At 55.3% G+C, this 112,985-nt stretch carries 109 protein-coding genes and 3 pseudogenes (2 of these 112 only partly in view); 50 read left to right on the plus strand and 62 right to left on the minus strand.

What is annotated here, in order from left to right; genetic code table 11:
• Positions 1-258, minus strand: partial view of a class A beta-lactamase gene (gene bla, locus ACR3EJ_RS09185; RefSeq protein WP_170541350.1) — the beginning only. 624 nt of this gene lie to the left of the window's left edge; 258 of the gene's 882 nt are visible here — the first part of the coding sequence; the start codon lies at positions 256-258; its stop codon lies off the left edge, out of view.
• Positions 259-486: 228 nt separating this feature from the next.
• Here bla and groES point away from each other — a divergent pair, with 228 nt between their 5' ends.
• The 5 genes from groES (at position 487) to ACR3EJ_RS09210 (ending at position 5,420) form a co-directional block, all read left to right on the plus strand.
• On the plus strand, positions 487-774 hold the full coding sequence (groES, locus tag ACR3EJ_RS09190) for a co-chaperone GroES (protein ID WP_010441779.1): 288 nt from the start codon (positions 487-489) through the stop codon (positions 772-774).
• Between the two features lie 55 nt (positions 775-829).
• Complete coding sequence (groL, locus tag ACR3EJ_RS09195) at positions 830-2,473, plus strand: chaperonin GroEL (protein ID WP_170541347.1); 1,644 nt, start codon at positions 830-832, stop codon at positions 2,471-2,473.
• Between the two features lie 144 nt (positions 2,474-2,617).
• On the plus strand, positions 2,618-3,460 hold the full coding sequence (locus ACR3EJ_RS09200) for a DMT family transporter (protein ID WP_170541344.1): 843 nt from the start codon (positions 2,618-2,620) through the stop codon (positions 3,458-3,460).
• 38 nt (positions 3,461-3,498) lie between these two features.
• Positions 3,499-4,272 carry an alpha/beta fold hydrolase gene (locus ACR3EJ_RS09205; protein WP_170541689.1) on the plus strand — a complete coding sequence of 258 codons (774 nt, stop codon included), beginning with the start codon at positions 3,499-3,501 and terminating at the stop codon, positions 4,270-4,272.
• Positions 4,269-5,420 carry an alpha-D-ribose 1-methylphosphonate 5-triphosphate diphosphatase gene (locus ACR3EJ_RS09210; protein WP_170541341.1) on the plus strand — a complete coding sequence of 384 codons (1,152 nt, stop codon included), beginning with the start codon at positions 4,269-4,271 and terminating at the stop codon, positions 5,418-5,420. Before ACR3EJ_RS09205 ends, ACR3EJ_RS09210 begins: the two co-directional genes overlap by 4 nt.
• Positions 5,421-5,482: 62 nt before the next feature.
• Here ACR3EJ_RS09210 and ACR3EJ_RS09215 read toward each other — a convergent pair whose 3' ends face one another.
• The 4 genes from ACR3EJ_RS09215 to ACR3EJ_RS09230 form a co-directional block, all read right to left on the minus strand.
• Positions 5,483-6,550, minus strand: coding sequence for a 5-(carboxyamino)imidazole ribonucleotide synthase (locus tag ACR3EJ_RS09215; protein ID WP_170541338.1), 1,068 nt, complete (start codon positions 6,548-6,550; stop codon positions 5,483-5,485).
• A 2-nt stretch (positions 6,551-6,552) separates the two neighbouring features.
• On the minus strand, positions 6,553-7,308 hold the full coding sequence (locus tag ACR3EJ_RS09220) for an NAD(P)-binding domain-containing protein (protein WP_170541335.1): 756 nt from the start codon (positions 7,306-7,308) through the stop codon (positions 6,553-6,555).
• A complete protein-coding gene (gene purE, locus ACR3EJ_RS09225) occupies positions 7,305-7,790 on the minus strand; it encodes a 5-(carboxyamino)imidazole ribonucleotide mutase (RefSeq protein WP_170541332.1) in 486 nt (161 codons plus the stop codon). Before purE ends, ACR3EJ_RS09220 begins: the two co-directional genes overlap by 4 nt.
• Positions 7,791-7,867: 77 nt before the next feature.
• Positions 7,868-8,092: a YdcH family protein gene (locus tag ACR3EJ_RS09230; protein WP_010441787.1), complete on the minus strand. Its 225-nt coding sequence runs from the start codon at positions 8,090-8,092 to the stop codon at positions 7,868-7,870.
• A gap of 164 nt (positions 8,093-8,256) precedes the next feature.
• On the opposite strand from ACR3EJ_RS09230, the gene ACR3EJ_RS09235 reads away from it, so the two are divergent.
• The 3 genes from ACR3EJ_RS09235 to ACR3EJ_RS09245 all read left to right on the plus strand — a co-directional run bounded on the left by ACR3EJ_RS09235 (position 8,257) and on the right by ACR3EJ_RS09245 (position 9,874).
• Positions 8,257-8,670, plus strand: a complete 414-nt coding sequence (locus tag ACR3EJ_RS09235; protein ID WP_170541329.1) for an Hsp20 family protein — start codon at positions 8,257-8,259, stop codon at positions 8,668-8,670.
• Between the two features lie 5 nt (positions 8,671-8,675).
• Entirely contained in the window at positions 8,676-8,900 is a 225-nt protein-coding gene (locus ACR3EJ_RS09240; protein WP_010441789.1) for a DUF1150 family protein, read from the plus strand.
• An 86-nt stretch (positions 8,901-8,986) separates the two neighbouring features.
• Complete coding sequence (locus tag ACR3EJ_RS09245) at positions 8,987-9,874, plus strand: PhzF family phenazine biosynthesis protein (RefSeq protein WP_170541326.1); 888 nt, start codon at positions 8,987-8,989, stop codon at positions 9,872-9,874.
• 20 nt (positions 9,875-9,894) lie between these two features.
• Here the strand turns inward: ACR3EJ_RS09245 and ACR3EJ_RS09250 are convergent, their stop codons facing one another.
• The 5 genes from ACR3EJ_RS09250 to trxB all read right to left on the minus strand — a co-directional run bounded on the left by ACR3EJ_RS09250 (position 9,895) and on the right by trxB (position 15,938).
• Positions 9,895-10,737 carry a hypothetical protein gene (locus ACR3EJ_RS09250; protein ID WP_170541323.1) on the minus strand — a complete coding sequence of 281 codons (843 nt, stop codon included), beginning with the start codon at positions 10,735-10,737 and terminating at the stop codon, positions 9,895-9,897.
• A gap of 131 nt (positions 10,738-10,868) precedes the next feature.
• On the minus strand, positions 10,869-12,587 hold the full coding sequence (locus ACR3EJ_RS09255; protein WP_170541320.1) for a bifunctional sulfate adenylyltransferase/adenylylsulfate kinase: 1,719 nt from the start codon (positions 12,585-12,587) through the stop codon (positions 10,869-10,871).
• A gap of 200 nt (positions 12,588-12,787) precedes the next feature.
• Complete coding sequence (locus ACR3EJ_RS09260) at positions 12,788-14,443, minus strand: adenylate/guanylate cyclase domain-containing protein (protein WP_480422920.1); 1,656 nt, start codon at positions 14,441-14,443, stop codon at positions 12,788-12,790.
• A gap of 93 nt (positions 14,444-14,536) precedes the next feature.
• The gene (locus ACR3EJ_RS09265; protein ID WP_170541314.1) at positions 14,537-14,995 is read right to left on the minus strand and encodes an RES family NAD+ phosphorylase; all 459 of its coding nucleotides are present in this window, start codon (positions 14,993-14,995) and stop codon (positions 14,537-14,539) included.
• A 1-nt stretch (position 14,996) separates the two neighbouring features.
• Complete coding sequence (gene trxB, locus ACR3EJ_RS09270) at positions 14,997-15,938, minus strand: thioredoxin-disulfide reductase (protein WP_170472933.1); 942 nt, start codon at positions 15,936-15,938, stop codon at positions 14,997-14,999.
• 227 nt (positions 15,939-16,165) lie between these two features.
• Between trxB and ACR3EJ_RS09275 the strand changes: the two genes are divergently transcribed.
• Complete coding sequence (locus tag ACR3EJ_RS09275; RefSeq protein WP_010441796.1) at positions 16,166-16,666, plus strand: Lrp/AsnC family transcriptional regulator; 501 nt, start codon at positions 16,166-16,168, stop codon at positions 16,664-16,666.
• A gap of 119 nt (positions 16,667-16,785) precedes the next feature.
• Here ACR3EJ_RS09275 and ACR3EJ_RS09280 read toward each other — a convergent pair whose 3' ends face one another.
• From ACR3EJ_RS09280 to lgt, 4 genes are all read right to left on the minus strand, one after another.
• Positions 16,786-17,568 (minus strand): Hint domain-containing protein, encoded by a 783-nt coding sequence (locus tag ACR3EJ_RS09280; protein ID WP_170541310.1) that lies wholly within the window; start codon positions 17,566-17,568, stop codon positions 16,786-16,788.
• Positions 17,569-18,293: 725 nt separating this feature from the next.
• Positions 18,294-19,052: a peptidoglycan editing factor PgeF gene (gene pgeF / locus ACR3EJ_RS09285; protein WP_170541307.1), complete on the minus strand. Its 759-nt coding sequence runs from the start codon at positions 19,050-19,052 to the stop codon at positions 18,294-18,296.
• Complete coding sequence (locus tag ACR3EJ_RS09290) at positions 19,049-20,116, minus strand: SAM-dependent methyltransferase (protein ID WP_170541304.1); 1,068 nt, start codon at positions 20,114-20,116, stop codon at positions 19,049-19,051. The genes pgeF and ACR3EJ_RS09290 overlap by 4 nt, the downstream gene beginning before the upstream one ends.
• Complete coding sequence (gene lgt / locus ACR3EJ_RS09295) at positions 20,113-21,000, minus strand: prolipoprotein diacylglyceryl transferase (protein ID WP_170541301.1); 888 nt, start codon at positions 20,998-21,000, stop codon at positions 20,113-20,115. Before lgt ends, ACR3EJ_RS09290 begins: the two co-directional genes overlap by 4 nt.
• Positions 21,001-21,097: 97 nt before the next feature.
• On the opposite strand from lgt, the gene ACR3EJ_RS09300 reads away from it, so the two are divergent.
• The 5 genes from ACR3EJ_RS09300 to ACR3EJ_RS09320 all read left to right on the plus strand — a co-directional run bounded on the left by ACR3EJ_RS09300 (position 21,098) and on the right by ACR3EJ_RS09320 (position 24,291).
• On the plus strand, positions 21,098-21,346 hold the full coding sequence (locus ACR3EJ_RS09300; protein WP_010441801.1) for an accessory factor UbiK family protein: 249 nt from the start codon (positions 21,098-21,100) through the stop codon (positions 21,344-21,346).
• A 314-nt stretch (positions 21,347-21,660) separates the two neighbouring features.
• A complete protein-coding gene (locus tag ACR3EJ_RS09305; protein WP_170541298.1) occupies positions 21,661-22,161 on the plus strand; it encodes a YbjN domain-containing protein in 501 nt (166 codons plus the stop codon).
• Positions 22,162-22,194: 33 nt separating this feature from the next.
• Positions 22,195-23,010, plus strand: coding sequence for a pyrroline-5-carboxylate reductase (proC, locus tag ACR3EJ_RS09310; protein ID WP_170541295.1), 816 nt, complete (start codon positions 22,195-22,197; stop codon positions 23,008-23,010).
• Entirely contained in the window at positions 23,003-23,341 is a 339-nt protein-coding gene (locus tag ACR3EJ_RS09315) for a tRNA-binding protein (RefSeq protein WP_170472910.1), read from the plus strand. Before proC ends, ACR3EJ_RS09315 begins: the two co-directional genes overlap by 8 nt.
• Positions 23,341-24,291 (plus strand): 2-hydroxyacid dehydrogenase, encoded by a 951-nt coding sequence (locus tag ACR3EJ_RS09320; RefSeq protein ID WP_170541292.1) that lies wholly within the window; start codon positions 23,341-23,343, stop codon positions 24,289-24,291. Before ACR3EJ_RS09315 ends, ACR3EJ_RS09320 begins: the two co-directional genes overlap by 1 nt.
• On the opposite strand, the gene ACR3EJ_RS09325 is transcribed toward ACR3EJ_RS09320, so the two are convergent.
• Positions 24,288-24,866, minus strand: coding sequence for a thymidine kinase (locus ACR3EJ_RS09325; protein WP_170541289.1), 579 nt, complete (start codon positions 24,864-24,866; stop codon positions 24,288-24,290). The two genes, ACR3EJ_RS09320 and ACR3EJ_RS09325, sit on opposite strands and share 4 nt — an antisense overlap.
• Before the next feature lie 358 nt (positions 24,867-25,224).
• On the opposite strand from ACR3EJ_RS09325, the gene ACR3EJ_RS09330 reads away from it, so the two are divergent.
• Entirely contained in the window at positions 25,225-25,686 is a 462-nt protein-coding gene (locus tag ACR3EJ_RS09330) for a hypothetical protein (RefSeq protein WP_170472887.1), read from the plus strand.
• 104 nt (positions 25,687-25,790) lie between these two features.
• On the opposite strand, the gene ACR3EJ_RS09335 is transcribed toward ACR3EJ_RS09330, so the two are convergent.
• Both ACR3EJ_RS09335 and ACR3EJ_RS09340 read right to left on the minus strand, forming a co-directional pair.
• Entirely contained in the window at positions 25,791-26,477 is a 687-nt protein-coding gene (locus tag ACR3EJ_RS09335) for a hypothetical protein (RefSeq protein WP_170541286.1), read from the minus strand.
• A 187-nt stretch (positions 26,478-26,664) separates the two neighbouring features.
• Positions 26,665-27,789 (minus strand): beta-ketoacyl-ACP synthase III, encoded by a 1,125-nt coding sequence (locus ACR3EJ_RS09340; protein ID WP_170541283.1) that lies wholly within the window; start codon positions 27,787-27,789, stop codon positions 26,665-26,667.
• A 154-nt stretch (positions 27,790-27,943) separates the two neighbouring features.
• Here ACR3EJ_RS09340 and ACR3EJ_RS09345 point away from each other — a divergent pair, with 154 nt between their 5' ends.
• The 3 genes from ACR3EJ_RS09345 to ACR3EJ_RS09355 are packed head-to-tail and all read left to right on the plus strand — an operon-like array spanning position 27,944 to position 32,497.
• The gene (locus tag ACR3EJ_RS09345; protein ID WP_170541280.1) at positions 27,944-28,411 is read left to right on the plus strand and encodes a MarR family winged helix-turn-helix transcriptional regulator; all 468 of its coding nucleotides are present in this window, start codon (positions 27,944-27,946) and stop codon (positions 28,409-28,411) included.
• The gene (locus tag ACR3EJ_RS09350) at positions 28,408-29,445 is read left to right on the plus strand and encodes an efflux RND transporter periplasmic adaptor subunit (RefSeq protein ID WP_170541277.1); all 1,038 of its coding nucleotides are present in this window, start codon (positions 28,408-28,410) and stop codon (positions 29,443-29,445) included. Before ACR3EJ_RS09345 ends, ACR3EJ_RS09350 begins: the two co-directional genes overlap by 4 nt.
• Before the next feature lie 10 nt (positions 29,446-29,455).
• On the plus strand, positions 29,456-32,497 hold the full coding sequence (locus tag ACR3EJ_RS09355) for an efflux RND transporter permease subunit (protein WP_170541274.1): 3,042 nt from the start codon (positions 29,456-29,458) through the stop codon (positions 32,495-32,497).
• A 20-nt stretch (positions 32,498-32,517) separates the two neighbouring features.
• Here the strand turns inward: ACR3EJ_RS09355 and ACR3EJ_RS09360 are convergent, their stop codons facing one another.
• Entirely contained in the window at positions 32,518-32,928 is a 411-nt protein-coding gene (locus tag ACR3EJ_RS09360; RefSeq protein ID WP_170541271.1) for a VOC family protein, read from the minus strand.
• 109 nt (positions 32,929-33,037) lie between these two features.
• A complete protein-coding gene (gene carB / locus ACR3EJ_RS09365; protein WP_170541268.1) occupies positions 33,038-36,382 on the minus strand; it encodes a carbamoyl-phosphate synthase large subunit in 3,345 nt (1,114 codons plus the stop codon).
• Between the two features lie 177 nt (positions 36,383-36,559).
• Between carB and ACR3EJ_RS09370 the strand changes: the two genes are divergently transcribed.
• The 4 genes from ACR3EJ_RS09370 (at position 36,560) to aspS (ending at position 40,812) form a co-directional block, all read left to right on the plus strand.
• Positions 36,560-37,687, plus strand: coding sequence for an aminodeoxychorismate synthase component I (locus ACR3EJ_RS09370; protein WP_170541265.1), 1,128 nt, complete (start codon positions 36,560-36,562; stop codon positions 37,685-37,687).
• Positions 37,642-38,289 carry an aminotransferase class IV family protein gene (locus ACR3EJ_RS09375; protein ID WP_170541262.1) on the plus strand — a complete coding sequence of 216 codons (648 nt, stop codon included), beginning with the start codon at positions 37,642-37,644 and terminating at the stop codon, positions 38,287-38,289. Before ACR3EJ_RS09370 ends, ACR3EJ_RS09375 begins: the two co-directional genes overlap by 46 nt.
• Positions 38,286-38,957, plus strand: coding sequence for a type II CAAX endopeptidase family protein (locus ACR3EJ_RS09380; RefSeq protein ID WP_170541259.1), 672 nt, complete (start codon positions 38,286-38,288; stop codon positions 38,955-38,957). The genes ACR3EJ_RS09375 and ACR3EJ_RS09380 overlap by 4 nt, the downstream gene beginning before the upstream one ends.
• Positions 38,958-39,036: 79 nt before the next feature.
• Entirely contained in the window at positions 39,037-40,812 is a 1,776-nt protein-coding gene (gene aspS / locus ACR3EJ_RS09385; RefSeq protein WP_170541256.1) for an aspartate--tRNA ligase, read from the plus strand.
• A gap of 232 nt (positions 40,813-41,044) precedes the next feature.
• Here the strand turns inward: aspS and ACR3EJ_RS09390 are convergent, their stop codons facing one another.
• Complete coding sequence (locus ACR3EJ_RS09390) at positions 41,045-41,761, minus strand: response regulator (RefSeq protein WP_170541252.1); 717 nt, start codon at positions 41,759-41,761, stop codon at positions 41,045-41,047.
• Between the two features lie 135 nt (positions 41,762-41,896).
• Between ACR3EJ_RS09390 and mce the strand changes: the two genes are divergently transcribed.
• Together mce and ACR3EJ_RS09400 are read left to right on the plus strand one after the other, a co-directional pair.
• Positions 41,897-42,301: a methylmalonyl-CoA epimerase gene (mce, locus tag ACR3EJ_RS09395; RefSeq protein WP_010441821.1), complete on the plus strand. Its 405-nt coding sequence runs from the start codon at positions 41,897-41,899 to the stop codon at positions 42,299-42,301.
• A 5-nt stretch (positions 42,302-42,306) separates the two neighbouring features.
• Positions 42,307-42,582, plus strand: a complete 276-nt coding sequence (locus ACR3EJ_RS09400) for a DUF1467 family protein (protein WP_170472854.1) — start codon at positions 42,307-42,309, stop codon at positions 42,580-42,582.
• A gap of 1 nt (position 42,583) precedes the next feature.
• Here the strand turns inward: ACR3EJ_RS09400 and ACR3EJ_RS09405 are convergent, their stop codons facing one another.
• From ACR3EJ_RS09405 to ACR3EJ_RS09415, 3 genes are all read right to left on the minus strand, one after another.
• On the minus strand, positions 42,584-43,282 hold the full coding sequence (locus tag ACR3EJ_RS09405) for an EI24 domain-containing protein (RefSeq protein WP_170541249.1): 699 nt from the start codon (positions 43,280-43,282) through the stop codon (positions 42,584-42,586).
• A complete protein-coding gene (locus ACR3EJ_RS09410; protein WP_170541246.1) occupies positions 43,279-43,857 on the minus strand; it encodes a nitroreductase family protein in 579 nt (192 codons plus the stop codon). Before ACR3EJ_RS09410 ends, ACR3EJ_RS09405 begins: the two co-directional genes overlap by 4 nt.
• A 137-nt stretch (positions 43,858-43,994) precedes the next feature.
• Positions 43,995-44,243, minus strand: coding sequence for a hypothetical protein (locus ACR3EJ_RS09415; protein WP_170541244.1), 249 nt, complete (start codon positions 44,241-44,243; stop codon positions 43,995-43,997).
• Positions 44,244-44,363: 120 nt separating this feature from the next.
• Here ACR3EJ_RS09415 and ACR3EJ_RS09420 point away from each other — a divergent pair, with 120 nt between their 5' ends.
• The 5 genes from ACR3EJ_RS09420 (at position 44,364) to ACR3EJ_RS09440 (ending at position 46,293) form a co-directional block, all read left to right on the plus strand.
• Positions 44,364-45,065: a M48 family metallopeptidase gene (locus ACR3EJ_RS09420; RefSeq protein WP_170541241.1), complete on the plus strand. Its 702-nt coding sequence runs from the start codon at positions 44,364-44,366 to the stop codon at positions 45,063-45,065.
• Entirely contained in the window at positions 45,065-45,433 is a 369-nt protein-coding gene (locus tag ACR3EJ_RS09425; protein WP_170541238.1) for a YigZ family protein, read from the plus strand. Before ACR3EJ_RS09420 ends, ACR3EJ_RS09425 begins: the two co-directional genes overlap by 1 nt.
• A 67-nt stretch (positions 45,434-45,500) precedes the next feature.
• The gene (locus ACR3EJ_RS09430; protein WP_170472838.1) at positions 45,501-45,752 is read left to right on the plus strand and encodes a DUF6455 family protein; all 252 of its coding nucleotides are present in this window, start codon (positions 45,501-45,503) and stop codon (positions 45,750-45,752) included.
• A 15-nt stretch (positions 45,753-45,767) separates the two neighbouring features.
• A complete protein-coding gene (locus tag ACR3EJ_RS09435; protein WP_480422921.1) occupies positions 45,768-46,031 on the plus strand; it encodes a DUF6455 family protein in 264 nt (87 codons plus the stop codon).
• Positions 46,024-46,293, plus strand: a complete 270-nt coding sequence (locus tag ACR3EJ_RS09440) for a DUF6455 family protein (protein ID WP_010441830.1) — start codon at positions 46,024-46,026, stop codon at positions 46,291-46,293. The genes ACR3EJ_RS09435 and ACR3EJ_RS09440 overlap by 8 nt, the downstream gene beginning before the upstream one ends.
• 3 nt (positions 46,294-46,296) lie before the next feature.
• Here ACR3EJ_RS09440 and ACR3EJ_RS09445 read toward each other — a convergent pair whose 3' ends face one another.
• Positions 46,297-46,539, minus strand: coding sequence for a CDGSH iron-sulfur domain-containing protein (locus tag ACR3EJ_RS09445; RefSeq protein ID WP_170541235.1), 243 nt, complete (start codon positions 46,537-46,539; stop codon positions 46,297-46,299).
• 215 nt (positions 46,540-46,754) lie between these two features.
• Between ACR3EJ_RS09445 and ACR3EJ_RS09450 the strand changes: the two genes are divergently transcribed.
• Positions 46,755-46,943, plus strand: a complete 189-nt coding sequence (locus ACR3EJ_RS09450) for a hypothetical protein (protein WP_010441832.1) — start codon at positions 46,755-46,757, stop codon at positions 46,941-46,943.
• Positions 46,944-47,077: 134 nt separating this feature from the next.
• Positions 47,078-47,434 (plus strand): diacylglycerol kinase, encoded by a 357-nt coding sequence (locus ACR3EJ_RS09455; protein WP_170541232.1) that lies wholly within the window; start codon positions 47,078-47,080, stop codon positions 47,432-47,434.
• A gap of 12 nt (positions 47,435-47,446) precedes the next feature.
• Here the strand turns inward: ACR3EJ_RS09455 and rimO are convergent, their stop codons facing one another.
• Positions 47,447-48,844, minus strand: coding sequence for a 30S ribosomal protein S12 methylthiotransferase RimO (rimO, locus tag ACR3EJ_RS09460; protein ID WP_170541229.1), 1,398 nt, complete (start codon positions 48,842-48,844; stop codon positions 47,447-47,449).
• Positions 48,845-48,937: 93 nt separating this feature from the next.
• Between rimO and ACR3EJ_RS09465 the strand changes: the two genes are divergently transcribed.
• A complete protein-coding gene (locus ACR3EJ_RS09465) occupies positions 48,938-50,869 on the plus strand; it encodes an AsmA family protein (protein WP_170541226.1) in 1,932 nt (643 codons plus the stop codon).
• A gap of 45 nt (positions 50,870-50,914) precedes the next feature.
• Here ACR3EJ_RS09465 and ACR3EJ_RS09470 read toward each other — a convergent pair whose 3' ends face one another.
• The 4 genes from ACR3EJ_RS09470 to ACR3EJ_RS09485 are packed head-to-tail and all read right to left on the minus strand — an operon-like array spanning position 50,915 to position 55,489.
• The gene (locus ACR3EJ_RS09470; protein ID WP_170541223.1) at positions 50,915-52,411 is read right to left on the minus strand and encodes a phosphomannomutase/phosphoglucomutase; all 1,497 of its coding nucleotides are present in this window, start codon (positions 52,409-52,411) and stop codon (positions 50,915-50,917) included.
• 15 nt (positions 52,412-52,426) lie between these two features.
• The gene (gene kdsA / locus ACR3EJ_RS09475) at positions 52,427-53,260 is read right to left on the minus strand and encodes a 3-deoxy-8-phosphooctulonate synthase (RefSeq protein ID WP_170541220.1); all 834 of its coding nucleotides are present in this window, start codon (positions 53,258-53,260) and stop codon (positions 52,427-52,429) included.
• Positions 53,261-53,265: 5 nt separating this feature from the next.
• Entirely contained in the window at positions 53,266-54,852 is a 1,587-nt protein-coding gene (locus ACR3EJ_RS09480; protein WP_170472815.1) for a KpsE/RkpR family capsule polysaccharide export protein, read from the minus strand.
• On the minus strand, positions 54,830-55,489 hold the full coding sequence (locus ACR3EJ_RS09485; RefSeq protein ID WP_010441839.1) for an ABC transporter ATP-binding protein: 660 nt from the start codon (positions 55,487-55,489) through the stop codon (positions 54,830-54,832). Before ACR3EJ_RS09485 ends, ACR3EJ_RS09480 begins: the two co-directional genes overlap by 23 nt.
• Positions 55,490-55,698: 209 nt before the next feature.
• On the opposite strand from ACR3EJ_RS09485, the gene ACR3EJ_RS09490 reads away from it, so the two are divergent.
• Together ACR3EJ_RS09490 and ACR3EJ_RS09495 are read left to right on the plus strand one after the other, a co-directional pair.
• Positions 55,699-56,286: a uracil-DNA glycosylase family protein gene (locus ACR3EJ_RS09490; protein ID WP_170541217.1), complete on the plus strand. Its 588-nt coding sequence runs from the start codon at positions 55,699-55,701 to the stop codon at positions 56,284-56,286.
• Positions 56,279-57,067, plus strand: a complete 789-nt coding sequence (locus ACR3EJ_RS09495; RefSeq protein ID WP_170541212.1) for an SseB family protein — start codon at positions 56,279-56,281, stop codon at positions 57,065-57,067. Before ACR3EJ_RS09490 ends, ACR3EJ_RS09495 begins: the two co-directional genes overlap by 8 nt.
• Before the next feature lie 9 nt (positions 57,068-57,076).
• On the opposite strand, the gene yghU is transcribed toward ACR3EJ_RS09495, so the two are convergent.
• A complete protein-coding gene (yghU, locus tag ACR3EJ_RS09500) occupies positions 57,077-57,952 on the minus strand; it encodes a glutathione-dependent disulfide-bond oxidoreductase (RefSeq protein ID WP_170541209.1) in 876 nt (291 codons plus the stop codon).
• A gap of 243 nt (positions 57,953-58,195) precedes the next feature.
• Here yghU and ACR3EJ_RS09505 point away from each other — a divergent pair, with 243 nt between their 5' ends.
• Positions 58,196-58,714 (plus strand): YHS domain-containing (seleno)protein, encoded by a 519-nt coding sequence (locus ACR3EJ_RS09505; protein ID WP_170541206.1) that lies wholly within the window; start codon positions 58,196-58,198, stop codon positions 58,712-58,714.
• A gap of 60 nt (positions 58,715-58,774) precedes the next feature.
• On the opposite strand, the gene ACR3EJ_RS09510 is transcribed toward ACR3EJ_RS09505, so the two are convergent.
• Both ACR3EJ_RS09510 and metF read right to left on the minus strand, forming a co-directional pair.
• The gene (locus tag ACR3EJ_RS09510; protein ID WP_170541687.1) at positions 58,775-59,437 is read right to left on the minus strand and encodes a J domain-containing protein; all 663 of its coding nucleotides are present in this window, start codon (positions 59,435-59,437) and stop codon (positions 58,775-58,777) included.
• A gap of 203 nt (positions 59,438-59,640) precedes the next feature.
• Positions 59,641-60,507 carry a methylenetetrahydrofolate reductase [NAD(P)H] gene (metF, locus tag ACR3EJ_RS09515; RefSeq protein WP_170541204.1) on the minus strand — a complete coding sequence of 289 codons (867 nt, stop codon included), beginning with the start codon at positions 60,505-60,507 and terminating at the stop codon, positions 59,641-59,643.
• A 94-nt stretch (positions 60,508-60,601) separates the two neighbouring features.
• On the opposite strand from metF, the gene ACR3EJ_RS09520 reads away from it, so the two are divergent.
• Complete coding sequence (locus ACR3EJ_RS09520; protein WP_170541201.1) at positions 60,602-61,507, plus strand: LysR family transcriptional regulator; 906 nt, start codon at positions 60,602-60,604, stop codon at positions 61,505-61,507.
• A gap of 95 nt (positions 61,508-61,602) precedes the next feature.
• Positions 61,603-62,388 (plus strand): inositol monophosphatase family protein, encoded by a 786-nt coding sequence (locus ACR3EJ_RS09525; RefSeq protein ID WP_170541198.1) that lies wholly within the window; start codon positions 61,603-61,605, stop codon positions 62,386-62,388.
• A gap of 56 nt (positions 62,389-62,444) precedes the next feature.
• On the opposite strand, the gene bhcD is transcribed toward ACR3EJ_RS09525, so the two are convergent.
• The 4 genes from bhcD to bhcA form a co-directional block, all read right to left on the minus strand.
• Positions 62,445-63,410 carry an iminosuccinate reductase BhcD gene (gene bhcD / locus ACR3EJ_RS09530; protein ID WP_170541195.1) on the minus strand — a complete coding sequence of 322 codons (966 nt, stop codon included), beginning with the start codon at positions 63,408-63,410 and terminating at the stop codon, positions 62,445-62,447.
• Between the two features lie 75 nt (positions 63,411-63,485).
• A complete protein-coding gene (gene bhcC, locus ACR3EJ_RS09535; RefSeq protein ID WP_170541192.1) occupies positions 63,486-64,649 on the minus strand; it encodes a 3-hydroxy-D-aspartate aldolase BhcC in 1,164 nt (387 codons plus the stop codon).
• A gap of 11 nt (positions 64,650-64,660) precedes the next feature.
• Positions 64,661-65,632 (minus strand): beta-hydroxyaspartate dehydratase BhcB, encoded by a 972-nt coding sequence (bhcB, locus tag ACR3EJ_RS09540; RefSeq protein WP_170541189.1) that lies wholly within the window; start codon positions 65,630-65,632, stop codon positions 64,661-64,663.
• An 11-nt stretch (positions 65,633-65,643) separates the two neighbouring features.
• Positions 65,644-66,834 (minus strand): L-aspartate--glyoxylate aminotransferase BhcA, encoded by a 1,191-nt coding sequence (gene bhcA / locus ACR3EJ_RS09545; RefSeq protein WP_170541186.1) that lies wholly within the window; start codon positions 66,832-66,834, stop codon positions 65,644-65,646.
• Positions 66,835-67,037: 203 nt separating this feature from the next.
• On the opposite strand from bhcA, the gene ACR3EJ_RS09550 reads away from it, so the two are divergent.
• Positions 67,038-67,859, plus strand: coding sequence for an IclR family transcriptional regulator (locus ACR3EJ_RS09550; RefSeq protein WP_170541183.1), 822 nt, complete (start codon positions 67,038-67,040; stop codon positions 67,857-67,859).
• A 7-nt stretch (positions 67,860-67,866) separates the two neighbouring features.
• Here the strand turns inward: ACR3EJ_RS09550 and ACR3EJ_RS09555 are convergent, their stop codons facing one another.
• Complete coding sequence (locus ACR3EJ_RS09555) at positions 67,867-68,610, minus strand: rhomboid family intramembrane serine protease (protein WP_010441853.1); 744 nt, start codon at positions 68,608-68,610, stop codon at positions 67,867-67,869.
• Between the two features lie 42 nt (positions 68,611-68,652).
• Positions 68,653-72,051, minus strand: coding sequence for a bifunctional proline dehydrogenase/L-glutamate gamma-semialdehyde dehydrogenase PutA (gene putA / locus ACR3EJ_RS09560; RefSeq protein ID WP_170541182.1), 3,399 nt, complete (start codon positions 72,049-72,051; stop codon positions 68,653-68,655).
• Positions 72,052-72,154: 103 nt separating this feature from the next.
• Here putA and ACR3EJ_RS09565 point away from each other — a divergent pair, with 103 nt between their 5' ends.
• Together ACR3EJ_RS09565 and ACR3EJ_RS09570 are read left to right on the plus strand one after the other, a co-directional pair.
• Positions 72,155-72,640, plus strand: coding sequence for an Lrp/AsnC ligand binding domain-containing protein (locus tag ACR3EJ_RS09565; RefSeq protein ID WP_170541179.1), 486 nt, complete (start codon positions 72,155-72,157; stop codon positions 72,638-72,640).
• Positions 72,641-72,671: 31 nt separating this feature from the next.
• Complete coding sequence (locus ACR3EJ_RS09570) at positions 72,672-73,229, plus strand: tetratricopeptide repeat protein (RefSeq protein ID WP_170541176.1); 558 nt, start codon at positions 72,672-72,674, stop codon at positions 73,227-73,229.
• 60 nt (positions 73,230-73,289) lie between these two features.
• On the opposite strand, the gene ACR3EJ_RS09575 is transcribed toward ACR3EJ_RS09570, so the two are convergent.
• On the minus strand, positions 73,290-75,179 hold the full coding sequence (locus tag ACR3EJ_RS09575) for a PhoX family protein (RefSeq protein WP_170541174.1): 1,890 nt from the start codon (positions 75,177-75,179) through the stop codon (positions 73,290-73,292).
• 170 nt (positions 75,180-75,349) lie between these two features.
• Positions 75,350-76,993, minus strand: coding sequence for a hypothetical protein (locus ACR3EJ_RS09580; protein WP_170541171.1), 1,644 nt, complete (start codon positions 76,991-76,993; stop codon positions 75,350-75,352).
• Between the two features lie 251 nt (positions 76,994-77,244).
• On the opposite strand from ACR3EJ_RS09580, the gene ACR3EJ_RS09585 reads away from it, so the two are divergent.
• The 6 genes from ACR3EJ_RS09585 (at position 77,245) to ACR3EJ_RS09610 (ending at position 85,660) form a co-directional block, all read left to right on the plus strand.
• Positions 77,245-78,126 (plus strand): LysR family transcriptional regulator, encoded by an 882-nt coding sequence (locus ACR3EJ_RS09585; RefSeq protein WP_010441859.1) that lies wholly within the window; start codon positions 77,245-77,247, stop codon positions 78,124-78,126.
• A gap of 87 nt (positions 78,127-78,213) precedes the next feature.
• Positions 78,214-79,029, plus strand: coding sequence for a putative hydro-lyase (locus tag ACR3EJ_RS09590; RefSeq protein WP_170541168.1), 816 nt, complete (start codon positions 78,214-78,216; stop codon positions 79,027-79,029).
• 20 nt (positions 79,030-79,049) lie between these two features.
• Positions 79,050-80,087, plus strand: a complete 1,038-nt coding sequence (locus tag ACR3EJ_RS09595) for a TRAP transporter substrate-binding protein (protein WP_170703365.1) — start codon at positions 79,050-79,052, stop codon at positions 80,085-80,087.
• A 64-nt stretch (positions 80,088-80,151) separates the two neighbouring features.
• Complete coding sequence (locus ACR3EJ_RS09600) at positions 80,152-80,715, plus strand: TRAP transporter small permease subunit (protein ID WP_480422922.1); 564 nt, start codon at positions 80,152-80,154, stop codon at positions 80,713-80,715.
• A gap of 4 nt (positions 80,716-80,719) precedes the next feature.
• Positions 80,720-82,003, plus strand: a complete 1,284-nt coding sequence (locus ACR3EJ_RS09605) for a TRAP transporter large permease (RefSeq protein WP_170541162.1) — start codon at positions 80,720-80,722, stop codon at positions 82,001-82,003.
• 72 nt (positions 82,004-82,075) lie between these two features.
• The gene (locus ACR3EJ_RS09610) at positions 82,076-85,660 is read left to right on the plus strand and encodes a hydantoinase B/oxoprolinase family protein (RefSeq protein WP_170541159.1); all 3,585 of its coding nucleotides are present in this window, start codon (positions 82,076-82,078) and stop codon (positions 85,658-85,660) included.
• A gap of 372 nt (positions 85,661-86,032) precedes the next feature.
• Here the strand turns inward: ACR3EJ_RS09610 and ACR3EJ_RS09615 are convergent, their stop codons facing one another.
• From ACR3EJ_RS09615 to ACR3EJ_RS09625, 3 genes are all read right to left on the minus strand, one after another.
• On the minus strand, positions 86,033-86,314 hold the full coding sequence (locus tag ACR3EJ_RS09615) for an HAD family hydrolase (protein WP_170541156.1): 282 nt from the start codon (positions 86,312-86,314) through the stop codon (positions 86,033-86,035).
• Positions 86,247-86,717 (minus strand): adenylate/guanylate cyclase domain-containing protein, encoded by a 471-nt coding sequence (locus tag ACR3EJ_RS09620; protein WP_480423333.1) that lies wholly within the window; start codon positions 86,715-86,717, stop codon positions 86,247-86,249. The genes ACR3EJ_RS09615 and ACR3EJ_RS09620 overlap by 68 nt, the downstream gene beginning before the upstream one ends.
• Before the next feature lie 158 nt (positions 86,718-86,875).
• The gene (locus ACR3EJ_RS09625; RefSeq protein WP_170541150.1) at positions 86,876-87,238 is read right to left on the minus strand and encodes a hypothetical protein; all 363 of its coding nucleotides are present in this window, start codon (positions 87,236-87,238) and stop codon (positions 86,876-86,878) included.
• Positions 87,239-87,493: 255 nt separating this feature from the next.
• Here ACR3EJ_RS09625 and ACR3EJ_RS09630 point away from each other — a divergent pair, with 255 nt between their 5' ends.
• Positions 87,494-89,203, plus strand: a complete 1,710-nt coding sequence (locus ACR3EJ_RS09630) for an adenylate/guanylate cyclase domain-containing protein (protein WP_170541147.1) — start codon at positions 87,494-87,496, stop codon at positions 89,201-89,203.
• Positions 89,204-89,301: 98 nt separating this feature from the next.
• On the opposite strand, the pseudogene ACR3EJ_RS09635 reads toward ACR3EJ_RS09630, so the two are convergent.
• Positions 89,302-89,918, minus strand: a pseudogene (locus ACR3EJ_RS09635) (IS6 family transposase).
• A 343-nt stretch (positions 89,919-90,261) separates the two neighbouring features.
• Between ACR3EJ_RS09635 and ACR3EJ_RS09640 the strand changes: the two are divergent.
• Complete coding sequence (locus ACR3EJ_RS09640; protein WP_170541144.1) at positions 90,262-93,351, plus strand: hypothetical protein; 3,090 nt, start codon at positions 90,262-90,264, stop codon at positions 93,349-93,351.
• A gap of 360 nt (positions 93,352-93,711) precedes the next feature.
• On the opposite strand, the pseudogene ACR3EJ_RS09645 reads toward ACR3EJ_RS09640, so the two are convergent.
• From ACR3EJ_RS09645 to ACR3EJ_RS09720, 16 genes and pseudogenes are all read right to left on the minus strand, one after another.
• A pseudogene (locus tag ACR3EJ_RS09645) lies at positions 93,712-93,849 on the minus strand (transposase); the annotation flags it as partial.
• 80 nt (positions 93,850-93,929) lie between these two features.
• On the minus strand, positions 93,930-94,610 hold the full coding sequence (locus ACR3EJ_RS09650; RefSeq protein ID WP_170541141.1) for a WbqC family protein: 681 nt from the start codon (positions 94,608-94,610) through the stop codon (positions 93,930-93,932).
• Positions 94,607-95,605, minus strand: a complete 999-nt coding sequence (locus ACR3EJ_RS09655) for a sulfotransferase (protein WP_170541138.1) — start codon at positions 95,603-95,605, stop codon at positions 94,607-94,609. Before ACR3EJ_RS09655 ends, ACR3EJ_RS09650 begins: the two co-directional genes overlap by 4 nt.
• The gene (locus tag ACR3EJ_RS09660) at positions 95,602-96,609 is read right to left on the minus strand and encodes a sulfotransferase (protein ID WP_170541135.1); all 1,008 of its coding nucleotides are present in this window, start codon (positions 96,607-96,609) and stop codon (positions 95,602-95,604) included. The genes ACR3EJ_RS09655 and ACR3EJ_RS09660 overlap by 4 nt, the downstream gene beginning before the upstream one ends.
• Positions 96,610-96,623: 14 nt before the next feature.
• On the minus strand, positions 96,624-97,601 hold the full coding sequence (locus ACR3EJ_RS09665; protein ID WP_170541132.1) for a hypothetical protein: 978 nt from the start codon (positions 97,599-97,601) through the stop codon (positions 96,624-96,626).
• A 6-nt stretch (positions 97,602-97,607) separates the two neighbouring features.
• Positions 97,608-98,288, minus strand: coding sequence for an acylneuraminate cytidylyltransferase family protein (locus ACR3EJ_RS09670; RefSeq protein WP_170541129.1), 681 nt, complete (start codon positions 98,286-98,288; stop codon positions 97,608-97,610).
• Positions 98,289-98,291: 3 nt separating this feature from the next.
• Positions 98,292-99,356, minus strand: coding sequence for an N-acetylneuraminate synthase family protein (locus tag ACR3EJ_RS09675; protein WP_170541127.1), 1,065 nt, complete (start codon positions 99,354-99,356; stop codon positions 98,292-98,294).
• 2 nt (positions 99,357-99,358) lie between these two features.
• On the minus strand, positions 99,359-100,576 hold the full coding sequence (locus ACR3EJ_RS09680; protein ID WP_170541124.1) for an aminotransferase class I/II-fold pyridoxal phosphate-dependent enzyme: 1,218 nt from the start codon (positions 100,574-100,576) through the stop codon (positions 99,359-99,361).
• 5 nt (positions 100,577-100,581) lie between these two features.
• Positions 100,582-101,634, minus strand: coding sequence for a UDP-N-acetylglucosamine 4,6-dehydratase (inverting) (gene pseB, locus ACR3EJ_RS09685; protein WP_170541121.1), 1,053 nt, complete (start codon positions 101,632-101,634; stop codon positions 100,582-100,584).
• 17 nt (positions 101,635-101,651) lie between these two features.
• Positions 101,652-103,244 (minus strand): hypothetical protein, encoded by a 1,593-nt coding sequence (locus ACR3EJ_RS09690; RefSeq protein WP_170541117.1) that lies wholly within the window; start codon positions 103,242-103,244, stop codon positions 101,652-101,654.
• Positions 103,245-103,442: 198 nt separating this feature from the next.
• Positions 103,443-104,510: a pseudaminic acid synthase gene (gene pseI / locus ACR3EJ_RS09695; RefSeq protein ID WP_170541114.1), complete on the minus strand. Its 1,068-nt coding sequence runs from the start codon at positions 104,508-104,510 to the stop codon at positions 103,443-103,445.
• Between the two features lie 547 nt (positions 104,511-105,057).
• Positions 105,058-105,180 (minus strand): annotated as a pseudogene (locus tag ACR3EJ_RS09700) (IS5/IS1182 family transposase); the annotation flags it as partial.
• Positions 105,181-105,286: 106 nt separating this feature from the next.
• Positions 105,287-106,108, minus strand: coding sequence for an SIR2 family protein (locus tag ACR3EJ_RS09705; RefSeq protein WP_170541111.1), 822 nt, complete (start codon positions 106,106-106,108; stop codon positions 105,287-105,289).
• Positions 106,105-106,989, minus strand: a complete 885-nt coding sequence (locus tag ACR3EJ_RS09710; protein ID WP_170541108.1) for a protein-ADP-ribose hydrolase — start codon at positions 106,987-106,989, stop codon at positions 106,105-106,107. The genes ACR3EJ_RS09705 and ACR3EJ_RS09710 overlap by 4 nt, the downstream gene beginning before the upstream one ends.
• An 83-nt stretch (positions 106,990-107,072) precedes the next feature.
• Entirely contained in the window at positions 107,073-107,921 is an 849-nt protein-coding gene (locus ACR3EJ_RS09715) for a nuclear transport factor 2 family protein (RefSeq protein WP_170541105.1), read from the minus strand.
• Between the two features lie 46 nt (positions 107,922-107,967).
• Entirely contained in the window at positions 107,968-108,252 is a 285-nt protein-coding gene (locus ACR3EJ_RS09720) for a DUF2218 domain-containing protein (protein WP_170541103.1), read from the minus strand.
• Between the two features lie 120 nt (positions 108,253-108,372).
• Between ACR3EJ_RS09720 and ACR3EJ_RS09725 the strand changes: the two genes are divergently transcribed.
• Positions 108,373-109,260: a LysR family transcriptional regulator gene (locus ACR3EJ_RS09725; RefSeq protein WP_170541100.1), complete on the plus strand. Its 888-nt coding sequence runs from the start codon at positions 108,373-108,375 to the stop codon at positions 109,258-109,260.
• A gap of 380 nt (positions 109,261-109,640) precedes the next feature.
• Here the strand turns inward: ACR3EJ_RS09725 and ACR3EJ_RS09730 are convergent, their stop codons facing one another.
• Positions 109,641-111,230 carry a tetratricopeptide repeat protein gene (locus ACR3EJ_RS09730; RefSeq protein ID WP_170541097.1) on the minus strand — a complete coding sequence of 530 codons (1,590 nt, stop codon included), beginning with the start codon at positions 111,228-111,230 and terminating at the stop codon, positions 109,641-109,643.
• Positions 111,231-111,347: 117 nt separating this feature from the next.
• Here ACR3EJ_RS09730 and ACR3EJ_RS09735 point away from each other — a divergent pair, with 117 nt between their 5' ends.
• The gene (locus ACR3EJ_RS09735) at positions 111,348-111,728 is read left to right on the plus strand and encodes a hypothetical protein (RefSeq protein WP_170541094.1); all 381 of its coding nucleotides are present in this window, start codon (positions 111,348-111,350) and stop codon (positions 111,726-111,728) included.
• A 419-nt stretch (positions 111,729-112,147) separates the two neighbouring features.
• Here ACR3EJ_RS09735 and ACR3EJ_RS09740 read toward each other — a convergent pair whose 3' ends face one another.
• A protein-coding gene (locus ACR3EJ_RS09740; RefSeq protein WP_170541091.1) for a Mur ligase family protein crosses the window boundary here: on the minus strand, positions 112,148-112,985 show its end. Its footprint extends 899 nt past the window's final position; only the last 838 of its 1,737 coding nucleotides appear in the window; its start codon lies beyond the right edge, outside the window; the stop codon is at positions 112,148-112,150.

The raw sequence follows: 112,985 nt of genomic DNA on the forward strand, positions 1-112,985 counted from the left end.
AGAATCCACACCTGCCAAAATCGCGCCGCACAAGAGTGGCTTGAATGTACTGGACATCGGGAACAGCTCATCGGCCCGATGCGAGACTTCCCAAGCAGCGTCAGTTTCATATAGAAGGACGCCAATTCGCGCGTCCAAGCGGTGCTCCCATAATCGGGTGTTTTGGATAAGGGTTTGGGCCTGCGCCGTAGCGGCGAAACAGATGATCAGAGCAAGTGGAAGCACATTCGCGGCGGCAAGGAACTGGCATCTAGGCATCAAAGTTTCCGCCTCAATCAAGGGTGCGACCAGATTAGTCTGCCGGGGTTTTGAGTAAACCAATTACTCTGGATTCTTTAAGCTGCAAAAAATATTCATGCAGCTTGTTGACTCACTTTCGGTTACTCCCTAGCTATGCGTCGTTATCACTCATGAGACCCGAGTGCTAACGCCCCGCCAGTCGGCGAGGGGAGGATAAACAAACTTTGAGCCCAAGGAGCTGCAAAGATGGCATTGAAACCGCTTCACGACCGTGTGCTGGTTCGTCGCGTAGAAAGCGAAGAGAAAACCGCTGGTGGTCTGATTATTCCCGATAGCGCAAAAGAAAAGCCCAGCGAAGGCGAAGTCGTCGCAACCGGCGAAGGCGCGCGCAAGGACAGCGGCGAACTGATCGCGATGGCTGTAAAAGCTGGTGACAAGATCCTGTTCGGCAAATGGTCGGGCACCGAGGTTCAGGTCAACGGCGAAGAGCTGCTGATGATGAAAGAAAGCGACATCATGGGGATCATCGAGTAAGCCCAAGCGCTTTCTCTGATCTTCATCTCAATACATTTTCTCAAGGAGAGACAACATGTCTGCAAAGGACGTCAAATTTGACACCGATGCCCGTAACCGCATGCTGGCCGGTGTGAATGTTCTGGCCGATGCTGTTAAAGTGACCCTGGGCCCCAAAGGCCGCAACGTGGTTCTGGACAAATCCTTTGGCGCACCGCGCATCACCAAAGACGGTGTTTCGGTTGCCAAGGAAATCGAACTGGAAGACAAGTTCGAAAACATGGGCGCGCAGATGGTGAAAGAAGTCGCCAGCCGCACCAATGACGAAGCCGGCGACGGCACCACCACTGCAACCGTTCTGGCGCAGGCAATCGTTCGCGAAGGTCTGAAGCAGGTTGCTGCTGGCCTGAACCCGATGGACCTGAAGCGCGGCATCGACCTGGCAACTGCCAAAGTTGTTGAAGGCATCAAAGACGCTTCGCGTGAAGTTAAAGACAGCGCTGAAGTTGCTCAGGTTGGCACCATCTCGGCCAACGGCGAAGCCGAGATTGGCCAGCAGATCGCAGACGCGATGCAGAAGGTTGGCAACGAAGGCGTTATCACCGTCGAGGAAAACAAAGGTCTGGAAACCGAGACCGATGTTGTCGAAGGTATGCAGTTCGACCGTGGCTACCTGTCGCCTTACTTCGTCACCAACGCAGACAAGATGATCGCAGAACTCGACGACTGCATGATCCTGCTGCACGAAAAGAAACTGTCCTCGCTGCAGCCGATGGTTCCGCTGCTCGAGCAGGTGATCCAGTCGCAGAAGCCTCTGCTGATCATCGCAGAAGACGTTGAAGGCGAAGCGCTGGCAACTCTCGTTGTCAACAAACTGCGCGGCGGCCTGAAAATTGCTGCTGTCAAAGCACCGGGCTTCGGCGATCGCCGCAAAGCCATGCTGCAGGACATCGCGATCCTGACCGGCGGTCAGGTCATCAGCGAAGATCTGGGCATGAAGCTCGAGTCCGTCACCATGGACATGCTGGGCACCGCCAAGAAAATCGAAATCACCAAAGACGAGACCACCATCGTCGACGGTGCTGGCGAGAAAGCCGAGATCGAAGCGCGTGTTGCTCAGATCCGCACTCAGATCGAAGAAACCTCGTCGGATTACGACCGTGAGAAGCTGCAAGAGCGCGTTGCCAAACTGGCAGGCGGTGTTGCCGTTATCCGCGTCGGCGGCATGACCGAAGTTGAAGTGAAAGAGCGTAAGGACCGTGTGGACGATGCTCTGAACGCAACACGCGCTGCCGTTCAGGAAGGCGTCGTTGTCGGCGGTGGTGTTGCTCTGGTTCAGGCTGGTAAAGCACTGGAAACTCTGGAAGGCGCAAACGCTGACCAGAACGCAGGCATCAACATCGTGCGCAAGGCTATTGAATCGCCGCTGCGTCAGATCGCCGAGAACGCAGGTGTCGACGGTGCGGTTGTTGCAGGCAAGGTTCGTGAATCTTCCGATGCAGCATTCGGCTTCAACGCTCAGACCGAAGAATATGGCGACATGTTCTCGTTCGGCGTCATCGACCCGGCTAAAGTTGTCCGTACCGCTCTGGAAGATGCGGCATCGGTTGCAGGCCTGCTGGTCACCACCGAAGCAATGGTTGCCGACAAGCCCGCCAAAGAAGGCGCCGCACCTGCCGGCGGCATGCCCGACATGGGCGGCATGGGCGGCATGATGTAAGCTGCTCAAGCCATAGCGCTTATCGACGGGGTCGCCTTTGGGCGGCCCCGTTTTAGTTTGCGCTGGTAAACACGGCGAGCCGCGTGCTGTGTTCGCGCAGAAAAGTGAGTGTGCAAACAGCGTTGAAACCTCTATGCCGTTGATATGCGCCTGTTTATTTTGACCTCACTGACCATGTGCGCCTTCGCGGCAAACTCGATCCTCAATCGGCTCGCGATTGATAGCGGTGCTAGTGATCCGGCGGGATTTGCGGTCTTTCGAGTATTGTCTGGTGCTTTGGTTTTGGCTGCACTGGTGGTTATGCGAGGCAGCACAATCCCAGTGTTTAGCCGCCGGCGCATAGCTGGGGCAGGGTCGCTATTACTCTACATGATCGGATTCTCCGTCGCCTATCTGACGCTCGATGCAGGGCTTGGCGCGTTGATCCTATTTGGAGTGGTGCAGATCACGATGTTCGCCATCGGGGCTTTGACTGGCTCGGTACCCATGATGCGGCAGCTACTCGGTGCCGGGGTTGCGCTGGGCGGTCTGGTATTTGTCCTTTGGCCTGCCGGGCCGGTGCAGGTCGATCCGTTGGGTGCGAGTATGATGACGGCTGCCGGGATTGGATGGGCTATCTATTCCATCTCTGGGCGATCAGAACCAGACGCGTTGTCGGGAACTGCTGCAAACTTCATTGTGGCTTTGCCATTTACGGCACTCGCCTTGTTCCTAATGGGCAGTGACTGGCATATGACGACGCTGGGCTATGTATTGGCGGCGTTATCCGGAGGCGTCACGTCCGGTCTGGGCTATGCACTGTGGTATCGCGTTGTGCCGCAGCTTTCGCCTGCTGTCGCCGCGATCGTACAACTCAGCGTTCCGGTCATCGCCATTGCCGCCGGTATCATTCTGCTATCAGAGGTTGCGAACCTACGGCTGTTGCTAGGAGCAAGTTTTGTGCTGGGCGGAATTGCGCTGGCAGTGACGCGGCGGCGCGGCGACTAGGGGTTTTCTCAACTTTGGTTAAGTCTTATTTGGCGGGTATGAAGTTTGTAGCAGCGATCTTTCTTACTATTGCTCCCGTGGCGGTACAGGCGAAATGCGTCGTGCTGCTCCACGGGCTTGCGCGTACCGAGGCTTCGTTTACCGTCATGGAGCAGCTTTTCCATGCCCATGACTATACGGTAATCAGGCCGGGTTACCCATCGACAGATTTGCCGATACCTGAGCTCGCCAACCAGACATTGCCCGATGCTTTAGAGGCCTGTGGTGACGACACGGTGAACGTCGTGGCCCATTCGATGGGAGGCATTCTGTTACGGTATTGGTTGCAGGATAATGAACCCGAGAAACTTGGGCGCGTCGTTATGCTTGGCCCCCCGAACCAAGGCAGCCAACTGGTAGATGAGCTTGGCGCTTGGGAGGTGTTCGGTTTTCTGAATGGACCCGCCGGTCTGGCATTGGGAACAGGCCCCGAGGGCATTCCGCGCCGCTTGCCGCCTGTCGACTTCGATCTGGGGGTGATTGCGGGAGAGAATTCTCTAAATCCGCTTTTTTCGTCCCTTATTGACGGGCCCGATGACGGCAAGGTCTCAATTGAGACAACAAAAGTTGAGGGTATGTCAGATCATATTGTCCTGCCGGTTACCCATACGTTCATGATGAATAACCCACGCGTCATGGCGCAGACACTGCATTTCATCGAATTCGGACAGTTTGATCCCCAGATCACTTGGCTTGATGGGGTGATGGATATAATCGATCAGATCTGTCTGGGCGAAGACTGCTCGGAACCCGAATCGGAGCGCACTCAATGAGCTCATTGGAACTGACAATGACCGGCGCAGATGTTCTGCTGCCGGAGGATGGGCTTACGAGCGGTGAATTATCCATCGCAGACGGTCTTGTACAGTCGGGCAGGGCAGGGAGGCAGATTGATTTGTCGGGCTATTTTGTTCTGCCCGGGATCATAGATCTGCATGGCGACGGGTTCGAACGCCATATCGCACCGCGTCGTGGCGCGATGAAGCAGATGGCAGAGGGCATTTTATCGGTTGAGGCGGAATTGGCGGCAAACGGAATTACGACCGCTGTTCTGGCGCAGTTTCACAGCTGGGAAGGTGGCGTGCGCGGACCCGAATTTGCCGGGCAAGTCTTCGAGGCCATATCGGCGGTCGGTGATGATGTGGCGACAGATCTGATCCCACAGCTACGCTTTGAAACCCATATGCTGGACGAATATGAGGTGCTGCCAGAGCGCATTGAAAGCTGGCAGGTCCCCTACGTGGTCCTAAACGATCATCTGCCTCATGATCGGTTGGCGGAAGGGCGCAAACCACCGCGTCTGACGGGGCAGGCGTTGAAGGCGGGGCGTAATCCGGAAACCCATTTTGACATGCTGCTATCAATGCACGCACGCAGTACCGAGGTGCCAGCTGCATTGGATGGGCTTTGCGCTAAACTCACAGAACGAGGCATACGACTGGGCAGCCATGATGACTCCACTTCTCAGGATCGTACGGTCTGGCGCGATCGCGGTGTCATGATCTCGGAATTCCCCGAAACGCTTGAAGCCGCCGAAGCCGCCAGAGCGGGTGGTGATCACATCATCCTCGGTTCGCCAAACGTCGTTCGTGGCGGTTCGCATAAGGGAAATGCCAGTGCTTTGGACCTGATCGCAATGGGTCTGTGTGATGCGCTGGCATCGGATTACCACTACCCCAGCCCACGTCGTGCTGCGTTGATGCTGGTAAAATCCGGTTTGCTGGATCTCACAAATGCTTGGGCTTTGGTTTCTTCGGGTCCCGCGGAAGTTCTGGGCCTCAAGGATCGTGGAGCACTGCAACCCGGAAAACGCGCTGATCTTGTAATATTGGACGCAACTACCCAACGTGTTGCGGCCACTTTGTCAGGTGGGCGCGTCAGCTACATGTCCGGTGATATCGCTAGGCGGTTTCTAAGCTGATCCCAGCTTCATCTGGCCCAAAGTATCCCCGCCAGAGGCATCGCGCGTCAGCGCGATTACTTCTAACGCACGATACGATTGAAATGCCCCATCTTGCGGCCCACCTTGACCTCGGTCTTACCGTAGAGATGCAGCGCGATATCCCGCTCACGCGCAAGCTCGGGCACGCGGTCCATGTCGTGACCAATTAAGTTCTCCATCACAACGTCCGAGTGCCTTTGCCCGTCGCCCAATGGCCAACCTGTCACTGCTCGAATATGCTGCTCGAACTGATCTACGGCACAACCATTCTGCGTCCAATGACCCGAGTTGTGAACCCGAGGCGCGATTTCGTTCACGACTAAGCCTTCAGGCGTCACGAACAGTTCAACTCCCATCACGCCAACATAATCCAGCGCGTTCAGGATATTGGCCGCGAGTAATACAGCGTCTGTTCGTTGCGCCGGAGACAGGCGTGCTGGGATTGTGGTCGTATGCAGGATGCCATCACGATGCACGTTCTCGCCGGGATCGAAACAGGCGACCTGACCGTCGAGGCCACGCGCTGCGATAACCGACACTTCATGGCTGAATTCCACGAATCCTTCCAGAATGGACGGCGCACCTGCCATATCACCCAAAGCTGCCTCGGCGTCGTCGGGCGCACGCAAGCGGGCTTGCCCTTTGCCGTCATATCCAAAGCGGCGGGTTTTCAGGATCGCAGGGGTGCCGATTTCATCAATTGCAGCCTGCAGACTGTTCAGATCGGTGATGTCTGCAAAGGGCGCAGTTTTAAGGCCCAGACCTTGCAGAAAGGTCTTCTCGGTCAGCCGGTCCTGACTGACCCGTAACGCCTCACGGCCGGGGCGGATTGGGCGATGTGCTTCAAGCAGATCCAGCGCCTGAGTGGGGATGTTTTCGAATTCATAGGTGATGACGTCTACCGATTCCGCAAAGACCTTGAGAGCGTTCTCATCATCATACGCAGCGGTTGTGACACGATCCGCCACCTGTCCGGCGGGCGGGTTCGTACCTGGTTCAAAGATATGAGCCTTGAACCCCAGTCGTGCTGCGGCGACCGACAGCATACGGCCCAGCTGGCCACCGCCCAGTATTCCGATCGTCGCACCGGTCGGGAGCATATCTGCCATCGTTACGTCTCCAATCGTTTGCCAATCGCTGTAAGAGCGCTGCGCAAAGCATCATGCGCGCCCTCGGACTGCAAGGTATCTGTCATCTGAAGGCTTAGCGTGCCTTCGGTCGCAAGTGCGTCGCGCTCTGTAGCCAATTGACCCGCTTGCCCTTTCTGCGTGGCTTCAAGGAAGCCTGACATCAGTTGAGTGGTGTAGAACTCGGCACCATGTTCGTCGCCGGTTTGCTCGGCCAGCCAGCCTGCACCGGTTGCCATCAGATCCAGAAGGCCTGGCACCATGGCGCAGATTGCGAAATGGGCGTTCAATGCCGTTTCGTCAGCGACTTTTACCACGGGGTTTTCTGGCTCAAACAACTCGACCAACAAGCGATCATTGCCGTAGGCGGCGAGTGGGCATCCTCCGGTCTGCAAGAACCCTAGCGGGATGGTCTGCACGAAATCTGATGCTGGCGCGCATAATGTGGCAAGCTGGGTCTGAGGCACCGCAGCCATCACAGATACGATCTGCTGATCAGAGCGAAAGGTCAGCGGGCTCAGAACATCTTCTGCAATATGTGGGCGCAGGCAGAGGAAGACGATGTCTGAGCCATCAAGTACCTCCTGCGGAGTTCCGACTCCGACTCCAACCTCTGCCTTCAAGAGTTCGGAAACCTGCACGTTGCGCTCGGTGACGCAAATTTCATGACCTTTTGAAGCCATTAATCGTGCAATCGGCGCTGCGATGTGGCCGGTGCCGATGATGCCGATGCGGCTCATCCCTGCGGTTCCTCGGGAATCGAGGCCGAGAGCGCCTCGCGCCAGGCATCCAGTCGCTCTGCCAATGCTGCATCCTGCAACGCCAGAATGCCAGCGGCCATCAGCCCTGCATTGGCCCCGCCAGCCGATCCAATTGCCATGGTCGCAACTGGAAAGCCTTTGGGCATCTGCACGATGGAATAAAGCGAATCCACACCCGACAATGCGCGGGTCTGCACTGGCACGCCGATCACCGGAACGCGAGTTTTTGACGCCATCATGCCGGGCAAATGTGCTGCGCCGCCTGCACCTGCGATAATCACGTTTAAGCCGCGCGAAACAGCGGATTTGCCATAGTCCCAAAGACGGTCTGGCGTGCGATGAGCTGAGACGATGCGTGCCTCATATGCGATGCCCAATTCATCCAGTATGTCGGCGGCCTCTTTCATCGTGGGCCAGTCCGACTGGCTGCCCATGATGATCCCTACTTTCACATCGCTCATAGCTACTGTGCCCCTGCCTTCGGAAAGAGCGCGCACTATAGCCAAATCCACTTATGTGGCAATGCGGTACGCGCGTTTCAGGCGATGATATCGGGGGTCAATCGGTCTTCGATCAGACGAATAATGTCTTTCAGGCGCAGTTTCTGCTTTTTCAGTCGTTTGATCGTCAGCTGGTCCGAGGTTCCCTTGGCCTGCAGAGCTTCAATTGCCTCGTCCAGATCGCGGTGCTGGCGGCGAAAAACCTCCAACTCAACACGCAGGACTTCATCGGTTTTCATCGAAAGATCGGTGGGCGCATTCATTGGCGACTCAGTAGCTCATGTGGTGCTTTACGCACAAGATAGTGTGTCAGGCTTTATCCGGCCAGACCTTGTGGACATCCCTGTATCTTCCCATATTCTATTATACGCGGTTGCCAGAACGGGGCCGCACAAAACGTCGCTTTGACAAAGAAGGACGAAAATACGTGTCGAAACTTACCTTAGGCTCATACCCGCATCTTTTGGGGTTCGAGCAGTTGGAACGCCTTCTGGAACGGTCTGCAAAGGCTGGCAACGAAGGGTACCCGCCCTATAACATCGAGCAGACTTCGGATTTTTCCTATCGCATCACACTGGCCGTGGCTGGTTTCGCGGAAGAGGACTTGTCGATCACGATCGAGGATCGCCAACTGGTGATCCGGGGCCGTCAACGCGACGACAGTGAAGGGCGCATTTTCCTGCACCGCGGCATCGCGGCCCGTCAATTCCAGCGCATGTTTGTGCTGGCGGATGGTGTCGAGGTGGGCGAGGCGATCATGGAAAACGGTCTGCTGCATGTGGATCTGACCCGCGCCATGCCAGAAACCGTGGTTCAGACAATCAACATCAAGAAGGGGTAAGAGCAATGAATACACCGATTGAGATAAATACCGAAGGCAACCGGATCGTTTATGTGAAGGCGGTCGATGTGGCCGATTTGCCGCGCGACGTGCGCGAGCAGGCAGGCGACTTGGATCAGCTTTATGCGGTTCACGATTCCGATGGCCAGCAACTGGCTTTGGTGGCCGACCGCAAACTGGCCTTTGTGCTTGCACGGGAGCATGATCTTTCGCCCGTGGCCGTTCACTGAACCGGCTCCGCACTCTGCTGAAATGACGTGACATTTGCCTCGACTGCGGTGATCTTGCCGCAGTCGGCAAAGCAGGAGTGTGCATCATGAGCTGGTATGATTTTGACTGGGTGGACGCATTCAGTGATCGGGCCTTTGGCGGTAACGGCTGCGCAGTCGTGCATGGCGGGGCCGGCCTGACGGATGAGGTTTGCATGTCTTACGTGCGCGAAACCTCATTGGTTGAATGCACCTTCACAGGGCCATCAGATGTTGCCGACATCCGAGTCCGATATTTTCTTGCCAGCCGGGAAATCCCGTTTGCTGGGCATCCGACAATCGCAACCGTTGCGGCAATGCGTTCGCGTGACCTGTTCGAAGGCGATGCGCTGACGCTGGAAACCGGGGCAGGGATCGTATCGATCGATCTTAATGGCGATGAAATTGAGATGACGCAGGTCGCTCCGAAATTTGGTGATCAGGTGCCAGCCGAGTTGGTTGCTGCTGCTATCGGGTTGCCTGAGGCTGCAATTATCTCTCCACCTCAATTCGTTTCGACCGGGCTGCCGTTCTGCATCACGGTTTTGCGCGATCACGCAGCGCTGCGTGCGGCTAAGCTTGACGTGGACTCGCTTGGAAGAATTGCTGTAAGGGCTGGATTCTCGGGGTCCGACATGGCCGAGCCGTTTCTGGTCACGCTCGATGGAGCAACGTCGGAAGGCGATACATTTTCGCGCCTTTTGATGGCGCCGCCAAGCCCTCCCGAAGACCCGTTTACGGGCTCGGCGACCGGGGCGATGGCGGCCTATCTGTGGAAATATGATTTGATGAAGAAGGACTGTTTTATCGCTGAGCAGGGGCACGATATGGGGCGGCCCGGCCAGGCGCGCGTTACGAAGGTTGGGCCCTCCCAAGCCATGACTGGAATCAAAGTTGCCGGGCGCGGCCATGTGCTGATGCGTGGGCAGGTAGACCTGCCTGACGGGGTGTCATAGCGCATTGGGTCTGTCGCAGCTTACTGCTTCATCCAATCTGCCAGAATGACTGGTCGCGAAGCCGGATCAATCGAATGCCGTTCGCAGATCCTTTCCAGATATGACCCTCTCTGCGGCAGGCCTGCATTTTGACTTGCGAGCCATTTCTTTTGATGGCCGTAGATATGAACTGAATAGGTCCGCTCACCCTCGAACTCTGTCAGCGCGATGTTCGGTGCGTGCAGTTTCCAAAGCTCTTGCCGTTCAAGTGGATAAAACGCATCTGGCGGTTTTGCTTGGCGATCCTCACCCGTCTTGTTCATGAAATGAGTCAGCGCCTTGGGGCCGGAACATCCCCAGGGCAGCGCCTCGATCCCCCATGTTTCTCCGCGCATGGAACGATCGCTGTTCTTTCGGTGCAAGCGTGGTCCACGCCATGGTTGGGTTGGGTTTTCGGCCGCCACAAATTCCAACATCTGCGTCAGTGCCTGTGACTCACTCGGCAGCCGGAGAACCCCGTTGGGAAGTGATCCAGAGGAAGTGGAGCCAAAGACATAAGGGCCTTCGAACTCAAATGGCCTGACGCAGTACGCGTCCAGATCGACCCAGATAGAACTGGTTTTCCGCATCAGATGCAGCCGAAAGATGTCTGAGAAAACTGCGATCCGATGTCGGTAGTTATTCTCAAGATCGAACGGAGCAGGCCAGAGTATGTCATATGCAGGACGAATTACGGCACCGTCTGGTACACCATCGATCTGTTCGGCGGTGTAAAGAACGAATTCGTGACCGTTATCGAGGTAGGATTGGATGCAAAGCGCCTCGATCCAGGATAAATTCGAACCGTACCAGAAGCCGGCAATAGTTGGCAGAGGCTGCGCCATTCAGTGACCACACCCAATCATTCGATTGCTCAATCTATATTCGGTTTTCACCAGATCCGGCAACGTGGGGTGTTTCAGAGGAAGGTGGCAGCCTCCGAATGACGGAGGCTGCCGTTACTTTTACGAGGTGCTCAACCGGCAGCGATCAATCCCATGCTTTCCAGTTTCAGCAGAACCTGATGGGCGCAGTTGTCGACTTCGACATTCTCGGTTTCGACGCTTAGCTCGGGATTTTCGGGCACATCGTAAGGATCAGAAATCCCTGTGAATTCCTTGATTTTACCCTCACGCGCGAGCTTATAAAGGCCTTTACGATCGCGGCGCTCGCATTCCTCAATACTGGTGGCCACATGCACTTCGCAGAACGCACCGAATTGTTCGATCTCGTCGCGCACGGCGCGCCGGGTGGTGGCATAGGGTGCAATCGGCGCACAGATCGCGATACCGCCGTTTTTGGTGATCTCACTGGCCACATAGCCGATGCGGCGGATGTTCAGGTCGCGGTGGTCTTTTGAGAAGCCCAGCTCAGAGGACAGGTTCTTTCGCACGATATCCCCGTCAAGCAGGGTGACAGGACGGTCCCCGGTCTCCATCAGTTTGACCATCAAAGCGTTGGCAATTGTGGATTTGCCTGAGCCCGAGAAGCCCGTGAAGAACACTGTGAAACCCTGTTGAGATCGCGGCGGGAAACGATTGCGCAATTCTTGTACAACCTCGGGGAACGAAAACCATTCCGGAATCTCAAGCCCTTCGCGTAAACGGCGGCGCAGTTCCGTGCCCGAGATGTTCAGGATCGTGACGTTGTTCTTGTCCAGAATCTCGTCATTCGGCTCGTATTGGGCGCGTTCCTGCACGTAAACCATGTGTTTGAAGTCGACCATCTCGACGCCGATCTCGTCCTGATATTTTCGGAACAGGTCCTGCGCGTCGTAGGGGCCATAGAAATCTTCACCAGCCGAGTTTTTGCCCGGACCGGCGTGGTCACGACCAACGATGAAATGGGTGCAACCGTGGTTTGCGCGGATCAACCCGTGCCAGACTGCCTCACGCGGGCCAGCCATGCGCATCGCAAGGTTCAGTAGCGACATCGAGGTGGTTGAGGCTGGATATTTGTCCAGCACGGCTTCGTAGCAACGCACGCGGGTGAAATGATCCACGTCGCCCGGTTTGGTCATGCCAACCACGGGATGGATCAGCAAGTTGGCCTGTGCCTCTTTTGCGGCGCGGAACGTCAATTCCTGATGCGCGCGATGCAAGGGGTTGCGGGTCTGGAATGCTACGATCCGGCGCCAGCCCACTTTGCGGAAATAGGCGCGCAGCTCGTTCGGCGTGTCGCGGCGGGCTTTGAAATCATAATGCACGGGCTGCTGAATGCCAGTGACCGGGCCGCCCAGATAAACTTTGCCCGCTACATTATGCAGGTAATTCACAGCCGGATGCGCATCGTCATCGGCACCAAAGACCTTTTCCGCCTCACGCGTCTTGTCTGGTGTCCAGCGGTCGGTCACGGTCATGGTGCCGAGGATCACGCCTTCCTGATCGCGCAGGGCAATATCCTGGCCCAGCTCGATCGCGGCGGCAAAATCGTCATCCACATCCAAGGTGATCGGCATAGGCCACAGTGTCCCGTCGGCGAGGCGCATGTTTTCGACCACGTTGTCGTAATCGGCTTCGCTCAGGAAACCTTTGAGCGGGTTGAACCCGCCATTCATAAGCAGTTCCAAGTCGCAGATTTGACGGGGGCTTAAGTCCCAGCTGGTTAGGTCGGCTGCTTCGACCTTCAGTTTTTGTGCGGATTCGTAAGAAACGTATAATTCAGGGATCGGGGCCAGATTGCTTAACATCGTCATAGAAAATCTCTTATCGCAGTGTTGTTTGCTGTTGTTTCAGAAGTGCTGGTGAGGCATTTGCCCCGACCTCGGTGCGATGTCCATAGACCGGTAGAAACAAAGGAGGATATGCGCGGTTTTTTCCCGAAATGGAACGGTTTTCTGTTTTTTGTTTCAGGCTATTGAAAAAATCCCGCTGCTCAACGACATTAGGCGCATTCTCAGGCAATCTGTTCCAGGGGCGTGGTTTGCGATTCAAGGTCGGGTGCGTGTCTGACGGGCAGGGCGGGGACAGGTTCAGAGACACCCCGTAGGCTGAATTCGCGCAGATCGCGCGGATCACATTGCAACCCCGCCGCGTCCAGAACCTTGTCCGATACAAGAAGTTCGACCCCCAGCGCTTTGGTTTCGGCCTCTAGTCGGCTGGCAACATTTACCGCGTCTCCTATGATGGTGCGCGGCGCGTGTTTCGCGGCACCAATTTCGCCCAATACAAGGTCACCAAGATGCAGGCCCATGCCAATACGTACGGGCTGGCTGCCTTCTGCTTCAAGCTGTTGATTGAAACGCTCCAATGCCCGCCCGATCCCAGCCGCCGCCCTTAGACCGGCACTTGCTGAACTTGCGGCATTGGCTGTTTCGAACATCGCCAACAGACCATCGCCCATATATTTATCAACCACTCCGCCCTGCGCGGTGATCGCGGGAACGATTGCGTCGAAGAAACGATTCAACAGAAACACGATGTCATACGGCAATTGCCCAGTCGTGCGGGCGGTGAATCCGCGCATGTCCAGAAACAAAACTGCCAGTTGCCGCTCTTGCCCCTGACTGGCATGCGCACGATCGCGCGCACCGTCCGGGCGAAAAACGCGAAACACGGTGAGCGGGTCGGTCGGCCGCATCTGACAGGCAAGGCGGGTACCTTTGGGCGCGCTGACGGCTTTCAGACTGCGGGCTTCGACTTCGGTAGGCGGGTGCAGCTGATCGGCGCCTTCTTCAACCACAACACGACAGGTCGTGCAGCGCCCCTTGCCACCGCATAGCGCAGTATGGGGAATGCCGTTTGCGCGCGACATCTCCAAAAGGGTCATGCCTTTTTCTGAAACGACTTCGGGACCGTTGATATAGCGTACCCTCACCGAATGCCGCCGCCGCCAAAGCTTGCGCCCGAGATAGACCATTCCGGTCAGCGCCAGCGCGGCCCAGAATACCCACTGCGCATAATCTTTGACTGCAAACAGGGCCTGAAACTCGTCTTGCGAGGGCCAGTTATAGTGTTCGATATACTGTTCTCGCAGATCGGGGTCAGCAAAATCGGCCCAGATACGCCGCCCCTCGGTAAGAAGACCGGCGAAGGCAAAGCCCGGTACAAAGACGGCGATGCCGATCAGATATGGAACCAGCGCGCGCCACCATGTGGTCAGCCGCAGCCACATATGCAGCCCGATACACCCATGAATCCACACCAGCAGCAGCAATAGGCTTTGGAACCAGATCGCGGTGCTGGGCCACATCAGGATGATGATGTACCCCATTTCATCATTCACCCCGAAAATCTCATGCGCATAGCGGGTCTGGACCAGATGAGAGACTAGCTGCAGCGGGATCAACAGGCCAAGAATAACCTGAAGCGCGACGCTGAAAGGCATCCTGAGCGTACGGCGCTGCGCAAGCGAGACCAGCGCGAGACCCATGTGCATCAGCAATGCGCCATATATCACGATGCTGCCGATCTCATGGCGGTTGACAGCTTTGCGCCCGTCCTGCATTCCATGCAGCAGATCGGTGTGAAACAGACCCAAGCCGATATTGATGAAGTGAAAGAACGCAAAGACAAACAGCACGAGGCCGCTTGCGATCCTGAGCCGGCTCATCCATCCGCCGCGCCAAAGTGCGTTATCCAAAAGCTTACCTGTTCGTCGCGTTGTTTGAATCGATCCTGATACGGCGGTGTGCGCCGGTCAAGGTTACCTTTCGGGAAGCCAATCGTTAGGCGTGCTAGCCGGCTGTATCAAATTGACCCCAGTACTGAACAACACGAGATGGCTAAGTTCGGGCCGCGAACGCGAACTGTACAACAGCCCGTCCGCGCTAACTGCGCGTGCTTCATCCGAAAATCGCCAAGTTGGGGAAGGGGTGCCGTTGTCCCGCAGGTCTTGCCAGACAATCGAGACATCGGCGTGCCCCCGCAAGTCCATCAAATGCGCTGCGGAAACCTGAAACTGTTGAATTACACGCGGCGGATCGCATGGCGAGACATAGCGCCGTATGGCGATCCCAGCTCCTTCTGCGCTTAGTGAAGCATACAGGGCGAATTGGCCGGAATGATGAAACCGGCCTTCGGGTGCGCGGGCAGGTGCCAATGGGATGCCCAATTGGCTGCGGAACAGAATTCTCCAGACCGGGCCGGAGAACTCTGTGATCATTCTAGTCGTTCTCCGCCAGGAACCGCTCGGCGTCCAGCGCAGCCATGCAACCCATGCCAGCGCTCGTTACAGCCTGACGATACACATGATCGGTCAAGTCCCCGGCTGCGAAGACGCCCGGAACCGAGGTCTCGGTCGTGCCCGGTTTGGTAATGACGTAGCCCCCCATGTGGGTTTCCAAGGTGTCTTTAACCAGTTCATTCGCCGGGGCGTGACCGATAGCGACAAACACGCCTTTGCACGGGATTTCGGTGATCTCTCCGGTTTTGACGTTCTTGACTTTGACGCCTTCGACGCCCAGCGGAGCATCGGTGCCAACGACCTCGTCCAATTCATGGAACCACAGCGGCTCGATCTTTTCGTTCTTGAGCAGCCGGTCCTGCAGAATCTTCTCGGCGCGCAGCTCATCGCGGCGGTGGATCAGAGTGACCTTGCTGGCAAAGTTGGTCAGGAACAGCGCCTCTTCCACTGCGGTGTTCCCGCCCCCGATAACCACAATTTCCTGCCCACGATAAAAGAACCCGTCACAGGTGGCACAGGCCGAAACACCAAAGCCTTTGAATTTTTCCTCGGATGGCAGGCCGAGCCATTTGGCCCGCGCGCCAGTGGCCAGGATTACCGCATCGGCAGTATAAACCGTGCCGCTGTCACCCTTGGCCGTGAAGGGGCGCTGGCTGAGGTCCAGATCGTTGATGATGTCACCGATGACCTCGCATCCCATGGCCTTGGCGTGATCCTGCATCCGCACCATCAGATCCGGCCCTTGCACCTCGGTGTCACCGGGCCAGTTCTCGACTTCGGTAGTAGTGGTCAGTTGCCCTCCAGGCTCGATCCCCTGCACCAGAATCGGCTCCAGCATGGCGCGGCTTGCGTAGACGCCAGCAGTGTATCCGGCCGGTCCCGATCCGATGATCAAAACCTTTGTGTGTCGTGTTTCAGCCATGGTATCCCCACTCGATCTGCCTTTTAGGGCAATTTTCCAATCCGGATCGATATAGCGACCACAACGCAGAGCTTAAAGCCCTTTCATTTTGCGAGCGCGTGATGCGACTGATGACAGGTTAATCGGGCGAACATACATTTGAGATAACGAAAATTGCTCAGTCGTGAAATATTATTGCGCCCACCGGGGCTGCTGATATAACAACCTGAAAAATTTAGGAGCATTCGATGGTCGCGACCCGATTGGATGAAATCGACCGCAAGATTCTTGCGGAGCTGCAGGCCGACGGCCGAATGACCAATGTTGAACTTGCCAAACGCGTTGGAATATCGGCTCCACCCTGTCTGCGACGGGTGCGGACATTGGAGGATTCGGGCTATATCCATGGTTACCATGCGGATGTGAACGCCCGCGAACTTGGATTCGAGGTGCAGGTTTTTGCGATGGTCGGGTTGGAAAGCCAGGCTGAATCCGAACTCAGTGCCTTTGAAGACCGTTGCCGCGAATGGCCTTTAGTCCGTGAATGCCACATGTTGAATGGCGAGGTGGATTTCATCCTGAAATGCGTTGCACCGGATCTCAGCAGTTTTCAGCAATTTCTTACGGGCGAGTTGCTAACGACGCCAAACGTTGCCAGCGTGAAAACCTCGCTCGTTATCCGAGGCGCAAAAGACGAGCCAGGCGTACCATTTGACGTACTGGAAGACCGGATGAACCAGACGGCCTGACCCTGATGCCAGATTGATCCACCGCGCATGGTGACAGCACCGCTGCCACAGCCAGGGAAAGTGCCCAAATTACTAATATCTGCATGATGCCTCTACACTTGCAGTAATCGTTAACCATTTCACGCTGTTAAGGCGTCAATTTCACCATCTCCGGCCCTTGGCAAGAGCAATGGGCCAAAATCGTTCAGTGATTCGATATGTGAGAATAGATTCAGATAGATCGATCGCAAAGAGTGGCTGATCATCCGTACGGCGTTAACGCCGGGATGGTAGGTTTCGAATTGCAGACCATCAACCCGGATGACCGAATGTCGTGCGACGCAGATATGGAACAACTCGACCGGAGTCGGCGGTAGTGTTTCAATTACGCTCGTACCGTCTTGGAACTCATTCACGGGTGTCAGCATAGGTTGGCCGGCATGCAAATGGCGCATATGCGCTGGTGTCGCGAGCAGACGTGCTGCGGGACCAGCGATAACGCCCGACATTGGTTTCTGCATCCCAAAGGTATCGGCCATAATTCGGGTCAGCGGACGGGTCCGTCCTCGCGAATCTTCGCGCCCCGGGATTAGTGTTACAGACCCCTTCCAAAGCACCGTTTCGGATGATCCGTTCTGAGTAAGAACATCATCACCGGGCATCAGGTCTTCAATGGCCATCGGACCATGCGTTGACTCGACCAACGAGCCACGTGTAAAGGCGCAAAACGCATCTTCGAACATCGGTAAGGCTGGTGCGATATGCCTTGTCTGTGAAACATCCCCATTTTCCAGCAAGCAAGAAACTTCGTACCTTCGAAGCTGGGCCTTAGGTTTTGTTGACGGCCCAGGCACATCGCGCAACAGCGCTGACGTCTCGACCGCGTTTCTGGCAGCTTGTGCCAGAGAATTTGGAATAGCCATATATTCCGTCTCCTCTAAATACCGTCCGGGCATTTTGAACCCCCGTGCAACTGCGCCAAACGGCTATGTTCTTTGTCTTTAATCAAAGGGATAAACACCGGCCGATGCTGCAAGTGCGCAGCGCCGCGAAAAGTAAACACCAATGTTCATGGTCAATTTCATGACCCCCCAGACAAACTCGTAAACTGCAGGCTTCAATTGCCCGCACGCACACGCTCCGAAACATGGTCGCAATCTCGATCGCGACCCCACATACCGAACCAGAGCATTACCCGGTATGTGTCTTGCCCGTTGAGACCGGCAGCTGGTCCCATGGGGTTGCTTGTCAGCGTCTCGCCGCCAGGCGGCGCGCAACTCTGACAGAGTGACTAGAAACCCGCTTCCAGGGCATTTCTGGTTCCTGATCCTTAAGGGCCGTAAGCACGGCATTCAGAAAGCGCGATTTCATTCTCATATTCATCATCCTGCTTCGTTGGGGCGAAACGCCCGGTTCCTGTATGTCGACCAAATGTGATGCGGCTTTGCGGCACCGATAAGGCTGATCCGGGATGAATTCAGGACAATAAGAAGGTTTTAGTTACCTCTTGGCTACGTACGCCAACGCTCAGTTGCCCCAATTTCGGGTAACCGTCTGAGCATTGGTGAAAATTTGAGACGATTCTGTGACAGATAAACACAATAAATGTGGCAGAATCTGGGCGAAGTTGACTTAATTCGGGCTAGATCTATAGCCTGATCGCTGAAATCAACCTGCCGTAATCGACCTCATTGGCGTGGGTTGAACGCCGATAGGAATAAAACCTATCAGGGTCGGAATACGTGCAGTGCTTAATCCATTCGGCTTGTCCAACACCGGCCTGACGCAAACGGTGCAGGCCAAACGCGGGTAAGTCAAAGTGCAGGCGGTCGCCTTCGCCATTTGCGAAGAATCGCGTATTTTCCGACGAGTCAGCGATAAAGCTGTCCAGAAATTCCGGGCCAACTTCGTATGCACGTTGCGAAATGGTTGGACCAATGACCGCTGCAGTGTTTGCCCGTGTGGCCCCCAATCCCTCCATCGCATCAAGAGTTGCCTCTAGAACGCCGTCTAACGCTCCGCGCCAACCCGCGTGCGCCGCACCGATCACTTTTGCGTCAGAATCAGCCAATAGAACTGGCTGACAATCCGCCGTCAATATCGTCAGGGCGAGGCCTGGCGTCGCCGTAACAACCGCGTCTGCTTTGGGCTTCTCGCCATTAATTGGTCCGTCCACGGTGATTACGGTTGGAGAATGCACCTGATGCACGCCGATCAAGCCCTCTGGGGTGACTTCCATGGCCTGGGCGACGCGCCTACGATTCAAGGCTACGGCCTCGGCCAGATCAGTTGAACCGGTTCCGCAATTGAGACCGGCATAAATGCCGGACGAGGCGCCGCCACGACGACTGAAGAACCCGTGTCGCACTGGGGACAGAATATCAGAGGTGAGGATTTCCAATGTCATGGTTCCAGTCCCGGTGGCGGTGCAGCGTGTTGCGGATATAGGCCCAGTACTTTGAACAGGTTTCCCATTTCATCCGGGTGCGTCAACCGTCGATGTGCGGATATCAGCGCCTCAAGCTGTGACCCGCTGAGCCGGCTAGCAAGAGACTGAGCACGCGCAGTGATCCCTAGGCGTTCAAGAAACACCCCTTGCGGTGTCAACCTTGAATGGACACAGCCCGCAGCGCGCGCCGTAACCGCCAATGCCTCAAAGTCGACATGCGCTGTCAGGTCTGCCTGGCCGGGTTGGTCCAATGGGTCGATTGGTTTTTGTGTCTGCAAGGCTTGCAAAGTGTCTCCAAGTGATCGCCAGTCGCCATAATCGATGATGAGCCCGGCCCCGCCATTCCGTGAAATCTGCCCCGCGACGCTACTCAGAATGGAGGTTGCAGCAGCGCATAACTCGACCAGATCGCCATCCTGTGTATCCTGTAATCGTTCGTTCAGTGCAGCCTGAGGGGTCTGCGCGCCAAGTCCGAATGCAAGTGAAGTGCCGTCACGCCCGACCAATCGCTCGCGCCAACCTTCGCCGTCACGCAGGAACTGACGTACGGGAAGAGCATCGAAGAATTCGTTTGCCACCAGATACAGCGGAAGATCCGGTAGATCAGAAATGGCCTCGACCCATTGGGGTTTATAGTTCTGCAGGGTTTTGGACTGGATGCTGCGCAGGACCGGAGAGGCCTCGAACAGCATAATCTCGATCGCGCTATGAAATCCGGGAACACCTTTTGTCGCGCGCAAGATGTCTGCCATTAGCGTGCCACGACCGGGGCCAAGCTCTGCCAGTGCGACGCGTTCGGGTTTGCCCTGATCAAGCCAGCATTGCGCTAGACACAAACCGATCAACTCGCCGAACATTTGGCTGATTTCTGGAGCAGTGATGAAATCACCTTGGGCGCCCAGCGGGTCGCGGGTCGCGTAATAGCCATGCTCGGGATGCATCAGGCATTCGGTCATGTAGTCGGCGACGGTCATGGGGCCATCATTTTGAATGCGGAGGAGCAGAAGATCCTTCAGATTCATGATCTACGCCGCGCCCGCAGCGCAAACCAAAGGCCAAGTGCAATCATCGGCAATGATAAAAGCTGCCCCATGGTCAAGCCGTACCCACCCACATGCCATGCAAGCCCCAGCGGGTTGCCGGGTGTGATAAATTGGGCGTCCGGCTGGCGAAAGAACTCGACCAGGAAACGCGAAGCGCCGTAGCCTGCAAGAAACACGCCCATAATCAGACCGGGTTTCTGAAACGCGCCACGCCGATAGGCCAACCAGATCAGTAGTGCACCAAGAAGCAGCCCCTCAAGTGCTGCTTCATACAGCTGCGAAGGATGGCGGGCGCACATTCCGGCCACAACGCCGGGACAATCCTGTGCCGCGCTGCCGGGAAAGATCACCGCCCATGGCAGCTCACTGGGCCGCCCCCAAAGTTCGGCATTGCTGAAATTCGCGAGCCGCCCCAGCAGTAACCCGGGTGGCACCGTGTGGGCGACCAGATCGGCTAGCGAGAGAAGCGGAATCTTGTGGCGCTTACCGTACAGATAACTGGCGATGATCACGCCCAGCAGGCCGCCATGAAACGCCATGCCGCCTTGCCAGACCATCAGGATTTCCAGCGGGTGCGATAGGTAGTAGGCGGGCTGATAGAAAAGGACGAAACCCAAGCGGCCCCCAAGGATGACACCCGCGATGATCCAGGTCACTAAATCCTCAAGCTGGTCGGGGCGCATCGGGGGTGTCTCGTCCGTCCAAAGCCCAGGTCGCCGCAGCGCGATCAGCGCCACGCGCCAAGCAATCAGAATGCCAACGATATAGGCCAGCGCATACCAGCGCAGCGCAAACTCCATCCCGAACACAGAGATCGAGAAAACGTCGGGTGACAGATCGGGAAAATTCAGTACAGCCTGCATGTGCGTCTCATTGCCCGGGGTTTACGGGGCAAGTCAACCTTGAGCCCGGGCCATTCTTTACCCATATAGAGAGCAATCGTGAAATCGGAGAAAGCCCATGCAAACCCGTAACAAGATTCTGGACGATATGTCTCAACTCATGACCAACGCCATGGGCGTGGCGCAAGGGGCGCGGGAAGAAGCTGAAAATGCGATGAAGTCGATGATGGATCGCTGGCTGGCTGATCGCGACTTTGTCACCCGGGAAGAGTTTGATGCAGTTCGGGCCATGGCGCAGAAAGCGCGCGAAGAAAATGCCGCGCTTGAACAGCGTATTGCCGCACTTGAAGCGAAGCTGGACAAATAAGTCCGACTGAATTGCAAATTTCAGGCAAAGACAATCAGCCGCGCAATCCAGACTTGGATTGAGCGGTGTCGTGTATGATGCCGCCTTGCAGAAAATAATCAAGACAAAGCTGCGTGAGACGCCAATATTTTGATCGGCGTTGCCAACTGTCCACAACTTATTGCTGTTATCCCCAATAATTAGGGTTGCCAGAACCCGGCGTGCGTCGCACCATATTTAGTACAGACAGACTGGGGAAGCCCGGCTTGTAGAGCAGGCAACTAGCGCTGGGGCGCTGCCAGCCCCAAATTGCTAGAGATTAGTGAGGTGGCATTATGGCCCTTTCCGAGCAGTATCTCGAAGAAGACCTTCATCCGATCGACATTGTTGAACATCTTGCAGAACATCACGACTGGGATTTTGACCGAATCGGGGATGATCAGATTGCCATGGCCGTTGAAGGACAGTGGCGCACATACTCGATCACACTGGCCTGGTCGAATTACGACGAAACGCTGCGTATGGTATGTTCGTTCGAAATGGAGCCTCCAGCCGAGCGCGAAACCGAGCTTTATGAATTGCTGAACAAGATGAATGATCAGTGTTGGGCCGGGGCGTTTACCTACTGGGCCAATCAAAAATTGATGGTCTATCGCTATGGCTTGGTACTGGCCGGTGGTCAGACCGCCAGCCCGGAACAAATCGATACCATGATCACCGCAGCGGTACTGAGCGCCGAGCGCTACTACCCCGCGATCCAACTGGTGACCTGGGGCAACCGTGATCCCGAACAGGCAATGCAAGTCGCCATTGCAGAGGCTTACGGCCGCGCGTAAAGCTTTGCCCCAAACCATAGGGGAGGGGCAATCATGGATATCTCGCGCGTTGCCGAACAGGGGTTGGTGCTTCTGGGATGCGGCAAGATGGGTTCAGCGATGCTTGCGGGTTGGTTGGAACATGGCCTGCCCGCAGCGTCGGTTTGGGTGATCGATCCTTATCCCTCTGACTGGCTAAAGGCGCAGGGCGTCAACATAAACACGCCCCTTCCCGAATCCCCGGCAGTGGTTTTGGTGGCCGTTAAGCCGCAAATGATGGGTGAGGCTTTGCCTGCCATTCAGGCGCTGGGCGGTGGCGATAGTCTGTTCATTTCGGTCGCTGCCGGCACATCTTTGGCCACCTTCGAAAACGTTCTGGGTGCGGGCACACCCATCATCCGAGCAATGCCAAATACACCTGCAGCGGTTCGGCAGGGGATTACGGCGCTGATTGGTAACTCGGAAGCCTCGGATGCCGATATTGTATTGGCCGAGGGATTGCTTTCGGCGATTGGCGAAACGGTGCGCCTTGATGATGAGACGCAGATGGATGCCGTAACTGGCGTTAGTGGCTCAGGTCCGGCCTATGTCTTCCACTTAATTGAAACGCTGGCACAAGCAGGTGAAGCACATGGCTTGCCGTCTGAGCTGGCAATGAAGTTGGCCAAATCAACTGTCGCCGGGGCAGGGGCGTTAGCGATGGCCGCTGATGAACACCCATCGCAACTACGGGTCAATGTGACCTCGCCCAATGGCACCACGCAGGCAGCGCTTGAGGTGCTTATGCACGAAGAGGAAGGGTTCCCAGACCTGCTGCATCGTGCCGTCAAAGCCGCAACCAACCGATCCAAGGAGCTATCTCGTGAGTGAGATCACATTCGACGAATTTCTCAAAGTCGACATTCGTGTTGGCGAGGTCGTCCGTGCTGAACCATATCCAGAGGCTCGCAAGCCCGCGATCAAGATGTGGATCGACTTTGGTGATGAGATAGGTGAGCGCAAGACGTCTGCCCAGATCACCGCCCATTACGACCCGATGACTCTGGTGGGCAAGCAAGTGATGGCTGTTGTGAACTTCCCACCGCGTCAGATCGGCAAGTTCATGTCCGAGGTTCTGGTGCTGGGTCTTCCGGACGAAAACGGAGAGATCGTCCTGATCGGGCCGGACGGAGAGGTTCCTACCGGGGGGCGGATGCACTAATGAAATTGCTGATCGCCCGCCCAATGACTGAGGCTGTCGAAGCCCGTGCCCGAGCAGAGTTCGACGTCGAAATTCGTGAGGCGACCTCGCCTCTGACACAAGACGAGATGGTGCGCGCGCTGACCGAATTTGATGTCGTTATCCCCACGCTCGGAGATCAGTTTTCGGCACATGTGTTTGCCCAAACGTCTGAGCCACGCTGTAAACTGCTGGCAAATTTCGGCGTTGGCTACAATCATATTGATGTGGAAGCAGCGCGGACAGCAGGCCTTTCGGTAACCAACACGCCCGGCGCTGTTACAGATGCCACGGCAGACATTGCCATGACTCTGCTGTTGGCTACCGCGCGCCGTGCGGGTGAGGGGGAGCGTCTGGTTAGATCAGGCGGCTGGGAAGGATGGCACCCGACGCAAATGCTGGGCCATCATGTAAGCGGTAAGAAGGTGGGTATCGTGGGTATGGGGCGGATTGGGCAGGCGATTGCTCGACGCTGTCATTTTGGTTTTGGCATGAGCGTCGCGTATCAATCGCGCAGCCCAAAGCAGGTGGATTTTCCAACTGAGTACTTTCCCAATCTCGACGCATTGGCGGCGTCTGTAGATTTTCTTGTATTAGCCGTTCCCGGCGGGACTGAAACGCGCCATCTGGTTAACGCCGAAGTGCTGGAGGCGATGAAACCCGATGGAATTCTGGTCAACATCGCACGCGGTGAAGTCATAGATGAGACAGCGTTGATTGCTGCTTTGCAAGAAGGGCAGATCGCTGGCGCCGGATTGGACGTTTACGAATTCGAACCCGAAGTTCCACTTACTTTGCGCGAGATGCAGAATGTGACGCTGTTGCCGCATCTGGGTACGGCAACGGAAGAGGTGCGCACCGATATGGGCCATATGGCGCTGGACAATGTGGCGGCATTTGTTGCGGGGCGAGCCTTGCCCAACCCGGTCTAGTCGCCGACAATCTCGCGCCAGTGTTTGCGGCAGAGCGAAACATAGGTCTCGTTCCCGCCGATCTGGACTTGGGCCCCTTCGGTGATGGCGTTCCCGTTCTCGTCCTGACGAATCACCATGGTCGCCTTGCGGCCGCATTCGCAGATGGTTCGCACTTCGCGCATCTCGTCAGCTAATGCCAAAAGTGTGGCAGATCCCGGGAAGAGCTTGCCCTGAAAATCCACCCGCAATCCGTATGTCAGCACGGGAACTTTCAGGTCGTCTACAGCACGCGCAAGCTGCCAGACCTGTTCTTCCGACAGAAACTGGGCCTCATCAATGAACACGCAGGCAATCTGTCCCTTTTTCAGACGGTTCTCGATCATGGCAAACACATCGTCGGCGGGGTGAAATTTGTCCGCCTGTTCGGAAATGCCGATTCGCGAAGCGATCTGCCCCTCACCCGCGCGCCCATCGATGGCGGCGGTCATGAGATAGGTATCCATGCCGCGTTCGCGGTAGTTGTGCGAGGCCTGCAGTAACACGGTCGATTTGCCCGCGTTCATGGTCGAATAGTTGAAATAGAGCTTTGCCATGCCGTGGGTCTAATTCGCCTGATCGGTCTGGGCAAGCGGTCTCATGTACGGGGAAAGCGACGCCGCCGCTACAGCAGCAGAGGTCGAGCAGATGCTCTTGGGGATGGATAACCTCGCGTCCGCAACAGCGGCGTCTTCGGCCTATAGTTGGCCTATTTACTTTGCAAGGCGGTAATATTGCCCTGCAATCACTCTTTACCGGCACGAACGGCCGCCACTCACTCACAAAATCCCTGCATATCTGAGGGATAGTCAATTTATGGCATTTCAATTATGACTCGAATATGGGAAATTTCCCTACCCTTTCCCCCGGCACGGACAGGCGGGGGACAGGAGCGCAGGTAACAAGGGTAGCAACATGGCAGATATCGGGGCCTATCTGAAAAAGCACACCGAGGCATTGGTAAAGGATGTCGGGATCGAAGCCGCGTGCGAGATCACTGGTAAATCCAAAGCCACCCTGGGAAGATATTATTCTGATAATGCCGAACACGTTGACCGCTTCATGCCTGTGGATGCTGTTGCGCAACTGGAAAACGCCGCAGCTTACCCGCATGTCACCTCGGCACTGGCCGATTTGCAGGGTATCACCCTGTCTTATAACGGTCGGAATTCAGAAGGCCCTCGTACCGGTGGCGTGAATTCTGACGTCATTGCATTAAGCCAACGCTTTGCGATGCTGATGTCCGAATATCAGACCGCAATCGAAGATGGCATCATCACCGTCAACGAGGCAAAGCGCTTGCTGAAAGAGACCAGCATGCTGCAGCAGGTGCTGATCGAGATGAAGCTTCACCTTGAAGAAGAAAGCGTCAGCTGACGCATCCGCACTTGTTGGTGCTTAGTCTCTGCATGGATTTGCAATGATTTCTTGTTGAAGAAGGCGGCACGCAGGCCGCCTTTCTTCGTATTGAGCCCCTTCATTCAGCCTTCGTCGTTGTTGGCGTTCTTTCCACGCCCGGGGCTGGCCCCTTCTGAGCCATTCCCACCACCATTGTTGCCTTTGGCCCCGCCCTTTCCGGGCTTATCACCGCCATGGCCACCTTTGCCACCGCCCTTACCGGGCTTGTCGCCATCATTGCCGGGTTTGCCGTCACCCTTGCCGGGTTTGTCGCCACCTTTTCCGGGCTTGTCACCGTCATCACCGGGATTGGTGCCTCCATCGCCAGGGTTGTCTCCTCCATCTCCGGGTTCGCCCCCGCCGTTTCCAGGCGTATCTCCTTCGCCAGAACCAGGGCCTTCGCCTGTATTTGGTCCTGCGTCTTCATCTTTTTCAGCTACGGCGGACCTGAAATTCGGATCACTGCTGCGATCCTCCCCCGTCGATGCGCCGGTGACAGACGCCGTTGGAAGATCGACAAGCAAATCGGTTAGCCCTGGGCATAGCGCTGACGTGTTCTGCAAGATATCCGGCAGGTCCGAGCGTTTTTGCAGATGTTTGACAAAACCGGGCGTGACATGTGAGCAGTCGCAAAGCGTTCCATAATCACCACTATTCGCGGCGCTGCGCGCTGTGTTGACTGTACAGACCTGAGCCTCAGCAACAGCCGCGCTGCTGGACATGACTCCGATGAATGGCGCAGAAACCAGCGCGGCCATCCCAGTTTTCATCGATTTTCCCATACCTTAGGGCTCCCATCAATACTCCACTCGGATGCCCGGGGCACCCGTGTATGAGGTGTTGATCGAAGATGAAGGATCGGTGGGGCTTATCTGAAGAAATTTTCAAGCAACAATTTCGGGCTGAAACGGTGCAGGCCGAAAGGAACGGGTAGGTAAAGAAATGAACATATGCTGTTTATTGGTGCCGCTTCACAATCACTGATCCTACGGAATATCCAGCGCCAAATGAGCAGATTAGCCCCACATCGCCGTCACTCAGATCATCGGAGTGTTTCGAAAAAGCAATGATCGATCCTGCCGAGGATGTGTTGGCATAGTCTTGTAGAATATTAGGTTGCTCTTCCGCCTCAGGTTCACGGCCCAGAACCTTTTTGCCGATGAAATCATTCATAGTCTTGTTGGCCTGATGCAGCCACAGGCGCTTGAGATTATCACTGCTGATACCTTCGGCCTCCATATGGTCGCTGATATGTTTGCTGACCATGGGCAGCACTTCCTTGAACACTTTACGCCCGTTCTGCATAAACTGCATGTCGCGGCGATCCTTAACCCCGTCTGGACGAGAGCGGCGAAGGAAGCCGTTATTGTTCCGGATATTGTTGGAAAATGATGTGGCGCAGCGGGTCGAGATGATCTCGAAATGCGGGCCATTTGCATTGTCACGGCGTTCGACCAGTGTTGCTGTGGCCACATCACCAAAGATGAAGTGGCAATCCCGGTCGCGCCACTCCAGATGGCCCGAGCAAATCTCGGGGTTCACCACCAGCGCCGCACGTACCGATCCCGAGCGCACCATATCAGCCGCTGCCTGAATGCCGAAGGTGGCCGAGGAACAGGCCACGTTCATGTCAAACCCGAACCCTTCGATCCCAAGTGCCTGTTGAATCTCGATGGCAATCGCCGGGTATGCGCGTTCGTGGTTCGAGGCGGCGCAGATCACCAGATCGACATGCTCGGCATCGCGTCCAGCCTGAGCCAGGGCTTTGCGGCACGCATCCACGGCCATCTCGGTCATGATCCCCGGTTCGTCGTCGCTGCGCTGGCGCAGCGCTGGATGCATGATCTCGGGGTTCAGAACGCCGGTCTTATCCATCACATACCGGTTTTCAATCCCCGATGCTTTGACGATGAATTCTTCCGAGGAATGCTGCATCGGTTCCATCTCACCCGCTGCAATCGCATCCGCATATTCGGCGTTCATCCGGTCGGCATAGGCGTTGAACGCTTCCACCAGTTCGGCGTTGGTGATGATGTTCTCGGGCGTATAGACGCCGGTACCGGTGATGGCAGGGGTGTACATGGCGGGTCCTGATTTCATGATCTGAACAAAATGCAGCCCCAGCCGGTATTGATCAAGATGTGTTGACCCAAGGGAATGCACGCGCGGCCGCTTCAGAACTTGAATAGTTCATTATTCGAAGTATATTTCGCCGCGATTCGGATGGAAGAGACCCATGTCTGACGAAATCAGCACCCGACTAGGCCGCCTCAGCCCTGAGATTCAGGCGATGATGGGGGTCTATGCGCTTTACTGGAAACTGGAAGAGAGCTTTGATTGCATCGAAACGGACCTGAGCCATCAGGAATGCCATATGCTGATCAAGCTGGATGCGCCCAAACGTATGGGGGTGTTGGCGGCAGATATGCTGACCGTGCCATCCACGATCACCGCGACCGCCGATGCACTGGAACAGGCGGGGCATCTGACCCGGCAGCGCGATCCCGAAGACCGGCGCGCCTGGCTATTGGTGCTGACCGAACAGGGCGAAGAGGCCCGCAACATGCTGGTGGCCGTGGCTGGTGAGCTGTTTCACAGCGCATCCGGTCTGAACACCGAAGAAACCGCCGAGTTTGCACGGCTGGCTCACAAAATCCGTGACAACATTCTGAAAACCGGAATTCCCGAGGGATTGACGAAATGAAACTCCTGACCTCTGTTTGCCTCGCACTGTCCTTGTTGACTGCCCCCGCCATGGCGCAAGAGCCTGCAAAGCCTGTGAAACTGATGCAGGTCAGCGAAACTTCACCCGGCTTTTCGCGTCAGTTCTTCGGCCGGATCGCTGCGCGACAAACCGTTGATCTGGCGTTTCAGGTCGCGGGGCAGATCGTCGAGATGCCTGTGACCGAAGGTTTTGTGATCCCCAAAGGTGAACTGATTGCCCGTCTCGATCAGGAACCGTTTGAGCTGCAGTTCGACCGCACGCGCCTGCAGAAAGATCAGGCGGACCGCACCCTTGCCCGTCTGTCTCGACTGCGTGGAACGGCAGCCAGCCAAGTGGCCGTTGACGATGCCGAAACAGCGGCGCAACTGGCTGCGATTGCGGTACGGGACGCCGAATATGCGTTGGAGCATGCGACGCTGACCGCCCCGTTCGATGCGCTGGTCTCAAGCCGCGCGGTTGAAGCGTTTACAACTGTTTCAGCGGGCACGCCCATCGTGCGACTCCATGATATGTCCGAACTGCGGATTGAGGTCGACGTGCCCGAAATCCTGTTCCAGCGTTCCGGACAGCAGGATGATATTACCATTACTGCTAAGTTCCCGGTTAGCGATGAGATTTTTCCGCTGGAAATACGCGAATTCGACGCAGAATCCTCAAGCGTGGGCCAGACGTTCCGCATCCAGTTTGGTTTGACCCCGCCAGCGGGGTTGCAAATTCTACCCGGCTCCTCCGTAACGGTTACGGTGCAGGTGCAGGACGAGCGTACCGGGATCATCATCCCGCCCACGGCTATAGTCGCTGATGCCAGTGGAGCACTGGGCGCGATGGTCTTCTCGCCGGTTGGTGCCGATGAAGGCACCGTACGCCGGGTTCCCGTGACGATTGAACCCACCCAGAGCGGCGATGTCCGCGTACTCACCGGCTTGACCGATGGCGAAGAAATCGTCGTCGCCGGTGGTGGTGCGCTATCCGACGGACAAACTGTCCGCCGCTTTGTCGGCTTCTCGAACTAAGGGCGGTTTCATGAGCATCGCACGCGCTTCGATCGACCGGCCGCTTTATACGTGGTTGTTCATCCTGATTGCCCTGTTCGGCGGCATTTGGGGCTTCACGTCGCTGGGCCGCCTTGAAGACCCGGCTTTCACAATCAAACAGGCGGTGATCGCCACGCAATATCCCGGTGCGACCGCTGAACAGGTGGCGCTTGAAGTCTCGGAACCGCTGGAATCCGCCATTCAGCAGATGGGCGAGGTGGACGTCATCACTTCGGTCAATCGGCCCGGCCAATCGCTGATCGAGGTTGAGATCAAGTCCACCTATGACGGCAGCGAATTGCCCGACATCTGGACCCGCCTGCGCGCCAAGGTGCGCGACGCGGCACGTGGATTGCCTTCGGGCGTGGGTGTGCCCTATGTGAATGACGGGTTCGGGGATGTATTCGGCCTGTTCTATGCGGTCACAGCCGATGGGTTTTCGGACGCCGAAAAGCACGAGTTGGCGACCTTCCTGCGCCGCGAATTACTGACCGTTAGCGGAGTCGCTGATGTCGAGGTGCAGGGATTGCCGGACGAGGCGATCTTTATCGAGCCCGACCTGTCGATCTCGGTCAATCAGAACGTGCCCTTACAGGCGATCAACGAGGCCATCGCAAATGCGGATTCAGTCAACGCCTCGGGTTCATTGCGGTCGGAAGGCGATCGGACAACGATCCTGACGGCCGAAGGCTCGGACAGCGTGTCGGCCATAGCCGGGCTTTCGGTTGGTTCGCAGGGGCAGGTGATCAACCTGTTCGATATGTCAGATGTCTATCGTGGGCGGCAGAACGATCCCGATATCATGATCCGCTTCAACGGGACCGAGGCCTTCACTTTAGGTATTGCCGGGCTGGCCACCGAAAACATCGTCGAAGTTGGCCAGCGTGCAGACGCGAAACTGGCTGAGCTGAATTCTGAGGTTCCCTTTGGTGTCGAAATCCTGCCCATCTATCAGCAGCATGTTGTTGTCGATGAGGCCTCGAACGCCTTCCTGCTGAACCTCGCCATGTCAGTCAGCATCGTGGTCGCTGTTCTGGGCATTTTTATGGGCTGGCGTGCGGCAATCGTCGTGGGTTCCACCCTGTTGCTGACCGTTGTGGGCACGCTGCTTTTTATGTCGATGTTCTCGATCGAGATGGAGCGCATCTCACTGGGTGCTTTGATCATCGCGATGGGAATGTTGGTCGATAATGCCATCGTTGTGGCCGAAGGGATGCAGATCTCGATGTTGCGGGGCAAAAACTCTCGTGATGCGGCAGAAGATGTGGCCTCGAAAACGCAAATCCCGCTGCTGGGCGCGACGGTGATCGGGATTATGGCCTTCGCGGGGATCGGGCTCAGCCCTGATGCGACCGGTGAGTTCCTGTTCTCGCTATTCGCCGTGATCGGCATCTCACTTTTGCTTAGCTGGGTTCTGGCGATCACAGTGACACCATTGCTCGGCCACTATTTCTTCAAGCAGGGCAAAGAGGGCGAGATTGACGCCTATGGCGGCATTCTGTTCCGCGTCTACGGAGCAGTCCTGAACTGGGCGCTGCGGTTCCGTTGGCTGGTAGTGGCAGGATTGATAGCGATCACGGTCGCTTGCTTCGCAGGGTTCGGCCTAATGAAACAGCAGTTCTTCCCCAACTCAAACACGCCGCTGTTCTTCGTACACTACAAACTGCCGCAAGGCACGCCGATTGCCCGTACGGCGGAAGATATGGCTGTGTTTGAGGATTGGTTGGCTGAACGTGATGACGTCGTCTCAGTCGCCACGTTTGTAGGGCAGGGGGCCACGCGTTTTATGCTGACCTACGCCGCCGAGAAGCCCAACCCAAGCTATGGCCACATGATCATTCGCACCGAAACGCTCGACGATATCCCCGCCTTGCAGGCAGATCTCGAAGCATTCGGCTCAGCCCAATTCCCCGAAGGAGAGTTCCGAACCAAGCGTCTGATCTTTGGCCCGGGCGGAGGTGATCCGATCCAGGCGCGGTTCTCGGGCAGTGATCCGGTTGTTCTGCGCCAATTGGCCGAAGAAGCCGTGCAAAAAATGTCAGCGGCCTCCCCGAATGCGCTGCATGTGCATCACGATTGGCGCGAGCAGGAACTGGCTGTGCAGCCAATCTATGCGACAGAACGGGCGCAAACGGCAGGTGTGTCGCGAGAAGATATTGCCGCCACGCTGCAGTTTTCGACCGATGGGATTACCGGCGGTGTTCTGCGCGAACGTGACCGCCAGATCCCGATTATCCTGCGTCGCCCGGCAGATGGAGACTATTCGATTGTCGATCAGGTGGTCTATTCCGATCAGTCGGAACGGTTCGTGCCGATTGAACAGATGGTGGACGGGTTCGACTATAAGGCGCTGAACACGTTGGTGCATCGCCGTGACCGGGTGCTGACCATCACGGTTGGCGCGGATATCCCTCCTGACATGACCGCCGCGCAGGTCCATTCCGAAGTGCGCAGCGCCATTGAAGAGATGGAACTGCCCATTGGCTACAGCATGGAATGGGGCGGAGAGTTTGAAGACTCGGGCGATGCGCAGGCCAGCCTTGGGCGGCAATTGCCGCTGAGTCTGCTAATCATGGTGCTGATTTCCGTGCTGCTGTTCAACGCGATCCGACAACCCATCATCATCTGGCTGCTGGTTCCGATGTCGGTGAACGGGGTGGTCATCGGATTGCTTGGGACCGGACTTCCGTTCACCTTCACAGCGCTTTTGGGGCTGTTGAGCCTATCAGGCATGTTGATCAAGAACGGTATCGTGCTGGTCGAGGAAATCGATCTGGTCCGTGCGACCGGTAAAGCCTTGCGCCCCGCAATAGTCGAGGCCTCGGTCTCGCGTTTGCGACCTGTGATGCTTGCCGCGATCACGACCATTTTGGGGATGGCTCCGTTGCTGACCGATGCGTTCTTTGTGTCGATGGCGGTCACGATCATGGGCGGCCTAGCCTTTGCCACCATCCTGACCATGGTTGCTGCGCCCGTCTTCTACCTGTTGTTCTTCACCCGCGAAGAAAAACGGAGATTGGCGACCAGTTGATAAGGTCGCGGGCGATAAGATCAGTCGCCCGCATCCTTCTCGGGATCATAATGGTAGTAAAAGCAGGATAGCTTGTTTCCATCAGGATCACGCAGATAGGCAACATAGAAACCGGGCTCGTAGTGGGGTCGCACGCCCGGCTTTCCTTCGTCTGTGCCGCTGTTTTCCAGACCAGTGGCATGGAACCGCCGGACCTGATTGGCGTTTTGCGCTGGGAAGGCGATCATCGTGCCAATTCCGATGCTGGCGCGCGCACCGTCGAACGGCCTGCAGACCCAAAAACCAGTCCCACTGTGGGGATCGGTGCCCCATCCGGCCCAGCCATCGATCCATCCGGGCAGGCGTGGTTGTTCGAGAACCGCAAAGATCGCATCATAAAAACGGATCGCCCGTGGTAAGTCATTACTTCCGTATGTCGTATAGAGATCCATAAGCAGTCCCCCTTTGTCATCATCATGTGGAGGCCTGATGCAAAGGGGAAGTAAAAATGAAAGACCCCAGCCTGAGCCGGGGTCAAATCGCAAGAGGTTCTACCAGGATTTAGCCCTGTAGCGACTTCACCTCAACATCCTCTTCGGTCTGCGCCTTTATTGCCAGCGCTGCAGCGTGGCTTGCGGCGGCGGTGGTGTAGTAAGGGATCTTGTCATAGAGCGCGATAGAGCGGATGGCCTTGCTGTCCTCGACCGCTTGCGCGCCTTCGGTTGTGTTCATGAGCAGTTGAACCTGACCGTCTTTCAGCATGTCGACGACGTCGGGTCGGCCCTCATAGACCTTGTTGACTACTTCGCAGGCAACGCCTTGTTCTTCAAGCCAGCTTTGCGTGCCGCGTGTTGCGACAAGCGAAAAGCCCTGCTGTGTCAAAACCTGAGCGGCCTCAAGCATTGCATGACCCTTGTCTGCATCCTTGATCGAAATAAACGCACGACCCGAAGATGGCAGCACCATACCCGCCCCCATTTGCGCCTTCAGGAAAGCGCGTGGGAAGTCGCGGTCCCAGCCCATGACCTCTCCGGTTGAACGCATCTCGGGGCCGAGTATCGTATCGACGCCGGGGAAACGGGCAAAGGGCAGTACCGCCTCTTTGACCGAGAACCAGGGCATGTTCGGGTCGGCCAGAGTCATCTGGTCGGCGATCTTGGTGTCGTCTACTGTCTTGTAAGGTGGGCGTTTGGGGAAATCCGCCAGTTTTTCACCTGCCATTACGCGTGCGGCAATCGATGCAATCGCGCTGTCCGTCGCCTTAGCTACAAAGGGCACGGTACGCGAGGCGCGGGGGTTCACTTCGATCAGGTAAATCTCATCATCCTTGATCGCGAACTGGACGTTCATAAGGCCGACGACATTCAGCGCCTTGGCCAGTTTAAACGCCTGTTCTTTGATCTGCTCGATGATCTCGTCGGACAGCGAATATGGCGGCAGAGAACAAGCCGAGTCGCCCGAGTGGACGCCAGCCTCTTCGATGTGCTGCATGATGCCTGCGACGTGCACGTCGGTGCCATCGCACAGCGCGTCCACATCCAGTTCGACCGCACCGGCCAGATAGCTGTCCAACAGCACGGGGCTGTCGCCCGAGACCACCACGGCCTCGTTGATGTAGCGCCGCAGCTGATCCATATCGCGCACGATTTCCATCGCGCGACCACCCAGAACGTAGGACGGGCGGATCACCAGCGGGAATCCGATCTCTTCGGCAATCTCCAGCGCTTGCTCATCAGTCGAAGCAATGCCGTTCTTCGGCTGTTTCAGGCCCAGATCGTTGACCAACGCCTGGAACCGCTCGCGGTCTTCGGCAAGGTCGATGGCGTCTGGAGTGGTGCCAAGGATCGGAATGCCTTCAGCTTCAAGCGCGTTGGCCAGCTTCAGTGGGGTCTGTCCGCCGAACTGAACGATCACACCGTGCAGCGTTCCGTTTTCCTGCTCTTTGGTCAGGATTTCCATAACGTGCTCGAAAGTCAGCGGCTCGAAATACAGCCGGTCAGAGGTGTCATAATCGGTTGAAACCGTCTCGGGGTTGCAGTTGATCATGATGGTCTCATAGCCCGCTTCGGTCAGAGCGAAACAGGCGTGGCAGCAGCAATAATCGAACTCGATCCCCTGGCCGATCCGGTTCGGACCACCACCAAGGATGACGACCTTTTTGCGGTCGCTCGGGCGCGCCTCGCACTCAACCTCACCCATCATCGGGGCCTCGTAGGTCGAGTACATGTAAGGTGTCTGCGCTTCGAACTCAGCGGCGCAGGTGTCGATGCGTTTGAAGACTGCATTCACACCCAGATTGCGGCGGGCACGACGGACATTGTCTTCGTCGCGACCAGTCAGGTTGCCCAGTCGCGCATCAGTGAAGCCCAGCATTTTCAGTTTGCGGATACCGTCCTCGGTCACCGGCAGGCCGTCTTTACGAACCTGACGCTCGGCCTCGATAATCTCGCGGATGCGAGCCAGGAACCATGGGTCAAACTTGGTAACGCCGAAAATCTCGTCATCAGTCAGGCCGTGGCGCATCGCCTGGGCAATGGTGCGCAGACGATCTGGGGTCTGCTGGCTGATTGCCTTGATCACGGCAGCTTTGTCGTCGGCTTCTTCCCAAACACCTACATTCAGGCCGGGGATTTCAATCTCATCAAAGCCGGTCAGGCCGGATTCCATCGAAGCCAGGGCCTTCTGCATTGATTCGTGGATCGTGCGGCCGATCGACATGGCCTCACCTACCGACTTCATCGCGGTGGTTAGGTAGGGCTCAGACCCAGGGAATTTCTCAAACGCGAATTTCGGGATTTTGGTGACGACATAGTCGATGGTCGGCTCGAACGAGGCCGGTGTGACTTTGGTGATGTCGTTGTCCAATTCGTCCAGCGTATAGCCCACGGCCAGTTTCGCGGCGATCTTTGCAATCGGGAAACCCGTCGCTTTCGATGCCAGCGCGGACGACCGGGAAACGCGGGGGTTCATCTCGATCACGACCATGCGGCCGTCATCCGGGTTAATCGCCCATTGCACGTTCGAGCCGCCCGTTTCGACGCCGATTTCACGCAGCACGGCAATCGAGTGATTGCGCATGATCTGGTATTCTTTGTCGGTAAGCGTCAGGGCAGGGGCCACTGTGATCGAGTCACCTGTGTGCACGCCCATCGGATCGACGTTTTCGATGGAACAGACGATGATGGCGTTGTCGGCGGTGTCGCGCACCACCTCCATCTCATATTCTTTCCAGCCCAGCAGGCTTTCGTCGATCAGGATCTGACCCACGGGCGAGGCATCCATGCCCGAACGGCAAATATGGATGTAGTCCTCGCGGTTATACGCCACACCACCGCCGGTGCCGCCCAACGTGAAAGCGGGGCGAATGATGGCGGGCAGGCCCACGGTTTCAAGCGTGTCCAGCGCCAGCGCCACGCCCGCGTCGAGGTCCTTCTTGCCGTCCTCATCCTTGGGCGCGGTCACGATTTCAGCCTTGGGGTTTTCGATACCCAGCCGGTCCATTGCTTCGCGGAACAGAGCACGGTCTTCGGCCATTTCAATGGCGTCGCGTTTGGCGCCAATCATCTCGACACCGAACTCGTCCAGCACGCCCATCTCTTCCAGTGCCAACGAAGTGTTCAGGCCGGTCTGTCCGCCCATTGTGGGCAGCAGGGCATCGGGGCGTTCTTTTTCGATGATCTTGGCGACAACCTCGGGCGTGATCGGTTCGATATAGGTCGCATCGGCCAGACCGGGGTCGGTCATGATCGTGGCCGGGTTCGAGTTCACCAGAATGACCCTGTAGCCTTCTTCGCGCAGAGCCTTGCAAGCCTGTGCACCGGAATAGTCAAACTCGCACGCCTGACCGATAACAATGGGCCCCGCCCCGATGATCATGATCGACTGGATGTCGGTTCTTCTCGGCATGGCCTTGTTCCTTCGATTGTCCGCGAGTCAGGGCACCGCCCCAGCGCCCAAATTGTCCTGCGTTATAGGGACCGCGCGAAAAGGTGCAAGAGCTATCGGAAATGGGTTTAAAATTGCCGCTTTCCCCTCTTTCCCTCGGCGCGCTATTCTCTATACCGCGCAGCACGGCAAATGAGGATGCAATTGCGTATTCGTTTCGATCAAGGACCAGCCGGGCGCGGAACTCGTTTCGAGCGTCCAATCCGGATTATCCGCGCGGACAACGCGGAAGAGGTGCCCCAGGCTCTGGCGGCGCTTGATCAGGTGCGCGCGGATGGGGCTTGGCTGGCAGGATACGCAAGTTACGAACTTGGCTATGTGCTGGAACCACGACTCGCGGATCGATTGCCAGCAGGTCGTCGCCTGCCGTTGTTGTGTTTCGGGGTGTTTGATGAACCGGATCGCGTTGGCTTGTCACAAAATATTGGCGGTATCACCGCGTTTCAGCCCCGTTGGGACGAGGCGCGATATACGCAGGCCTTCCGTACGGTGCATGACGCTATTGGTGCTGGGGACATCTATCAGGCTAATCTCACTTTCCCGATAGACCTGGAAGTGACCGGGGGCAGCGCCGCGCTTTACGCTACGCTGGCGGCGGGCCAGCCTGTTGGTCATGGCGCATTGGTCCAGCAGGATGGCTTGCCCGACTTGCTGAGCCGATCTCCTGAACTGTTCTTCCGTACCGATGCCGAAGGTCGGATCGAAACGCGCCCGATGAAGGGCACCCAACCGCGCAGCGAAGACCCGGTCGAAGACGAACGCCGCCGCGTTTTCTTGTCGTCAGACGGAAAGAACCGGGCTGAGAATCTGATGATCGTTGATCTGTTACGCAACGATATCAGCCGGGTGGCTTTGGCCGGGTCGGTAAAAGTGCCCGAGCTGTTCAAGGTCGAGACCTATGCAACCGTGCACCAGATGGTCTCGCTGGTGCAGGCGCAATTGCATGTCGGCGTCGGGTTGTCGGATATTCTGACAGCCCTCTTCCCGTGCGGCTCGATCACCGGGGCACCTAAGATCAGGGCGATGGAAATCCTGTCTGATCTTGAGCCGTGGCCCCGCGATGCCTATTGCGGCACCATTGGCTGGGCAGCACCGGATGGGCGATCTGAATTCAACGTGGCCATCCGCACTCTTATGGTTGAAGACGACAAAGCGACCCTGAATGTGGGCGGCGGGCTGGTCTGGGACAGCACTGCCCCTTCAGAATATGAGGAGGCGCTATGGAAAGCCCGCTTCGCCCACCAACTGAGCCTGATTTCCGTCTGATCGAAACTCTGGCGTTCCGGCCGGGGCAGGGGTTTGTTAGGCTCGACCGCCATCTGTCCCGCATGGCCCGCACAGCTGAGAAGTTGGGGATTGCGTTTGACCGAACCGCCGCGCGGATGATTCTGGACGCGAGTTCGGGTGAGATTGCATTGCGCTGCCGTTTGACCCTGGACACGGATGGCAAATTTGACCTGACAACCGGAGGACTGGCCGCCAATCCCCACGTCTGGCGCGTGGATCTGGCCAAACAGAGGCTCTCTTCATCGGATATCTGGCTGCGTCACAAAACGACCCGCAGGGCCGTTTATGACATGGCGCGCGCGGGCTTGTCGGCCGGTGTTGATGAGCTTTTGTTTCTGAACGAACGGGATGAGTTATGCGAAGGCACCATAACGAACCTGTTCCTGACCATGCCGGATGGAACGCAACTGACGCCAACGCTGCAATGCGGATTGCTTCCCGGAGTTCTGCGTGAGGAATTGCTGGACAATAAACAAGTTACCGAAGCTGTTCTAACCTTGACCGATATTCAAAACGCACAATCTATCTACTTTGGAAATTCCCTGCGGGGGCTGATCCGGGCGGAGCTTGTGGCACCTTGAGCAAAAACACCGAGTGGGTGGGCACCCCAGCAACCAACCAACGCCTCAGGATCGAGTTCATACTATTCTATGTCGCCGTCCCGGTCCTGATCGCGACTTTGTTCCCGCCGAGCTGGATGTTTCCTTCTCTCTTTGCGTTTTCCGGCCTCGGCATTTTGCTTCTGCAGGATACGCCCGGATTCTCTTGGGCCGAGCTTCGATATGGTTGGCGAAACTGGTCGTGGACGGAAATCGTTGCATTTGCCCTGTTCATGGCTGCCTTCTGTTCCGCCCTAGTATTGTGGGCACGACCCGATGCGGCCTTTGCTTTGCTGCTGTATCGCCCGGAGATGCTGATATTCATTTGGATCGGCTACCCGTTGCTGTCCGCTCTGCCGCAAGAGCTGCTGTTCCGCTCGCTCTTTTTCCGGCGCTATCATTCGATCTTGCCCCAAGGGCAGGCGGCCTATTTGCTGAACGCCGGGCTGTTTTCGCTTGCGCACCTGATGTATTGGAGCTGGGTCGTCGCGATCATGACCTTCGCCGGGGGCCTTCTATTCACCTGGGCGTATCGCAAGCGAGGGTCATTCTTCTATGCTGTTCTTCTGCATGCAATTGCCGGCAATATTATCTTCGCGGCTGGGCTTGGTGTCTATTTCTACTCGGGCAACGTGCAAAGGCCGTTTTGACGGCGCGACCCGCCTTGACTTTCCTAGCCCAAAGGGGTGTATCGGCGCGACGAATTCTGCGCCCGAAGGGATATGATCCATGCACGCCTATCGCAGCCACACCTGCGCCGCTCTGACCGCCGCCAATGTCGGTGAAACCGTCCGCCTGTCTGGCTGGGTGCATCGGGTTCGAGATCACGGCGGTGTGCTGTTCATCGACTTGCGCGACCATTTCGGTGTGACACAGGTTCTGTGCGACGGCGACAGTGCAGCCTTTGCTGAACTGGAAAAGGTCCGTTCCGAGTGGTGTATCCGCATCGACGGTACTGTCAAAGCCCGCGACGCTGATCTCGTTAACCCGAAATTGCCAACAGGTGAGATCGAGGTTTACGTGCGCGAACTGGAAGTTCTGGGCGCTGCCGATGAACTGCCGTTGATGGTGTTCGGCGATCAGGAATACCCCGAGGAAACCCGTCTGCGCTATCGTTACCTCGACCTGCGTCGCGAGGCGATGCAGCAGAACATGACCCTGCGCTCGGATGTTGTTGCATCCATGCGCCGCCGCATGTGGGATCAGGGGTTCCGCGAGTATCAGACACCGATCATCACCGCCTCGTCGCCCGAAGGGGCTCGCGATTTCCTCGTGCCATCGCGTCTGCACCCGGGCAAATTCTACGCGTTGCCGCAGGCGCCGCAGCAGTTCAAACAGCTGATCATGGTGTCGGGTTTCGACAAATATTTCCAGATCGCACCCTGCTTCCGCGACGAAGACCCGCGCGCTGACCGTTCGCCGACCGATTTTTACCAGCTTGACCTCGAGATGTCGTTTGTCGAGCAGCAGGACGTGTTCGACACCATCCAGCCCGTTCTGACCGGCGTGTTCGAAGAGTTCGGCGGTGGTCGCAAGGTCGATCAGGAGTGGCCGCAAATCTCCTACAAGGACTCGGCCCTGTGGTACGGCACCGACAAGCCCGACCTACGCAATCCTATTAAAATGCAAGTGGTCTCCGACCACTTCCGTGGGTCTGGCTTCGCGATATTCGCGAAGCTGTTGGAGCAGGACGGCACCGAAATCCGCGCCATCCCTGCGCCGAGCGGTGGCAGCCGCAAGTTCTGTGACCGTATGAACGCCTTTGCCCAGAAAGAAGGTTTGCCCGGCATGGGTTACATTTTCTGGCGGGATCAGGGCGAAGGTATGGAAGCCGCAGGTCCGCTGGCCAAAAACATCGGCCCCGAACGCACCGAGGCAATCCGTCAGCAATTGGGTCTGGGCGTCGGTGATGCGGCGTTCTTCTTGGGCGGTAAACCGAAGGCCTTTGAAAAGGTCGCTGGCAAAGCGCGGGATGTGATTGGCGAAGAGCTTGGTCTGACTGAAAAAGACCGTTTTGCCTTTGCCTGGATCGTGGACTTCCCGATCTACGAGCAGGATGAAGAAACCGGCGCGATTGATTTCGAACACAACCCGTTCTCGATGCCGCAGGGCGGAATGGAAGCTTTGCAGGGCGACCCTCTGGACGTACGTGGGTATCAGTATGATCTGGCTTGCAACGGCTACGAGTTGGTGTCGGGTGCGATCCGGAACCACAAGCCCGAGATCATGTTGAAGGCCTTTGAACTAGCAGGTTACGGCGAAGACGAAGTCAAATCCCGCTTTGGCGCTTTGTTCAACGCATTCCACTACGGCGCGCCGCCGCACGGTGGCTGCGCCGCTGGTATCGACCGGATCGTGATGCTGTTGGCGGATGAGGCCAACATCCGCGAGGTGATGATGTTCCCGATGAACCAGCGCGCCGAAGACCTGATGATGGATGCACCCTCTGATCCGACATCGGATCAGCTGATGGAGTTGGGTCTAAGGATCATTCCACAGGACTAAAGCCAACCGCTCGCCTTGAGCGGGCAGCTTTTGTCTTGCTGGTGGCAAAGACCCAAACACGCAGCGATGATTGCGAGATTGGTCGCGTATTGTAGAAGTACCTGCCACGGTTCAGTCAAACGGGCTCCCATGGTTTCGCCGCTTGCGGCGGATGGTTTTAGCGGTAAATCGTGTCCGGCAATAGAACCATACACTCAGGATCGAGGCCGTTAAGAAGTAGGCAGTCAGCACGTCAGATTGCCTCCTGTCGTTCCAGGCGGTCTTGCACAAGGCCTGCGACTCTTGCCGTCTGTGCTGTCATCGGGGCACCTTTGGATTGCGACCGGGTAAGCTCATGCACCGCCCCCGCAAGCGTTGTGTCATTCGCATCTCGCGCAACGCTTTGCAGAAACTGCGTGGCATAGTTTAGCGTGCGTTGGTCCGTCGGCCCGGTGAGCACATCGACGATATGGGCCATGTCGTCCTGATACGCCAACGGGTCCGGGTGAATGATTTCGTCTTTGACCGTGCCGAGGTCACTGGGGCGCCGGTCTTCCGGCAAAAGCTCAAGAATAGTTTTCTGGAAATAAGCAACCGATTTGAGGGGTTTGGCCAGAAAGCCATCCGCCCCTGCACTCAGGGCAAGTGATTGGGCGTTGTCATCGCCGGACAACCCCAGAATGACGCCGATTCGGGGAACTGCATGGGTCAACTCGGCAATCAGATCTGCGCCCGAACCATCGGGAAGACCCATATCAACAATCAGTACCGAAGGTCGGTAGATCTGTAAATGCCGCAGCGCCGATTTCAGGCAATCCGCCCGCCGAATACGCGCTCCGCTGTGCAAGCACATCAAGCGTATCGCGTCGCAAGCATAGCGGCTGTCTTCGACCACTAGGATGGTTTGGCCCAGTAATGGCCGAATCTTGGTTGGCAACGCCGGAGAAGCGAAAGGTTCCGAATCGTCCATGGCAGAACTCCTGATTAGCAGATGTCTCACGCTAGGAACTTCTGGCTAATACAGGGTTAACGCGCGTTTTGGCGCACTTGCCCTTTAGCCTGACAACCCCCATAACCGCCGCAGCGCAGAATGAAGGAGAGTCTCATGATCGGTCGCCTGAACCACGTTGCCATCGCTGTTCCCGACCTCGAGGCTGCCTCGGCCCAGTATCGCAACGCGCTGGGTGCCAAGGTCGGCGCACCTCAAGATGAACCAGATCATGGGGTCACCGTGGTGTTCATCGAATTGCCCAACACCAAGATTGAACTCTTGTATCCATTGGGTGAGAACAGCCCTATCAATGGGTTTTTGGAAAAGAACCCTTCAGGTGGTATCCATCATGTCTGCTACGAGGTCGAAGACATTATCGCGGCCCGCGATCATCTGAAAGAGACAGGGGCGCGGGTTTTAGGCTCGGGTGAGCCCAAAATCGGTGCGCACGGCAAACCAGTTCTTTTCCTGCATCCAAAAGACTTCAACGGCTGCCTGGTCGAGCTGGAACAGGTCTAACGCCTATGACCATCACTGCAGCTTTTGTTCTATTCGCAGTTATCTGGTTTATGACCCTGCTTGTGGTCCTGCCGATTCGCATCAAAACACAGGGTGATCTGGGCGATATTGTTCCGGGAACCCATGCCGGTGCGCCAGAAGTTCATCACATGAAGAAGAAGCTGTGGATCACGACCGGGATTTCAGTGGTTTTGTGGGCGATCATTGCAGGCATCATCATATCGGGACTGATCAGCGTAAGGGATTTTGATTGGCTGAACCAACTGGAACCACGCGGCTAAATTAGCGTCGGTCATCCGACAAGCCGTGGTAGATATGGGTGAAGGTTGCGGCACCAAGTATCGGGATCAGCAGATTGACCAGCGGAACCGAGAGTGGAACTGCCATAAGGACGCCCGCGACCCAAATCGTTGTTGCATGTTTTGCCCGCAGTTTCCGTGCACCTTCGCGCCCCAGTCGACGCATGGCGGCCAACGTGAAATACTCTCGCCCCAATAGAAACCCGTTCATGCCCCAGAAAATGAACAACGCAAATGGGGTGAAGAACGCATAGAGGATCAGCGCCAGCAGGTTGGCGACGATCAAAACCCCCAAAAAGCTGAGCGTATCCCGCAGGGCGTCGCTGAATGGGATGCGAGTGGCAGGAGGTAGAGTGGGATAGTGCTTGTCCTCAACCGCCTGCGCGACCTCATCCAGAAACATAGAGGTAATGGCCGAGGCGACGGGGACCATCAGGAATACCGATAACACCATCATCAACAAGAACGAGGAGACACTGAGCAGATCGTTCAGCCATGTCACCTCACCCAATATCGGCAGGGTGGCCTGATCGCCGACCAGTGCGTTTATCAGCCACAAAAAGCCGGCATAGGCAGCCACCAACAGCGCGAAGGTCAGGCCAACACCCAACAGAAGAACCTTGCGAAATCTTGGGTCGCCGATCTGACCCAGAGCCTGCAGAAATGACTGAACGATGATCATTCTGAGACCCATTGTGTCAGTGTAGTTACATCCGGGCGTGGCCGCTCAGGTGGGGCAGTCCCTTCAGTCGCAATGTGGATGAAGCCTGCTATTTTCTCATTTTTGGACAACCCCAGTCCTTGCTCGCAAAAGCTGCGGTTATGGGACTGCCAGCCTGAAAGCCAGTTCGCGCCCCAACCCGCAGCCAATGCCGCGTTCAACAATGCCAGACAAACGGCGCCTGCTGAATAGGTCTGTTCAATTGCCGGGATCTTTTCGGAAGGTTTCTGCACTTCGATGACAGCTACGGCCAGATGGCCCATGTCGAACTGGCTGCGTGCCTTGCCGATATCTTCGGCGCTTTTGCCCATGGCCAGACCGCAGGTTTCGGTCAGCGCCGCAAGACGTTGCATGGCCCCATGTTCGATAACGACAAAGCGCCAGGGCTCAAGCTTTCCGTGGTCGGGACTGCGCGCGGCAGCGATGAGCAAAGGCATCAACTCTTCCCGCGTCGGGGCTGGTGCCACAAGCGTCTTAGCTGGGCGCGATCGGCGCACCTGCAGAAAATCCAACGCAGCTTGGTTTTTCAGGGACATATGTTAACTTCCTTCACATGGGCAGTGCTTATGTCGGAGGCATGCCATCTTCTTTCAAGGGCAAATTGCCCCCTAAAAGGTGACTAATTCAATCGGAAAAGCGGCCTGAGATCAGATAAAGAGACGGAAGGGAACCGCTATTTAATGAAATCGTCGCTCTCACGAATCTGATAGACGCCTTCGGGCAAATCCAAAGCCGCCGCCAGATCGCGTACCTGCTCAGGTGATAGGGTGATTTTTTGTATCTGATCAGTTCGGGGGTCCAACTGCTCAAGCGTGACGCACTCGGCAAAGTTGTTGATGACGACGTCCTCTTGCAATGGTTTGGCACCTTCGTCCACCAGAGTAATGACCGTCGAGTCGAATTCGTGTTCAATTGAAAACATATCGGCACAGTGCCTAGGCAGAGATCGCAATGCAACCCGTTGCAGCGGCATTCGGCAGTAGCCCAGGCAAATTGGGCGCGTTATGCTTGCCTGCCGACAGGTTGACTGAAAGGAATAGGAATGCGCGGTTTTGCCTTGTCGCTGGTTTTGCTGTTGGCGGCTTGCGGCTCTTCGTCCGTAATCGCGATTCCGGCAGCGGAATGGCAACCCTCATCACCGGCTCTTCGCGAGAAGGCACGGGAATTCGAGCAGGTCAGCCGCGCGGTTGCAGCGTCGGCTGAAAAGGAATGCCGCCGCCAGGCACGTTCTGCCAATTGTGATTTTGCCATACTGGTTGATCTGTCATCAAGAGCGCCAGCAAATGCATTCCAGACGCTGGACGAGGACGGGCGACCGTTGATCATATTCACGCGGCCGATGATTGATTCAACAGAGAATGCGGAAGAGATGGCTTTTGTCATGGGGCATGAAGCAGCCCATCACATTCTGGGTCACATCTCCCGACAAACGAAAAATGCCAAGGAGAGCGCGCGCATTTTTGGCGAACTCGCCCGCAAGCAAGGTGCAGATGATGCGGGAATTGAGCGTGCACAGGCTCTGGGTGCCGAGGTCGGGGTGCAGAACTATACGCGCGTGTTCGAGCTTGAGGCGGATCGTTTGGGGACAAAAATCACCCATGCGGCAGGATACGATCCAATGGTTGGAATGGTCTTTTTCCAGCGAATTCCAGATCCGGGTGACCGCTTCTTGGCGACACACCCGCCAAATGCTGAACGGGTCGAGGCGGTTCTGCAAACGGCCCGCCAGTTGGGATTGCGATAATGATTCAGCTAGACCGATTGGGCGTGGTGCTCAGCGATCGCGGGTCGAAATATGCAGTTACCGGTGCAAAGGTTACCAGCCGTTCCGATGTTGATGCAGCGCTAGCAGAGCTTAAATCCGACAAGGCTTATGCCAAGGCAACGCACAACACCTGGGCCGCGATGTTGCCAACCGGAGCGCTTAAGGCCGACGACGGAGAATCCGGTGCCGCGATGGTCATTTTGCGGATGATGGAGCGCGCGGGTCTTTCGGATCACGTCATAATCGTGACGCGTTGGTATGGCGGCAAGAAACTGGGTGGAGACAGGTTCCGCCGGGTACAAGATGCCACCCGAGTGTATCTGGACCAGTTAGAAGCCGGGCATTGACCTGAGTCAAAGGCATCGTTTGATGCATGGGCTACCTTTTCTTCAGCGAGCAAAGAAAGGGAAACGCATGTCTGACCGAGCAACACTGCGATATCACGCAGGTCTGATGGATGAGATGGCTACAACGCTCGGGGTTGATCTGCAGGAGGCCGCGATTGACGGTGCCTTGCGATTTGATGAAATCTCGGACGCAGTACTGCGCTGTGCCCAATGCCCAAATCCGGGGCATTGCGCGGCCCTTTTGGACCAGGGCACCGACTTGGGCAGTGCACCGGAATACTGCCGTAACCAGGAATTGTTGAACAGGCTAGCGCCATAAAGGAGGAGCATGTTCATGCCGCAACTTGGGCGGATTATGCCGCATTTCCATCTAGTTCAGAGAATGGCGCGGGCAATTGGCGCAGATGTTGTGGCGGCACATCGGAATGGGCGTCTGGAGCAGCAAGACTGGGCTCAGATAATCCACGCATGCCGTGGTTGCGAATGGGCGCACGCCTGTACTGACTGGTTGCATAAGAACGAAAATGTAGAGAAGGCACCAGTCGCCTGCCCAAATCGGGCAATGTTTGCGGCCATTAAGGTAGGAAGCAATGGTTGAGCACGATCCTCGAACCCGACTGGGTGAGATCGAAAAACACTTTTGGCTGACACGATCGGTGGCGCGTTGCATGGGGATATCCCTGACCGAAGGAATGGCCGAGGGAAGGATCACGCCTCAAGAATACGCCCTGATGGTGACCCGTTGCCGCAGTGCTGGATGCAGCGAGCAATGCCAGTTTTGGCTCGCTGATCAGCAGGAAAAAGCATCCGCTGCACCGCAGTTTTGCGCCAATGCCAGTGCTCTGAACGATCTGGCCTGACCGTCAGAGCTTATTGTGCGTCCCGTCGCATAACGGCGGATTGGCGCAGTGCTTACAGCCACAAAAGAACACCTTCTTGCTGGCCTCAGCCGTGAATTTTACTGGTTCGAACGACGTGTCTTTGTGCGAACCGTCGCAAAATGGTTGCCGCTTGGACTTGCCACAGGCACACCAGAAATAGGTTTTTCCTTCGGTCACTTCGACCGGATAGGGCGATTTCTGGGCGATGATCGGGGCGTCTGACATGTGGCTACTCCGTCTTTAGCTAACGTCGAAGTTAGAGTTTAGGGTTCTTTGTCAAAAAAGGTAGTCTGCGAATGAAAACCCGCCTTACAGCGTGGATTCGCCTTAATTCACGAAAGCGTTATCGATTCGGTTGCCATATGAAATTCTTGGTCCTATTCTGATACCGGCCCCGAAAAACTGGGCAATATCAGAAAAGTAATAGAGGATTGATGGACATGAAACTGAAATTTGCTGCTATCTGCGCCACGGCCGTTGTACTGACTGCGTGCTCGCAGCAAGAGGAACCGACCCCGGTCTATATCCAACCCGACTATGACAAGTATGGCACGCCCAGCTGTTCGGCAGGCTACGAACTGGCCACGACCGAGGCGGGTCAGACCGTGTGTAATCCGGTCACGCAATAAGCGTTTCGCAGGCGGTCCATATATTCGGACCGCCTGCACATTCAAACCGCTGCCGCCGCCGAAAGGCGGTTTTTTCTTGCCTTTCTGCCGCAGGTCGCGAACGTCGGTTCAGGTGGAATTGATCGGAAAGGCCTATGCGAAAATTATTTGATCACCTTAAAGATCGCACTCGCTGGAGTTGGCAGGGCCTATCAGCTACTTGGCGCGAAGAATATTCGTTTCGGGCTTGGGGCTGGGCAAATCTTGTTTCAGGCGCTTTGGCATTCCTGCTTCCGCTCGATTCCGCTGAAAAAGCGTTGATCCTTGCGCTCGGTATACTGGTATTGGTGGCTGAACTGTTCAATACAGCCATCGAACGAGCAGTCGATCATACCTCGACTGACCACCATTTGCTGGCGGGGCAGGCCAAGGACGCGGCAAGTGCAGCAGTGGCACTTACTGCTGTTGCCACTGGTGTTGCTTGGGTCGTGATTCTGTTTGGGCTGTTGTAGTCCGGGTCCCGGTCACACCGACGAACACAAACGTCCCCAAAGATCGTATTCTCCGGCCTCGTCAACCTCGACAGTGACGATATCGCCCGGATTCAGGTTTTCGAAGCCCTCATCGATAAACAGATTTCCGTCGATCTCGGGCGCGTCGGACTTGGTGCGGCAGGTCGCGGCCTCATCATCGATGTCATCTACAATGACCTCGATCGTTTGCCCGACTTTGGCCATCAGCTTAGCCTCGGAAATGGCTTGCGCCTTCTCCATAAAGCGTTCCCACCGATCTTGTTTCACGTCAACTGGAACATGATCTGGCAGATCGTTTGAGCGGGCGCCATCGACATTTTCGTACCGGAAGCAACCGACACGATCCAATTGCGCTTCGTCCATCCAGTCGAGCAATGTTTGGAATTCGTCTTCGGTTTCACCAGGATATCCGACAATGAACGTCGAACGCAGGGTGATATCGGGGCAAGTCTCGCGCCATGCAGAGATCTCTTCCAGAGTTTTTGCCCCTGCGGCCGGCCGGGCCATGCGCTTTAACACGTCCGGGTGCGCGTGCTGGAACGGAATGTCTAGATAGGGCAGTACGTTACAGCCCGCATCCGCCATAAGCGGAATCAGATCGCGCACATGGGGGTAGGGATAGACATAATGCAGCCTGACCCATGCATCGAACTGGCCCAGCTCGTGCGCCAGATCGGTGATATGGCTGCGTACTTCCCGGTCCTTCCACGGGTTCACGTCGTATTTGCGATCCAGCCCATAGGCCGAGGTATCCTGCGAGATCACCAACAATTCGCGCACGCCGCTATCGACCAGTTTCTCGGCCTCGCGGAGCACAGCATGCGCTGGGCGGCTGGCCAGCTTTCCGCGCATGTCCGGGATGATGCAAAACTTGCACTTATGATTACAACCCTCGGAAATCTTGAGGTAACTGTAGTGGCGCGGCGTCAGCTTCACGCCCGAAGCCGGAAGCAGATCGACATAGGGGTTCGGATCCGGGGGAACCGCGGCATGAACCGCATCCAGTACCTGTTCGTATTGATGCGGTCCGGTCACCGCCAGAATACGTGGATGATGCTCGCGGATATAATCGGGTTCGGCCCCCAGACAGCCCGTCACGATGACTTTGCCATTTTCGACCAGCGCCTCGCCGATGGCATCCAGAGACTCGGCCTTAGCGCTATCTAAGAAACCGCAGGTGTTCACAATTACGGCATCAGCTCCGGCATAGTCCGGCGAGATACCGTAACCTTCGGCACGCAAACGGGTCAGAATACGTTCGCTATCAACCAGCGCTTTAGGACAGCCCAGCGACACCATTCCAAGTGTTGGCTGACCGCGGCGGGGTGTCTCGGCGATGCGGGCCCCTGGGGCCAGATCGGGGCGGAGGTTCGGTGGGTTCGTGCTCATGGCCGGGCATATAGAGGGGAATGCTTCCCCTTGCAAATCCTGCCCACACAGGGCTGACTTGTACCAGAGCAGATAAGCCGGAAAGGCAAACTCATGAAGTGGCTCATTCGTATTCTCTTTCTTGTGGTTGCGGCCTTCGGGCTGGTGATTGGTGCCTTGCTGCTGATGCCAGGAGACAAACTTGCCACGATCCTGGCTGAGCAGGTCAAGGCACAAACTGGTCGCGAATTAAAACTGTCTGGGGATGTCAAACTATCCTTCTGGCCCGTTTTGGGCATGGAAACCGGTCGCGTAACCTTTGGCAATGCGCCCTGGGCCGGGTCCGAGCCGATGCTGAGCGCTCAAAGTCTGGCTGTAGGGGTCGATGCCTCGGCGCTGCTGTCGGGTGATATCCGGATCAAGAGAGTGCTAGCCGATCATCCAACACTGCGTTTGGAACGTTCGGATGGGCGCGGGAATTGGGAGTTGCACCAACCCGGAAATTCATCTGACACCGGTGCGTCGGCGCAAGCGGTTGAAAGTCGGCCGGTGACTCTGGAACAGTTGGAACTGCAGAACGCACGGTTGATCTACATTGAGAATGGCGCGGTCAGCATGGAGTTCGCCGATGTTGATCTATCTGCCCGTTGGCCCGACGTGACTGCCCCGATGGAAATGCAGGCCAGCATGCCCGTGCCCGGAGGCAACGTTAAGGTTAACCTTAACATTCCTGACCTGCCTGCGTTCTCGAGCGGGGTGGTGACCCCGTTGGAAGTAAGTCTGACTGCACCCGGTGGAGGGATTCAGTTTTCCGGCCGGGTGAATCTGGCCGGAGAAATGGACGGCAAGACTACTGTCACCGCAAAAAATACACACAAGATGTTGGCTGCATTTGGTCAGGGAGGTGTCACCGTTCCCGAAGGCTTGGGCCGGGTTGCGAATGTATCCGGGCAGATGACCTATACCCGAGACGGGCGGATTTCACTGCGGAAAATGGTTGCTGTCCTCGACAATAATCGGCTTGAGGGTGAAGCGGATATTCAGATCTCTGATCCGCCAAAAATCACGGCGCGCCTGAACGCGGGCGATCTCGATTTGTCCAGTGTAAGTGGGGATGATGACACATCAAGCAGCGGTTCTGAGGCTGACGGGTGGTCCAAAGCCACAATAGATGCGTCATCGTTGGCACTCGCAAACGGGACGATCCGACTGCAAGCGAATTCGATTTCGGTGCCAGGCATGCGATTTGGCAAAAGTGATCTGACGCTCAGCCTTGATCGTTCGAGGGCTGTGTTGAAAATGCATCCCGCGTCGCTTTTTTCAGGGCATCTGAATGGCCAGGTGGTTGCCAACAATCGCAATGGTCTGTCGGTCGGTGGAAATCTGACGGCCGATAATATCGATATCAATGAAGCCCTTGTAACGCTTGGGGATATCAAGCGCCTGTCGGGAACCGGGTCAGGACATCTAGAGTTTCTGGGTGTGGGGCAGAATGAAGATCAGATCATGCGGTCGCTGAGCGGCAAAGGGAATATTGAAGTCGGGAAAGGGGTCATTTCCGGGGTGGATCTGGACCGCCTTATGGGGCGCGGAGGGGGTTCAGGCGGCACAACGGTTTTCAATAGCCTCACTGCCAGCTTCACGATGAAAGATGGTGATCTGAACAACGACGACTTATTGATGAAACTGGATAATTTTCGAGCGGATGGCACGGGCCGAATTGGTCTTGGTGCTCGCGATATCGACTATCTATTTACGCCGGTGGCTTTACGCGCCAATGCAGGCGAGGGGATATCGGTACCCGTTCGAATCGTGGGGCCATGGAGTGGCCCGTCGATCAAGCCGGACCTCACCAAAGTCATTGAGGCCGCAGCAGAGGGAAAAGTCAAAGCACTGGAAGATGACGCCAAGCAAAAGGTATTTGAAAAGGTCGGGAAGGAACTTGATACCACAGTAACGGACACCGGTCAGATCGAGGATGCCCTTAAAGACAAACTGGAGGACGAGGCCAAGAAAAGCCTTCTCAAACTGCTGGGCGGGGATTGATCGCGCCGATCAAGGGCGCTGAAATCAGCGCCCTTGTTAGGTGGGCTAGATGGTTTGATCGTACTCGCCAACGCCGGGCTCGGTGCGAATAACAGCGTCAATATCGGCGAAAATCGCCCGCAATTCGTCTTCGCTTTCGCTGCTTTCGCAAACCACCACGAGGTTCGGAGTATTCGACGAAGCGCGCACCAGCCCCCAACTGCCATTGTCCAGAATGACGCGCGCGCCATTGACGGTCACAACCTCTTTGATCGCTCGGCCCGCAAAGGTTTCGCCAGCATCGGCCATTGCGACCAACTTATCGACGAGGCGCTGCAAGATATCATATTTCTCGGTATCCGCTGCATAAGGTGACATGGTGGGTGTTGACCACGTCTTGGGCAGCGCCTTGCGCAGGTCCGACATGCTCTGATCTGGGTTGCGGTCCATCAGCTTGCAGATTTCCACCGCCACGCGCATCCCGCAGTCATATCCGCGCCCGACCGGCTCAGCCAAGAAATAGTGGCCCGATTTCTCAAACCCGGCCAGCGCGCCGATTTCCTTGACCCGACGCTTCATATGGCTGTGGCCGGTTTTCCAATAGTCGGCTTTGACACCATGGGCCTGCAATTCGGGATCGCTGGCGAAAAGTCCGGTAGATTTCACATCGGCCACAAAGGTCGAATTCGGATAAATCTTGGCCAGATCGCGGGCCATGATGACGCCGACCTTGTCGGCAAATATCTCTTCGCCTTCGTCATCTACAACGCCACAACGATCCCCATCGCCATCAAAACCAAGCGCCAGATCGGCGCCACTGGCTTTGACTGTATCAGACATGTCATGCAGCATTTCCATCGCTTCGGGGTTTGGGTTGTAGTTGGGGAACGTGTAATCCAGATCAGTGTGGCTTGGCACAACTTCAACACCGATCCGTTCGAAGATCTCGGGCGCAAAGGCAGCGGCAGTTCCGTTGCCGGTAGCGCACACCACCTTCAGCGGACGGGACATTTTGAAGTCACCAACCAGATCGTCGATATAGGCCTCTTTCACACCGTCGACGAATTCATATGACCCGCCGGGGCGCGCATCACCATCACCGTTCAGGACGATGTCGCGTAGTTCCGACATTTCGTCAGGGCCGTGGGTCAGGGGGCGATCAAAGCCCATTTTGACTCCGGTCCAGCCATTGGGGTTGTGGCTGGCTGTGACCATCGCAACTGCGGGCACATCCAGATGAAACTGTGCAAAATAAGCCATCGGGCTGAGCGCCGGGCCAATATCCTTCACCTGAATACCCGCCTGCATAAGCCCAACGATCAGCGCGTTTTTGATCGACAGGGAATAATCGCGATAATCATTGCCCACCGCAATCACGGGTTCAATCCCGCGTTTGTGCATCTGTGTGCCCAGACCCAAGCCCAGGGCGGTCATGCCTGGCAGATTGATCTCATCGGGGTATTTCCACCGCGCGTCATACTCGCGAAAGCCTGTGGGCTTGATCATCGGGTCGCGCAGAAAACTCCAGGTGTTTGGGGTCACCTCAGGCAAAGGCTTGGTCATCACAAATCTCAATCGTTAAATCTGAATTGGGTTTTCTTTGGCCAGCGCATCAAATCGCATCAATGTGTCAACCAGATGGCCCATCTGATCCAGAGGGATCATGTTCGGCCCATCTGAGGGTGCGGTGTCAGGATCCTGATGGGTTTCAATGAAAACGGCTCCGACGCCCAGAGACACAGCTGCACGCGCCATCACTGGCGCAAACTCACGCTGTCCTCCTGAGGAACCGCCTTGGCCGCCGGGCTGTTGCACCGAATGGGTTGCGTCCATGACGACCGGATATCCGGTTTGTGCCATCTGCGGTAGCGACCGCATGTCCGCGACCAGCGTATTGTAGCCAAACGAAGTTCCGCGCTCGGTCAGCAGGATGTTCTGATTGCCAGTGCTTTCGATCTTAGTAACGATATTGGGCATTTCCCACGGGGCGAGAAACTGTCCCTTCTTCACGTTGACCGCTTTTCCAGTATTGCCTGCCGCCAGCAGCATGTCCGTCTGACGACACAGAAACGCAGGGATTTGCAGGATATCGACAGCCTCGGCTGCAATCGTGCATTGGGCCTCGGTATGAACATCGGTCAAAACCGGAATGCCCATGGTTTTGCGAATGTCGTTCAGCACCTTCAGCCCAGCATCAATGCCCATACCACGCTTGCCGGACAGCGAGGTCCGGTTGGCTTTGTCATACGAGGCCTTGAATACATACTGCGCCCCGGTGGCGTCACATGCCTCTTTCATGGTGCCCGCGATCATCTGGGCGTGATCGGCGGTTTCAAGCTGGCAAGGGCCAGCGATGATGGTCAGCGGAAGGTCGTTGCCAACCATGAGGTCGGCGATTTTTACATGTTTCATGAGTCTTACGAGGATACCTGTTCACGAAGGACCGACGCGGTAAGCGAGATCATCAGGTAGATACCAGCAAATAACAGGAAAGCCAAAATCGTATTTTCGAACTTGCGCGGATAACTGGGTTCCTGGCTGGCAACAGGGTTCACCGAGACGGTCAGATACCGCACTTTCCGGTTGGCCTCGGTCCGTGTGGCTTCCATTTGCTGCATTGCCGTTTGCAGCATCATGTCTCGGGCCGCTAGATCGGCCTGTGCCATCTGAATACGTACGCTCAGACGCGCCAGCGAATTTTCGCCTGCTGAAGCATCCAGCATCTCAGCATTCAATTCTGACAGCACGGCCTCCAGCCGTTTAATATCTGCACGCGTGCCGTCCACTTTAGCTTTGTTGGGCCGTGCATTGTCAAGAAGGGCGGCCAGTTGCAATTCTTTATCCTGCAGCTCAATTTCAAACTGATCGATTCTGGCACGCAAGCTGGCGATCACGCTTTGCGGATCCAGTATGGCACCCTGCAACTGCAATTCGATCAGGTCTTCCTGTGCCTGCCTGCGCGCTTCTTGCGCGGCTTCAAAGCCCGCCAATGCATCACGCATTTGATCTTCGCGTTTCAGCTCGGTCAGGCCATTGATCCTCTCCTCAGCGTAAGAGATCAGACGATTGGATAGATCGACCGAGATTTCAGGGCTGGGCGCGGCGACCTCCATGCGAATGACACCATCACTAGGGTCGTACCCGATCGTGATCATTCGCTTAAAAAGCTTGTAAGTTTCTTCAAGCGTCGCATCAGAGGGCAAACGTTGGATCGGATCAATATTGTCTTGCTGAAAGAACTCAGCGAACCCGACATCCCGTTCAAGGCGTTCCAGCGCGTCCTTGGATTCCAAAAACTCTTGAGTGGATACCGAATCCTGTGCAGTTGCAAACTGTGTCCCCGCGAGGAAGCCACCGAAAGAGGCCCCTCCACCGTCGGCTTGCAAAATCGAAAACACGGAATCGCTGGCGTACATCGGCGTTGCGACCCGATAGAAATAGTATCCCACTATGAATGTAGGCAGGATCACAAAGGCCGTTAGCCGCGCAAATAATGCAACGAGTTTGCGGCGCCGTCTGCGGGCGATGTCTTTCTGGATTTGCCCGATCTCATATTCGCGGCGTTGGGCCGGGCTGAGCTCTGGACCTGGCAGGTTTTTTTGAGTTTCTTTGGCTGTCTGAGGCAAGTGAATTTTAATGTTATCTTGCGTCGCTTTGTCGTCGGTTGAATTGCGTTGATCGTAAGCTGCAAGATCTAGCAGATTGGAACGCTGAAACGGATCAATCCCTTTCTTACGCAACAGTCGCACTGCGTCATAATCAGAGGTTGCCGCCAACCCATTCTTGTGGGCAAGCCGTCTGGCGACCCGCAATTGCCGCCCGGTTAACCCTTCGCGCTTGATTGCGTCCAATTCGGTCCCCGGCTGCTGCGCGTCTGTGCCGGAACCAGAGGCCTGAGTCGCCTTGCGAATACGATCGATCGCATCCGAGCGCGCCTCAGCAGTGCCAGCTCCGCGCGCTGCGCGGTCAGGGTTGTATTTTCTAGCCTTGGGCTTGGTAGTCATAGAGCTGCTTCGCCTCTTCCAAGGTTTCAAACATATAAAGCTGACCATCCACCAAAACAGCAGCTTGGCGCGCGAATTTCTCGAGGGTTGATGGATTGTGTGATACGATTACCAAGGTTGTTGTCCGAAGCTTCTCTTTCAGGATATCGCCGGCTTTCTTGTTGAATTCCACATCTGTGGTCGAGGGCATCCCTTCGTCAATCAGATACATGTCGAAATCCAGAGCCAACATCAGCGCAAAGGTGAATCTGGCGCGCATACCGGACGAGTAGGTGCCAAGCGGCTGGTCAAAATACTCACCCAGATTGCACAGCCATTTACAATAGGCTTCGACATAATCAGGGTCCATGCCGTAGATCTTGGCGATCGAGCGCGCGTTTTCGAGCGCTGACAGGCGTTTGGCGACACCCCCGGTGAAGCCCATGGGGAAAGACACACGGCAATCCCGTCGAATTACACCTTCGTCCGGTTTTTCCAACCCTGCCATCATATTGATCAATGTGGTTTTGCCTGTTCCGTTCGGGGCCAGGACCCCAAGGGAGGTGCCCAGTTCGACACGGAACGACACCTGATCCAGAATCACTTTGCGGCGGGTTCCGGTCCAGAATGACTTGCTGACATTTTCGAATTCCAGCATTTGCGGCCTGTCATCGTACTGTTTTGTTATGGCTCGAAGGTGTGTGTGCTACGGGTCCATGTTGGCCACATTATGTCGAAATATGAAACAAATGATCAATGCGGATCCCGCGATATGACATTGAAGTGTTGCCAAGTTAGGTGCTGTTGGCTCCGACCGTGTTCATTCCTATCTTAATCGAGTGTTCATTGCGGGAACGATTCAATCTGATGAAGTCGCTAATTAAGGATATCGCAGAGTGCCGACTTTGCGCGGACAGGTTTGCGCAGACGGCTACCGCGCACAAGCCGCGCCCGGTTGTCTGGTTCCATTCCGGTGCACGAATTCTGATCGCGGGTCAGGCACCGGGGGCTCGGGTGCACCTGTCGGGAAAGCCCTTTACCGATCCTTCGGGTGATCGCCTAAGGGATTGGTTGGGACTGGACGAACAAGGCTTTTATGACCGCTCGCGGGTATCGATTGTGCCGATGGCATTTTGTTTTCCTGGATATAATGAGCGTAAGGCCGACCTACCACCACCGCCGCTATGTGGGCGCACATGGCATGAAAAAGTGATGAATGCGCTGGGAGAGGTGCCGCTGACAATCCTCGTTGGCGGTCACGCGCACAAATACCATCTGGGTGTGAAAACGCCGGTCACCGAGACCGTCAGCCGTTGGAGAGACCATGCGCCGCGGGTCTTTGCCTTGCCTCACCCGTCTTGGCGCAATACGGCTTGGCTGAAGAAAAACCCCTGGTTTGAGGCCGAGCTTTTGCCGGTTCTCCGGCAACGGGTGCAAGAGGTTCTGAATGACTGAAACTACAGCTTTAGATGCTGCACATGCCGCTATGCTTGCAGCGCCAGAAGACGATTCAGCACGGCTGCGTTTCTTTGAAAGGTTAGCCGACAGCGAGCTGTTCCTGATGCTGTCAGAAGAGGCCAGGGACGAGAATATTTCGCCTGAGCTCTTCGATGTGGCTGATGGCCGTTTCGTGCTGGCCTTTGATCTTGAGGAACGTTTGGCAGAGTTCGCGGGGCATCCGGTTCCGTATGTTGCTCTGTCCGGGCGTGTCTTATCCGGAATGCTGTCAGGGCAGGGAATTGGTTTGGGCCTGAACCTCGAGACCGCGCCGTCATCGATGTTGATCCCGACCGAGGCATTGGGCTGGTTGGAAAGCACGCTGCAGCACGGCCCGCAAGAAGTGCAGCAGAGGCTTACTGAATTTCGCCCGCCCGCCGGTCTGCCAGATAAATTGCTAACTGCACTTGATACCAAACTGGCGACTGCAGCAGGCCTCGCCACTGCGGCTTTTCTAGTGGGAACGAAGACGGATGATGGCGGTCGGGGCCATCTTTTGGGATTTGTCTCGGCAGTTGAAAACGCGCAGCCTGCTCTGGCGCGCGCCGTTTCTGAGGCGCTGACATTTTCGGGGATTGAGGCGGGTGCATTGGATGTCGGGTTCTTTGAAGCAGAGGATCCGGCAGCCGCCGCGCTGGCTAAGGTCGGGCTTAGGTTCGATTTACCCCAGCCACAGGCTCCGAAAGTTGAAAGGGCCGCCCCGGGCAGTAACCCCGAGCGGCCCCCGATCCTGAAATAACAAAGCGCGTTAGTCTGCCGTTTCCAGTTTATCCTGTGTACGCGTCTCAAAGTCGCTTGCGTCGTGACGTTCGTGCAATTGAGTGTGTGGTTCGCCAAATGGGCGATTGACCATCCGACCACGCTGAACCGCTGGGCGCGCATCGATTGCTTTGGCCCACCGCATTACGTTCTTGTAGCTTTCGACATCAAGGAATTCCGCCGCATCGTATAGACGGCCCAGAACCAGTTGTCCGTACCAAGGCCAGATAGCCATATCGGCGATCGTATATTCTTCGCCAGCGATATAGGTCTTTTCAGCAAGTTCCCGATCCAATACGTCCAACTGGCGTTTGGCTTCCATGGCGAAACGGTCAATCGGGTATTGCCACTTCTCAGGGGCGTAGGCGTAGAAGTGGCCAAAGCCGCCACCCAGATAGGGTGCGCTGCCCATCTGCCAGAATAACCAGTTCATAACCTCAGTCCGTTTCGCACCACTCGCGGGTAGAAACTCACCGAACTTCTCTGCCAGATGCATAAGAATTGAGGCACTTTCGAACACGCGCACAGGTGTTTCATCCGAATGATCCCAAAGCGCGGGAATTTTCGAGTTGGGGTTGGCTCTGACAAAGCCCGAACTAAACTGGTCGCCTTCGCCAATATTGACCAGCCAGGCATTGTACTCTGCCTCACTGTGGCCCAGAGCCAGCAGCTCTTCGAGCATTACAGTGACTTTGACGCCGTTGGGTGTAGCGAGCGAATAAAGCTGCAGAGGGTGCTTTCCGACCGGAAGGTCCTTATCATGTGTGGCCCCAGCAATTGGCCGGTTGATATTGGCAAATTGTCCGCCGCTTTCACTGTCCCACGTCCAGACCTTAGGAGGGGTATAGGTGGATTGTTCGCTCATATCATGCCTTTCCTGCGTTGCTGGCCAATGGACCGCTAAATCAACAGCTAATATTGCAGAACTCAGAGTCCAACCCCAAACACCGCGGGAATTTTGTAACAATCCCCCGGATACACCTCACAATTCCCAATTCGTTTTCACAGCGGCGCGAGTGGGTCTTCGCGCGAGGCCAAAAACACCTATTGTCTGAGCAGCCCCGTAGCACGGGTGCCCAGAAACCGATAGGACATGAGGACAATTCACATGAAACGCTTTGCACTGACCCTTGCAGCGACGATGGCTTTCGCCATGCCTGCATTCGCAGGAGATCAATATGTTGATGGTACCGGATTTGCGGTGTCAGGGTATGACGTCGTTGCCTATCGCGACTTGGATCAAGTAGCCGTGGGTCAATCGCAGCCCGAGGCAGTTCGCGGCCGGTCTGACATCTCTGCCGATTATAACGGTGCGACCTGGGCATTTTCGACTGAAGAAAACCGCGACAAGTTTCTCGAAAATCCGGCCTATTATGCGCCGCAATATGATGGACACTGCGCCTATGGCGTGTCGCGTGGCGGCAAGGTTCCGGCCAACCCGAACCTGTGGCGGATCGTCGATGACAAACTGTATCTGAACATCACCGATGTAGTCGTCGGCTTTTGGGAAGAGGACGTACCCGGCAACATCAATTTGGCAGAAGGCAACTGGCCGGGTATCGAACCCGACGCGGCGTCTACCAGCGTGATCCCGAAATTTACTTCGGAAGGTCCAGTGTCCAACTGATATTGGTGAAAAAAGTAAGCCCGGCCTTAACAGCCGGGCTTTTTCTTCTGGCAGGTTCTCTCAGCCTGCCAACTCAAACAAATCCCGCATTTGCTGGTCTGCTTCAAACCGAATCCTAACGCTTCGAGCACCGGGAAACTTCCGTTCGCGTATGGGGTCGGGAATGACAATTTCACCCGAACCCGCACCTTTGGATTTAAATGTCAAAATCTCGGTTTCAGTTTTCCTGCAACTTGCCAGAACCGAGGTTGGCAAGGCGACTCGGTTTTCACCCTCACAGACCGAAGACGCGACGAAGTAAGTCAGGTCACGTCCGAAACAGCCGATTGCATCTGGCACATGGTCAGATGACTGGTCTTGGTCGTCGCTTGTCGCGGCGTGGTCAATCGCAGACATATCTGAAAGCACGTATTCGGGATTCAGCAAATCACGGCAAGCCTTGATCTCATCGGCGTCCAGTTCGATCACACGTTTCTTTAGGCGTGGACGACGTGGTGTCGACGAACTCGTCACCCCTTTTCGGGTCAGACCCTCGCTACGCAGAAAATCGTAAGCCGATTTGGCTTTGGAAAAAACCGAATGGTCACCATCTGTATGATCAGGGTGATCATGAAAGGCGATATTGCGCCAGGCGTCTCTGATGTCGTTTGCGTTGGCGTGGGTAGGCAGGCCAAGAACCTGAAACGCTTCTGCCCGAGCCTTAACTTTGCTCACTGGCTCCATACTGATAACACTCATTAAAACTACACTGCGCTCAGAGTGCCATCGATCACATTTTTGTCAAATTTTCTTAGATATTAGCGTTAATCCCAGCAACAGTTTCTGGAATCAATTCTGGATTGTCGCCCGCGCTCTAATCGGCGTGCCGCACATCGGTAGTGGTGGGTGTGCCCAGCGACAGATTTGCCACCGGACAGGCCACAAGTTCAAGCGACGTTCTGCAATTCGGTCTGAGGTGTAATACCCAATGCGAAACACACATCGCGGGTCAGTTCAGGGCGATTGAGCGTGTAGAAATGCAACTTGTCCACACCACCTTCGATCAGGTCCGAGCAGAGTTCGGTGCAAAGCGCAGTGGCAAGAAGGTCTTCGCGATCGTCGCGGATCGCCTTCTCAAATGCATTTTCGATCCACTCGGGTACTCGGGTTCCACAGCGTTTTGCGAAGTTGCGTGCCCCTTTCCAGTTTTCGATTGGAAGAATTCCCGGCACGATTGGTTTATCAATGCCTGCTTTTTCGCAAGCATCCCGGAACCGGAAAAAAGTCTCGGCTTCGAAAAAGAACTGGGTTAGCGCTTCGTCCGCACCCGCGTCCAGTTTTGCCTTTAGCCAATCCACATCGGTGCGGGCGTTCTGTGCCTCGGGGTGGATGTCAGGATAGGCACCGACGCGAATACTGAACATTTCTGTTTCTGCCAGCGCGGATATCAATTCGACCGAATTGGCAAATCCTTCCGGATGTGGCTGGAACCGGTCATGTCCCTTGGGAGGATCGCCGCGAAGCGCGACGATATCCTGAACGCCCGCGCGTGCGAACGTATCGGCAATCTCAAGGGTTTCCTGACGCGAGGCATCTACACAGGTCAGATGCGCGGCAACGGGCAGGCCTGAAGATTTGTGCAGGGTTGCAACCGCATCGCGTGTCAGTTCGCGCGTCGTGCCCCCTGCGCCATAGGTGACGGATACAAAGCGAGGGTTCAACGGAGCCAGCGTCTGCACCGTATCCCACAGGCGAAACGAGGCCTCCAGCGTCTGGGGCGGGAAAAATTCGAATGAGATCTCAGGCTTGGTCATAATGGCCTCGTAACTGTCATTTACGCTCTTGTGCCACCTGAGGCGTTGTGAGACAAACTCATATTATTCAACAACAACATGAGTCACGCAGCATATGCATATTGAGTTCCGACATCTGCGGACGATCAAAGCCATCCACGAATGTGGTGGTCTGGCGCGTGCTGCTGATCAATTAAACATTACCCAGTCAGCATTGAGCCATCAGATCAAGGGCTTGGAAGATCAAGCCGGGGTTGAATTGTTCCTGCGCCGGTCTAAGCCAATGAAACTGTCTGCGGCCGGTCTGCGACTGTTGCGGCTGGCAGAGCAAATTCTGCCGCAGGTCGAGGCAATGCAGGATGAGTTTTCATCGCTGCGCGACGGTCGCACCGGGCGTATGCATATTGCGATCGAATGTCACGCTTGTTTCGAATGGCTGTTCCCTGTGCTCGAAGCCTTCCGAAAATCCTGGTCTGATGTCGATGTAGACATTCGCCCAGGTCTCGCGTTCGACGCGCTGCCTGCGTTGCAGAAGGAAGAGGTTGATCTTGTGGTCTCTTCCGACCCTGAAGATTTGCCGGGTGTCGAGTTTATAGAACTCTTTGACTATCAAGCCGTGTTTGTTGCGGCGTCCTCGCACCCGCTGGCTGATAAACCATTCATAGATGCCGAAGACTTTCGCGGTCAGACACTGATCACCTATCCGGTCGAACGGACACGTCTGGACGTATTCAGCCAGTTACTAATCCCGGCTCGTGTTGAACCAGCCTCAATCCGTCAGGTTGAACTGACAGCTGTGATCCTTTTGTTGGTTGCGTCGAACCGAGGTATTTCGGTTCTGCCGGATTGGGTCGTGCGTGAGGTAAAGTACAATTCGGACTATGTAACCCGCCCACTGACCAAAGACGGGATCACCCGCAGGCTCTATGCTGCAGTTCGCAGTGAGGACCTTGAAAAACCCTTTGTGCAAGAGCTGGTAAAACTGGCTCGGACTGAGGCGCGCAAGCTGCAGACGCAATAGCGCCAGACGCAGATCAGCCATGCGCATCATTCCTCTTGGCAAGGGCGCGTTGCCCCAGTATACGCGCGGCTTGACCGGACAGGAGCCTATTTAAAATGGTTGGCAGTGCAAATCTCAACATCATGATCAAAGCCGCGCGGAAAGCGGGGCGTTCTCTGGTCAAGGATTTTCGTGAAGTCGAGAACCTGCAGGTGTCGATGAAGGGCGCGGGCGACTTTGTGTCCAAGGCCGACATTGCGGCCGAAGCAATTTTGAAAGAGGAACTTCTGGGTGCCCGCCCGACTTATGGCTGGCTGGCCGAAGAAGGCGGTGCGATTGATGGCGAAGACCCGACACGCCGCTGGATTGTTGACCCGCTGGACGGGACCACCAACTTTCTGCACGGTCTGCCGCATTGGGCAGTCTCGATCGCTCTCGAACACAAGGGCAAGATCGTCTCCGGTGTGATCTATGACCCAGCCAAGGACGAGATGTTCTTTGCCGAAAAAGGCGAGGGTGCGTGGATGAACGACATGCGCATTCGTGTCTCGGGACGGCACCGTATGATCGAGTCGATCTTCTCAACCGGTTTGCCATTCGGCGGCCGTTCGGACCTGCCTGCGACCCTTCAGGATCTCGCCCGTTTGATGCCAGCCTGTGCTGGTGTGCGTCGCTGGGGTGCTGCTGCTCTGGACATGGCTTATGTCGCCGCAGGTCGTTTTGAGGGCTTCTGGGAACGCCGGCTCAACGCGTGGGACGTGGCAGCGGGCATCATCATCGTGAAAGAAGCGGGCGGGTTCGTTCAGGCGCTGAACCCCGAAGGCAGCGTGCTTGAAGATGGCGAAGTAATTTGTGCGAATGAGCCGATCTTTGACAACTTTGCCAAAGTGATCCGGGGCTGAACGGCTCTTCCAGCGTAATAGATGAACGCGCGCCCGATTGGAGCGCGCGTATTTGTCTAGAAATCCACTTCGATCGCGATCCCTTGCTCAACAGCAAGCTCGACCACGGCGCTTGCGACGGCCAAGTCCTGCAACCCGACGCCCGTTCCATCGAATAGTGTGACCTCTTGATCGGATTGCCGTCCGGGATGTGTGCCATTGATGACTTCACCAATCTGCCGGATATCGGTTTCGTTTTTCGATCCACTGGAGACTGCGTGCTGACATTCGCCCAGTGTGATGGACTGAGCGACCTCATCCGTAAAGACGGTGGCGCGGTTGATCAGGTCGACCCCGACTTCTTGTTTGCCGACCGTATCGGTGCCCATGCACGCGACATGTGTGCCGTCTGATACGTGATCCGACATCAGGGTAGGCGCAAATGACGATGTAATCGTGATGATCACATCCGCCTCGACCATGCCGGGCAATTCAACAGCTTCAAAGGGCAGGCTAGCCTCAGACGCCACTTCTTCGATGTTGGGCAGCATATCGGGGTGCAGATTCCAGCCGATGACCTTCTCAAATTCTCTTTGCTCCAACGCGGCACGCAATTGGAACTTGGCCTGATGACCCGCACCGACCATGCCGATCACCTTGGCGTCTTTACGTGCCAGATGGTTGATGGATACGGAAGAGGCAGCCGCCGTGCGCAGGGCTGTAAGCAAATTGCCTCCGACAATCGCCTTCACCCGGCCCGTATCAGGGTCAAACAGGAATACGGTGGATTGGTGATTGATCAGCCCGTGTGTCTCCAGATTGTTGGGCCAATATCCACCGGCCTTGAGGCCAAGCGTCATGCCCGCCTGATCAAATCCGCCCTTGAAGCCATAAAGCGCGTCTGCATGGCCAATGGCTTCGCGCACGACTGGAAAATTATAGGCATCTCCTGCCGCCATTGCGGCAAATACCTGTTCGATCGCCTCGTAGCTTTCGTTGCGGCCCAGCAGAGCGCCGATTTCCTTTTCAGGAACGATGATCATCTATTTTGCCTTTCGATAGTTCTGATGATCTACGGTTAGACAGGCGACCTGAGCCGCCTGCCTTTCCTGCTATGATCAATAGGCCTTGCCGCGTGCCGAGACTGGCCAAAGCGCTTCGACTTTTCCGTTCCGCACACCAACGTACCAGTCATGAACATTGCAGGTCGGATCGCAATGCCCCGGTACAAGCCGTAATCTGTCGTTTACCTTCAACGCGCCGTTTGGATCACCGATGACCCCGTGCTCGTCAGAACATTTGAGGTATTCCACATCGTCGCGTCCAAATATGAAGGGCAGGCCGCTATCGACTGATTGCGCCTTAAGACCTGCATCACAGATCGCCTTGTCAGCTTTGGCATGGCTCATCACGCTGGTCAGAATGAACAGCGCGTTTTCCCATTCGCCTTGGTCAATCCGGTTGCCATCCTTATCGAGAATTCGGCCATAATCGGCATCCATGAAGGCGTAGGACCCACATTGCAGTTCATTATACACGCCTGAGTTGGCTTCAAAGTAGTACGATCCCGTTCCACCGCCCGAGACAAGCTCGCAGTCGATACCAGCGCTCTTTAGGCCGTCATACGCGTCTTCGACCATAGCGATGGCGGCATCCAGTTTCTCTTTTCGGGCCTCATAGGTATCAAGGTGCTGCATCGCGCCCTGATAGGCCTGAATGCCAGTGAATTTCAGGTTTGGCGCAGCTTCGGCTGCCTTGGCGATGGTAACGACATCCTCGGTCGTTGTTACCCCACACCGACCGGCACCGCAGTCGATTTCAACGAATACTTCCAGATCGGTCCCGTGGCGTTGCGCCGCTTCGGACAGGTCGGAGATATTCTCGATGTCATCGACGCACACAATCATACGCGCACCCAACTGAGGCAAGCGTGCCAAACGATCGATCTTGGCCGGATCGCGCACTTGGTTGGACACCAAAATGTCTTTGATACCACCACGTGCGAACACTTCGGCTTCGGACACTTTCTGGCAGCAAACGCCAACGGCACCGCCCAGTTTTTCCTGCAGCTTCGCCACATCTACCGATTTGTGCATTTTGCCATGCACCCGATGGCGCATCCCATGGGCCTTGGCGTAATCGCCCATCTTTTTGATGTTCCGCTCAAGCGCGTCCAGATCGAGGATCAGGCAGGGCGTCTGAATTTCACTTTCATCCATACCGATTGCGGCAGGGATGTCGTAGCCAACTTCAAGCTGATCAATGTTCATCGGTTTATTCATCCTGTTTCTCCTTACCCGTTGAGCCAGGGCAGTTTGTCCAAATCCACGTTGCCACCTGTGATGATCACTCCGACCCGCTTGCCTCGGAATGTGTCGGGGTTCTTGATAATGGTCGCAAGCGGGACAGCTGAAGATGGCTCCATCACTACCCGCAGGTATTTCCAGGTGAGCTTCATCGCGTCGATGATTTCTTGTTCGGACGCGGTGAAGATGTCGGTCACGTAGTTTGAAACGAAGTGCCAGGTGTTTTCCTTGAGCGGCACCAACAGACCATCGGCCACCGTTTTTGGGGCATCATCCGCGATAATGTGACCTGCTTTGAATGAACGGCACGCATCGTCCGCCTGCTCGGGTTCAGCCGCGTAGATTGCGGTTTCCGGCGCCAGGTTTGACACAGTCAGGCAAGTGCCCGAGACCATGCCTCCGCCTCCGATCGGTGCGATTACCGCATCCACACCATCCGTTTGCTCCAGCAACTCGGCCGAACAGGTCGCCTGACCAGTGATGACGCGCGGGTCATTATAAGGGTGTACGAATTCGCCCCCGGTTCTGGCCTGAATCTCGGCGAACGTTGCTTCGCGGGAAGAGGTTGAAGGCTCGCATTCGGTGATCGTACCACCATAGCGACGTACTGCGTCTTTCTTGGCTTGTGGGGCTGTTCGCGGCATGACCACATTACAAGGAATACCTCGGCGACCCGCAGCATATGAAAGAGACAGTGCGTGGTTTCCGCTGGAATGGGTGCAAACGCCCTTGGTTGCCATCTCATCGCTTAAACCAAAGACAGCGTTGCTGGCTCCGCGCACTTTGAAAGCGCCGGCCTCTTGAAAGTTCTCACACTTGAAGAACAGCTGTGCGCCAGTCAGGTCATTTAGGTAATCAGAAGTCATAACCGGTGTGCGCCGAATATGTGGCCTGATCCTTTCATGCGCTGCCCGCATATCTTCAATAGTCAGGTCAGCAACTGGGATTTGATCCAACATTATGGTCCTCCTCAGGCTGCAGCTTTGGCGTGGCCGGATGTTCCAGGGCGATAAAATTCTTGTGCCGCCGCGACGCCGCTGCCCAGCTCAATTGGATAGTTCAGATCGGCCATCGCCATCTCTATCGTGGCCAAACCTGACAGAACCATCACATCCGTCAGACTGCCCAGATGGCCGATGCGGAAGGCTTTGCCATTCAACTCTCCCAACCCGATGCCGAACGAAACGCCGTAGGAGTTAAAGGCATGGTCGGTCAGTTCGTTACTGTCGAACCCTTCGGGCACATAGATCGCGCTGACAGTATCAGAATATAGGTCCGGAGTCTGTGCGACGAGTTTCAGCCCCCATGTGTTGGCCGCGCGTCGAACCCCTTCGGCCAGGCGCGTGTGGCGGGCATAAACATTGTCCAGTCCTTCCTCGAACAACATCTTCAGGCTTTCGCGCAACCCGTAGATCAGTTGCAACGGAGGCGTGTAAGGAAATCCACCCGAGGCATTGGCCGCCATCATGTCACGAAAATCAAAGAATGTCCGGGGCAGCTTCGCAGTTTCCATTGCTGCCAGCGCCTTGGGGCTAACACACAGGATTGCCATGCCGGTCGCCAGCATGAACCCTTTTTGCGATCCCGAGACAGCGATATCGACGCCCCACTGATCGAATTCAAATGGCATCGAGGCCAGCGAGCTGACGCAATCCACAAACATCATCGCTGGATGATTTGCCGCGTTCATAGCGTGCCGTACGGCCCTGATGTCAGAACGCACTCCGGTTGCGGTTTCATTGTGGGTTACCAAAACGGCCTTGATGTCGTGCGCTTTGTCAGCTGACAGGATCGCTTCAAAGCGGTCTGCAGGTGCACCAGTGCCCCACGTGCATTCGACGATCTGAACGTCCAGCCCATGCCGTTCGCACAGGTCAATCCAGCGGTGACTGAAAACGCCGTAACGCGCGACCAAAACCTTGTCTCCTGGGCTGAGCGTATTAGTGATCGCTGCCTCCCAACCCCCGGTGCCGCTGGCGGGGAAGGTGATGATCTGACCCTCGGTCGTGCCGAAGACTTTCTTTGTATCCTCCAGCACCGGGGCGAAAGTCTCAACGAAATCCGGGGCGCGGTGATCTTGTGTCTGCACCTGCATGGCAAGGCGCAAGCGATCAGGTATGTTGGTTGGGCCTGGGATAAAGACCGGGTTTTGGTTCGACATGACTCAATCCTCTGCTTTGGAAATAAGTGTCGCTGGAACGGGCTTAGGTTGCAATTTTCTTGAAAAACATTTTCATTTTATTCATTAAATAGATAAGGCGCTGAAATGGATGGGAATTTAGTTTCTCAATTTTATTCCCATGGAATTGCGATCTGAAAAACTTGAATCAGTACGGACACTAATATCGGAAGGTGAGCTAGAAAATGGAGTCTCAGAAAAGGCCTCGTGGTCGGCCGAAATCGATGTTCAAGGAAAGCTCAGCCGGAACCATGCAGTCGCTGGACCGAGCGCTGGGCGTACTTACAACCGTCGCCGGGCTGGAACGTGTCGCGCTAAGTGACCTGGCGCGCGAGGTCGATGTACCAACTGCCACCACGCATCGTATTCTGGTAACATTGCAGAAGCACGGGTTCGTCAGTTTTGACGAAGAGCGGCAAGAATGGATGGTCGGTATCGAAGCCTACCGGACTGGTGCATCTTTCCTTCGACGCAATAACGTTCTCGAGATTGGTAGGCCGATCCTTCGTCGTCTGATGCTGGACAGTGGTGAGACCGCTAATCTGGCGGTGCCTGATGGGCCAGAAGTTGTCTTTGTCGGGCAGGTTGAAACCCAAAATCCGATCCGGGCCTTCTTTCCGCCAGGTGCGCGAACTCCAATGTATGCTTCGGGTACGGGGAAGGCGATTCTGGCTGCTCTGAGCGAGGAAAGTTTAGACAAGGTGTTGGCTCGGACTGACTTGATTGCCTTTACTGAGAACACCAATCTCCCCCAAGCAGGGCTGCATGACGATCTGGCGGAGACCCGTAGGCGCGGCTGGTCTTACGATCATGAAGAGCGCTACGAGGGCATGTCCTGCATTGGCGCGGCGATCTTCAATGATCGCGCCGAACCCTGCGCAGGCATCTCAGTGTCCGGCCCAACTGTGCGGTTCAGCCTCGATCGCGCGCCTGAGCTGGGTATGCTGGTACGAAACGCGGCACAGGAGATTACCCATCTGAGTGGAGGTAGATCGCCCAGCCAGTGATCCGCGATTACTTGCGCGGCACTTTGGGAATACGTGATTGCGACAGCTTATACTTGTGTCCCGGGTGTGGAGGATGGCCATGGGTGCGGTCCCAGAATCCAGGGCCTCCGCGCTTGAGCCAAAGAGGGACACACAGGATCAGGCCAACAAAGAACCCACCGGTATGGGCCCAATAGGCAACGCCACCCTCATCAGGATTGCTGGACAGGCTTCCAAAGAACTGAAGGCCCAGCCAGACCCCAAGCATGACAAATGCCGGGATGGTGAATATCCGAATATAGACAATCAGGATCAAAAGGATATCGACGCGCGCCTTTGGGAAAAGCAGAAGATAACCGCCCATGACCCCGGCAATTGCGCCGGAAGCGCCGATTGTCGGCACCAAAGAGCCAGGTGCCGAGACAACGTGAATAAGCCCCGCGCCGATTCCCGCCAGCAGATAGAATACAAGAAACAGAACATGCCCCATTTCATCTTCGAGATTATCGCCGAAGATCCATAGAAACAGCATGTTCCCGGCCAAATGCATCCAGCCCCCGTGCAGGAACATTGAAGTCACAAGCGTCTCGAGCCCGTAGCCGTCGGTGATCCGTGCAGGAATGACGGCGTAGTCGAAGTAGAGCCGATTCATGGCCCGCGCATCGTCCATGATCCCTACATAGCCGAGGAAGATCAGGATATTTGCCGCCAGAAGGGCATAGACGACATACGGAGTACGCCCCGAAGGGTTATGATCGCGGATCGGAAACATGGCGCGACGCTGGGCTTTTCACCGCCCAGCGTCAAGGCCCGGTTATGCCGCACCTCCGAGTAGGGCGGCATTACCTCCGGCAGCGGTCGTGTCGACGCAGACATGGCGTTCGCCAAGAACACGCGCACGGTCAGGATGACCGGGTATCAGTGGGATAATCGGACCATTGCGCCGGGCCAGATGCTGCTCGATCTGGCGGGCGGTGTCGTCGTCGCCCCACCACAGAACGCCCGAGAAACCGGTCAGGTTTTCAAGCCGGTGTAGATCCAGCGCTCCGGTCATCCGGACTGCCGTTCCGCCCAAGCCTATAACAGCCTGCGCCTGTGCCTCGGCTGCATCGGGTCCAGGGCCTATACACAAGAGTGGATCACGCGCATATTCGGTCAATCGGTTTGATTCGCCAGTTGGGCCGGGCAGCGATTGCGTGCGAGGTGGGGCAGGTTGTCCTTCGGGTGCGTTCATCTCTGCTGCACTGTCCCAGTGTCCCGGAGAATTCTGCCGATCCGTGGCGCAGAACCGCGCCATATAATTCGGTCCGCCCGCTTTGGGCCCTGTGCCCGAAAGGCCCTCACCACCGAACGGTTGTGAGCCAACGATTGCGCCGATCTGGTTGCGGTTGACATAGATATTGCCGGCGTGGATCGCTTCGGTCACATGCTGCACGCGATCGTCGATCCGTGTGTGTAAGCCGAAAGTCAGGCCATATCCTGTGGCGTTGATTTCTGCGATAACCTTGTCGATCTCTTGCGCCTTGAAACGGGCGACATGCAGCACCGGCCCGAATATTTCACGTTCTAAGGCCGAGATGCCGGGGATTTCGATCAGAGTTGGTGCGATGAACGTACCTTCGGGTGGGGTAGAGAGCTCTTTCAGAACCCGCCCCTCTGCGCGCGCTTTGGCGACGTGATCTGCGATACCCTGACGAGCCTGCTCGTCAATGACTGGGCCACAATCGGTTGAGATCAGCCAAGGGTCGCCAACTTGCAGAGCGTCCATTGCCCCTTGCAGCATTGTCAGAACATCCTCGGCGATATCCTCCTGCAGATAGAGACAGCGTAGGGCGGAACACCGTTGTCCCGCAGACTGGAAAGCGCTTTCGATGATCGATTGCACGGCTTGCTCCGGCAAGGCGGTGCTGTCCACGATCATGGCGTTCAGGCCGCCGGTCTCGGCGATCAGAGGTGTGCCGGGACGCATATGCTGGGCCATTGCAGACCGAATTTTCAATGCGGTTGCGGTCGAACCGGTAAAGGCCACACCCGAGACGCGTTCGTCCGACGTCAACGCTACGCCCACTTTTGGTCCTCCGGGCAACAATTGCAGAACATCGCGCGGGACGCCTGCTTCGTGCATCAACTGAACAGCGCGATGTGCTATGAGGGGCGTTTGCGGGGCAGGGGCGGCGAGCACGGCGTTGCCAGTTGCCAGCGCGGCCGAAATTTGCCCCGTGAAGATCGCCAGAGGGAAATTCCAAGGGCTTATACAGGTGAAAATCCCGGCTGGCTTGGCCGCCGGAATATTTGCGGCGTAATAACGTAGGAAGTCGACAGCCTCGCGTAGCTCGGCAACCGCATCGGGTACAGATTTCCCGGCTTCGCGAGCGAGCAGGGCGAATAGCTCGCCGTAGTGCGCCTCGTAGAGGTCGGCGGCTTTGTTCAGGACTTCAGCGCGGGTGGCTGCCGTGGCCTGCCATGGGCAGGCACTGGCAAGCGCCAGCTCGACATCGGTCGGACTGGCAACAGCAACTGAGCCCGGGCGGTCCTGCGGCCGGGCCGGGTTGATAACAGGCAAATCTGACTCGGGCTGAGCATCGTCCGAAAGCAATGGCCGGGCGTACCAGTGATGGGCGCGGTAAGCATCGCGCGCAATGTCGACCCGGTCCAGTGTTGGCGTATGATGCAAATCGAACCCTTTCGAGTTCGGACGCTCGGGCGCAAACAATTCTGGTCCGGTCGGCAGTGGTTTTGCGGGTGTCTGAATGGCTTGGAACGGGTCTGCCGCAACAATTTCCGGTGCGACATCTTCATCAACAATCTGGTTGACGAAGGACGAATTCGCCCCGTTCTCCAGCAGACGCCGCACCAGATAGGCCAACAGGTCACGGTGCGCGCCGACAGGTGCGTAGATACGGCAGCGGGCGCTCTGCTTGTCGCGCACGATCTGATGCAGAGTCTCGCCCATCCCGTGCAGGCGCTGGAATTCGAACGGTTGGTCGTCAGCCATATGCAGGATTGCACTGACCGTATGGGCGTTATGGGTGGCAAATTGCGGATAGATGCGGTCGGTCATATCCAGCAGCTTGCGAGCATTGGCGATATAGGACACATCGGTCGCTGCCTTCCGGGTGAAGACCGGAAACCCAACGACGCCTTCGACCTGAGCGCGCTTGATTTCGGTGTCCCAATACGCGCCCTTCACCAACCGCACCATCAGCTTGCGGTCATGACGCTCGGCCATCTCGTAGAGCGTATCCAACACGAGACCCGCGCGCGGGCCGTAGGCTTGTACGACAATGCCGAACCCGTCCCAGCCTGCCAGTGCAGGCTCGGCCATGACTTCTTCGATGACCTGCAGCGACAGGGAGAGGCGATCGGCCTCCTCTGCGTCGACATTCAGCCCCATGCCCGCCGCCTTTGCAAGCAGTGCCAGAGCCCGAAGGCGGGGAACCAACTCCTCCATGACCCGCTGTTCTTGCGCCAGTTCATAGCGGGGGTGCAGCGCGGACAGCTTGACCGAGATACCGGGGTTTTCGCGGATGTCTTTGTGGGTGCAGGCTTCGGCAATGGCGGCGATGGCACGGGAATAGGACAGATGATAGCGGGCGGCGTCGGCTTCGGTCCGCGCGGCTTCGCCCAGCATGTCGTAGGAATAGGTATATCCTTTGTCTTCCATCCCCTTGGCACGTTTCATGGCTGACTGAATGGTCTCGCCCAGAACAAATTGGCGCCCCATTTCTTTCATCGCACGACCCACAGCAGTTCGGATCACCGGCTCGCCCAAACGTTTGATTGCCCCGCGCAAAGCGCCCACTGGCGAAGTCTTGTCCTCATCCAGAACGCGCCCGGTCAGCATCAGCGCCCATGTTGAGGCGTTCACCAGCGACGATGATGATTGTCCCAAGTGCTTGCCCCAGTCCGAGGGCGCGATCTTGTCTTCGATCAACGCGTCGATAGTGTCCGCGTCTGGAACACGCAACAGTGCCTCGGCAAGACACATTAGCGCGACGCCTTCGTCGGTGGACAGGCCGTATTCGGCCAGAAACACCTCCATCATACCGGGCGACGTGCAGGAGCGAATGTCGCGCACGAGCTGCGCCGCCGCCTTACAGATTTCGGCGCGGTCAGTTTGTGACAGGTCGGCTTGAGCGATGAAAGCGTCCAGCACGGTGGATTGCTCGACGTAGGTTTGGGTATCGATTTTGGTGCGCAGGCTATGTGACATGTGTACTCCGGGGCTTTTGCCTAATATAACTGGCCCTGAGCGGGAGAATGGACTGAATTTTTTCTTCTGATAGTCGAATGGACCGATTTTATGGGGTCAAATGATGCGAAACGACTTGTCAGGTCTTGATCAGTTCGATCAGGCCATCCTCACGGTGCTAGCCGAGGATGGTCGCATTTCGGTAACAGATCTTGCGCGCAAGATCGGCTTGTCGAAGTCCCCGACACAAGCACGACTCAAGCGGCTTGAGGCGGACGGGATCATCACTGGATACCGGGCCATGCTTGATCCGATCCGTTTGGGCCTTGATCATGTCGCCTTTGTCGAAGTGCGTCTGACGGATACACGCGAAAAGGCGCTGGCTGAGTTTAACGCGGCTGTGCGTAAGGTTGCCGAGATTGAACAGGCCCACATGATCGCGTCAAACTTCGATTACCTGCTTAAAATACGTACCCGTTCGATGTCGGAATACCGCACTGTTCTGGCCGAAAAAATCTCATCCCTGCCGCATGTTGCGAATACCTCTACCTTCGTGGCGATGGAAGCGGTGAAAGAAACGGGGTTACTCGCCCCGCTAGAAAACGGTTGACCTATGGGTTCTGGGGATCAGGTTAGTGGGGATGAAACTCGCATTTGCCGTTTTCCTTGCCGTTTCTGCTGTGCAGGCCACCGCTGACTGTCCGGTCGCACCCGACCATATCTCTGGGATCGACTCTCTGATCGCGCAGGCTCAAGATGCTTCGACCGAGCAAGAAGCGCGAGGCATCTCCGGCCAGATGTGGCAGCTCTGGACCGATGCTCCGGATGCGAGGTCGCAAACCTTGTTGGATCGTGGAATGTCCATGCGCGAGGCCTGGAATTTGGCTGGAGCGTTGGCAGAGTTCGATGCTCTCGTTGCTTACTGTCCTGGATATGCCGAAGGGTACAACCAGCGCGCCTTTGTCAATTACTTGCAGCAAAACTATGGGGCGGCTCTGATTGATCTGGACCGGGCCATAGCGCTCTCGCCGAACCATGTTGCCGCGCTCAGCGGGCGGGCATTGTCGCTGTTGGGGCTGAAGCGCATGGATGAGGCGCGCGCGGCGCTGAACCATGCACTGGAATTGAACCCCTGGCTATCCGAACGTGCGCTGCTTGCCCCGGGTGGCCTGCTTGACCCGCCGGGCGAGGATATCTGAACCAAAGCAGAAAACGCCCCCGTACCCGAGTTCGAGGGCGCTCTCACTCATTGGATCGGTTTAGCCAACAAGCCCGTTATCGGTACGTTTGATCGCGATCACCGATGAGCGTGGCGTACCGCCATCGGGCCAATTGCTGCCGGGGTGCTGGATGCCCACGAACATGGTACGCAGATCGGTAGACCAAGCCAGGCCTGTGACCTCGCAGCCATTAGGACCGGTCATAAAGCGCACGATCTCGCCGGTGACCGGATCACCAACCAACATCTGGTTATTGCCATTGCCAGCGAAATCTTCTTCGTTGTTATCTTTGCCATCCGTCTGAATCCAGACCAGACCTGTCGAGTCGATCGCCATACCGTCTGGCGAGTTGAACAGGTTGCCCTCATTCACGTTCGCTGACCCAGCGCGGTCGTCCGAATGTACGGTCGGGTTTCCGGCCATGACATACAGGTCCCAATCAAAGCCTGTGGCCGCGTGATCCTCATTCGCAGGGCGCCAGCGCACGATTTGACCGTATTTGTTGGCGTCGCGCGAGTTTGGACCGTTGGCCGAGGTGTCATCCCCACCGGCATTTGGCTTCACGCCGCGGTTCTTGTTGTTGGTCAAACAGCAATAAGCCTCAACTGCAACAGGGCTTGAGGCCACCCATTCCGGGCGGTCCATGGTGGTGCCGCCCACTGCCGAAGCGGCCATACGGGTAAAGATCAGGATCTCGGCCGCATCCATACCTGTAGAATCGGGCGTCAAAGGCAGCCACTCACCGCTCATGTCGTCGTTAAATTTGGCGACAAAAAGTGTTCCGTCGTTCAGCAGATTTTCGGTGTCGACACCGGGAGCGTAGGCAGCGTTCGAGACGAATTTGTAAAGGTACTCGCCGCGCTCATCGTCGCCCATATAGACCACGACACGACCGTCGGCCGCCAGCGCCACCTCGGCATTTTCGTGCTTGAAGCGGCCCAGACCGGTGTGCTTGACCGGGGTGCTGTCGGGCTTGGTCGGGTCGATTTCAACGATCCAGCCTGCGCGATGTGGTTCGTTAGGGTTTTTCGAGGTGTCAAAGCGTGGATCAAACAACTCGTAGCCATTCCAGCTTTCGGCCTTGATGCCATAGCGCTTCATGCCATCTGCAACCTTCTGCTCGTAGCTGACATTTTCGTCAGAGGAGCCGAAATAACCGTTGAAATTCTCTTCGCAGGTCAAGTAGGTGCCCCAAGGCGTCTTGCCCGAGCCACAGTTATTCATCGTACCCAGCGCCGCGGTGCCGGTGGGATCAGATTCGGTCTTGAGCAACTCATGCCCCGCAGCAGGGCCGGCGATCCTCATCGGCGTATTGTGGTGGATCCGGCGGTTGAAAGGACTGTCCTTTACGGCCACCCAGCCCTCAGGGCCTTCCTTGATCTCCATCACGGTCACGCCCTGAATGTTCTGGAGTTTTAGAACGTCATCTGCGCTGGCAGGCACTCCCTCCTGTGCGGCAGGCAGGTTTATCTTTCGGTTCGGATATTCGTGGTTGATCGCGATCAACTCGTGACCCTGGAATGAAAAGGTTTCCATCCCATCGGTGTTCTCACCAAAGATTTTGTCAGAGTTCTCAACAGAACCGCCATCGGTCAGATCATAACCGTCCGCTTCCGAAAACAGCGGATCACCCCAGCGCATCAGCATCTTCCACTCATAGCCTTCGGGCACGTGGACGGTGCCATCGGTCTGCGCAGGGATCGGGGTGAAGGCAAAGCGCGAAGCTCCAACAGCCTGTGCTGCGGTTGAGGTCAATAGACCTGCACCCATGGCTGCAGCACCCGATCCGAATGCTACAACACCCGCCAAAAATCCGCGGCGAGAGATGGCACTTTCGACGACGCGATCAAAATCGTTTTCTTCGGGGCGAGGGAAGTGCAGTTCATCCCAATCATCGGCGGACATGTTTGTAGGATCGAAGTCTTTCATGGATAGCTCCTGGCTGTCGGAATGCAATTTCGTTCAGCGGGTGTAGGGCGCTCACATGACAGAAATATAATAGTTTTATCAAATAATTTTTACACGTCGTTGGGGGGCAAACCAGTACTGATTTGCCCACGGGTCTGAACAAATTACAACCGCTACATAGGTGAGGACGGCTAGGCAGCTCTCACCTTGCGGCGGCAATAGCAGGATGCGTGAACCGGAACCGTCGCGCGCGCCGCCGCCTGATCCAGCAGGAGTTTGATATGCCGCGCTTCAGTCTCTTCGCCGCGCTGCACCAGACATTCGTGCAAGCCATGAAGACTCCAGATATTGCGCGGATGCTGGCAGGCGCGCGCCAGCGTATCGTCAAGGCCCAGATCGGCGCGGTAGACCGCTTCGGCCTCGTCAAATTGACCAGCCTCCATCAACAACGCGCCCAACGCGTGGCGCGTCGGCTGCATCCACCCCCAGGGTTCGTCATAGACCAAGGCGTCATCCAGTTCGACCGACCGACGTAGATGGGTTAGTCCGCCTTCCTGGTCTCCGGATTTGAAGGCGATCTCACCATCCATCATGGCTTCGCCAATCATCAAAACATCCTCGGCTGTATTGTTGAAGACCAGACGGCTTTCCGGCACCGCCTTGCGCGTCTCAACAGCCGCTTCACGTGCTTGTTTGGCGGCGTCCAGCTGTCCCAGGTTTGCAAGTGCGACCGCGCGTGCCTGTTGAATCGCGGCCGTAGTGTAGCTGTATAGTTCGGCATCTTCGGGCAGTGGTTCATCCAGAATTTCCTGCCACATGCCAAATCGGACCATGACATGGACCTTCTTGCCATAGAAAGATTCAAACAGGTCTGGGAAGAACCGGATCACATTGTCAGGCAGCATCCGCATCAGCTCTTCCGATGCAGCGAGTGCCTTTTCAGGCTGCCCGAGGAACATGGCGCCGTAGGCTTCGAAATGCACATTGTGGACACGATAGACGGTATAAAAGTTCTCGCCCCCTGCCATCGCTTCGTATTTCTGGTCAACGGCGGCGGCTCGATGATTGCGCCAGACGACATTCTGATAGTCACCACAAAGAACATCGATATGCGTGGCCATATGCACCAGGTGTCCGCTATCTGGGACCAAATCGACCAGCCGATCCCCGTGTCGCAGGGCCTTTTCGGGTGTAGGCGACATCTCCATCAGATGGATATACATATGCAGCAGCCCTGGGTGGTCCCAAGCGCCAGGCAGGGTATCAAACGCTGTTTCCAATACGGTCTGAGCCTCTTTGGTCGAAGCCCCTTCGGCAGGTATCCCTTTCTTCAAATCCCAAAGCTGCCATGGGGTGCGGTTCATCAAAGCCTCGGCAAATACGGATGAGACCTCAAGATCATTTGGATTGTTTGAATAGACCTCACGCATTGAATCCGCGAACGCGTCATTCCAAGGTGTGTAATCCTCGATCTCGGGGTCCGAAGGAAAACGATGTGATATCGCTTCGATCAAAGCGGCCTCGACCTGAGTGGATGTTTTGCGCAATGCCATAGCCACCTCGATTGACTGTTGGGCTTTCTCAAGCGTTGCGGCTTTTTCATCGGGCTCAAAAAACTCCCACGGCTTGTTGTAGTTGGGGCCAATGGCATAGGCGACACCCCAATGAGCCATGCCACATTTCGGGTCATATGTGAGTGCTTGTTCGAAACAGGCGGCTGCGGCCTCATGATTATATCCGAACAACCAGACCAGACCCTGGTCGAAAAGTTCCTGAGCTTTATCGGATGAAGTTGTTATGGCACGACGATACGTGCCGAGGTCAAATTCGGTCATCAATCAATCCCCCGTGTGATATCCGCCGAGGAAGAGCGAGCAGCGCCTGTCGGCGGATGTCTGAAGGATAGCACATTTTGAGCGGGGCTTTGGGGGCACTAAGAATAGCGTCTGAAAAAGCGTGTATCGGAATGATTTCGCTTCTTGGCGATCGTGAGTGCATGGAATACTCAGCGTCCGTGCTGAGAGGGCGTTGTGTAGTGGTAATAGGATAGTAAGATCAGGACCGTTCTCAGCAGAAAGCGATCAGCGTGTCTCGGCTCAAACTCGATCATCTACAAACATTTCTTGCTGTCGTGCGCTTCGGCAGTGTCAGCAAAGCAGCCGATGTGCTCAACCTTACGCAACCTGCCGTGACAACGCGCATCAAGTCCCTTGAAGACGTCTTGGGAACGTCGTTGTTTGAACGTGAAAGCGCCGGAATGCGCCTGACCAAGCGTGGGGATATGCTGATCCACTATGCCGAGCAATTTCAGCACCTTTCCGATCTGGTCGAAGAGCACGTTGTGGACACGAGCGCGGTTGACAGGTTGATCCGCCTTGGCGTGTCCGAAACCATCGCACAAAGCTGGTTGCCCGAATTCGTCGGCGCGTTGCGCGCAAAATACCCCTCTCTCAAGATCGAGATCAGCGTCGACATTTCATTGAACCTACGGGACCAGTTGCTGGGGCGTGAAATCGATCTGGGTATCCTGCTTGGGCCGGTCTCGGATTACACGGTTGACAACGTGGTATTGCCGGATGTGCCGCTGGCATGGTTCCAGGCGTCGGGTGGACCTGTTGGTCAAAATGTCGACCTGGCCGGCATTCCTATCGCGACCTACGCCAAGAACACTCGGCCGTACCGGGTATTGAGAGCCGCTCTGTACGAACGGTTCGGTTCCGGAATCTCCCTTTTCCCGTCCTCCTCATTGTCATCTTGCTTTCGGATGGTTGAGGCTGGGCTATGCGTAGGCGCCCTCCCGATCTCGCTGGCAAAAAAACTGGTGCAAGAGGGAAAACTGGTCGAATTCAACCCGGGATGGGTTCCCGAACCCCTTCAATTTTCTGCGTCTTATCTGGGTGATCCACGCAACCATCTGCTTGAGGCTGCAGCGGGTATCGCCAAGGAAATAGCGCTTCAACAAGCATAAAAACTTTTTATGTAGAAGCCAAAAATAATACAATTTGATTTTATGCCTCGGTCACACGAACGTATTCCAAATGAGGGAGGCGTCGTGATGAACGATCTGTTTGAGCCACTAAAATCTGCGACAACAGAGTCTGTGCGCGCGCAGATCAGGTCACAGGCCTATCGCGGGCACACTGCCGGTTTGGGCGGAAATACCCTGCAGGCCAACCTGGCGATATTGCCCGAACCTTACGCGTTGGATTTCATGCGCTACTGCCAGCGAAATCCAAAACCCTGTCCGATTGTCGGTGTTTCCGACACAGGTAATCCCAACATGGATACCTTGGGCGGTGATATCGATATCCGCACCGATACTCCGGCCTACTACATTTATCGCGATGGCGTTCACACCGACACGGTTCATGATCTCAGAAACCTGTGGCGCGATGATTTTGTGGCTTTCGCATTGGGGTGCTCGTTTACCTTCGAACATGCATTGCAACAGGCCAAAGTACCGCTCTGGCACATCGAAAACGACCGTACCGTGCCGATGTTCGTGACCAATATCCAAACGGTTAAATCTGGTCCGTTCGAGGGGCCTATGGTCGTCAGTATGCGGGCGATCCCTAATTCAAGGGTCGACGAGGTTGTCGAAATCTCGCGCAAGTTTCCTCTGGCACACGGCGGTCCAGTGCATTGGGGCGATCCGGCGATCATTGGGATCGCCGATGTAAGTAGCCCGGATTGGGGCGATCCGGCTCCGATCCCAGACGGAACCACGCCTATGTTCTGGGCTTGTGGCGTCACGCCACAGGTTGCGATCAAGAATGCCAAACCTTCAATCGCGATCACACACAAGCCGGGTCACATGCTGATCACCGACATCGCTGATGACGCCGAAACACCAATCTACCAATCAAAATGATGCAACAGGAGAGAAACCAGATGAAGAAACTCGCAACAACGCTCGGCGCGCTCGCGGTTACAGCAACCGCAGCAATCGCCGACAATCCCGTGGTTCTGAATGCAGTTGGAACTTGGTCCAGCCTCACGAATTACCAGAAACACGAAGAGCCTTTCTTTAACCAGAGGCTCAACGAGGCTTCAGGTGGAGAAATAGTCGGAAAGATCCAATCGCAATCCGGTTTGGGACTAAAGGGCTTCGAGATCATGCGTATGGTCAAGAACGGTGTCTTTGATTTTGCATTTGGGTTGCCCGGCTACGTTGCTGCTGAAAATGCGATTTTCGAGGGTGCCGATTTGTCTACCCTGACACAGGATATCGACACTCAGCGACAGGTGGCCGACGCCTATTTCGACACCCTATCCGCGGCGTTCGAAGAAATCTACAATGCCAAGCTGTTGATGCTGTACCCGTTCCCAAGCCAAACCTTGTGGTGCAACGCCGAAGTGAACGGGATTGCCGATCTGGAAGGCAAGAAAATCCGTGTCTATTCGACGACCTTGGGTGACTTCGTCGAGGGGGTCGGGGGCACATCCGTGACCGTCGCCTTTTCCGAGGTTATCCCGGCACTGGAGAAAGGTGTCGTCGACTGTGCGATCACCGGGACCATGTCAGCCTATACGGCCAAGTGGAACCAAGTGGCCACACATGCCTATACCTTACGTGTCGGCTGGGGTCTGGCATTCGGAGCCATGAACCTGGACAAATGGAACAGCCTGTCGCCCGAACAAAAGGCACTCTTGGAAACCGAACTCGCGGTTCTGACGGAATCCATGTGGGCAGAGACGGCAACCGAAGATGATATTGCAATTTCCTGCATCACTGGCGGCACATGTGAAATCGGAGAAGCCGGATCCATGACGCTCGTCGAACCCACGGCAGACGATTTGACCGCACGGGACAAGATCGCGACCGATGTCGTGCTGGCCCGTTGGGCGGAACGCTGCGGCGCCGATTGTGCTGCAAACTGGAATGAAACCGTTGGCCCGATCCTTGGCCTGAAAGCCGAAGCCAAATAATCCGGCCTATTTAGTGGGGCGGTCAAACTCCCGCCGCCCCACCACAAAACATCAGGTAATCAAAATGTTAGACAAGCTCTTAGGCGGTGCGCGAAGGCTGAGCCTTTGGATGACATGGCTGGGTGGTACACTGATCGTGTTTTCGGCCTTCCTTATCACTCTCGAAGTTTTTCTGCGTAAAGTTTTCAACATCTCTCTGGGCGGGGCGGACGAAATCTCGGGCTATGCCTTCGGTGTGGCAACCGCGTTGGCGCTGTCTTTTGCGCTGTTTGAACGCGCGCATATCCGAGTTGACGCCCTGCTTGGAGCAATTCCCAAAGCCCTGCACCCGTTTATCAACCTTTTTGGTCTCGTGCTTTTGACGGGATTTGCTTTGGTCATTGTTGTGATGGTGTGCGGAATGGTGGCCGATACGCTGACTAACGGTTCCCGGTCAATTACACCGATGCGCGTTCCACTGGCCATTCCCCAGATACCGTGGCTCTTGGGATGGATGTTCTTTGTAGGTTCGGGCGTTCTAATCGCTCTGACCGCGATCCGGCAGTACTTTCGCGGCGATCTGGCCGCAGTGCAGGACCTGATCGGCGTGAAATCCCTGGACGAACAAATAGAAGACGAGACGGTATAGACCAATGCTGATCAAGACACTCCTGATCCTTCTTGCTCTCATCGGTTTGGCCGTTCCTATTGCCGCCTCGTTGGGTTGGCTGGGCCTGATCCTGCAATGGACCGACAGCCCGATGCCGTTGCACCGCGCAATATCGGATATGGCATGGCAGACCAGCACGGACTTTCTGCTGGTGGCAATCCCGATGTTCGTAATGATGGGAGAGATCCTTTTGCGTGCTGGCATCACCGAACGGATGTACGACGGTATCGTCAAATGGCTTGGATGGTTGCCGGGTGGGTTGATGCATTCCAATATCGGATCCTCGGCCCTGTTCGCGGCCACGTCTGGGTCATCCGTAGCAACAGCCGCAACCATCGGAACGGTGGCTGTGCCGCAGATCAAAAAACGGGGTTACAACGAACGGCTATTTCTCGGCACCGTGGCTGCCGGAGGAACGCTCGGCATTCTCATCCCGCCTTCGATCAACCTGATCCTGTATGGTTTGTTGACCAATACGTCGGTGCCGGAACTGTATCTGGCGGGCTTTCTGCCCGGATTTCTGCTGGCACTGTTGTTCATGGCGACAGTCGTTGTGGCATGCATGATCAGGCCGGAATGGGGCGGGGACCAATTACGCCACAGCTGGGCAGAGCGGCTTGCTGCACTTCCCGCACTGATCCCCCCTCTTGGCATATTCATGGTGGTCGTCGGCTCGATTTACGCAGGTCTGGCGACGCCGACCGAAGCCGCAGCATTGGGCGTTGTTGCCTCGATGGCGCTTGCGGCGTTCAACGGCAAGATGTCGATGGAAACCATGCGTCAAGCGATCGAAGGCACGATGCGCACGACCGCCATGATCATGCTGATCATCATTGCTGCGGTGTTCCTGAACTTTGTCCTTTCAATCATCGGCCTGACCCAAGCATTGACCGATTTCGTCACAGGGCTGGGCTGGAGCCCAATGCAAACCATGTTGATGATCGTCGCGGTGCTGATCCTGATCGGCTGCTTCATGGAGACGTTGTCCATGCTGTTGACCATGGCGCCGCTGGTCACTCCGATCGTCGTGGCGCTCGGCTTTGATCCAGTGTGGTTCGGCATCTTGTTGATGGTACTTCTGGAAACCGCTCTGATCACGCCGCCCATTGGGATCAACCTTTATGTGGTGCAAGGGATCAGGAAAGCAGGACCCATGATGGATGTGATCCGCGGCGCATTGCCATTTGTTGTTACCATGTTCGTCATGCTTGGGCTTCTTTTGGTTTTTCCGAAGCTCGCAACCTGGTTGCCTTCACTGGTGTACTAAACCTTCAAGGCATCTTTTCCACCTTCATGAAATTCAATGCCGGTTTGGCCGGCAAACAGAGGAGTTATGTCCATGTGGCAGTTTTGGGTTGATCGTGGTGGCACGTTCACCGACATCGTTGCACGCAAGCCGGATGGGAGTTTGCTGACACATAAATTGCTGTCCGAGAATCCCGAACGCTATGCCGACGCCGCTGTACAAGGTGTTCATGAATTGCTGGGTCTGGAAAGCGATCAGGACATCCCAAAAGGGTCAATTCGTGCGGTAAAGATGGGAACCACAGTTGCGACCAACGCGCTGCTGGAACGCAACGGCGACCGGACCATTTTATTCATAACCAAGGGGCTGCGTGATCTTCTGCGGATCGGATACCAGAACCGACCGCGCCTGTTTGATCTGAATATTCGGTTGCCCGAGCTTCTGTACGAAGACGTTGTCGAAGTCGAGGAACGTGTCGCGGCGAATGGCGAGGTCGTAACACAGCTGGATATCGACAAAACGAAAACCGCGTTGGAACAGGCCTATTCGGAAGGATATCGTTCCGTCGCTATCGCGCTTATGCACAGCTTCCAGCACCCCGATCATGAAAAACAGATCGGTGCGCTGGCACATGCCGTTGGGTTCCCGCAAATCTCGCTTAGCCACGAGGTGAGCCCACTGATCAAACTGGTGGGCCGCGGAGACACTGCAGTGGTTGATGCCTATTTGTCACCCATTCTTCGTCGATACGTAGAGCAGGTAGCGACAGCTTTGGGTGCCGATGAAGGCGGGTGCGATCAATTGATGTTCATGCAATCCAACGGAGGATTGACCGACGCGGATCTGTTCCAAGGTCGTGATGCAATCTTGTCCGGCCCGGCGGGCGGTGTGGTCGGGATGGTGCGCACCGCTGCCGATCATGGTTTTGACAAACTGATTGGCTTCGACATGGGCGGTACGTCTACGGATGTGTGTCACTATGCCGGTGAATATGAACGGTCCTTTGAAACCGAAGTTGCAGGCGTCCGAATGCGCGCGCCGATGATGTCGATCCATACGGTTGCCGCAGGCGGCGGATCTATCCTGTCCTTTCGCGATGGCAGGATGCAGGTCGGGCCGGAAAGTGCCGGCGCCAACCCCGGACCTGCTGCGTATAGACGCGGCGGCCCGCTGACCGTCACCGACTGCAATGTTTTGCTTGGCAAACTGCAGCCCGAGCATTTCCCTTCGGTTTTCGGCCATGAAGGCAACGAACCGTTGGACAAGGAAATTGTGCGCAGAAAATTTGAAGCTCTGGCGGCCGAAATGGGCACGGATAAATCAGTTGAGGAACTTGCCCAGGGCTTCTTGCGGATCGCTGTTGAGAACATGGCGAACGCGATCAAGAAAATCAGTGTGCAACGCGGTTACGACGTCACTAAATACACTATGAATTGCTTTGGCGGCGCCGGGGGACAGCACGCCTGTCTGGTCGCCGACGCGTTGGGGATGGAACGGATTTTCATACACCCTTATGCGGGCGTGTTGTCGGCCTTTGGAATGGGTTTGGCGGACATCACAGCGATCCGGGAACACCAGTTCCAGTCCTCTATTCTGGATACAGAGGCACAGAATATCTGCGATGCTCTAGCGAAGTCCGCCAGGGCTGAGGTTGCGGCGCAGGGCGTGGCCGAAGTAGATATTTCGATCTCAGCAACTGCCCATATCCGTCCCGCGGACGCTCAGCAAAGTCTGTCGGTACCGTTTTCCGACCCGGATACGATGCGCAATGCTTTCGTTGAGGCGCACAAGCAGCGCTTCGGATTTGCACCGGATACCAGTGATCTGATCATCGAGATGCTGGTGACCGAGGCAATCGGAAAGACGGGTGAGCAGGTCACTTTGCCCGACAACACCGCGGCCGAGGCCACTCAGGTTCAGGTGACGATTTATTGCAGTGGGCAACGCAAACAGGTTCCCCTTATTGATCGGACGGAGCTTGGCATAGGCCAATCGATCAAAGGTCCGGCGATCTTGACCGAACCCACCGGGACAAATGTCGTCGAAGCCGGCTGGACCGCCACCTGTCTGAGCGGTGGCAACCTGGTCCTGACGCGCGAAATACCACTGCAGCGGGTTGAGGCGGTTGGCACAAATGTCGATCCGGTTATGCTGGAAGTGTTCAACAACCTTTTCATGTCTATCGCCGAACAGATGGGGGCGACCCTTGCCAATACGGCGTATTCAGTGAATATCAAAGAACGGTACGACTTTTCCTGCGCGATATTTGACCAAAACGGTGATCTGGTTGCCAACGCACCGCATGTGCCCGTGCACTTGGGCTCGATGTCGGAAAGCGTTCGAACGATCCTGCGCCAAAACAAGGGTAAGATCCGTCCAGGCGACGTATTCATGATGAACAACCCCTATAACGGCGGCACCCACCTTCCCGACGTCACCGTTATCACCCCAGTTTTTGACGAAGCGGGTGAGAAAATTGTGTTCACCGTCGCCTCGCGCGGCCATCACGCTGATATCGGCGGTAAAACCCCCGGCTCGGCTCCGCCTGATAGTCACCACATAGAAGAGGAAGGCGTGTTGATCGACAACTTCTTGTTGGTCGATCGGGGTGAATTGCGTGACGTCGCGGCGCGCGAACTGTTGGCGTCGGGGCGTTACCCGTGTCGCAATGTCGATCAGAACATGGCGGATCTTGCGGCGCAGATTGCCGCGAACGAGACCGGAGCGGTCGAGCTGCGCAAGATATCGGCACAGTTTGGTCTGCCAACAGTCCACGCCTATATGGGGCACGTTCAGGACAACGCTGAGGAGAGTGTGCGACGCGTTCTCGACGTCCTGCGAGATTGCAGCTTTTCCTACCCATTGGACGGAGGGGCAAAAATCGAAGTTGCAATTTCGGTAGACAAGGCATCCCGAACCGCCACCATCGATTTTTCGGGCACATCCGGTCAATCGCCCCTCAACTACAATGCGCCACTGGCGATTTGCCGTGCCGTTGTCTTGTACGTGTTCCGAACGTTGGTCGGCAGCGACATTCCGATGAACGAAGGCTGTATGAAACCTCTGAATCTGATTGTTCCGACGGGAACGATGATCAATCCCAACGCGCCCGCGGCTGTCATTTCCGGCAATACTGAAGTCTCGCAAGCCATTGCGGACACCCTTTATGGTGCACTTGGGGTTGTTGCAGGCAGCCAGGGCACGATGAACAACTTTGTCTACGGCAATGCAACCTATCAAAATTACGAAACCATCTGCGGAGGGACCGGAGCTGGCAAGGGCTTTGACGGTACCAGTGCAGTACACAGCCACATGACAAACACCCGCATGACGGACCCGGAGGTACTGGAAAGCCGGTTCCCGGTGCTGTTGGAGGAGTTTTCGATCCGCTCTGGTTCGGGCGGGACCGGTGAGTTCAAAGGTGGCGATGGTATCCGCAGGCGGTTGCGGTTCTTAGAAGAAACAACCGTGACCGTCCTTTCGTCCCACCGGGATATCCATCCACACGGTGCCTCTGGCGGCGCTCCGGGCGCGACGGGACAGAACGCAATTGTCCGCGGCAACGGGTTGGTTCAAGAGCTTAGCGGTAACGACCAGTCAGTACTGCTTCCGGGAGATGTTTTCATAATGGAGACACCAGGCGGAGGTGGGTTCGGCCAACCAGACAAAATGGTATGATTTGGAGATACATGATGAAATAGGGATTGTTGTGGCAAAAGGGTGCTCTTGACTTGCTCTGGATGTGGCGAAAACGCTTTTTTGTCAGGAAAAACAGCTGAGACCAGCTTCGTCCAGTGACGCTGGCCCGCTGCAAATCGGCCATTGCTAGTGTTATGAACGACCGCTTTGGGGATTCGGTTTTGAGGCGTCGAATTGGTGTTTGAAAGGCCGCTCTGGGCCACCCCGTGTCAGTTATTTGCGGGGCAGGGGGCTTTGCTGCACCGGCACCGAGGTCAGCATCGAACCCATTCTGCAAAATGCTGCGTTTCGAAGGACTGGTGGAAGATAGACTATACCTGACACCAACGGCGGCAATTAAATGCCCGTGCTTCAATCGATAAGCTGTAGGACGCTCATGCCCGCGTCTATTGCTGCCTGAACACCTTGCGGTGAATCCTCGATAACCAAAACGTCGTTTTGAGGTACCGCCAAACGTTTTGCCGCTAGTTTGAATAACTCTGGCGAAGGTTTTGGCCGAACGCCGTCAGAGATACTGATCAAATGGTCGAAAAGATCCCTCGTCCCTACGGCTGCAAGTGACTGCTCAGCGACACTTCGTTCCGCATTCGTTGCGACCGCCAATGAAATCCAGCCTTCTTTCAGTGCCAACATTGCCGTAAACGGCAGCCCCCATGTGCAGACCAATACCGAAGTCCATTCGGTCCTCAGTCAAGATTTCCTCCCGCCTTTGGAATGCGTCTCTTGCGGCCGACAATGCTGCTTCACACACGTCCTCTGGTAACCTTCTACGTCCGTCAAACGGGAATATCGCAAGCAAGCCGTCGCCAACAAATTTTAGAACTTCTCCCCCGTGGTCGTGAACCGCGCCGGCAACACAGTCAAAATAACGGTTAACTGCCGCGACGTATTTACTCGGAGACAGACGTTGACTTAGGGCCGTCGAGCCATGCATGTCACTGTACAGAAGAGCACAGTCGATCTCTCGAACATCGCCACGCGATATTTGTCCACTTAAGATAGAGCGACCTGAAATCCTGCCCAAATGTGCTTCCATCAATTCGGCAGCCAAAAACTGCTCAGAGAAAACACGAGCCGTCCCAAAAAATGGTGTGGACAGACGCCTAAGACCATTGATCTCATGGTAAGAAAAACGAGGTAGTCAGTGATGCCCGATGCGGCAAGCTTTTGGTATATTGGGTAGTTTTCCCAGACCTACGGATCAGTGAGATCAGCGCGAATTGACGGCATCATTTCAAATTCGCCATCCATGCTGTCGACCAAGTCCCAAATCTCGGTATTAATGAACTTCTTAGCGAGTTTTTCTGTTACTTTGGTGTTTTCACCAAATGGAGCTTTGTCAAAAAGATCATCCGTAACCGAACTCCATGGCATAACAGTCCAATCCAATCGATCGCTTGAAGCATCCCAAGTCGCATCAAGCAGCCCAATAACGGGGTGCATTATCAAACGACCAAGTGAAACACGCGCGACCGGAACTCCACCATCGACCAACCGATGGCTTAAATGCTGGACTAAACCACCGATATCCCCATCGAAAAAGGCCAGCTTCTGCAACCAGTCTGAAATGCTGTCAAATACATCTCACGTAGTACTCTCCTCAACCATATTGTGTTACAGCTAGTTGTTCATGTCATTCGGTTATTGGTGGGGGTTTTGCGAAGGATCAGCTTGGCATATGGATGCTGCAATGCACCTAAGGTAGGAGCGAGCCAAAAGCGGTTGCGCTTTCCCAATGGGACCTCTTTGCCAAAATATCTGGCTGACAGTGCTCCTTCTTCTGGCTAGCTTCCAACAAGCGGGGGGAGAAACATGGAAAAGAGGCTTGCTGCAGTGCTGGCGGCTGATGTCGCCGGATACTCGGCGTTGATGGATCAGGACAGGGACGGAACGCTCAAAGCACTGAAGATTTTCCGTGAAGATCATCTGATACCCGCTTTGGCAGTTCATGAAGGACAACTGATCAAAAGCATGGGTGACGGCTGGATTGTCGAGTTTCGCTCCGCATCAGCCGCCACAGAATTCGCGATTGCTGTTCAGCTCGCTGACCGACCAAAGGAGATCCAAATCCGCATCGGTATACATACCGGGGAAGTCGTTTCGGAAGGCGAGGACATATTCGGTGACGGTATCAACATAGCTGCCCGCCTGGAAGCATTAGCAGAACCGGGGCAGATACTGCTTTCAGACACAGCACATAACAGCTTAGACAGGAATGCCGCCGCGTCGTTCTCTGGTGGTCAGCAGACTGAATTGAAAAACATTACTCGTCCCGTTGGTGTCTGGCAGTGGCCTGTCGGTTCGGCGACGACAAGTGCATCTGTCAAATCTGAGAAACCCGGTATTGCTGTGCTTCCGTTTGACAATATGTCTGGCGACCTTGAGCAAGAGTTTTTTGCAGATGGAATTACAGAGGACATCATAACAGAGTTGTCTCGATTTCGTTGGTTGATGGTCGTGGCGCGAAACTCATCTTTCACGTTTAAAGGAAAGAGTACCGACATTCGCGAAGTCGGGCAGGCGCTCGGCGTGAGATATGTGCTCGAGGGGTCGGTTAGGCGAGCAGGCCAGCGTCTTCGCATTACAGGACAGTTAATTGATGCAGAGAATGGCAGTCATCTTTGGGCTGACCGTTTCGATGGAACGCTGGACGATGTTTTTGACTTGCAAGATCAAGTCACACGGGAAGTTGTCACGGCGATCGAACCGTCCGTTCGCCATGCCGAGACGGTCCGCGCTCGGGCGAAACCGACGGAAAACCTGGATGCCTATGAACTTTATCTTCAGGCTCAATCACACTTTCATCTGCTGACGGACGAAGACAACCGTGAGGCCATTCGCCTTACGCGTCTGGCGTTGGAGCGCGATCCCGACTACCCGTCGGCAGCTGGATTGCTTGCGTGGTTGCATATCCAAAGGATGGTGCAGGGGCTGAAACCGATTGACGAAGGGCCAAAGGCTGCCGTCGCCGCAGCGGAACGTGTATTGTTAAGTGATCGCGCGGATGGAATTGCGTTGGCTTACGCCGCACACTCGATCTCGATGCTTGCACAAGACCTGCCGCGTGCGCGCGCAGTTTTCAAACAAGCACTCTCTGAAAATCCAAACGCTGCGATCGTTCATATGCTCGCTGGCATCAATCTGAATTTTCTCGACAGACCCGAAGAAGCCCTAGAACACGCTACACACTCGATCAATCTCAGTCCAAAAGATCCGATGCGGCACGCAGCCTATGTCGGGCAAGCCTCCGCATTTTTCCAACTTGGGCGCTATGCCGAAGCTGTAGAGGCCAATCGAAACGCCTTGGCCATTAGGGCGAAATTCGTGATTACGCATCTCATGCTTATCGCATCCCTGGCTCAAAACGGAGACCTTGAGTCAGCAACGGCTGCGGTCGCTGAACTGAAGGAACTTCGTCCCGATCTCGACATCAAAGAGCAAACGAGACTGCCCATATTCAGCGTTCCCGAATGCTCGGAGCAATGGCGGGAAGGATGGTTAAATGCAGGCCTTCCAATCTAAGATAGCAAAACCAAAAAAGTGATCCAATCCGGAAGCTTCGTGGGATGTGTGGCAAATATTTGGAACGGCCAAAGTCAGCGACTTGCTGGATACACCTATCATGCGATCTCTGCAAATTGCCGAAAACCAGATGTTTTAGTGCTGGGGGATTGCTGTTTTCGGATCATGTTGGCGACCTCAATGCCGTCCAGTGTGGCCGAGGCGGATCTGAACGATTTGAACCCGCACATGTGCCGGATGCGTCGCTTGATAAACCGATGATCCTGCTCGATCAGGTTGTTTAAATACTTGGACCTGACTGTATGAATTTTGCCGGTGCAACCAAACCGATTAAGGATTTTGTTCACCTCTCGAATGCCCACTGCGTTGGCTCCGCTTTTGTCGATGACGATCTTGCTCGGGATTCCATTTGACGACAGAGCTTTGGCAAAGAACCTGGCTGCCGCTGGACGGTTCCTGCGCTCAGACAGCATGAAATCATGGGTATTTCCTGCCTTGTCGACGACCCGATAGAGGTAGATCCATTTGCCGCGAACAGGAATATAGGTCTCCTCCATACGCCAGGAGCTCAACGTTGGGCGTTTCTTTGATTGCGCACGAGCTGCGATGATCGGCGAGTATTTCACAACCCACCTATTCAATTTGACATGGTCAACTCGCACACCGCGTACAAAACAGCATCCTTGGGGAAATGACAGCCCTTCAACGAGATCATGCTCAAGTAACCTGTTCGAAATCTATTCGGCGGAAACGATCGTCAGATCACAAAGGCTCGTCAACTGGACACCAGAGTTTGCGACACATCCGACATGCGTTGACCGAGATGCACGAGCGTTAGGAGATTGTAACTCAAGAGTGGCCGCGCCTACTGACGCAGACGGCTGACTTTGCGGGAATCGGCAGTAAATGTTACTGTTGCCTTGTTGGCAAGATCGCCGCTGGGTTTCTCCGGCCATCGCGTTTCGTTATTATTTTTGCAATAAGTTTTTTAGCCGTTCGGCCGGGCGATCCGGGGCCTCTGGGCCAGCGTTTCAGGATGCTTTTGAACGGAGGCAGACATGCCGGAAACAGTATTTGAACGCGCGCCAGACGGCGCAATCATTGGACTTCAGCATCATGGCGACCCTGTTGAGGGGCGTACAAAAGGAACCAGTGCGCTGGATGTGGCCCAGGCCTATGTCGCCGAAGTGGCGGGCCTCTACCGGATAACGCCTGATTTTCTTGATCGGCTCGGTGAGAGTGTTTCGGGCAAGTATGATCGCGAGGAGGGCAGTAAGCTGCGGCTGGAAGAAGCCAAGGCGGTACAGTCCTTTCTGATTTTCACATTTCGCCAGACCCTTCACGGCATACCGGTCTGGGAGCGTGGCCTGACGCTGCGCATGGCTGGTCCAGACAATGTGGTCACCGGTTCGTCCTCAAGCGTCGCTGCGGATATCGAACTCGGCAATCCCCCCACACCGCCGGCCAGCCGCGACAAACAAGCTGGCACGGTTCTGCGCGAAGCTGCGAAAGGGGCCAAATTCACAAAATTCAAAGTCAATGACACCCAGGACTTTGTTTATCGCTACGACGCGAAACATCGTCTGCCGCACAAAGAACCAGGTGAGATCGAAGGAGCCGAGTTGACCCCGCTGCCGGATATCGGCCGTGTACCAAAGGGCCTTAAGGACGGCGAATGGCGTTTCGCGAGCCTTGTGCATTTTGGCTGCAAAATTCCCGACTACGGAGAGCTGAACTGGCGGGCACTAGTCGACTGGGAGACCAACGCGGTGCTCTATATCCGGCCCTTGGTGGGCTGTGTTTCGGGCTATGTCTTTACTGACGACCCTATCTCGCTTTCAGGAGATTCCGAGCTTGATCCGACGGCGCCGGTCGCGCTTTTGGACGCACAACGCGAGCTGGTGGCACTGGAACGGTTAATATTACCGGGCGGAGGCGCACCGGTGGAGCTGAGCGGCGAACTAGTGGCGGTACGCGACCTCGACACGCCGAACATCGCCCCACCGACTGAAAATACCGGTGCCGCATCGGTCTTTGACTATCCCGCCGACAGCGACGATTTCGCGGCGGTCTGTGCTTACTACAACCATGACTTCCTGTATCGCTTCGTGCAGTCGCTGGGCTTCGATCTACCCAGCTATTTCGACGGGGTAACCTTTCCAGTGGATGTGGATCACCGTTGGTTCAATCCCGCTGCAGGGCCGGTGAACGCCCAGGCACCCGGCAATGCCATAGGCGACGGTGTTCTACGATTTCGCTATGCACTGGCGGCCAATGGGTCCACGGTCGGCATGGCTACAGACTCGCGCGTTTCGGCGCATGAGTTCGGGCACGCGGTGCTGTGGGATCATCTCAATTGGCCCAATTTCGGCTTTTGTCATGGCTTTGGTGACGCGCTGGCGGCAATTCTCTACGATCCGCAGGGCATCGCGCCGGATCGTTTCCGCACCTTCCCCTTCAGCAATCTGATCACCCGGCGTTGGGATCGGTCGGTTGCCTCGGGCTGGGGCTGGGGTGGCACGATGGACGTGGGCGGATATCTGTCAACCGAGATCAACGCCACAACGCTGGGCCGGATCTATCGATCTCTGGGCGGTGACTCTACCGATCTGGACAACAGGCTACATGCCAGCCGCTACACGATCTATCTGATCCTGCAGGCGGTACCGCTTTTGGCCGGGATCGTGCCCAACACAGTCGAAGGTTTTTCCCGCGCCTTGCAGGAATCTGACCAGAACACTGCTCTATTCGATGGTGCTGCCGGAGGCTGGGCACACAAGGTGGTGCGCTGGGGCTTTGAGAAACAAGCCCTCTACAGCGGAGCACCGCCCGATGTGGACGTCTTCATTGATGACGGACGGCAGGGTGAATACCCTTGGCAACAGTCAGGCAATGTCGCCCCCGGCATATGGAACCGGCATCGTCCCGACGGGGGCACCGACCATGAAACGCCGCGCCGCTGCGTCGAGAACTATCTGTATGTCCGGATCGGCAATCGCGGCAACTACCCAGCCCAATCAGTGACGTTATCAATGGCCCGCGCGACCGAAGGTAAGGGTGCCACATGGCCGGACGACTGGGATCCGCTGATTGTAGGAGCGCCCATCGGCCAGTCCGTGCATTGTGGCGACGAAGTGATCGTCGGCCCCATCCCGTGGTGCCCCGAGGACTTATGCGAGGAATACATCCTTGCCAGCGCGGATACGCCGGACGATCGCAGCAATGTCGAGACGATTGCAGGCAGTCTACCTGTCGACCGGCTGGCGCTTGGTGACAACAACGTCGCCCTCCGCCGAATGGAGGTAAACCGCGCCGAAGATGACACCCCTTGCTGCGAGGAGGAAGAACCGAAGATGACCTATCGTTACGCTGTCAAGTTCGTCTGCGGCTGTTCCAAAGGCCGCATTTTATCCACTGGCCGCTATCACACAGCAATTAACATCGGCAACGGCAGCGGAGAACCGGTGCGTTTCCGCAAACGGGTATCCTCTGCCTTGCCAAACGAGAAACCGGGCAATGTCTCAGCCAGGACAAAAAACAAACTCGGACCTTGGGAATCGATGGAGATCGATTGCGAAGACGTGGCGCGACATCTGCGTGTGGCCGAGTGCTGTTTCCTGAAGGGGTTCGTCTTTATCGACAGCGAAACACCGCTGGACGTTGTCGCGGTCTACACTGCAGCCCATGGTGAAGGTGAAGTGGAAACAATCGATGTCGAACCGGTCGTGCCTCGGCTGATCAAAAAGACGCCACCACCACCTCCTCCACCTCCGCCTCCGGATACCGAAGAGAAGCCGGATTTGATCCCGGTACAGCCCTTCCCGCCCGGTCCGCCACCCTTCCCGGCTTGGTATTGTGAGGAACCACGCAAGTTGAGGATCATCGTGCGTAACATTGGTGCAGGGGCCGCGGGACCATCGACCACACGGGTCGATTTCTTCCAGAGCGGCGTGGTAGTAGACTTGCCAACGCCGGCGTTGGGGCCAAACGGGGATGAGACCACCCTGTCGCTCGTCTTCCCTGACGACGTCAAAGGTGGCGAGCAAATCCCCTTCAAGATTACCGTCAATGCCAATCCGGTCGATGGTGTGGTGGAGACTGACACCACCAACAACAGCGACTCCTCCTCCTGCGGCCTGGTCAGCTAGGGAGCGCCGCGGGTAGCCCGGGCCTGTATCGGCCCGGGCTGCGCGGCCACGAGTTATTAGTAGCACAACCCCATTGCATTCAAGGAATAAGTCTCGTCCGCGGGGGTATCTTTCGCACCCACAGCGAACGGCAGGTTCGACGGGCCGCAGTGCAGCGAGCGAGTGTGGTAGTCAACAGACGGTTTGGGCCGGTTGTGCCATGATTAGAGATGCATTCTTTCCTGATGTCGAATTGGATCATCGATGTTTTGATAGCAAGCAAAACTACCGGAAGGTTGAATTGTTTTCTTACTCTCGGGTGGTTCCCTTGTCGCCCCACGGTTTCCAACAATTGTTGAGCGCCTTGTACGGGCGGTATTACTTGGGCGCGCTGCACCAACCTAATCCTTTGCGATTGATGAAGATAATTCCACTCAAGACCCGCCGATCGTCAACGTAAGGCTTCCCAAGAGACCTCGGAAAGAAGGGTTCCAGACGGGCAAACTGCTTGTCGCTCAGTCAGAAAAGATTGGACATGTTCACCGCTTGTTTTGGGCGCGCTGAATCATGCGCACGGCGGAAATTTAAGTGTCCAGAAGCTAGAGATAGTTTCCACAAGTCAGGGGATGCCTGAAAATCAGGTCAATGGCAGACATATGTGAAACAAAGTCAGCACCTGCTTGAGGGTATTGCTTGGGAGTATAGTTCTGAAAAATGAGTTCAAGACCTTCTCTCTCAAAGCTCTCCTCCTTGCAGTAGTCTTTTGCGCCGCTGGGCGAAAAATACTTCTGTGCACCGAGACTTTTGCAAATTTCGATTATCTTAGCGTCCTTGCGAGCAGTCGAAACTGGTAGGTCGCTTGAAAGGACAGTTTTTGTATTAAGACCAAATGCACCCATCATCCAACATATCAAACTTATGTTTAGTGCACATAGGTTTTCCGAGTTTTTTTTTACCAACTGTTCAAATTCACCTGCGTATCTCGCGTATCCGTCTGCGTATTCATACCCTTGAGCAAGCAACGCACAATGTTGCAAAGCCCAGTCAGTTTTTTTGATCGTCATCTGGTTTATCAGAGTTGCATCGCCTCTCGGCCGCAATGTTGGCAGCCGGAGCCATCTGGGTTGACCATCTACAAGAATGCGGTTTTCCTTCTGCCAATTCGGTCGTTGCTGTGCCATTGGTACGTCGTCCAAAAACACAAAAGCATCGACGGAGCGGATCAAATCAAAATAGCCAACCCACGGCAAATAGGTCGGCTGCATGATGGCTATCATCATTGGTTCTTTTCCACTTCCCCCAATAGTTGAAACGGTAAACCGTCGGGCCTGCGATCCGTTAGGCGAGAAAGCGCAGCTTCGAATTCGTATGGCAAAAATCTTTTCGGTGGTTGCTGTAGAGTTTCCTGATTAACAGGAAAGGGGTGTTCAAGCGCACCGCCAAATTGATTTACCCAATCTCTTACTTCAGACAACACTTGGTTCGGCCGCTCCACAATTGACTGAAACCTTAACTTTCTGATCCGGCTCTCATCAAGCACATTTAATTGCTGTTTCAACTGGCTTTCTATAGCGTCGATTTGCCAGTCAATCTGTTCCAATGGTTCTCGATCTACCGTAGATTGCCAATGCGGTGGCTTTACGGAAAACCACTCCCGATAGCTGTCGAAGTTTTTTTTTCGCGCAGACAAGATAGAGCGAACTACATCCATCTTTTCACGCTCAACAACTAGAAACAGGCTGTTCGTATGTATCTGCGCCAGCAACTCGGCATTCATACCACAAGCTGCCAGATTCTTGAAAACAACGGCACGGTTTGCGACATGCAATACTGCGTTCAATTCCCTGAAAAGCGCCTCCCTGATTTCTTCTGGGACCGCATCCTTCTCCACTTTGTGCGAACCTTCATATCTCAACCATCGTCGCCAGAAAAAACCAAATTCGTGCGGCCCAGACGACCCACTCGTTTTGCCAAAAGTAGAATGAAATTCTGCCGATCGTTCAGATGTCGCACCGATGTCACGCTCAAGCGCCATAAAAAGGGCGGGTACTCGCCAAAGCCGGGCGATTAGGTTGTTGACGTAACCGAAACGGCCATAGCTTGCCAGCAATTGATGAAGCAGAGTTGTTCCACTCCGTGGCGCACCGACAATGAAGACTAGTGGGAACTGGTTCAGCGGAAGTGATTTTACCCATTCGTCATTGGTTGGTGCCAATGCAGAGTTCATTTGATGCAAGATGTCGTCTTGTAATAGGTTTTTGTTGGATATCATCATCTGAAGCCATGTTCCAGTTCATGAACCAATTCACGGCTCGCGCGCCTGTTAATGGGCTCAGATCGTAGTGTTCGAAGTTTAATCGCAAATCTAATGCGCTGCCGCAATTGCGCCAATTTCGAATACACGCGGCGCTCGAAAAAACCCAAGTCGGGTCGTGCGGTGGCCAACGGCTTGTAATTTAGAAGCCGCATAGTGTGCCAAGTTAATGATTCTACAATCCGTGTTTCCTTAGAGGAGAGGTGCTTTCGAAATTTGCCTGCGTTATCCACAATAGCGGGGCGGTCTAAATTCTTCCATTCATGAAATGTCGTTGGCATCGATCCTGTGTCAATTCCAGGTGCTTTCTCTAGTTTTAGATTACTAAGCAAGGCATCACATGTGTCATCTTGTGCAGAGATCAGATCCTCGTATCTTACTAGCATGGTTCTTTCTGACAATTCGGTATCCTGCGCATAGCGCAACATTTGATCTGTCTGCGTTTTCCAGTCTGAGGCGAGGTTTCCAACATCCTGAAGGCCAAATGGGCGACGTTTTTGGCTTGCGGCCACATCGCGCGGATCGCGAACTAGATGTATAAACTGCGCAGCCGGTAGCGCGGAAGCAATTTCGAGCGCAAATTGGTTCAACCAGATATCTTTGCAAAGATAAGACAAGAATCCTTGTCGTAGCGCAAAGCGCGTATAGAAGTGATCCGCCAACCGAACCGGGTCTCTCTTATCACCATAACGATCCTCATAGGTTTGGGCGATAATTTCAACATTCTCGCTAAAGTGCCAAGGCACGGCGCGTTCGAGCGTTGATCGTTGGTAGAAACTGATTAACCGCAGCCAAGTATCATCATGGTGAAATGGTCCCAGGCAATGAGACCAGAAATTGAAGGTTCGCAAGAAATGAGCTGGCGGAATTGTGCAGCAAACCTCGCTTTGCCTCTCGGAGAGAGACTTTCTAAGGAAGTTCGACCCGCTCCTTTCAGTCGCTATGAGATAGATTGGCTTGCTCAAATTTTCTTGACCTTCTAATCAAATTCCTCAAGGGCTTGGGCAATACGACAACTGCCTAGCCCGTCGCAAAGTCTTCTGCCTCGTTCAGCATATCGTTCCCAGATGGAGCTATTGTGGATAAAATGCTTGAGGTAGGCGTCTAACTCAGCCGACATCATTCGGCTTGGGGCATCGCGAACGATCAGTCCAGCTTCTTCAGCGGCAAGCGCGTTTGCGACATGCTTTTGATTTTCGATCGTTTGAAACGAAAGAGATGGAACGCCCGCAGCACAACGCTCCCAAGCTGACATACCACAGGTTCCGATTACCGCTGAACAATTGCTCAGATGCTCTGGGCCGTTGGCCACCCAATCACTACACTTGATCGGGAAGCTTAGTTTCAACCGCCTATCAAAGCCTCCAACCACATGCACATCACTGTTGTACCCGATGCGTTCGAGGCTCTGAAGGATCGCATCGGTATCTTCGGCATTCTTTGCGCTACCCATAGAGACCCCGATATGTGTTGGTGCGGTTGAAGATAACGCCGAAATCTCTGAGAAGCGTCTGTCAATCGCCGCGAAACGTGGGCCACTAAGGAGTAATGTAGCGAATTGTGAGTGGGCGAGACGCAATTTTGTAGGACGCTCAATCGGATCTAGCAAAACGTCAACGTCGTGAGGCCTGAGCATACCATCAATGACAAATACCGATCGCCCTGTAGCTTTTAGTGCAATTTCCAAACTCTGCGAAACGGCGAAGGAATCCAGCAAAACCCAGTCACTCGTAGGGAGAGATGCAACCTGTTGCATCGAGGACGCTCCGAAGTCGTAAATGCGGTATTTTGCGAAGCGTTCATCAAAACACTCCAGATCGGACATCCCGGCTGCGAAACTGATTTCCCAATATTCTGGATCAAGCGCTTCGACAATATTGAGGCAGCGCATAACGTGACCGTACCCGTACCGACCTCCGGTATCAGTCAACACAAGAAGTTTCTTTTTCCGCTCCATGCTCTGTCAGCTTGCCGTCTCGATCTGGTATCGCTTTATCGCGCGTATTATTTCAACATCCTCAGGCTCATCCATATCAAATGAACGGAGTTTACTCATGGGATACAGCGCTCGGTTCGCCTGCCAGTAATCACTTTGTTGCAGAAACGCCCCTCGTCTGAACCAATGCAAGGTCCCGTTTGGAGCAAAGTATGCTGGTTGCTCCTGCCCCTTCATGTCAATTTTTTCGCCAAACACCGGTCGACATCCGGCGGATGTCTGCTTCAGAGCTTTATATGGATGAGGATGCATAGCAGATGCACCTAGTACAAAATCCAGCGCCGCATCGTTATCGATCATAGCATGTGACGCCTGGATATCATCTACCTGAATAAGAACTGCTGTTGGATAAACGATGCACCCTAACTCGCATTCCTTGTTTTCAAGAACATCAACAACTACATCCCTCACCTTAGCTACGCTATCGGAGAGCTCTGGACTGCGCTTGTGTACCGATGCGCCGTAGTTTTCTGCGATCTGCGCGATTTCGCTGTGATCGGTCGACACGATAACCTCATCAAAAACACCGCTTTCAACGCAGACTTCGATAGGGTAGGCCACGGCGGGTTTTCCACAAATTTCGACTATATTCTTGAGAGGAACCCTGACAGAGCCGCCGCGCGCCGGTATAATCGCGACCGAAGACATGCTCTAAAACTCAAGATCATGTATGTGCACCAATTCACCCTTGAGCACATCACGTTTTAGCCTCGCTTCAGCGAACCGCTCGACTTCGTCAGGAGCGAGCCCGTTTCCAGGCCTCGAGTAATCGAGATCTGCTTCATGTATTGGTGTGCCTGCAGGAATCGTCGATCGCGCGAAAGCGGAACGACGTCGCAACGCGCGCCGCTGTTTTTCCTCATCAGACATTCGACGTCTGGCGCTCCCGAGTGCGACTTCGAGATTGCGGATCGCTTCAACAAACTGCGGTAGTTCATTACCCTCGATGGACATAACATGTTCCGGGCTTTTGGCTGTACGGTCTTCCGTTATCGTTTTTTCAATCATGTTCGCGCCAATTGCGATTGCAGCAATGTCCATGTCGTTGCCAGGCGTATGATCTGAAAAAGCTACAGGGCATCCAAACATCTGTTTCAGCGTTGGGATGATGCGCAGATTAATGCTCTCCAAACGTGCTGGATACCCGGACGGACAATGGTGAATAATAAAGTTCTCATTACCTTCAGACATAAGCAAATCGACAGCTGTTTCTATTTCACCGATCGTTGCACTTCCGGTATCAAATTGAATGCAGAGATTCTTTCGTGCCGCGGCGCGAAGCAACGGGATATGGTTCACATCGAGCGACGCAATCTTGATTGAAGGGCAATTCATTTCGACAACGAAGTCTATCTCTTCTTCGTAAGAGACAGTTGCGAAGAAAAGAATGCCTTTAGAGTCCGCATGTGCCTTAAGCTCACGCCATTCCTCTTTCTCGAGACTCCGCCGTTCGAGTACATCTCTGAGTGGTTCTTCATAGTAAGATATCTCTTTAGATGATCGATCGCTGAGATATCCGTATTTGACCATCATATCGGGATCACGGACAAGACGACTGGCGGTCAGAATCTGAAACTTAATTGCATCTGCCCCAGATGCCGCAGCCTGATCCACCAGCCGTTTCGCTGAGGCCAGGCCAGTATGCGTTGGGCCTGCCTCAAATGTGATGAAAACAGGGTGGCCGTCACCAATTTTTCTTCCAGAAATTTCTACCATTTCTAACGCCTCGCCTTTAATATTTTTTGAAGTACTGCGGTGATCTGGTGAACATCTTCGGCGGTCACCCCCATGTGCAAAGGCAAACTCAATTGCTTCGCATAGTACTCAAGCGCCCCCGGGCAACGATCTGCAGCATTTTGATTCACGCCAGACAGATAGTCTCTGTAGTAAGGCTGTTCAAAGATCGGTATGTAGTGCACCTGAGAACCATAATTTTCATCTGCCAATGCAGACATGACATCTTCACGTGAAACCGAAACCCTATCAAAATCAACTTTTACCGACATCAGGTGCCAGTTCGGCTTACTGAAAGGCAAGTGCTCGATCGGTCTGAGCCACGGATCGAGGTCTTTTAAAGTCTCCGTGTATGTTCTGAAGAGTTCAGCGCGATACTTGGAAAAGCGGTGGAGTTTCGCCAGCTGTGAAGTACCAAGAGCCGCCTGAATATCACACATTCGGTAATTGAAACCGAGTTCCTGCATTTCGTAATACCAACGGCCGGATGTTTGATCCGATGGATTGCGGAAATTCTCTCGGCGGCGGGTAATGCCGTGACTACGCAACAGCGCTATTCGATTGGCCAATTCATCATCACGACACGTTACGGCTCCGCCCTCACCTGTCGCGATTGCCTTAACCGGGTGAAAGCTGAAGGTCTCACATATTGCATCAGCAGCACAGCCAACCCATTTTTCTTCAGGACCATAAGATGTTCCCAATGCATGACAGGCGTCGGCCACCAATACGATAGATGCAGATTGACACTTAGCAACCAAAGCCGCAACGTTCTCAGTCTGACCATTTAAATGAACTGTAATAGCGGCCTTAAGCGTCGCATTTGGAAAAAGAGTTGAAGCATCTTCAATCGCGGTTTCGAGAGTTTCTGGTGTCATCAAACCGGTTTCTGGGTCGACATCAGCAAAAATAACATCGGCGCCGACAAAACGTGCGCAATTGGCGCTGGCTACAAATGAAATAGCTGGCACAATAACGACATCTCCCGGGCCGATGCCAAGTCCGAGCATTGCGAGGTGAAGTGCTGCGGTACCATTGGAACAAGCGATGGCATGTGGAGCAGCTGTAGCAACCTTCAGTTCGTCTTCAAACTTCTCAATACTTGGACCACCGGTGAGCAGGGGCGCACGAAGTGCCGACACCACTGCTTCGATGTCATCTTCATCAATAAACTGACGTCCATATGATGTTTGCTCGGCCACGCGCTTCACCCGGCAGAGTGAGTTGCTACGAGTTCGGCTACTTCGTGATCGGTCAAAAACCAATTATTGGAGCCGCTGTCGTAGCGGAAATTTTCGGGAACCTTGTTTCCCCCAAGTTCAGCATGCTCAGGCCGCGCAAATCTGGCCAAAAATGGCTCGATCACGTAGCGATCACCCAAATCGACTGTATTTAAAGCATCACCCTGGGTAACCATCTCTTCGTGAATTTTTTCACCAGGGCGTACGCCAACTAATTTATGCTCCAACTCGGGCGCCATCACCTGCGCCAGTTGCATGATGCTGATACTGGGCAATTTCGGAACAAAGATATCGCCCGCAACCCCTGTCTCGATCATATTCTTCAAAACAGAAAGCGAGAAGTTCACACCCTGTTCAATGGTGATAAGAAAGCGCGTCATTTCAGGATGCGTGATGGGTAAGAAGCCCGCGTTTTGTTCCAATTGTTTTTGAAAAAACGGGATAACGCTGCCACGTGAACCAACAACATTACCGTAGCGCACTACGCAGAAACTCGTCCCGCTAGGGACACCCATGTGGTTTGCTGCAACAAAAATCTTGTCAGAAGCAAGCTTTGACGCGCCATAGAGATTTATCGGTGCTGCAGCTTTGTCGGTCGAGAGGGCCACGACATGCTTCACCGATGTGGACAGCGACGCTCGCATTGTATTTTCCGCACCAATCACATTTGTTTTTATGCACTCAAATGGATTGTATTCGGCTGCCGGAACTTGTTTCAGAGCAGCGGCATGAAAAACATAATCTATACCGCTCAGCGCCAAGGTCAGTCTTTGCTCATCACGCACATCACCGATGAAGAACCGAAGCTGTGGGAAACGCTCCGGCGGAAACATATGTTCCATTTCAAATTGTTTGAATTCATCTCGTGAAAAAACGACAATTCTAGCTATCTCGGAGCCCTCAAGTATGCGCCGAACGAGGGCTTTCCCGAAAGAGCCGGTGCCCCCTGTGATCAACACGCTTTTGCCATCCAGAAAAGATAAATCCTGGGCAAAATTCTGTGCGAAATTGCCGTTCATCCTGTTTCTCCAAAATCTTAGTTTGCGCTTTGACTGCGGGGAGGCAACTGCAAAACAGCTCGCAAAGCATCTATACAGAGCTCTGATTTCGTAATCGCACTGCTCTTTGGGTTCATACTGGTTTTCTTTTCCGACGCAACCCCTCGCAGAAAGCGAACAACGGCCTCGCTATCAAGCACTTCAATAACATCGCCATTTTCGACCAAGTCGTCGAAAATGGCGCGCCCCTTGTCGGACCAAACGGCTGGAGCACAGTCAAAAGCTATAGATTCGTGGACGATCGTCGAAGACTTGGTAAGTAAAGCATTTGTAATAGAAAGCAGATAAGGCAACGATACCTCTGCCGCCGCCAACAATACATCTTCGGACACGCCGATCAGATCGCTCAGTTCTGCGACTCGATGATGAGCAGTCGGATGAAGTCGGAAAACCCAGAGATAACGGTCCTTGGTGGATGCCCAGGCTTCAAGAATGTGTTGTGGCACTAACTCATCTTTGCCGTATTGAAGCGCAACAACAACAACGCATCTGTCATCTTGGACAAGCTCACCCAAATAAGACTTATGTGCCTCAGATAAGTTATCTATCATAGACGATAAGACAGGGTTTCCACCAATGATTGCTTTGTGATGTTGCTCTTTCTCGAATTGCACATAGCTTGCTGATTGTTCCGTCCAGCACCAGAAATAGTCAGGTAGTAACTCATACCCGCCTTTTGGAACGTTAAACCAGTTTGCGGCCATTGCGTGATGACGGTGCATTCCTCCATGTTGAATATCTACAGTGGTTATACCCAGCTGCCTTGCGGCTGCACACAGGTAGTAGCTGCCACCGTAACTACTCATCAAAATCACTTTCGGTTGCATTGCTGCGAGCCAGGCTTTCGCAACCATTATTTCGCTTCTGACAATGCCGATCCGCAATAAAATGTCGAAATCGGACAAAATGATACCAGTGCCCAATTTAGAAAGCTGGTGATTTACAAGCTGAACTGTCGAAAGGATGCGTTGACGGTTAATCAGATCGCTTGCTGTATCGGGTTTTAGCAATCTACGTCGCGATGCAATGTTTAAGTCTGGTAGCATGACATCAATCGGTGATGCTAAAAGTTCTGGGCTGCCGCGACTGACGAACCGCATGTCAAACTGAGGCCCTGCCAATTTGTACAGGCTTGTCAGGAAAGCCTCAGCATTCACCTTGGCTTTCTTCCCTTTGACGCTTTGGCGTCTGCGCCACATAACGATGTCCGTTTTGGGAAGCACTGGCAATTGCTGACCTATCTGTATTAACTCTTCACGATCGCCGCTTGAGAATGGGGGTAAGGCCGCGAAGCGTTTTGAAAGGTTGTCAGCGTAATAAACTAATTTCTTGCCGACTGATCTATCCGAACGCCTCAATGCGTTCATGCATAGCCGCTGATAGAAAGCCTTGGCCTGCTTGGGCTCTGGCAAAGGCTGGTCGATGTAAGGTCGACCCCACTTCCTGTGGTAATTTATTGCAAACCTGATGACCGGCCAGTAGTTGAAGTCGAAGACCCTTAAGTTGCTGATTTGTAGGGAGCTTTCGAGAGTTCGAAATACCTCGACTTGCTCTTTTTGGTTTATACTCATGACCCGAAATCGTATCCTGTGCGGTGAATTAGAAGGGTAATAACCTGCTGATACCAGAAATTTAAAGGGGGAAGCCCATCTGATTATGCAAACGAATTTGCAACAAAACGCGCGTCATTTAGGTAACAATCTATCTCGTCGCATTTGGCAAGAGATAGACATAACACAAAGAGGATTAATTGCATCCGATAGTTCTGTTTACTCTCCGACAAGTTCCCACGAAAGCGGCGTACCAGCTTCAATATCACAGGTCGCAGACCTGCCGAGCACAGTCTCATAATGCTTTGGGGGAAGACCGTTGTTGGGGCGGATTGATGACGTATTTTCAGGGGTGAATGCCTCCCCCTTCACAATATTCCTTACAACGTATAGCGAGCGGCGCAGGCGCGAGGTGAAAACTTCGGATGCCTTTAGGCCTTCTGAAGCATGGCCAAGCGCCAATGCGGCCTCCCGGCATGATTTTGTAAGTTCAGAGAATTCTGAGGGTTCCAAAGAAAAAGCGGCATCCAATCCGCCGTCATCTCGCGAAAGAGTAAGGTGCTTTTCGATAAAGCATGCACCCAGTGCGACCGCCGCAATAGAGGTGCTGATGGTTAGCGTGTGATCCGAAAGACCGACCAAGCAGCCAGTTCTAGTCGCCAGTTGTTGCAGTTTCAGAAGGTTAGTTTCTTCTACTGGCGTTGGATAACCTGATACGCAATACAAAAGAATAATCTGTTCGTTGCCAACTCTCTTACAGCACTCTACAGCATCTTCAATATCTTCCGCCGACGCCATGCCGGTGGAAATGATCATAGGACGCATGTTACGTGCGGCCTTTTCGATCAGTGGAAGGTCGACAATTTCGAATGAAGCAATTTTGTAAGCTGGCACGTTTTTGCTAGCGAGAAAATCCACTGCGTCGAGATCAAATGGCGAACTGAAGGCATCAAGCCCGAGTTTAGAAGCTCGATCGAATATTGGTTCGTGCCAAGAGCGAGGCGTTTCAGCTTTTTGATAAAGCTCAAAAAGAGACATGCCTTTCCTGGGACCTTTATTGATCTGAAACTCTGGGCGATCACTATCAAGCGTGATTTTCGACGGTGAAAGTGTCTGTATTTTTACGGCATCCGCACCTGCTTCTGCGGCAGCGTCAACAATCGCCAATGCCCGATCAAGATCTCCGCTGTGATTTGCCGAGATTTCAGCAACGATGTAAACTTTTCCAGGGTCACCGATCTGATGGGACGAAATGCTCACAAGCTGCTTTGATTTCGAGCCTTCCATGCCGTGTACTCCGCTATATTGTTTTCTTGGTTCGACATTCTGAACACCTTTGAAAAGCACCAGCTACAGTTGTCTACTTCGGAATGAATATGTTTTACTCGGACGAGCGTAAACAGAAAATTGCCAAGCATTACGAACCTTGACGACTAGTTCGTGCACGCCAAGCTCTTAATACCTTGCGTCGATTCACCTGGACTTGGGTTCGGGCTTGACAACTAATCGATGATTAGGCTGATGTACGCGCCAAGCTTGGTTTCAAACGGATTGGAAGAATTTCAGAGGATGGTTGGCTGTCGGTGGTGTTGCCGCTATCGATTTGCGCGGTTCAACCATCACTCTATTTTATGCCTTAGCCCGCCAGGATCAATGGTACTTTCTGAAGCTTTACAAGCGTTGGCCGACCCATGAATTGACGGCTATATGTTTGCCTGAATGACACTCAACCTAGGACTGGTAAGGGGACGGTATTCTTCGTGTCACTAGACATGTGGTGCTCGCCTGTAGGTTGAACGTGACAATGGCAACTTGCTGGGCTTAGGCATGGGCCTCATAGCCAGTAAATGACGAGGACAGTCAACGCGATTGCCGACAGGAAAACTATCGAGCACCTGTCGTATCTTGTTGCCACGCGCCGCTAGTCCTTCAGCTTTCCGAAAGGGACCATGCTGCGCCAGCTCTGAGGTCGGCTTCAAGCCTATACCTACGGAATGCTGCACACTGCACAAATGACGGCAAAGCGCTGGAATCCAGACGCCGGTGCGTTTCTTAGGCAATCTTCAACCGACGAATTTGGAAAGCGCCCTGTCTGCTGACTCCTGTATCGAGACGGTGCCCTCTGGCCCCCGCGAGTGTTCTTTACTGACGCGGATGAGGGTGGCGTTTGGGAATCGCGTGGCGACGGCTTCCATCGGCATGCGGATTACGCCCGGAGTGTTGAAGCCCGCGCCGATTTCGAGAACGGCCAGTGTCTTGTTCTGATTTTCCGACAGCCATGTATTGATCGCGTCTGCTTCCGCTTTGTAAGGGGTCTCGATGAACCAATTTCCGCCGCGCACATTCATGAAGACCGGCCCACCGCAATTGGGACAGACCGGCAGCGTGCTGCGATCTGTAACGAGTTGGGTGGCCCGGTCGACATGCGGAAGCATCTCGGCAACAGAGGGCCGCCCATCCCAGACCTGATCACTGCAGGGTGTCATACATTGAAACCGCTCGTAATCGCCTTGTGGCGTATAAATACGATCAGGATTGAACCGGTTTTTGTGGAAATAGCGATCCACATTCGAGGTGATGACAAAATAGTCGCGTTCACCAATCAGGCTCAGAAGGTCCTGATAAACCTGTGTTTGCCCAGCATTGTAGACGTGATCAAGCGCTACCGAGAGATAGCCCCACTTCAATGCCTCATCCGGGAACTGGTAGCCCATAAGCTGATATTGATACCGCGCGCCATATTGCAGCATACCGGGGAACCGTTCTGCGAAAGCCGCCTGGTCGGTGTAGTCCAGTCCGGCAGATGCCGATAGACCGGCCCCGGCGCCGATCAGAAATGCATCTGCCTCGGCCAGAACTTCACGTGCTTGTTCAATAGTGGTCATTTTGCACTCCAGTTCTGAGCGGCATCGAGATAGATCGCAGTCATCTCGGTGCCGAATGTGTTAAAAACGATGTGATCCAGCGCGCCCTCGTTTGTCGCAACCCACGCCGCAACTGTATGCAGGGCGATCTGTGCGACGGCTTGTGCCGGATAGCCGAACACGCCGGTGGAAATGCCACAAAGCGCGACTGACCGTGCACCGACTTCAGTCGCCAGCGACAGGCAGGACGTGTAGCAGGAGCCAAGTTGGCGTTCTTGTTCTATCGTCGGGATTTGTCCACGCCCAACGATCGGCCCAACCGTGTGCAGCACGAAGCGCGATGGAAGATTATATGCACGAGTGATTTTTGCATCGCCGGTCTCTTCCTCGTGGCCTTGAAGACGCATCAGTGTGTCGCAATCTTCCCGAAGCTGCGGTCCTGCCGCGCAGTTGATTGCATTATCGATGCAAGCGTGGAACGGCTGGAAGCAACCAAGCATCTGACTATTTGCGGCGTTTGTTATCGCATCCACTTTGAGCGTGGTGACATCGCCATCCCAGATACTGACCAAGCCTGCCGCCGGATAGGGTCCCGACAAACGCGGCAGTGATTTGCCATCAAAGATCTGTTTCGCCGCCAACTCGGATTGAAGAAGCCGATCCATTGCCGCCTTGAGCGCCGCCGGAAGGCCGCCGGGAGGGCGTACCGTCAGGGCCGCTTGCACCCATTGACGCTGCTCGGCTGAGCTTGAGGGTGCTGGATAGCGCTGAACAAACCTGGTCGAACCAAGGTCAGACTGGACCGCCAATACCGCCTGTTCCAGCGCATTTCCCGAATGCGTCTCAGGTTGCGTGGGCTCTTCAAACAGATGGATGCGATTGGCGTAGTCGTTGAGTTGCATGGTCTATCCCCCAAAGTAGACCGGCGGCACGATTGCGCCGCCGGGGTACTGATTTGCCGATTGGCGATCAAATAGACTGTCGATCAGAACTTGCCGCTGTCGTTTTTGGCCTTATCCGCTGGCGGGATCTTCTGGATCACGTCCCAGTGCTCGACAATTTTGCCGTCTTCAACACGGAACAGATCGTAAAAGGCCGAATGTTCGTTCATGAACTGACCTTCGGAAGCTGCGAAGACAAAGTTACCTTCAGCCACGATCATGTGCGTATCGCTGTAGGTCATCGGCGTTCCTGCATCGACCATTGCCTTGATCGCCACCATGAGGCTGTCCAAACCGTCATCCACGCCGCTGTTGTGCTGCAGATAGGTCTCGGTCGAGATGTAGTCGGTGATCTTTTCAGGGGCTTTGCCGTGAAGCACATCTTCCACGAAAGCGGTCACAAGTGCTTTGTTTTCGGCGGTCTTGTCCAGGTCTGTGATCTCGGTGGGGCCATCGAATTGGGTGCGACCAGCCGGGTTTGGCGGGGTCACTGGAGACAGGTTGTCCCAATGTTCGACAACCTGACCGTTTTCAACCCGGAACACGTCAAACGCGGCCAAATGATCACCACCAAAGAGCTGAGCATTCTTGTATTCGTTATGTGCAACCACCAGGTCACCCTCGGAAATCAGTCGGTGGGTGGTCGCCGTAATGCCGCTTTCCTTGAGTTGCGGAATGAGACCAATCAGCACCTCGCCCCCGTTGGGCACAAACTGATTGTGTTGAATCAGGTCTTCGGCAATCAGTTCGCGCGCCGCATCTTGATCGAAGGTTTTGAACAGCGAAGCCATCTCGGCAACGGCGATTTCTTTGGCCGTGTCGGCAAATGCGGCAGTGGTGGTTGCAAACGCGATCACGGCTGCGCCCGCAATGGTGTGAAGTGTCTTGTTCATGGGTATCTCCTATTTGGAATTGTTTAAGCTTGGGGAGTTCGAAGTTTCAGGACTGCGGCCAGGTAACAATGAGCCTTTCTCGAAAGGCAAAACGTTCCAGATGTGATCCAAGCACGGTTTCGATTCGTTCGAGTTGCGGGCGATCTTTGGCATGTGCGCTGAGCACAATCCGGCCACCCACCGCGCGTAATTCTCCCGTACCAAAACCGAACCGGATCACCTGAGCGTCCTTCACATGGGTGACATCAGCCTTGTGTGCAAAATGCTTGCACATCTGCTGCACATAAGCGTCGGCCTTGGCTCTCGTTACTTCAGTGATGGACGTGATCATGTCGTCTGGTCCTTGGCAGGTGTTTGGGGTCCGTTGTTTGGCCTTGACGACAATGTGGGACAGAACAACAAAATTGATAATCCGGCTTGTGTGACACTCTTTATTCGATAAAATCGAATAATGTACCAACACCTGCAAAGTATTGCCGCCTTTGTGGCGGTGGCCGAAACGGGAGCCTTCAATAAAGCTGCCGACCGGTTGGGCGTGAAACCCTCGGTGGTCAGTCACCATGTCTCAAAACTGGAAGATTATCTGGGCGCGACCCTGATCTACCGAACCACACGTAAGCTCTCGCTCTCAGAGCATGGGCGCCTGTTGTTTGACGCAAGCCGAAACTGGATTGACCATACCGGGAATGCGCTGGAACAGATAAGGGATGCCCAGAACGAGGCAATCGGTGCGTTGAACGTTGCCCTGCCGACGTTCTTGCCTGATCCACGCATCGAGGCATCCATCCTGAACTTCATAAAGATCCATCCCAATGTGTCGATTGCCCTCAACTATTCAGACTGCGTTACAGATATGCTCGACGATCACATTGATCTGAGCATCAGGGTCGGCTCCCCGTCTGACTCCAGTTTTTTGACCAGGAAACTATCGGTGGTTTCCCATAATTTGGTCGCATCTCCGGAATTGCTGGTCAGATGCGGAACACCCGAGACTCCTCAGCAATTGGAAAAAATGCCGTTCGTGGCAATGGACAGTTTCGGCGACAGCGTCGTGCTCGAACGTGATGGCGAAAAAGCCGAAGTCCATTTCCAAACCTCACAACTCTATACGAACAGCATTATCGGGGCGCTATCAGCGGCAGAGGGCGGGGTTGGTTTCGCCATCATGCCTCCAGCACTATGCGGGGATGCAGTTGCCGCTGGGAGACTGGTGAAACTTCTTCCGCAATGGACGCTGCCAACTTGGACTGTGCAGGCGATCTGGCCGGACACCTCTCGCAGGCTTACCCTGACAAAGCGCTTGCTCGATCACATAGCGATATCCCTGAAGACAAGCTAATTGCAGCAAGCAGACCTTGGAGGCACTGCAGCGAAAGCTCGCTTCGTCTGCGAACTGTGAGTTCGAAGGAAATTGGATCATGTAGGCGCAGCGAAAGTTCGGTCTAGTGAAAGCAGCGTCGCGGCACTTGACTATATTGGCAAGGTCTGGATTGGGCCGATGGCTAGGTAATGGCATGCGGGGCAGGGGCCTGTGCTGCAACGTCACCAAGGTCCGCACTGAGCCCATAGGCGCGGATGCTGCGGTCTGCTCGAACTGGTAGTATGCCGATCTAGGGGACATCTGAGAGAAATCATCGGATGTCCGGTTCGGTAGGAAGATGCGCAGCCACATTGCGGCGTGAACGGACGAGGCCGTTCATGAGAACAGCTCCAAGGGGTTTACTCTGCAGAAAGTCCGGATCTTTTCAGGTCATCCAACCAACGGTGCAGGGAACCATCTGCAATCCATTGAGCCTCGTGAAGTTCTTTCTCTTGGGAAGCCGTCCAGTCTGGTTCCTTTGCAAGGAACGTTCTCAGCGCCTTTGTCGCCTTCCCGTCTTCGCCGAGGCACATGTGAATGGTTGCGAGCAGTTTATGCGCTTCGGGCGGAGGCGCCGACAACCGGCTGAAACTCTTCAATGCCTCCTCGCAACGATGATCCTGCCAAAGGACCCATGCACTCATCCAGGAATGTATGAAACTGGGAAGTGGATCGATGCGTTCAGACCGGGCAAGGGCCTCCAGAGCGCGTTCGTTCTGACCGAGGTAGAATTGAGATTGCGCTAGGGCGTTCAGCGCATCGGCTGAAGACGGATTGAGTACAATTGCGCGCTCAAAGGCCTCAATGGCAGCGATCTGGTTTCCCTGCTGCATTCGCACGCGTGCAAGTGCGAAATGGGCCGCGTAGTTCTCTGGCGCGAGGCTCACGGCCTTTTGGGCGTGGTTGATAGCTTCTTGCAGGGTGATTGAGGAATCCTCGGCCCAACCGAAGCGGAGCTGGGTCCGCAAGCTGAACGCCAGGCCGATATGTCCCCACGCCTCCTCGGGATAGCGCCTGATGGAGGCGCGGTTGATCGCGATGGCAGCCTCGACCTTTTCGCGCGACGGACCGCCCAGCAATGTCTGTCGCGACTTGTGGTTCAGCAATAGGGCGTCGACTTCGTTCTTCCCGCCGATCTTTGCCTGTTCGCTGGAAACAAAGGCCTCGACGGCATGGGCTACTCGTTCGCCGATTTGGGCGGTCACATTCAGCATGTCATCAATCTCGGTGTCGATCTGATCCGACCAGACATGCGTGTTGTCCGTCGCATCAATCAACTGCGCGGTAACCCGAAGTTGGCGCCCGTCGAGATGCTGGCTGCCTTCCAGGACGTAGCGGGCGCCAAGCGTTTTGCCGATCTCGGAGATTTCATGCGTATCACCCCGGAAACGTTGGCTGGAGTTGCGCGCGATGACCGTCAATTCCGGGTAACGAGCGAGATTGGCGCGTACTCCTGCGCTGATCACATCGCCAAGTGTTCCCTGCCCGGTTTCTGGGCTGTCATCCGCGAAGGGAAGCACGGCAACAACGCGGGGAGCGCCGACGGTCGGGCGGGTCACCCAGATCGCTGTCAATACCACCGCCAAGGAAAGCACAGCTACAGTCGCCCAGTGAATCGGTTGCATGCGAGTTCGCTTCGGGTCGGGTGTTGGCACCAGGCGATAGCCCTTCCGGGGGATCGTCTGTACGAGTGTCTTGTCCTTGTCGTCGATGGCTTGACGAATCTCGGCGATGCATTGCACGAGGCTGTCCTCGCTTACATGCGCGCCATCCCAGACGGTTTCGAAGAACTCCGACTTCGAGATGACCGCTTCCGGGGATTTCGCAAGCATGAGAAGGACTTCTCTCGTCTGATGGCGCAGCTCGCAATCCTCTCCGTCTGGCCCGCGAAGGTGGCCGTCGGCTCGGTCCAAAACGAACGCTCCCAATCTGATTTCGGAAGATTTCATGGTTTTTCGTTTCTCGACTGGCGGTCTGCAACCCAGTCTAGACCGTGACAGGCATATCGCCAACACGAACTGCCGAACTTGTCTGTCACAAGGCAGCACCAGCGAAAGGGAAGCACTATGAACAGCTTGGCGATCATAGGAATATCGGGCGTCGCCGTCGGGGCCTGGGCCTTGGCGGCTGTAATCTCGTTTGCACCCTTGGAAGGTGCTAAGGAGAGGTCGGGGAAAATGCCTCCTCACGCCCCAGATCAAGCGTTGCTTGCAGCCTACGAAACCTGCTCCGGGGCTGCGGAGGTTCGGCTGCTTTCCATTTCGGAAGCGAGCCTTTGTGCGAACACATACCTGCGGCTAAAGCTTTCTTTCCTTCCGGATGTGAATCTCGAAGAATTTCGGTCGCTTCCGGCATTGGAGCGTTGGGAGATCCAGCAGCAAGGGTATCGGGCGCTACTGGATTGGCGGGAGAATGGAGAACATGTACCAACCGCCTCCACTCATTGATCCAGGCTGACCCGACTCGGACATTCGTCCAATCACGTCGAATTTCGGCTTTGCGCAGAAAGCGCCAATTGGTCATCCGGGGCCAAACGGCCGTTTGGTCCGCTGACTGTGATTTCGACCGGCCCCCGTTTTTGCGCTCGCGGCGAATGTCTCCTCTGACGGGCCGCGTCGCAGCGACGGTGACCAAGGCCGAATGGCAGGAACGGGCCGCTATGGATCTGGTGTTGTAAACAAGGTGGGTCCGCGCACTTGATTTTGCCATGGAGAAACCCAGGCTTTTTTCTCAGCTAATCATTGCCGGTGAACTAGAAATCCACCTGTCAATCAGTGTCTGAAGCCCAATTGGATACCTGCATTGGGTTATTTGGTAGTGCCTCGTGTTGGTTGTAACTCCTTGAATTCGGTAGCCGGCCTTGTTTTTAACCATCGAGCATCGCGAGAACGGCGTCGCGATCGGATAGCACTAGCAGCAAAGCAATATCACCCGGCTCCAGCCTCTCAAGTATCATTGAAGCGGCCTGTGAGGGCGACGTAGCTCTGAGTATTTGTTTCGCTTCATACCTATGTTCCAAAGCTGTTCGTTCGATCAGATCAGAAATTTCTCCTAATTCGCGACCCCTTAAGTACCCTTCCAACTCTGTTGCGACGATCACATCAGGTTGGAAGTTCAGGGCTGTCGCTGTTACGTCACAGATATCTTGATCTGATCGATCCCCTGCATGGCTGAGCATGATGAAACGCCGTTTGGCCGGCAAACTCGACAACGCATCGCAAACTGCCGAAATTGAATGCGGATTGTGGGCAAAATCCACAAAAATCTGGGCTCCGTTGTGCCGAAACTCGTTGCAACGTCCTGGGTTATCTTTGGCGTCTGGCTTGAACCCCGCCAGCCCGTCGCGCAACGCCTGTTGCGGCAGACCCAGTGCCAGAGCAAGGCACAGGGCCGCCAGCGCGTTCTGGATGTTGTACTTTGCGGCCCCGCCCATGGTCAGGGGAACGTCGGCGACGGGGATCACAATTTGCTCGGTCGTGCCGTCGAAAAAGACAATTTTCCCGTGTTGAACATATGCACAGCAAGTACCGGTTTCCCGCGCGTGACGGATCAGATCATTCTGTGCATCCAGAGAAAACCACCAGATGTTCGCCGACGTGTTTTCCGCCTCGGCGCGGACATACGTATCATCGGCGTTCAGCGCCAGCACGCCGCCCTCGGCCAGCGTGCGGTGGACGGCGAATTTGGCCTGCGCAAGTTCCGGC

The sequence above is a fragment of the Ruegeria sp. AB11 genome, from assembly GCF_056536325.1.

Excerpts from the sequence above, each read along its gene's own strand:
- ACR3EJ_RS09280 (WP_170541310.1), bottom strand. The coding sequence starts at position 17,568 with ATGGCTATTCCAAATTCTCTGGCACAAGCTGCCAGAAACGCGGTCGAG.
- ACR3EJ_RS09305 (WP_170541298.1), top strand. The coding sequence starts at position 21,661 with ATGGCCCTTTCCGAGCAGTATCTCGAAGAAGACCTTCATCCGATCGAC.
- rimO (WP_170541229.1), bottom strand. The coding sequence starts at position 48,844 with ATGAGCACGAACCCACCGAACCTCCGCCCCGATCTGGCCCCAGGGGCC.
- ACR3EJ_RS09400 (WP_170472854.1), top strand. The coding sequence starts at position 42,307 with ATGACCATCACTGCAGCTTTTGTTCTATTCGCAGTTATCTGGTTTATG.
- ACR3EJ_RS09415 (WP_170541244.1), bottom strand. The coding sequence starts at position 44,243 with ATGTTTTCAATTGAACACGAATTCGACTCGACGGTCATTACTCTGGTG.
- ACR3EJ_RS09325 (WP_170541289.1), bottom strand. The coding sequence starts at position 24,866 with ATGGCAAAGCTCTATTTCAACTATTCGACCATGAACGCGGGCAAATCG.
- ACR3EJ_RS09650 (WP_170541141.1), bottom strand. The coding sequence starts at position 94,610 with ATGATGATAGCCATCATGCAGCCGACCTATTTGCCGTGGGTTGGCTAT.
- ACR3EJ_RS09615 (WP_170541156.1), bottom strand. The coding sequence starts at position 86,314 with ATGTTGGCACTGAAAGAAGGCTGGATTTCATTGGCGGTCGCAACGAAT.
- ACR3EJ_RS09675 (WP_170541127.1), bottom strand. The coding sequence starts at position 99,356 with ATGGTAGAAATTTCTGGAAGAAAAATTGGTGACGGCCACCCTGTTTTC.
- ACR3EJ_RS09485 (WP_010441839.1), bottom strand. The coding sequence starts at position 55,489 with ATGCTGGAATTCGAAAATGTCAGCAAGTCATTCTGGACCGGAACCCGC.
- pseI (WP_170541114.1), bottom strand. The coding sequence starts at position 104,510 with ATGGAAGGCTCGAAATCAAAGCAGCTTGTGAGCATTTCGTCCCATCAG.
- ACR3EJ_RS09710 (WP_170541108.1), bottom strand. The coding sequence starts at position 106,989 with ATGCAACTCAACGACTACGCCAATCGCATCCATCTGTTTGAAGAGCCC.
- ACR3EJ_RS09445 (WP_170541235.1), bottom strand. The coding sequence starts at position 46,539 with ATGTCAGACGCCCCGATCATCGCCCAGAAATCGCCCTATCCGGTCGAA.
- ACR3EJ_RS09320 (WP_170541292.1), top strand. The coding sequence starts at position 23,341 with ATGAAATTGCTGATCGCCCGCCCAATGACTGAGGCTGTCGAAGCCCGT.
- ACR3EJ_RS09575 (WP_170541174.1), bottom strand. The coding sequence starts at position 75,179 with ATGAAAGACTTCGATCCTACAAACATGTCCGCCGATGATTGGGATGAA.
- ACR3EJ_RS09345 (WP_170541280.1), top strand. The coding sequence starts at position 27,944 with ATGTCTGACGAAATCAGCACCCGACTAGGCCGCCTCAGCCCTGAGATT.
- ACR3EJ_RS09300 (WP_010441801.1), top strand. The coding sequence starts at position 21,098 with ATGCAAACCCGTAACAAGATTCTGGACGATATGTCTCAACTCATGACC.
- ACR3EJ_RS09505 (WP_170541206.1), top strand. The coding sequence starts at position 58,196 with ATGAAACGCTTTGCACTGACCCTTGCAGCGACGATGGCTTTCGCCATG.
- proC (WP_170541295.1), top strand. The coding sequence starts at position 22,195 with ATGGATATCTCGCGCGTTGCCGAACAGGGGTTGGTGCTTCTGGGATGC.
- bhcC (WP_170541192.1), bottom strand. The coding sequence starts at position 64,649 with ATGAATAAACCGATGAACATTGATCAGCTTGAAGTTGGCTACGACATC.
- ACR3EJ_RS09435 (WP_480422921.1), top strand. The coding sequence starts at position 45,768 with ATGCCGCAACTTGGGCGGATTATGCCGCATTTCCATCTAGTTCAGAGA.
- ACR3EJ_RS09405 (WP_170541249.1), bottom strand. The coding sequence starts at position 43,282 with ATGATCATCGTTCAGTCATTTCTGCAGGCTCTGGGTCAGATCGGCGAC.
- ACR3EJ_RS09525 (WP_170541198.1), top strand. The coding sequence starts at position 61,603 with ATGGTTGGCAGTGCAAATCTCAACATCATGATCAAAGCCGCGCGGAAA.
- ACR3EJ_RS09570 (WP_170541176.1), top strand. The coding sequence starts at position 72,672 with ATGAAACTCGCATTTGCCGTTTTCCTTGCCGTTTCTGCTGTGCAGGCC.
- ACR3EJ_RS09230 (WP_010441787.1), bottom strand. The coding sequence starts at position 8,092 with ATGAATGCGCCCACCGATCTTTCGATGAAAACCGATGAAGTCCTGCGT.
- ACR3EJ_RS09705 (WP_170541111.1), bottom strand. The coding sequence starts at position 106,108 with ATGACCACTATTGAACAAGCACGTGAAGTTCTGGCCGAGGCAGATGCA.
- ACR3EJ_RS09735 (WP_170541094.1), top strand. The coding sequence starts at position 111,348 with ATGAACAGCTTGGCGATCATAGGAATATCGGGCGTCGCCGTCGGGGCC.
- ACR3EJ_RS09220 (WP_170541335.1), bottom strand. The coding sequence starts at position 7,308 with ATGAGCCGCATCGGCATCATCGGCACCGGCCACATCGCAGCGCCGATT.
- ACR3EJ_RS09595 (WP_170703365.1), top strand. The coding sequence starts at position 79,050 with ATGAAGAAACTCGCAACAACGCTCGGCGCGCTCGCGGTTACAGCAACC.
- ACR3EJ_RS09600 (WP_480422922.1), top strand. The coding sequence starts at position 80,152 with ATGTTAGACAAGCTCTTAGGCGGTGCGCGAAGGCTGAGCCTTTGGATG.
- ACR3EJ_RS09330 (WP_170472887.1), top strand. The coding sequence starts at position 25,225 with ATGGCAGATATCGGGGCCTATCTGAAAAAGCACACCGAGGCATTGGTA.
- ACR3EJ_RS09200 (WP_170541344.1), top strand. The coding sequence starts at position 2,618 with ATGCGCCTGTTTATTTTGACCTCACTGACCATGTGCGCCTTCGCGGCA.
- ACR3EJ_RS09555 (WP_010441853.1), bottom strand. The coding sequence starts at position 68,610 with ATGTTTCCGATCCGCGATCATAACCCTTCGGGGCGTACTCCGTATGTC.
- ACR3EJ_RS09265 (WP_170541314.1), bottom strand. The coding sequence starts at position 14,995 with ATGATCACAGAGTTCTCCGGCCCGGTCTGGAGAATTCTGTTCCGCAGC.
- ACR3EJ_RS09690 (WP_170541117.1), bottom strand. The coding sequence starts at position 103,244 with ATGAGTATAAACCAAAAAGAGCAAGTCGAGGTATTTCGAACTCTCGAA.
- ACR3EJ_RS09605 (WP_170541162.1), top strand. The coding sequence starts at position 80,720 with ATGCTGATCAAGACACTCCTGATCCTTCTTGCTCTCATCGGTTTGGCC.
- bhcD (WP_170541195.1), bottom strand. The coding sequence starts at position 63,410 with ATGATCATCGTTCCTGAAAAGGAAATCGGCGCTCTGCTGGGCCGCAAC.
- ACR3EJ_RS09355 (WP_170541274.1), top strand. The coding sequence starts at position 29,456 with ATGAGCATCGCACGCGCTTCGATCGACCGGCCGCTTTATACGTGGTTG.
- ACR3EJ_RS09240 (WP_010441789.1), top strand. The coding sequence starts at position 8,676 with ATGAATACACCGATTGAGATAAATACCGAAGGCAACCGGATCGTTTAT.
- ACR3EJ_RS09470 (WP_170541223.1), bottom strand. The coding sequence starts at position 52,411 with ATGACCAAGCCTTTGCCTGAGGTGACCCCAAACACCTGGAGTTTTCTG.
- ACR3EJ_RS09480 (WP_170472815.1), bottom strand. The coding sequence starts at position 54,852 with ATGACTACCAAGCCCAAGGCTAGAAAATACAACCCTGACCGCGCAGCG.
- carB (WP_170541268.1), bottom strand. The coding sequence starts at position 36,382 with ATGCCGAGAAGAACCGACATCCAGTCGATCATGATCATCGGGGCGGGG.
- bhcA (WP_170541186.1), bottom strand. The coding sequence starts at position 66,834 with ATGTCGAACCAAAACCCGGTCTTTATCCCAGGCCCAACCAACATACCT.
- ACR3EJ_RS09370 (WP_170541265.1), top strand. The coding sequence starts at position 36,560 with ATGCAATTGCGTATTCGTTTCGATCAAGGACCAGCCGGGCGCGGAACT.
- ACR3EJ_RS09670 (WP_170541129.1), bottom strand. The coding sequence starts at position 98,288 with ATGTCTTCGGTCGCGATTATACCGGCGCGCGGCGGCTCTGTCAGGGTT.
- groES (WP_010441779.1), top strand. The coding sequence starts at position 487 with ATGGCATTGAAACCGCTTCACGACCGTGTGCTGGTTCGTCGCGTAGAA.
- ACR3EJ_RS09580 (WP_170541171.1), bottom strand. The coding sequence starts at position 76,993 with ATGACCGAATTTGACCTCGGCACGTATCGTCGTGCCATAACAACTTCA.
- aspS (WP_170541256.1), top strand. The coding sequence starts at position 39,037 with ATGCACGCCTATCGCAGCCACACCTGCGCCGCTCTGACCGCCGCCAAT.
- ACR3EJ_RS09215 (WP_170541338.1), bottom strand. The coding sequence starts at position 6,550 with ATGGCAGATATGCTCCCGACCGGTGCGACGATCGGAATACTGGGCGGT.
- ACR3EJ_RS09275 (WP_010441796.1), top strand. The coding sequence starts at position 16,166 with ATGGTCGCGACCCGATTGGATGAAATCGACCGCAAGATTCTTGCGGAG.
- ACR3EJ_RS09590 (WP_170541168.1), top strand. The coding sequence starts at position 78,214 with ATGAACGATCTGTTTGAGCCACTAAAATCTGCGACAACAGAGTCTGTG.
- pseB (WP_170541121.1), bottom strand. The coding sequence starts at position 101,634 with ATGAACGGCAATTTCGCACAGAATTTTGCCCAGGATTTATCTTTTCTG.
- ACR3EJ_RS09520 (WP_170541201.1), top strand. The coding sequence starts at position 60,602 with ATGCATATTGAGTTCCGACATCTGCGGACGATCAAAGCCATCCACGAA.
- ACR3EJ_RS09340 (WP_170541283.1), bottom strand. The coding sequence starts at position 27,789 with ATGTACACCCCTGCCATCACCGGTACCGGCGTCTATACGCCCGAGAAC.
- ACR3EJ_RS09620 (WP_480423333.1), bottom strand. The coding sequence starts at position 86,717 with ATGGAAGCACATTTGGGCAGGATTTCAGGTCGCTCTATCTTAAGTGGA.
- ACR3EJ_RS09565 (WP_170541179.1), top strand. The coding sequence starts at position 72,155 with ATGCGAAACGACTTGTCAGGTCTTGATCAGTTCGATCAGGCCATCCTC.
- ACR3EJ_RS09725 (WP_170541100.1), top strand. The coding sequence starts at position 108,373 with ATGTACCAACACCTGCAAAGTATTGCCGCCTTTGTGGCGGTGGCCGAA.
- ACR3EJ_RS09715 (WP_170541105.1), bottom strand. The coding sequence starts at position 107,921 with ATGAACAAGACACTTCACACCATTGCGGGCGCAGCCGTGATCGCGTTT.
- ACR3EJ_RS09260 (WP_480422920.1), bottom strand. The coding sequence starts at position 14,443 with ATGAGCCGGCTCAGGATCGCAAGCGGCCTCGTGCTGTTTGTCTTTGCG.
- ACR3EJ_RS09550 (WP_170541183.1), top strand. The coding sequence starts at position 67,038 with ATGGAGTCTCAGAAAAGGCCTCGTGGTCGGCCGAAATCGATGTTCAAG.
- ACR3EJ_RS09440 (WP_010441830.1), top strand. The coding sequence starts at position 46,024 with ATGGTTGAGCACGATCCTCGAACCCGACTGGGTGAGATCGAAAAACAC.
- ACR3EJ_RS09455 (WP_170541232.1), top strand. The coding sequence starts at position 47,078 with ATGCGAAAATTATTTGATCACCTTAAAGATCGCACTCGCTGGAGTTGG.
- ACR3EJ_RS09490 (WP_170541217.1), top strand. The coding sequence starts at position 55,699 with ATGAAGTCGCTAATTAAGGATATCGCAGAGTGCCGACTTTGCGCGGAC.
- ACR3EJ_RS09335 (WP_170541286.1), bottom strand. The coding sequence starts at position 26,477 with ATGAAAACTGGGATGGCCGCGCTGGTTTCTGCGCCATTCATCGGAGTC.
- ACR3EJ_RS09350 (WP_170541277.1), top strand. The coding sequence starts at position 28,408 with ATGAAACTCCTGACCTCTGTTTGCCTCGCACTGTCCTTGTTGACTGCC.
- pgeF (WP_170541307.1), bottom strand. The coding sequence starts at position 19,052 with ATGACATTGGAAATCCTCACCTCTGATATTCTGTCCCCAGTGCGACAC.
- ACR3EJ_RS09430 (WP_170472838.1), top strand. The coding sequence starts at position 45,501 with ATGTCTGACCGAGCAACACTGCGATATCACGCAGGTCTGATGGATGAG.
- ACR3EJ_RS09420 (WP_170541241.1), top strand. The coding sequence starts at position 44,364 with ATGCGCGGTTTTGCCTTGTCGCTGGTTTTGCTGTTGGCGGCTTGCGGC.
- trxB (WP_170472933.1), bottom strand. The coding sequence starts at position 15,938 with ATGGCTGAAACACGACACACAAAGGTTTTGATCATCGGATCGGGACCG.
- groL (WP_170541347.1), top strand. The coding sequence starts at position 830 with ATGTCTGCAAAGGACGTCAAATTTGACACCGATGCCCGTAACCGCATG.
- ACR3EJ_RS09410 (WP_170541246.1), bottom strand. The coding sequence starts at position 43,857 with ATGTCCCTGAAAAACCAAGCTGCGTTGGATTTTCTGCAGGTGCGCCGA.
- ACR3EJ_RS09450 (WP_010441832.1), top strand. The coding sequence starts at position 46,755 with ATGAAACTGAAATTTGCTGCTATCTGCGCCACGGCCGTTGTACTGACT.
- ACR3EJ_RS09665 (WP_170541132.1), bottom strand. The coding sequence starts at position 97,601 with ATGGAGCGGAAAAAGAAACTTCTTGTGTTGACTGATACCGGAGGTCGG.
- bhcB (WP_170541189.1), bottom strand. The coding sequence starts at position 65,632 with ATGTTGGATCAAATCCCAGTTGCTGACCTGACTATTGAAGATATGCGG.
- mce (WP_010441821.1), top strand. The coding sequence starts at position 41,897 with ATGATCGGTCGCCTGAACCACGTTGCCATCGCTGTTCCCGACCTCGAG.
- ACR3EJ_RS09730 (WP_170541097.1), bottom strand. The coding sequence starts at position 111,230 with ATGAAATCTTCCGAAATCAGATTGGGAGCGTTCGTTTTGGACCGAGCC.
- ACR3EJ_RS09720 (WP_170541103.1), bottom strand. The coding sequence starts at position 108,252 with ATGATCACGTCCATCACTGAAGTAACGAGAGCCAAGGCCGACGCTTAT.
- ACR3EJ_RS09630 (WP_170541147.1), top strand. The coding sequence starts at position 87,494 with ATGGAAAAGAGGCTTGCTGCAGTGCTGGCGGCTGATGTCGCCGGATAC.
- ACR3EJ_RS09210 (WP_170541341.1), top strand. The coding sequence starts at position 4,269 with ATGAGCTCATTGGAACTGACAATGACCGGCGCAGATGTTCTGCTGCCG.
- ACR3EJ_RS09250 (WP_170541323.1), bottom strand. The coding sequence starts at position 10,737 with ATGGCGCAGCCTCTGCCAACTATTGCCGGCTTCTGGTACGGTTCGAAT.
- ACR3EJ_RS09290 (WP_170541304.1), bottom strand. The coding sequence starts at position 20,116 with ATGAATCTGAAGGATCTTCTGCTCCTCCGCATTCAAAATGATGGCCCC.
- putA (WP_170541182.1), bottom strand. The coding sequence starts at position 72,051 with ATGTCACATAGCCTGCGCACCAAAATCGATACCCAAACCTACGTCGAG.
- metF (WP_170541204.1), bottom strand. The coding sequence starts at position 60,507 with ATGACCAAGCCTGAGATCTCATTCGAATTTTTCCCGCCCCAGACGCTG.
- lgt (WP_170541301.1), bottom strand. The coding sequence starts at position 21,000 with ATGCAGGCTGTACTGAATTTTCCCGATCTGTCACCCGACGTTTTCTCG.
- purE (WP_170541332.1), bottom strand. The coding sequence starts at position 7,790 with ATGAGCGATGTGAAAGTAGGGATCATCATGGGCAGCCAGTCGGACTGG.
- ACR3EJ_RS09610 (WP_170541159.1), top strand. The coding sequence starts at position 82,076 with ATGTGGCAGTTTTGGGTTGATCGTGGTGGCACGTTCACCGACATCGTT.
- ACR3EJ_RS09465 (WP_170541226.1), top strand. The coding sequence starts at position 48,938 with ATGAAGTGGCTCATTCGTATTCTCTTTCTTGTGGTTGCGGCCTTCGGG.
- ACR3EJ_RS09255 (WP_170541320.1), bottom strand. The coding sequence starts at position 12,587 with ATGACGATGTTAAGCAATCTGGCCCCGATCCCTGAATTATACGTTTCT.
- kdsA (WP_170541220.1), bottom strand. The coding sequence starts at position 53,260 with ATGAAACATGTAAAAATCGCCGACCTCATGGTTGGCAACGACCTTCCG.
- ACR3EJ_RS09205 (WP_170541689.1), top strand. The coding sequence starts at position 3,499 with ATGAAGTTTGTAGCAGCGATCTTTCTTACTATTGCTCCCGTGGCGGTA.
- ACR3EJ_RS09360 (WP_170541271.1), bottom strand. The coding sequence starts at position 32,928 with ATGGATCTCTATACGACATACGGAAGTAATGACTTACCACGGGCGATC.
- ACR3EJ_RS09375 (WP_170541262.1), top strand. The coding sequence starts at position 37,642 with ATGGAAAGCCCGCTTCGCCCACCAACTGAGCCTGATTTCCGTCTGATC.
- yghU (WP_170541209.1), bottom strand. The coding sequence starts at position 57,952 with ATGAGCGAACAATCCACCTATACCCCTCCTAAGGTCTGGACGTGGGAC.
- ACR3EJ_RS09640 (WP_170541144.1), top strand. The coding sequence starts at position 90,262 with ATGCCGGAAACAGTATTTGAACGCGCGCCAGACGGCGCAATCATTGGA.
- ACR3EJ_RS09390 (WP_170541252.1), bottom strand. The coding sequence starts at position 41,761 with ATGGACGATTCGGAACCTTTCGCTTCTCCGGCGTTGCCAACCAAGATT.
- ACR3EJ_RS09245 (WP_170541326.1), top strand. The coding sequence starts at position 8,987 with ATGAGCTGGTATGATTTTGACTGGGTGGACGCATTCAGTGATCGGGCC.
- ACR3EJ_RS09495 (WP_170541212.1), top strand. The coding sequence starts at position 56,279 with ATGACTGAAACTACAGCTTTAGATGCTGCACATGCCGCTATGCTTGCA.
- ACR3EJ_RS09425 (WP_170541238.1), top strand. The coding sequence starts at position 45,065 with ATGATTCAGCTAGACCGATTGGGCGTGGTGCTCAGCGATCGCGGGTCG.
- ACR3EJ_RS09655 (WP_170541138.1), bottom strand. The coding sequence starts at position 95,605 with ATGATGATATCCAACAAAAACCTATTACAAGACGACATCTTGCATCAA.
- ACR3EJ_RS09510 (WP_170541687.1), bottom strand. The coding sequence starts at position 59,437 with ATGGAGCCAGTGAGCAAAGTTAAGGCTCGGGCAGAAGCGTTTCAGGTT.